The following is a 115,343-nucleotide window of genomic DNA, read 5'->3' as shown; positions in this document are numbered from 1 at the left end:
AGTTACGGCCTTGGTGAAATGGTCGTGCAAGGTGCGGTAAATCCCGATGAGTTTTATGTTCATAAAACAACCTTGGCGGCTGAACGCCCGGCGGTATTACGCAGAACACTCGGTCAGAAAGCGCTGAAAATGATTTATTCCGGAGACGATAAATCACCCGTTAAAACCGTCGATGTAGACCCCGAAGAACGATTACACTTTTGTCTGAATGATGAAGAAATTGAGTCATTGGCCCGCATGGCGATGGTTATCGAAAAGCATTATCAAAGACCAATGGATATTGAGTGGGCCAAAGATGGCAATGATGGTCAGATTTATATTGTCCAGGCACGTCCCGAAACTGTTGAAAGCCGCAGTGTAAATGTCACTGAACAATTCATCCTGAAAGACAAAGGTGAGTTATTAGCAAGAGGTCGCGCGATTGGCAGAAAAATAGGCCGCGGCCGGGTCCGGATTTTGAGCAGCCTGGATCAAATGGATCAATTTGAAGCCGGTGACGTTTTATTAACTGACATGACCGATCCTGATTGGGAACCGATCATGAAAAAAGCAGCCGCGATTATAACCAATCGTGGTGGACGTACCTGTCATGCAGCCATTATTGCGCGTGAATTAGGTATTCCGGCAGTCGTTGGTTGTGGCGATGCCACTGAAAAAGTCGCTGAAGGCATTTCGGCAACGGTTTCCTGTTCTGAAGGCGATGAAGGTTATATTTACCAGGGGCTTCTGGAATTTGAACACCGTGTTCAGTCATTGGATCAAATGCCCGAATTACCCGTCAAAATCATGATGAATGTGGGTAATCCGGATCGTGCCATGAGTTTCTCACAACTGCCTAACGATGGTGTTGGTTTGGCCCGGCTGGAATTCATTATCAATAACACTATCGGCATTCACCCTAAAGCCTTAATGGCCGCAGATAAAATGGATGCTGAAGTACAACAGATAATTAAAGAAAGAACCACCGCCTACGGTGATCCGGTTGAGTTTTATATCAGTCGTATCACTGAGGGCGTTTCGACCATTGCTGCAGCATTTCATCCATCTAAAGTGATTGTACGTATGTCCGATTTTAAATCGAATGAGTATGGCAATCTGATTGGTGGCGCGCAATTTGAACCTCACGAAGAAAACCCGATGATTGGTTTTCGTGGTGCGGCACGCTACAGTTCGCCTGAATTCGAAGCTTGCTTTGAACTGGAATGTGAAGCAATCAAACGTGTCCGCGATGTAATGGGCTTAACCAACGTCGAAATCATGATTCCTTTTGTTCGTACATTAACTGAAGCTGAAGCTGTTATTAAGATTCTGAAAAAGAACGGACTGGAACGTGGTAAAAATGGTCTGCGTGTGATCATGATGTGTGAATTACCTTCAAACGCAGTACTTGCCGATCAGTTCCTTGAATTCTTTGATGGATTTTCCATCGGTTCTAACGATATGACACAGCTGACACTTGGCCTGGATCGTGATTCAGCACAAATTGCTAAAGCGTTTGATGAACGCGATCCAGCCGTTTTGGCAATGTTGGATATGGCGATTAAAGCTTGTCACAAAGCCGATAAATATATCGGTATATGTGGTCAGGGTCCTTCAGATCATCCTGATTTGGCAGAATGGCTGCTTGAGCGAGGTATCAGCAGTATTTCATTAAACCCGGATACTGTCGTCAGTACCTGGCAGGCATTAGCCAAACAGTAAGATTTGCACTACAAATACTATGAGCCCTGCGGGGCTCTTAGTGTTATGTGTTCGTTCAGCGTTTTTCCGGCAATACGTTTAGGGAAAATTCAGTCAAGCAATAGATTCATTGAGGCTTGATTGTAAACCACCCCATTGATAAGTATTTCAAAGGTGTGCCGGCCACTGTAATACTGTCTGGTAGTGAGTTTTAAAAATCCATGTGACTTACTCAGACGAATACTTTCTCTTGCCAGTAACTCGATATTTTTCCATTTATATACTTTTGCAGTGGTCGTACCGTTGGCTTTAACGTGCCATACACGATAGTCCACGACCAATACCTGGGTTTGATCTGCTGCAGAATGTATTTCGGCCTGCAGAACCAGCGATTCCCCCAGTTTTAGCTGTTGCTCAGTGAGAACTAAATCAACCTGGACTCGAGGCTTCTGAGTGAATCCCAGTAATGGAAATACTGCGGGCTCCCCCGCTTTAATAAGACTGCGGAGACCATGACGAATAATCCAGCGGCGTTGGGCTGTTGAATCGTTTAACCAATCACCACAAAGCTCAATAACCTGTTGGGGATGATCTTTACTGATATCGTTCAGATTGTTGGCGACCGATTTTTGTACATAGCGACTATGATCATCTTTGAGATAATTAAGTACCGTAAATATTGGCTGGGGATTTAGTTTCAAGGCTGTTAAATGCCCTCCCCAGGGCAATCTTGGTCGCATTCCCTCGGAAGCCAGTCTTCGGACATGCTCATCAGCATCCTGGCTCCATTGCAGCAGGTGATGATAGGTTAACTCAAAATGCTGGTCGATATAGGGCCTGATAGCAAATTCAGCGGTAAACAGTCGAGTCAAATGACTTAATAAATCCAATGCCGTTTCAGGCTGATGCAATCCTTGTTTGCCAGCATAGTCGATTAATGGCCATGCCATAAAACTGTACCAGCCCTTATTAATATTTTTATCTGGCCAGTTGTCAGCAAGCTGTTTGAGCCATTTAGCCGTGTCTGAATAATCCTCAATTAATAATTCCGTTAATACCGTGCTCAGGTGGCTGACTCGGCTTTTAAGCGGCTTAGCTTCCAGATCATCAGTCGACTTTTGTATAAACTCATCTGCCGGAAAAGACGGCTTATATTGTTTGATTAACCGGGCTAGTATTTCGATGGATCCGGCATTGATATGATCTTTCAATAAAGGTGCTGCATTGGTTTCAGCCGGCATATCAGACTTTTCCATATGTATTACTCGCATATTTCAGACATAAAAAAACCGTGGTATAAAACCACGGTTTTTTATTTTACGGTATTTACGAGAGGTTTAAGCTTGTTGTAATTTTGCTCTTCTACGCAGAGCTATAAAGCCCATTAAACCAGAACCGAATAACCATACTGCTGCAGGTAAAGGCACTGCAGATGGCATTGAAGTAAATTGGCCAAGCAATTTAACTGTTTTGTCTTTACCTTCTTTCAGGAAGATTTCATCCACCAGTTTAATACCATGTTTGGTATGAATCCCAAAGCCGGTCAATTCAAAGAAATAATCTGTGCCTTCGTGACTTAAAAACTTCGTCGGTACAGAATTCAGGAAAGTGATGCTGTCACCTTCAGGATTCACTGTATTATCAAGTGAAAATCCATAGGTAAAGGTTTCAGAAAATAAAGACGGACTACTGAAATCAAGAGTCAGTGCTAAATCAACACTTTCAGCTTGAGTGCCAGAATAAATGATACCGTTATTGAAGTTTAGATATCCCGCAACAAAAGTCTGATTAACCTCAGTATTAAAACCAGTATTGTAATAAGTTAACGAACTTGGGTCTGAATATTGAGCAACCTTATCTTTCGTGTTGTAACAGAAAAAACCGTGACAAACCTTGTTATATTCGTAAGTATAGTGAGTCAGAGCACCTTCGCCCCATGTAAAATGGTCAGTACCAACACCTGAAGTAACCATACCGGAAGGACCAGTAGGATTTTCAAAAGTGCCTGAAGTACTGCCCTGGAATGTAGCGGCATTAGCGGTTAATGAAACAGCTAAAAGTGAAACAAAAAGTAGCAAATTTTTCATAAAATTTCCTTTTCAGAAAAAAAGCAACCCGGCTGTCTTTTCATTAAGACCCGTGGTTTTCCGTCTCTTGGTTCACACCAAGGTTGGCACTCTGTATTAATATTATTGCGGCTCATACTTTGAGCAACGGTGCCTATATTAGAGAAAAAAAACCTGAAAACCATTGTACCTTGGTACTATCAGTCACTTTTTCGCGTACTTAGTCACATTCTGAGATATTTTTAAAGGTTTATTCACCCGAATCTTTTATTCATTTTTTGAATAAAGCTATGGATTCAACATGACTGGTATGTGGAAACATATCCATGATGCCTGTTTGCATGAGCGTGTAACCATATTGATTGACTAACTCTCCGGCATCACGAGCCAACGTTGCCGGATTGCAGGATACGTAAACAATAGTTTCGGCCCCCAGATCAGCAATTTGACCAAGAACTTCTAAAGCGCCACTCCGGGGCGGGTCCAGTAATACTTTGGTGAACCCGGCTGTTGCCCATGGATAGTCTTTAAGTTGGGTGACAGTCAGATCAGCCATTTCAAATTCAGCATTATCCAAACCATTGAGTTGCGCATTACGTTGAGCATGCGCCACCAGCGATTTATCACCTTCGACCCCAACCACACTGCTGACACGCTTAGCCAGAGGTAGTGTAAAGTTGCCTAATCCACAAAATAGATCCAGAACCCGATCTGTTTCCTGCAAATCCAGTAATTCAATCGCCTTGGCAATCATTTTATGGTTGATACCGGCATTTACCTGGGTAAAGTCGCCCGGTGCAAATTCCAGTCTGAGCCCTTCTTCAGGAGCATAGTGCAATTGTGGTGCTTCCGGCCATAACGGGCTGACGGTATCCGGCCCACCCGGTTGTTGATATATCCATAAATCATGTTGCTGACCATAGTGGATTAATTTCTGTTTATCGGTTTCGCACAATGGATCCAGATTACGGAATACCAGTGCAGTGTTGGCATCATCCATTGCAACTTCGATTTGGGCAATACGGTTGTAGGCTTCCAGTCCGGCAATCATTTTGCCTAGTTCTTCCAGACGTAAACCCACCCGAGGGTCGAGGACTTCGCATTGAGATAGTTCAGCCAGATATGGTGATCCCTTTTCGCGGAAACCAACCAGAACTTTTTCTTTTTTTGTCACATATCGAACACCCAGACGGGCTTTTCGCCGATAGCCCCATAATGGCCCAGTTAAGGGAGCCAACCACTGCTCAGGAGTAAGCTGACCAAAATGCGAAAGTTGCTCCTTTAAGGTATCTTGTTTCAAGCTTAATTGGGCTTGTGGAGACATGTGCATCAGACTGCAGCCACCACACACACCAAAATGCCGGCATTTAGCTTCAACGCGATCCACGGAAGCATTTTCGACAGAAATCACTCTGGCCTCATCGTATTTTTTATGCAGCCGGGTATAGAGAAAAGACACGTTCTCACCAGCTAGTGCACCATCAACAAAAACCGTTTTGCCTTCAATTCTGGCAATGCCACGACCATCATGTGAAAGACTCTCGATATTTGCCTGGACAGCTTCAGTAGGTAGCCGTTTTCTTTGATTACGTCGTGCCATTTGTTCAAACCTGTTTAAATTGGATAGTCATAAAAAAAGTCCGGTTATGCCGTGGCACAACCGGACTTTCCAGTGATGAGATTATTATTTTTGCTTCCAACTGCCACCTTGTTGGAACCACCAGCCTTTAGCTGCGTTACTTATCCAGCGTCTGGCAAAGGTTTCCTGGATATCTGATTCCCATTCAGGATGACCATTGGCGCGGGCAATTTCAGCATATAACGCTTTGCGATCCTGATTCTCTTCTGCAATCAGTGTATTAACAGTATTGCGATCTTTAAGCGGCACGGCTGAAGCTTCTCGTAAGGTAATCAAACCGTTACTGGTTAAGCCAATTGCTCCGGTTTGATAAAACGGATGTAAGCGCTCATGACGTTGTTTCATTTTCGCCTGTAAGGCATTAATGGCCGGCGAATTAATATTGATATTAGCTTCTGCATGGACAGGCGACACCATCCAGTTCAATACTTTTAACGCAACAGGAGTATTATGGTTTACTTCACTGGTCTCCTTCTCCTCAGGCGCACTCGGTTGCGGTTGGGTTTCCCGTCCCCATACATCTTCAATAATTCTGTCTGCGGCTTTTTCAGCGGCAGCAGCAGGGAAATAAATATTGATGGTGACGCAGGAAATCAGCATCAAGCCCGCTGTAGTGCCCATTAACCATTTAAATAAACGCATTAGACTTTCCTTTATTGAATGACCGGTCCGTCGCTCTGACTGACCGCTTTTAATCTGGCAATTAATTCCGGCCAATCCACCTCCCGGGTGTAGCCGACTACATTAATCCATGGAGGCAGACCGCCACCTTTGACAATATAGTAACCCTGCTCGGTTGCTTCGATACCATCCATTTGACAGACCGAATTCATCAACCGACAACTTAGACCAATTTTCTGATAGGAAAAATCTTCAAACAAGCCCATAAAGCCCCGCGATAAAATCGCACTCGGACCACCACCTATCTGCGAAATATTATTCACTGCACGCTGACTGATTCGACGGCGCCCAGGATCCTTGTCCGGCGTCATAAATACCGCATCAAATTGCACGGGTTGCCAGTTGGATAAGCGAAGATTATGTATTCGCCCGTTAATTTTGCCGCTTATATTACCAAAATCAAAGGTACTGGTGAGTGTCTGTAAGTCCAGACGGTTTATATCAATATTCGCATAAAGCTGAGGCAGGCTTCCAAACGGCTGTTGTAAACGAAGATCTTTTATTACCGTTGTGCCATCAAATAACTTCAATAACAGCGCCCCATCCACACTGATGATCTCGTCAGCATAACTGACTTTTGGAATCATACCGGATAATTTTCCCTGCAGTTCAGGCCAGCCCAGCAAACGGCTTAGCTGATCCATCGAAACCGGACTTAATAAGCCCTGAAACTGCCAGCGTGTTCCCTGTTCTTCTGCCAGACTTAATTGAAAATTATTCAGTGTTAATTCACCGTCCAGAATTGGTAATAACAAACTGTCGGTAAACTGAATCTGATTCTGACTGACTTCTGCCTGCAAAGTTGAGCCGCCCAAAGGCATCGATAAAACTGATGCGGATTGCCAGCTTAATATGACCGGCAATACCGCCGTTTGGTTGGTCCAGGCCATTTGCCCTCCGAGCCTGTCAATGCTGAATCGCCCAGCCTCATCTGCCAAACTGACTGACTGCAGATCCACTATGAATTGATACTGCTCATTGTCCCATTGGATATCGGCATCAAGTTGCCCGCTTGCCTGCAAGTGACTCAGCGAGGATCCCGGAATAAACGGCTGCAGCCAGTCTTTATACAATATGCTTATGTCACTGCTATTCAGATCCATTTTCAGGTGTTGTAATTGCGTATTTTGCCCCTGCAATTGTCCCGCTGCCTGAACAGATTCTCCGTGTTCAAACCGCAGCTTTTGTATCTGCCAACGTTGTTCGTTGAAAGAAAGTTGCCCCTCACTGCTTAGCATGACGGGCTGTTCAGCCAAATCTAAAAATATGGGTTCAAAATAGGCCTGCCCATCATCGACAGTCAGGGTTTGTTCCCAGCGCCAGCTTCCCGACTCGGCTTGCAGTTCCAGCGTGAGCTGCGCGTCTACTGTTTCTGCTACATAACGTCCACTGGGGTCAGAAAATCCGACATTACTTAGTGCGCCGGTAACCGAAGCTGATGTCAGATTTTGCTGCTGGCCTTTTAGTTTAGCCTCAATATCGGCGATGACATTAACATTCCATTGTGAAAACAGATTAAGCTGTTGCTGGTTAATATAGGGGCTGACAACACGCATCAGGCTCGCCAGTGCAAGTTGCTGTCCGGTTAGCTCAGCTTGCCAGTCGCCTTGTTGATAACTGGCCTGAATGGATAATTGGCCTTGCTCAATCCGAATGTTTTTAAGTGAAAGCTGATAATTGTCTTCTTCGACCTGGGATTGAACGCTAAACGATAATTTTTGACTGCCCCATTGTGCATGAGTGAAGTCGACTTGACCGGCCTGACAGTCAATTTGTCCGGATACCCAGCGTAGCGTGTCACAACGAAGTCTGACATCTGATAATCGGCCAAAAGGTTCAGCTAACTGAACACCGTTGGCAGTGGCGCTAATAACCAACCCCGTGGTTTTTAAATCAATTTCCACTTGCAAACCACTGATATCAACCTGTTCGCTTGACCAGTTACCAATCTGGATTGATACCTGTTCTATTGCACAGACCGATGTGGCTGATACGAGTAACAAAACCGTTAAAAACAGGGTCAGTTTATTTTTCATGGGCGCCTCTGTTGTGACTCTGAAAAATCAACAGACCCTCGTGGATATCCCGTCGTGGCGGACATTACTCTGCAGGGAACACACCCGTGGAAAGGTAACGATCACCACGGTCGCAAATAATACAGACGATTACCGCATTGCTGACAGTTGCCGATAAACGTAATGCCGCAGCAACACTGCCGCCTGATGAAACGCCACAGAAGATACCTTCTTCACTGGCGAGTCGACGCATCGTTTCTTCAGCAACGTCCTGCTCCATATCCAGCGTCAGATCAACTCTTTCCGGTTCAAAGATTTCCGGCAGGTAGGCTTCTGGCCAACGTCTGATGCCGGGAATTTTTGCACCGTCAACCGGTTGCACACCAACAATCTGCACCGCTGAATTCTGTTCTTTTAGATATCTGGATACCCCCATAATCGTGCCGGTGGTTCCCATGGCACTGACAAAATGGGTTACTTCACCTTTTGTATCACGCCAGATTTCCGGCCCGGTAGTTTCATAGTGTGCCAGGGGATTATCAAAATTACCGAACTGGTTCAGTACTTTACCCTCTCCCATCGCCTGCATTTGCAACGCCAAATCGCGTGCCGACTCCATTCCATCGGTCAGGATAATTTCTGCGCCATAAGCCCGCATTGATGCACGGCGTTCCTGACTCATGCTTTCCGGCATAATCAAAATCATGCGATACCCCAGAATGGCCGTGACCATTGCCAGAGCAATACCGGTATTACCACTGGTGGCTTCAATCAGTGTATCGCCCGGTTGGATATCGCCACGTTGCTGCGCATGACGAATCATACTGGCGACCGGCCGATCTTTTACAGAGCCTGCAGGATTATTGCCTTCCAGCTTGCCCAGAATGATATTACTGGTCTCACCGGGAAGGCGCTGCAAACGCACCAGCGGTGTATTCCCAATAAAAGATTCAATCGTCGGATATTCAGCCATCTCAGCCTTCCACTAATACAACGTAAGCGGTGGCATAATCGCCATCATCACTCAGACTGAGCATGGCCGTCTGAATATTTTTTTGGGATAATAATCGCTCGGCATAGTCATGAAATATCAGCTCTGGTTTACCCAGACTATTATTGCGAACTGCAATATGCTGCAGGCTCAGACCATCACGAAATCCAGTTCCCAGTGCTTTAGCTGCGGCTTCTTTAGCGGCAAAGCGTTTTGCCAGAAATGCTGCCGGTTGCTTGTTTTTTTGAAATTGCTCGAACTCGCTGGCATCCAGAATTCGCTGCGCCGCTTTATCGCCGTATTTGTTTAACATTTCTGTTATCCGCGGAATATGCACTAAATCTGTGCCAATACCACTGATCATCCGCGACGGGCTTCCAGCATCAATTGCTTCATTTCACGAACTGCAGACTGAAAGCCAGTAAAAAATGAGCGAGCCACAATGGCATGACCGATATTGAGTTCAACCAACTCTTTAATAGCTGCAATCGGCTGCACATTGTGATAATGCAAACCATGACCGGCATTAACCTGCAGTCCCAGTGCATGAGCTTGTTCAGCAGCTTTACGGATAATTTTCAGTTCCTTTTTAGCTTCTGCAGCGGAACTGGCTTCTGCGTAACGACCTGTATGCAATTCAATCACCGGAGCACCGCAGGCAACAGCTGCTTCAATCTGTTTTAATTCCGGATCAATAAACAATGAAACTGTTACTCCAGCTTCAGCCAGGCGAACGCAGGCATCATGCATACGTGATTGCTGACCGGCAACATCCAGTCCACCTTCGGTCGTGAGTTCCTCACGACGTTCCGGTACCAGGCAACAATCGGCTGGTCGATAATGTTCGGCAATGCTGAGCATTTCTTCGGTGACCGCCATCTCCAGATTCATTTTAGTTTGCAGAATATCCGCCAGCATTTTGACATCGCGATCCTGGATATGCCGGCGGTCTTCGCGTAAATGCAATGTAATGCTGTCAGCTCCGGCTTGTTCGGCTTCAATAGCCGCCTGAATCGGATCGGGGTAACGGGTACCGCGGGCTTGTCTTAACGTAGCCACATGATCAATATTGACGCCAAGATAAATCGACATGATGTTCCTTAATTAACTGTTTTTAGTTCCGGCATAACGCTGCATTTCTGCAAACAACTGCCGGCTTTTCAGCGGTTTGCCATCTAAATAATAGTTTATTATTAAACGCATAAGCTGCTTTGTTTCATTCAGGCTAGTCGGATCATTCAGATTTTCCTGCAACAGTTGTAACAAACTGGCACCTGAAATAATGCGCTTTGTGTCATTTACCAGACAAAGCTGCAACCCTTGATCAGGCTGATAGCTGTAATGCAGGTGCTGCTCAACCGGTTCACCCTGGCTGTCTGTGGTCAAATCCAGACCATACCCCAAAGCTTCGAGCAAGCGCTTTTCAAAAAGTCTCAGCACCTGTTCCGCCTGGTCAGCTTCTTGCAATCCTTCCAATGCTTTCTGATAGGCCTCAAACACCAATGGTTCAGGTTGCTGTTGCATCAGCAATCTGACCAGTAATTCATTGATGTACAAACCACACAAAGTAGCATTTCCCTGCAACCAATAGGGTGCACTGATGGTTTCAACTTTACTGAGTGTGAGTAAATCACCACGACCAAACCAGTTCAACCACAATGGCTGAAATAATTGCAGAGGATTATTATGACGACGTTTACTTTGTCGCATCCCCCTCGCCACCAGACTTAAACGACCATAATCGGCAGTAAACACGTCCAGCAGCAAGCTGGTTTCACGATAAGGACGTTGATGTAATACAAATGCCTGGGTGAATTCCACAGGATTGCCTAATCAAAGATCGTCGTTATAACCCAAATTGCGTAACATGCGCTCATTATCAGACCAGCCTTCACGTACTTTGACCCATAATTGCAGAAACACTTTGCAGCCGAATAATTTTTCCATATCTTCACGGGCATCTTTACCGACTTGCTTGAGCAACTCGCCTTTTTTACCAATGACGATAGATTTCTGACCACTGCGTTCAACATAAATCACGGCGCTGATACGGAACATACCGTTATCGTCTTCAAACTGTTCAATATCCACCGTCAGTGAATAGGGTAGTTCCTGGCCCAAATGACGGAACAGTTTTTCGCGAACCATTTCGGCCGCCAGAAAACGTGAGCTGCGATCGGTAAGCTGATCTTCATCAAAGATCATCTCGCCTTCTGGCATTAATTTATATATCGACTCTTCCAGAGATTCCAGATTGATGCCTTTACGCGCTGATAAAGGCACGATATCCGTAAATTTATACAATGCAGCCAGCTTTTCTACCTGTGGAAACAACGTTGCTTTATCTTCTAATTTATCAATTTTGTTCATCACCAGAATAACCGGCTTGGAGGTTTCCTTGAGTTTCTGTAATACCCGCTCGTCTTCCTCGGTCCATTTCATGCCTTCAACGACAAACACCACGACATCGACATCCTCTACCGAAGCCGCAGCCGCACGGTTCATATATCGATTCATCGCTCGTTTGCCATCACTGTGGATACCGGGCGTATCAACATAAATGAACTGACCCGTATCTGTTGTTTTAATGCCCAGAATACGATGGCGGGTGGTTTGTGGACGGCGAGAGGTAATACATAATTTTTGTCCCAGCACCCGGTTAATCAGGGTGGATTTACCGACATTGGGACGACCGATAATGGCGACATAGCCACTACGAAAAGCAGGTTGATCATTCATATTTTTGACTCGATTAACGTCAGGGCGCGTTCAGCGGCTTTTTTTTCAGCCTTCCGATGACTGCTTCCTTGAGCCACAACTAATTTATTCAACAAACTCACCTGACAGGATGCCTCAAATACGGGCTGTTTATCGGCAGATTCGATTTCTTTTACACTATAAAGTGGTAGTGGTAATTTGCGGCTTTGCAATAATTCCTGCAAACGGGTTTTGGGATCTTTAATGGTTTCAGTGACATCGATGGAATCCAGACGTTCATCGTAAAGCCGCAAAATAAGAGGCTTTACCACATCGATACCGCTATCCAGAAACAGCGCCCCAAAAATAGCTTCCAGCGCATCTGCCAGAATGGATTCTCGACGAAACCCACCACTTTTTAATTCACCCTGACCAAGAATCAACACTTCACCCAATTTTAGTTCACGTGCGATTTCTGCCAGTGTTTCCCCTTTAACCAGGCTGGCACGGAGGCGACTCATCTTGCCTTCCCTGGCCTGTGGAAAACGGTTAAATAATTCCTCGGCAATCACAAAGCTCAATATGGCATCGCCCAGGTATTCCAGTCGTTCATTATTCTTTGGTGCGGCACTCCGATGAGTAAGCGCCTGCAATAATAGGTCTGTATTTTTAAATTCAATGCCAAGTTGCTGGCACAGTTTTTTCTGCTTGATGTTTATCATCTAACGGCCGGTTCCACATCCACATCAGTGACAAAATGTCCTACTAAATCAATATGGGCAAAAAACGGTTTACGCACTTCATAATCAATGACGATTTTGGTGACGTAAGCATTACTTCTACCACGGGAAAGTTCGATATTTTCTTTTTTAACGCTGGATATATAGCCGGTATTAAAGCGCTTACTCAGTAACAACATCACTTGCTCATTGGTGAGTTTGTTATTTTTCAGTTCTGTTTCCATTGATTTCATGATTTGTAAAACACCGTAGTATTCCTGATACATCGGCACCAACCGCATAGTTAATGTGGCAAAAAATGCGATGATTGCCAGTACAATTACCCAGCTGATTAACGTCATTCCCTGTTGTTTTTTCATCATGTACTCCTAGACCCTAGTTAATAGAACGTCCAACCCTCGACCAGACGACACCACCATCATCCCAACTCCAGCTCATCCAGATAAAAAACGCTTTCCCGACCAGATTCTCTTCCGGTACTGTTCCCCACACACGGCTATCATTACTGTTATCGCGATTATCACCCATCACAAAGAAGTGACCTTCCGGGACAGTGATCTCCCCTTCCATCGATTGTCGCTGCGGATCCACTAAAATATCATGCGTCACGCCAGTTAAACTTTCTCGCTTAAGCTCGGCGCGCGGTGCGATCATTCCTGCCAGCTCTGAGGGTTTAGTGCCGGGTTCCTGCTTGATTTCCTGTCCGTTTATATAAAGTGTTTTATTGAAATAACCGACTTTATCACCGGGTAATCCGATGACCCGTTTGATGTAATCAATTTGGGGTTGCTCTGGATATCGGAATACCATGACATCACCCCGTTCCGGAGTGCCGGTATTGATAATTTTGGTATTAATCACGGGGAGACGAATGCCGTAGGAAAACTTGTTCACCAGAATGAAATCACCAACGTGCAAGGTTGGTAACATGGAGGATGAAGGAATACGGAATGGTTCTGCGACAAAGGAGCGAATAACCAACACCAGCAGAATAATTGGGAAAAATGATTTAGCGTATTCAACTATCGCCGGTTCATTTTCACTGACAGGGCGCTGCGGCGCTAACCAAAAACGGTCAACTAACCATATCAGGCCGGTTATCGCGACCAGTAACACCATTATTGCTGGGAAACTCACTTGACGCTCCTTTTAAGATTTCTTGGATAACTGCAAAACCGCCAAGAAGGCTTCCTGCGGCACATCCACTTTGCCGATGGATTTCATACGTTTTTTACCGGCTTTTTGCTTTTCTAGCAATTTACGTTTGCGAGAAACGTCGCCTCCGTAACATTTTGCCAAAACATTTTTACGCATCGCTTTGACCGTTGAGCGCGCAATAATATGCCCTCCGATGGCAGCCTGAATCGCCACATCAAACATTTGGCGCGGGATCAGTTCCTGCATTTTTTCGACTAACTGACGGCCACGCGACACGCTCTGATCCTTGTGAACAATCATCGATAAAGCATCGACTTTTTCACCGTTGATTAATACATCCAGTTTTACCAACGCTGCCGCTTCGAAACGAATAAAATGATAATCCAGTGAGGCATAACCACGACTCACTGATTTAATACGGTCGAAGAAATCAATCACCACTTCATTCATGGGCAATTCATAGGTCAGGGCAACCTGTTTCCCCATATATTGCATGGATTTCTGTACGCCACGTTTTTCAACGCAAAGCGTTATCACGGCCCCCAGATAATCCTGCGGAACCAGCATATCGGCAACCACAATTGGCTCGCGAATTTCTTCAACTGAACCGGCATCGGGCAGTGAAGCCGGATTTTCAATCTTTATCACATCACCCTTTTTGGTGACCACCTCAAACACCACCGTCGGAGCGGTTGTGATCAGATCCAGATCGTATTCACGCTCCAGTCGTTCCTGAATGATTTCCATATGTAATAATCCGAGGAAACCACAACGGAAGCCGAAACCTAAAGCCTGTGAGTTTTCTGGTTCATAAAACAACGAAGAATCGTTTAAGCGCAATTTCCCCAATGCTTCACGAAACGCATCGTAATCATCACTGCTGACCGGAAACACACCGGCATAAACCTGTGGTGTAACAGACTTAAAGCCAGGCAACATTTCGGTTGCGCCATGCTGAGAGGTGGTTAATGTATCGCCTACTGGTGCCCCATCGATTTCTTTAACACCGGAAATCACATAACCCACTTCACCACAATTCAATGCTGTGCGCTTACTGCGCTTAGGCGTAAACACACCGACTTCATCGACCTGGTATTCCTGTCCGGTAGACATCACTCTGATTTTATCGCGGGTTTTCAGTCTGCCCTGTTTAATTCGCACCAATGAGATGACACCGACGTAGCTGTCAAACCATGAATCGATAATCAGGGCCTTTAATGGACCTTCCGGATCACCTTGCGGCGGTGGAACGCGAGCGACCAATTCTTCCAGCACTTCATCGATGCCGACACCGGTTTTAGCACTGCAACGCACAGCATTGAGTGCATCGACACCGATAATATCTTCAATTTCCTGCGCCACCCGATCCGGTTCCGCTGCGGGCAAATCGATTTTGTTTAATACCGGTAATACCTCAAGGCCAAGATCGATAGCGGTGTAGCAGTTCGCCACACTCTGGGCTTCAACTCCTTGTGCGGCATCAACGACGAGTAAGGCGCCCTCACAGGCCGCCAGCGAGCGGGATACTTCATAGGAAAAGTCAACGTGACCGGGCGTATCGATAAAGTTGAGATGATAGGTTTCACCGTCTTTCGCCTTGTAGTCAAGTGAGACACTTTGCGCCTTGATGGTAATGCCCCGTTCTTTTTCGATATCCATCGAATCAAGAACCTGTTGTGACATTTCACGTTCAGTCAAACCACCACAGATTTGAATAAAACGATCCGCTATTGTGGATTTACCATGATCAATATGGGCAATGATTGAGAAGTTTCTAATATTTTTCATTGAGTAGCGATTATGAACGTGTTGGAGGTTGAAATAACGAGTTGCAAAATGTGTTCATCTCCATGATTTGGAATGTATTGCCAATGCGAAACACGCATCGTGCAAATGACCCGGTATTATACGCACTTAACTGAGTTATAACGATAATAAATACTAGGGTCTGTTGATCTTTCAGAGCCACCACTGCCGGAGACTATTTTTTTGTCCAACAAGGCGGAAATGATGCGATGTAGTGTTCTACATAAATTATTTTTAACGCAGTTGGGCGGAAAAATAGTCCCAGCCCTTCGGGTTGTGGCTTAAAATGCACCACTCTACGTGGCCTACATGGATGTAGGTCAGGGGCGTGAGCAGGATGCGGAAGCTTTGCTCGTCATTTATTTAGAACGACTACAAAAACGCCGGGAGTGTTTTTGAGCGTAAGCCCCAAAGGGGTAAGATACATGGATGTATCTCACAAACTGCATTCCTTACACCTTGATTGATGCATTTTAAGTCACAACAGAGGCGGCTATGAAAGATCAACAGACCCTGGGATAGTCTGTCGCGCTGCTTTCACATCACACAATAATCACAACAAAGCCTTTGCATAACGAATATGGATCATTAGCATTAAGTGCTCCTCACCCCAACTTCTTTAAAACGGATACCTGATGCAGGCCAGCAAAACTGACAACGACGTCCTCAACGGTCCGATTATTTCTACTTTTCTTCGCTATGCCATCCCATCGATTCTGGGGTTACTGGCCATTACGACTGCCAGTATTGTGGATGGTATTTTTATCGGACAATTTGTCAGCGCAGAAGGCCTGGCAGCCATCACCTTATTAATTCCATTTTTTACGCTGGTTTTTGCCATTGCCTTGATGTTGTCGATTGGTGGTGCCGTTCGCGCCGGCAATTATCTGGGACAAAACAATATCGAAGCAGCTTCCGCGGTATTCAGTAAATGTCTGATAAGCATTTTTATTGTTGGTCTGCTGTTTATGAGTATTTCATACATGCTGGATCGGCAGATATTATCGCTGCTCGGTGCACCTGAAGAGTTGATTGCACTGGTTCTGCCCTATTTCCATATTATCTGTATGGTGCTGGTGATGCAGGTAACCAGCATGGTGCTGTATTACTTTATTCGGCTGGATAACAATCAAAAGCTGGCTACATCGGCTCTGGTAGCCGGCGCATTAATCAATATTGTTCTGGATGCGATATTCATCATTGCTCTGGAGATGGGGTTAAAAGGTGCTGCCTGGGCAACCTTTACTGCGCAAATCATTCAGATGCTGATTCTTTCTGTTTATTTTGTCCGTAAACAACGACGCCTAAAACTGATATTACGACCCGGCAACTGGTCTGAGGTCGCTAAAGTGTCTTACAACGGTCTGTCAGAATTTGTAAACGAACTGTCGGGCGGTATGGTCATTCTGCTGCTCAACTGGTTGCTGGTTATCTACCAGGGCGTCAGCGGATTAGCTGCTTTTGCCGTGATTAATTATCTGATTTTTATCAGTCTGATGATTTATTACGGTATTGCAGACGCTTTGCATTTACTGATCAGTCAAAACCATGGGGCAGCACAAGCCAGACGAATTCACGATTTTGTCATCACAGCTTTGGCGATGGTTTTTGCTGTTTCAATCATTTTAGTCAGTGTTTTATTGCTTTATCCGCAGTGGTTGATCCAATTATTTTTACAGGAAGGTGCATTGGAAAGCCAACAGTTGTCGGCTGAGTTTATTCAACTGGTCTGGCCATTGTTTGCCGTAAATGGACTGAACGTCACCTTGTCAGTTTACTTAACAGCCATGCAAAAACCATTGCCCTCTATGAGTGTCGCGTTAAGCCGTGGTTTTATACTTCCTGTCGGTTTATTGCTCTTATTGTCTGCATGGCTACCAGACAAACAATTTCTTATTGCGCTTCCGCTTGCCGAAGGTCTGACCTTAATCCTGGCCATAATACTCTGCTGGAAATACTCTCCCGGCAGGATTATTCATTAGGATCTTAATACGCTAAAAAAGAAAAGCCGGATGTCATTGCAACATCCGGCCCAAAATCATCAAACCTTCATTCAGGGGATACAGCTTGATGGATTAGAACTGCCAGGCCACGCTTAATCGAACATCACGACCGGGATCAGGCAAACCGATAATATTTTCAAAATCGGCAAACTGGCTGAAATCTGCGTTGGTGGCATGATTAAGATAATCTTTATCAAACAGGTTATTGACGGTTAAGGTGACTCGTAAATCCTGACTTTGCATGGGTAACCATTGCGCATAAAGGTCATGAATGGCATAACCCGGTTTATCCAAGTCGCCTTGAGAGGTTTTGACATCTTTTAATCGCTCGACAAAATGTCCGTTCCAACCAAAAGACCAGGTACTATTCAGCTGATAATCCAGTTTGGCTGACCAGGTATTACCGATACTATTGGCAATGCCACCGTGATCATAGGCATTGGCATCTAATTCACCCACTTCAGCTTTGTTATGATGGAAACTCAGACTGGCAAGTAACTGAGTCCAGCGATAACCTGCTTCAAGTACATAACCTTTTGACTCTAAATCACCAACATTTTCATATAAGTTTGGTCTGCCAATGGGATCAGCAATCAAATTATCGATATTTGTTTTGTATAGTTTTGCGGAAGCAAATAAACGGGAATCATCATAAGCAATGCCGACTTCCGTGTTATCAGCATCTTCTGGCTTGAGATTCGGGTCTTTTGCCCACCCATCCAGTTTGAATGCATCCTGTGCCATCGGGCCTCTGAAGGCTTCAGCATAACTTGCAAACACATTGACTGAGTCCGAGACTTCATAATTCAGACCAATGTTATGGCTTATTTCACTCTCATTCAGCTCAAGACCATTATTATCTTCAAGTTCATATTTGTCGTAGCGAAGGCCTGCAGATAAAAGCAGCGCATCAGTCAGTTGAATAGCATCCTGGATATAAATGCCTTTCACCTTGCCTGTTTCTTTTGCTTCACGTCTGTTGGTTTCGGCACCGGCACGTGTTTCATCTTCTCGATAGTCAAATCCATAGATGACTGAATTTATGCCAATCACACTGGTATTACGTATATCCATTCCCTTACTTTTGATAAAACCATAGTAAGGTCCAAAGCGACCATTCTGATATAACTCGGATTCAGTATTAAACAGTGTCACCTTGCTATCAACCCACGGATTATCAGCAGGGTTGAAGTCATAATTCAGCGTAATGGTTTCACGCTCCAGATCCATTTGATAAAGATCATTAAAGCCTTCTGACACAATCCACTGAGGTCGGGCAGCACGGTCGCCTTCATCCTTGCGTTTTTCGTAACTCAACCGAACTGTCTGGCTATCAGTAATTTCACCAACGACCTTGGTAAACAGGAAATCCTGGTCTGAGCCAGTGCCAATGCGTTCAATACCATTACCATCTTCATAGTCATCTATATCCGCTTTGGTATAAGAGACCATAGCGCTGATACTATCTGATACACGACCGAACAGACTGGTGTTGGTTTTAAAACTGTCTGTATTACTGAAATATCCTGCCTTGAGTAAGGCACCGAAATCTTTACCGGGTTTGAGCATGTCAGTTGGATCTTTAGTAATAAATTTAACCGCGCCCCCCAATGCACCCGGGCCATTTAATGCCGAACCGGCACCGGCACTTACATCAACCCGCTTCAGCAATTCTGGCTCGATCGTGATACGGCCATTATGGTGGTATAAACTGCCGCCTTGGCTAGCACCATCAATTGACACATTTAAAAGTTTATCCTCAATGCCACGGATGTAGAGTTTCTGGCCGATCGGCACACCGCCACCTACAGTAACCTCCGGAGAATGGCGGAATAGGTCAGCCAAGTCATTGGCCTGCATTTTTTCGATCTGATCTGCATCAACGCTATTATTATCTAAGCTAATCGATTGGCCGGTCACTTTTACAACATCCAGTTGCACATTGTCCTTTTCAGCAGCCCAAACCGCCGGCCCTGATAAAGCAGCGGCTATTGCCAACGTCAATATAGTCGGACGACTTACAACACTCCGGTTTATTTTCACTTTAACCTCGCGAATAATAATCATTATCAAATAAAACAGATTCGCATTCTAGTCAGAGTGAACGGAGATTAAAACCAAATTTACAATTGTTACAATTGGCAGGTGATCAAGATGTTAACTTTTAGCGGTTATGGGCAACTGCATGATCATCGTTAATCCACCGAATTGATGAATTTGTGCCCATAACTCCCCCCCCGTCGCTTCCACTTGTCGCCTGGCAAGGGCTAGTCCCACGCCAAAGCCTTTATGTTCATTCGGGTGAGAACTGTGCAGGCGGAAGAAAGGTTTGAAGATATTTTGCAGGTGCTGTTCAGGCACACCCGGTCCCTGATCATCAATCAGCAAATCATAACGATCGGAATGCTGGTGCAGAGTTATGCTGACAGTCCCGGATAACGGGGTGTATGACAGTGCATTACGCAGTATATTTTCAATAGCATGGCCTAACGCTCGATCACTTGTTTGATGAAGACAAGCTGTTTCCGGCATCTTCACAATAATCACATGTTCGGGGAATTCAAATCGTGCATTTTCCACAATACTGTCGATCAGATCGGTCAGATCGAGTGACTCGTGACGTAAAGCCGGTCGCTCGTTCTCTAACCAGGCAAGTGTTAACGCATCTTCAACTAATTCTCGCATCTGCTGGCATTCATATCGAATCCGCTGCAGCGCTTCATTGTCCGGGCTGGTCTGTTCAGCGATGCTTAGTGCCAGCTCAACCCGTGTTAAGGGAGTACGTAATTCATGTGATAAATCTGAAGTCAGGTGGCGCTGAGTCTGAATCTGCTCTCCTATCCTTTCTGCCATGCTATCGAACGTACTGGCCAGTATTGCAATTTCATCGTTACGTTTACCCAAATCATCACGCACTCGTACGGCAAAATCGCCATCGCTGAATTGTTTAGTGGCTTTTTCAAGTTGTCTTAAAGGCGAGATGACATGCCGGTAAATCACTAAGCTCAGGATAGCCATCAGTAACATAGGCAAGGCTATTTGTAATAACAGACTGGCATAAGTCCAATATCCTCCGGGACGCATGCGTTGTGGCAGACGGATCAGAAAGTGAGTATGTCTATCTGCAAAAGTGACATCCATAATGGGATTCTGAGCAAAATACAGATGTATTTTCCATGTAATATCCCGGCCCAAAGCGAAATTATTAATAAAGTAATCGTCCATTTCGCTGTCTGCCAACGGGGTAAGCTGTGATCTTACCAGTGCAACCCAGGTATCTTCTCGCTGTTTGATGGTATTGATCCAGTCGGCCAGTTTTTCTACCTCGCCTTTTATATACAATTCTTCTGCCTTTCTGGCATAGTCGACTAACTGTTGCTGATATTGTTTATCAATAAAACTCATATGCTGCTCAGTGCGCAGAATCAAATGATGGATTATCCAGAACAAGGCAATGGTACCAATCGTAATCGTCGCACATAATTTCCAGAACAGACGACGTTTCATAACAGCATATAACCTGTTCCGTGAACGGTTTGCAGCCTGTCCACCGGCATACCGACATCAATCAATTTACGTCTGACCCGGCTCATATGCATATCCAGGCTTCGATCGTAACGACTGAAATCGCGTTCCATCACGAGTCGATACAATTGTGGTTTGCTTAACAGATGATTGGCATGTTGCGTCAACGTCCATAATAATTTGAACTGGATAGGCGTCAGTTGTACAACTTGTTCATGAAAAAATACTTTCTGTTTTTTTCTATCCAGCATCAGACCTTCATGCTCCAAAACAGAATTTTCCTGATGTGGATGGTCGATAGCTCTGACTCTTCGCAGGATCGCTTCAATACGCAGCACCAGTTCAGTGAAATTAAATGGCTTTGGCAAATAATCGTCAGCGCCGTTTTTAAACCCCATAATGCGTTCCTCTTCGGCACCATGAGCCGTCAGAATGAGCACCGGAGTTTGTCGACTTTGTCGCAGCGTATTCAATACCGAATAACCGTCACGTCCAGGCAAGCTGACATCCAGCAGAATCAGGTCAAATTGACCGCTTACAGCTTTAAGTAGCCCCTCTTCACCGTTAAAGCATTGGATAACTCTAAAACTTTTCTTTTCAAGTAGCTGTTTTAATTGATGATTTAAAACCAGATCATCTTCAATTACCAGAATATTGCTGTGGAAATTCTTTTTATCTGACATGGAATACGAAGTTCAACTCATCTAGATGATAATAATTATCATTAATGATAAAGCCAATCACCAAAATATGAAACTTTGTTTTATTCCATCCTTATTGCAAACAATAAAAAAGGCAGCTGATAGAATTCCATCAACTGCCTTTTAAACTTGCCAAGAATAATTTATTACATAAGCTGCTTATACATTATTCCGGAATTTTTAACGCCAGGAACTGCGAAGCTCCGGAACGTTGTACCAACACGGGAATCGCTTTATTGGTCGGCAGCTTTTTAGCCAGTTCAATAAACTGTTTAGCGTCTGTAATCTTCTCATTATTTATACTGAGAATAATGTCACCGGGAGCAATACCGGCTTCTACAGCAGGCCCAGACTCAATTTTTCTCACTGTGACACCGCTTTGATTTGGTCCTAACTCAGCGCGCTGCTCAGCCGATAAATCAGTGACTTCCATGGCCAGACGATTATCATAGAACTGGCTAATTTTAGGCCCGCTTCCGCTGGCAATCTGTTCATCTTCCGGTAATTCTTCCACTGTAACGGAAATCGTCATTTTCTTGTTATTACGAATAATTTCCGCTTTCGATTTTTTACCAATCTCGGTTCGACCGACGATAGGCGGAAGATCGGAGGAAGCATCAACATTACGATCATCAAACTTGAGAATAACGTCACCCGCTTCAAAACCGGCCTTCTCAGCAGGACTGCCTGCAACGACACGAGAAACCAAAGCACCACGAGGTTTACTCAGTCCGAATGATTCAGCCAGTTCACGTGTTACATCTTGGATGACCACACCCAACCAACCGCGGCTGACATAACCTTTATCTTTAATTTGCTCAACCACATTCATTACAGTGTCGACAGGTATTGCGAATGAAACCCCCATAAACCCACCGGTACGGCTGTATATCTGTGAATTGATACCAATAACCTCACCATCAAGATTAAATAACGGACCACCCGAGTTACCCGGATTAATCGCCACATCCGTTTGAATAAATGGGACATAGCTATCACTCGGTAAACTGCGTCCTAAAGCGCTGACAATCCCCGCTGTTGCGGAATAATCAAAACCAAAAGGTGAACCGATGGCTAAAACCCACTCTCCCACTTTCAGGTCATTTGAATCGCCTAATTTAACCGCTTTCAGGTTCATGCCTTCAGCATCAACCTTTAACAACGCCACGTCGCTACGCTCATCACTACCAAGCAATTCTGCAACTAGCTCAGTACGGTCACTGAAACGCACGATGATTTCATCGGCATCTTTGATGACATGATGGTTTGTCAGAATAAATCCATCAGATGAAAGTACAAAACCAGAGCCTAATGAACTTGGCATTGGGGCACGTGGCTGAGAAGGGTCGCCAAAAAAGCGTCTGAAAAAATCATCAAATGGTGTGCCTTCAGGCATTTCCATACCGGGAGGTAATGATGGAAGTGGCCCGCCAGCAGTATTTTCACTTGGTTTACTTTTAGTACTTATATTAACGACGGCATCGCCATTCTCGGCTACCAGTTCGGTAAACTCAGGTAAACCTCCCCTTGCCTGAACAGCTGAACTCAACATTAACCACATCAGCAATGCCATAACCATTGCACCTGTTGTTTTGTATTGCGTCATTATTTTTCCTCTATGATTTGAGTTTCGATGGCAATTTTCTGATTTTTAAGTCGGTTTTTGACCCAATAAAATCCAAGCATCAGACCAGCCAGTCCGGCAATAATTTCCACCAGTTCGTTTGCAAACATAAAACGGCTGGCTACCGCGCCTGCAAACATGAACAGTATTGGCAGAAGATACATCATGTAAGCACCATGCAATAATGCTTCCTCAGGAATTGAGACATTCATCTGCTGTCCAGGTTGCACCGTCTGTTTTTTAGGAACGGCAATCGTCGAAAAACGTCGACCGACATGTTCACTTAGCAACCCGGTACCACAGCCTTTTTTAACCTGACATTTATCACAGGTGGATTGACGTTCAGCTTGCAGCCAGATGGTTGACTCATCAGAACGGATGACCGTAGCTTTTTGTTCGATCATCGGGATTCAGGACCGGCATATTCGATGGCTGCACCAATTTTCTCTACTGTTACCGCAGGTACTTCACCCACAACCGTTACAAAATGCGCGTGAATGACGCTACCAAATGCATTCACGGCCCCCATATGAGAACCACCATGAAAATGATTGTGTTGCGCACGCATTTTTTCGATAAACACGGAAACTGAGCTTAACCCGTCGCTATAGACACGCTGTTCTATGTGTGCCCCATTGTTGGCACGTAATCTGTTTTGATGAGCCACCAGGGTAAAACCATCAGGTAACCATTTTGCCTGCCAGTTGGAGAAAGCGACTAAATCCTGTGTTGTCATTTCGCCAGGTTCGGTGCGGTGCCATACCATTTCATTGCCTGACATTTGTGCTTTCAAAGATGCATCCGGTATCTCAATGCCGGTTTCTATATCCGTAAATTCAAAGGTTTCGAGTACTTCTTTATTTTCACCTATCAATTCTGATTTAAGCAGCAAATCGGTTTCTTTATCCATCCACAATCGATAGCCATAACGATAACTATCTACAGGTTTGATTTCCAATCTCTGAGTTAATTTGCCGGCGATACGATCCTCGCCCTCCAATGTTAATTCATAGAAAGGTGTCGCCGAGCGAAGACGACGAGGTAAATCGCTTGGAAATCCTCGGCCTAAAGGACGCTGACTGACATTGATTTGTTTACCATCAGGATTAATACAGGTAACCGTATCGTTTGAACGGATTACTTCCCTGGCAGCGCCATTAAGTGAAATAAGCCTTTCTGATTCGGTACCGTCATTATTACGGTGATAAATACGTACCGACTGGAATGTTTTGCCACTTTGGTAGGCAAAAACACCTTCATAGTTGAGTTGCTTAGCTGCCTGACTCATTCGCTCAAGTAATTCTATCGAAGCAGACTCAGCCTGTACTGTTGGAATAAACAACACCAACAGCGCAACGCAAAAACGAAATACCTGGCGCATCTTTATCGCTCCGTGCCATAGGAAACGACACGTCCATAAGAAAACATGCCTGATGTACCAACATACTCGTTATGGTCAACCAGATAATTATTCAGTCTGTCTTCGACTTCCGGCTCAGCGACTGTCCACCGGTTCGACTGACTAATCATGGTAGCAGGTGCTTCGTTGGCTACCACACTGGCCACCGGCATATTATCAAAACCGGATTGTTGCTGAACCACGCCCACGACGGCAAGTGCCCCCACTGAAGCGGCCATCGCCAACCCAGTGGCCTGTTTCCAGAAGTTATCAGGGAAACGGAACAGTTTTGCTGTTGATTTTGTTTCTGTTGCAATCGTGTAAGCGGGTTCATTATCCAATGCAGTTGATATACGGAATGTCAAATCCAGTGGACGTTGATTAATGCTTCTTGTATAGCCATGCAATATATCGCTTGCTTGCTGATAGCGCATAAATGCTTCACGGGCGCTGCTGTCATTATTAATTAATTCCAATGCCTGTTCGAGTTCACTACCGGTCAGCTGGCCATCAACCAAAGCAGACACTAATTCGAGATGATTAATTGCCATTATTATTCCTCTTCACCCATCACTGACTTAACTTGTTTATCGATAGCTTCCCTAGCCCTGAATATTCTTGACCGGACGGTGCCGATCGGACAATCCATCGCTTCCGCGATTTCTTCGTAACTCATACCTTCAAATTCTCGCAACTTGATAGCTGTAGCGGTATCTTCCGGCAAATCTTCAATTGCTTGCTGGATAGCCTCTTCCAACTCTACACACATGAGACTGTTTTCAGGGGTCTCAAATTCCTTAAGTTCGGGTGCATCGTAATAATTTGTTGCATCCATAGCATCGACATCACTCATCGGTGGTCGACGCGAACTGGCAGTAAGATGATTTTTAGAGGTATTGATAGCGATACGATAAAGCCACGTATAGAACGCGCTGTCCCCGCGAAAGTTCGGCAACGCACGATAAGCTTTAATAAAAGCTTCCTGCGCTACATCCATTGCTTCAACTGGGTCATGCACAAATCCGGTTATCACATGTATGATTCGCTGTTGGTACTTCATTATCAGCAGATCAAACGCCTTTTTGTCGCCCGCCTGTACCCGCTGAACTAATTCCTGATCCACGTTCATTTATTTATCCGGCCTACTCCGACAAGCCGGAGACAATTTCTGTTTAATGCTAGATTGACCAATGTCATTTATTTTTGTTCCACAATCAGTGCACAATAATTGTTGGCATTCTACCTTTAACAGGACCCATGACGACAACTCATCATTTTGATCTGCTGATTATCGGCAGCGGAACAGCAGGTCTGACCCTGGCTTTAAAGATGGCAGACAAGGCCCGTGTTGCCGTTCTATCCAAAAGCCAGCTTGAGGAAGGTGCTTCGCTTTATGCTCAAGGCGGCATATCAGTTGTACTCGATAAAGCCGATTCTTTGCAATCCCATATTGATGATACTTTGCGCGCCGGCGGCGGATTATGCGATGAAGATGTCGTACGTTTTACCGTTGAACATGCGCGGGAAAGTGTCGAGTGGCTGATTGAACAGGGTGTTTCTTTTACCCGAGATGATATGACCACCGAGACTTATCATCTGACTCAGGAAGGTGGTCACAGTCATCGACGGGTGATTCATTCGGCTGATGCAACCGGTCGGGCGGTGGAAACAACTCTGCTGGATAAAGCCAAGGCGCATCCGAATATTTCGTTATTTCCTTATCATATCGGTATTGATTTGATTACTGCGCACAAACATCTGGCCACTGAAGAGAATAGTTGCCTGGGCTGTTATGTGCTGGATATCAAAAAAGATCAACCCAAAACCTTTTTGGCCCCCGTCACTGTGCTCGCCACGGGAGGTGCCGGAAAAGTGTATTTATATACCAGTAATCCAGACGTATCGACCGGCGATGGAATTGCCATGGGCTGGCGTGCCGGCTGTCGAATCGCCAATATGGAATTTATCCAGTTTCACCCGACCTGCTTATTTCATCCGAAAGCCAAATCCTTTTTAATTTCCGAAGCATTGCGTGGCGAAGGTGCCACGTTGAAATTAGCCGATGGCACCCGATTTATGCCGGCATTTCATCCTCAGGCTGAACTGGCGCCAAGAGATATTGTTGCCCGGGCAATCGACCACGAAATGAAGCGGTTGGGGCAGGATTGTGTGTATCTGGATATCAGTCATCAACCCAAAGAATTTATTACAACCCACTTCCCCACTATCTATAAGCGTTGCCTGAAATTTGGTGTCGATATGGCAAAAGAACCCATTCCAGTGGTGCCGGCAGCCCATTACACCTGTGGCGGCATTATGACCGATATGCGCGGGCGTACCGATATTGAGGGGTTGTATGCTATTGGAGAAACTGCACATACCGGATTGCATGGTGCCAATCGCATGGCCAGCAACTCGTTGCTGGAATGCCTGGTCTTCGCCGATGCAGCTGCAAAAGATATCGCCACGCTTTCGAAAAAACCGTTTCCTGAAAATATTCCACATTGGGATGACAGCCGTGTAAATCCGGCTAAAGAAGCCGTTGCCATTAGCCACAACTGGGACGAATTGCGCCGCTTTATGTGGGATTATGTGGGCATTGTGCGCAGTACTGAACGGCTCAATCGTGCTCGCCAGCGTCTGTTTCTGCTACAGCAGGAAATTAATGAGTTTTACAGTCAGCACCATATCAGCAACGATTTACTGGAATTACGGAATCTCGCAGATGTGGCTGAACTCATCATCGAATCTGCATTGCAGCGCAAGGAAAGTCGGGGCCTGCACTACACTCTTGATTATCCTGAAATGTCTGATACCGCGGTCAGTAATAGTATTATTGCCGGAAAAAAGCCAGTCTGATTCTCACTCGTAACTGTCGAAACTGTTCTTTATCGACAGCATCTTTAACGACCAGTATCGACAGGCTTCGCTTATCAGGTGGTTTGAACGTGATTATGACAGCAAAGCGTGTGACCCAGGCTGACTCCAGAACAAGATTAGGAATCAGAGAATTATCGGCATAGCGGATCTGCCAATATTCTTCACTGAAAGTCCGGAGCGCGACAGGGCGTTTGCTATATTCACCAACAATACCCAATCGGTAACTATGTAAAACCTGACTAATTAAAACCACCGTGACCAACAGTATTTTCACTATCATGCTCACCGCTAGCAGCGATATGCTCAGCACTGCCAGAATATGCACTAGAAAACTGTAAATAACGATATACCGTGATCGGGTTAATGGCAGATAAAATCCTTTTTCCTGCATCTTCATCCCTTATTTTCGCTAATGCCGCAAACTCGCTACAATGACTCGTCCTTCTTCATGCTATCCATAAGAGTAAATTCATGACCGCTGACTATCAATCCATTTTGCATCAACAGGCTTCTGCCGGACTCGCAGAAAGCAGTAGTGATACCCATTATCTGATTCCATTACCAAGTTATGGGGTGATAACGGTAAGCGGTGAAGAAGCTACAGGTTTTTTACAGAATTTACTGACAAATGATGTAAACCAACTCACTCAGCAGACATGTCAGATTTCAGCAATGTGTAATCCAAAAGGACGCCTGCTGGCACTTTTCCTGCTGATTAAAACACAAGAGAGTTATCAGTTAGTGTTACCCAGAAGCCAATGCGCTTTTCTGGCGCAAAGACTGCAGATGTTTAAATTACGCAGCAAAGTTGAGGTTGCAGATAGCAGTGAACAGTTATCCGTCTGTGCTTTATTGGGCAATGCTCCGGTCGATCATGCCATTCCATTAACTGTACCGTCATCTGCTTTATTGATTCACTCAGCAGAACAAATGGGTTCCAGAATTGAAATTTTGCTGGACCAGGAATGGCAGCTTGCAGCAGAAGCCAGCTGGCATATTAGTGAAATTGAGGCAGGCATTCCGCTGATTGTGCCAGAAAGTCGCGAACTGTTTACGGCGCAACAAGTTAACCTGGATTTAATTGGCGGTGTCAGTTTCCGTAAAGGCTGCTATCCGGGACAGGAAGTAGTCGCTCGCCTGCACTATCTGGGTGAACCAAAACGTCGTTTGTTTCACGCTGTTGCAAACAAAGCTGACATTCCTGCGGTGGGTGAAACGGTTAACGATAAAGAAGGTGCGGTGGTCGGCCATATCGTCAGGGCTGTTCATGGCCATGATGACCAGTTATTACTGCAACTAAGTCTAAAACTGGAAGGTGCGGAACAACAGTTGTTTTTAAACGACGGGACGCTGCTGGAACAGGTTCAAGCTTCTGCCCCGGCGAGGGAAGGGTTACTCTAGATCAAGCTTTTTAAGTTTATAGCGCAACGCCCGGAAAGTAATCCCTAAACGTTTTGCCGCAGCAGTTTTATTCCAGCGGGTTTCATTAAGTGCTTTTTCAATAATGGCCCGCTCCTGTTCTTCCAGATGACTTTCCAAGTCCTGATTCAGAGCGGGGGCAGATATAGATATACCTGTTTCAGGGATGGTAAAGGCGTTACCATTGGGTTGTGTTATAGCTGGCAGCATCAAATCCTCTGCCGAAATCCGTGTCCCCTCTGCCCAGGTCAACGCCCGCTCCAGCGTATTCTCCAGTTCACGAACGTTTCCCGGAAAGGGATATTGTTGCAAAGCCGTCATGGCTTCAGCCGTTAATGTAGTGACCGCAGAATGGGTTTTACCCGCCAGTTTTTTCAGGATATGTTCAGCTAACAATTGAATATCAGCCTGACGTTCTCTTAATGGCGGTACATGTAGTTCAATGACATTCAGCCGATAGAATAAATCCTGGCGAAAGGTCCCTTTTTCGACGCATTCCGCCAGATTTTTATGCGTCGCCGATAAAATCCTGACATCGACATTAATTTCATCATGACCACCTACCGGACGAATCGCTTTTTCCTGAATTGCCCTTAGCAGTTTGACTTGCATCATTAATGGTAAGTCAGCAACTTCATCGAGAAATAACGTGCCGCCATGTGCATGCTGGAATAATCCCTGTTTATCAGCAACAGCTCCGGTAAAAGCCCCTTTTTTGTGGCCAAAGAATTCGCTTTCTACCAACTCGTTGGGAATAGCGCCACAATTCACCGGCACAAATGCTTTTTCAGAGCGCGCTCCCAAATCATGAATTAATCTGGCCACCAATTCCTTACCCGTACCGGATTCACCACTGATATAAACCGGTGCCTGACTTCGGGCCAATTTGGCCACTTTGCCACGCAGTTCACGCATCAGCTCCGTTTCACCCAGTAAACGGTCTCTGGATCGCCGTTCGATTTTATGGGGTCGATTAGGTGACAATTTTAATGCCGCTTCCACCAGTTCACGTAAAACCTGCAACTTCAAAGGTTTGGAAACAAAATCGAACGCACCGGACTTCAAAGCGGTCACGGCTAAATCCATATTGCCATAGGCTGTAATAACCGCAACGGGTAGGTCAGGATGACTTTCCTGGATTTTTTTGACCAGCTGTAATCCATCACCATCCGGTAATCGCATATCGGTGAAACATAAATCAAATGATTGCTGTGACAACAGTCTTTCCGCTTCTGCGATAGTTTCGGCCGAAACACAATCTATCGACATGCCAGACAAGGTCATTGACAGTAAGTCAAGAATGTCTGGCTCATCATCGACAATCAACGCTTGTGGATTCATTGAATAAACTCTTGTCTTTGCATTGGATAACTGATTCTGAAACAACTACCGAACTCATGCAGATAGTTTAGTCTGGCTCCATTGGCCTGGCATAACTCACGGGCCAGGTACAGTCCCAACCCTGTTCCACCGCTCCGTTCAGAATGAAACGGCTCAAATAAATGTTGCATTGCCTGTGGGCTGACACCAGCACCATTATCAATAACATCGATATTGATATCGTCGGCTTGCAGTGTGATACGGATTTCTACTGGCTGCTCCTGCTCTTTATCAGCATAGTGCCATGCATTATCAATCAAATTCCACATCACCTGATGCAATTGTTCTTCATCAGTGCAAATACGTGCCAGCGGCACCGACGAAATCAACGCGATTTGCCGGGCCGGGATATGTTTTATTTCGCAATACTCTTCTACCAGTTTTTCCAGCCACGGACTCAATACCACTACGGTAGGCTCAACATTTTTACGCCGACTCATTTCTAAAATGGTTTCGATAATGCTGTTCATCCGGACACTATGTCGTTGAATGATTCCGGTAAGCTTGCTGACTGACGCATCATGACTTAACGATTCCGCCAGCAGCTCTCCGGCATGGCTGATAGCACTCAAAGGGTTACGAATCTCATGAGCGATGCTGGCTGTTAAACGTCCCAACGAAGCGAGTTTTAATTGCTGGGCTTGCTGTGCCAATGCCGTGGTATTTTCGATAAACACCAAAACTTCTCCTGAATCAAGCTGCGTGGCTCGCGCTAATAATTCAGGTAAATCAGCCCTGGCCTGAAAAGGTTCAAAGGCATCCGGTAAATGTTGTTTCCAACGCCAGATCTGATCAGCCAGCTCCGGTACATATTGTTTTAGTAAAAACTGTGAGGGAGCGTCTTCTATTCCCATATACTGAGCAGCAGATTGATTACAAAGTGTGACTTTTCCCTGCTCATCCAGAACCAAAACAGCCACCTGCATTCTGCTGATGATGTGTTGATTCAGGCTTGCCAGTTTATTCAAATCCTGAGCTTGCTGTTCCGCCAGCAACTGGGATCGCTGCATGGTTCGTGAGAGCAGATGCGCCAAAAGCGCCGTAATAAAGAATATCGCCCCCAGCATACCGGCTTGAGCAAAATGGCTTTGACCTATCCCGGTCAATTCAGCATAAACCGCTTCAAGTAAAACCGATAAGGTCGCTATGGCTGCAATAAAAACGGCCAGTCGGCCAGGAATCAGCGCACCACCTGCCACGACAACCACGACAAGTAGTGCCCCCAGACCACTTTGCAAACCGCCTGCCGCATGAATAATCAGCGCCAGCGCAATAATATCGATAATCAGCTGAATACTGCACTGCGTGACAAATATACCCCAGTGTCGACTGGAAAATATCATCAACAATACAGCAACCATCAGATAGGTCAGGCTGACATAATGATGTAATAAGGGATATTTATTCCCGATGAATTCCGGTGTTAACTCAAGGTAAAAAACCACAAACAGAATAGCTGCCAGAAATAAACGGTAGCCGGAAAAGAAGGTCAGCGCTCGCCAGGAAGCCTGATCCTGTTCTGATTTAGTGGTGGTGAAATATTCGCCAGCCATTATTTTTGGTGCTGATAAGCCTCAAGATGCTCGGTAGTACAAAAATAATGCTGATTTTTCTGTATTGCTTCCTGCTCTAACAAATGCAAGCCACATTGTTCACAGCGCACCATTTTTTCTGTTTTCTCGATTCGCCTCTCATTTTTTATCTGCCGGTATAAATTCCGGAAAATGACATATAAAAGCAGGCCTATCGCCAGCAGGATCAAAATTCGCATGGTTTACCTCAAAAAAAAGGGCATCCGATATAGGATACCCTTTCTTGTTCCGTTGGTGATACAGCCAGGGTATGAAAGATCAACCTGACCTAACCGCGTGAAGCACGTTTGCGCTCATGTTCCAGCAGGAATTTCTTACGTACTCTGATGGATTTAGGAGTCACTTCCAGTAATTCATCATCACCGATAAATTCCAGCGCCTGTTCCAAACTCATACGAATGGGTGGAACCAGTGTCACCGCTTCGTCAGAACCTGATGCACGCATGTTGGTTAATTGTTTACCCTTGAGAGGGTTGACCACCAAATCGTTATCACGTGAGTGAATACCAATCACCATGCCTTCATAGACTTCATCGCCATGGCCAATAAACATGCGCCCACGATCCTGCAAGTTAAAGATGGCAAATGCCACCGCTTTACCGACACCATTGGCAATCAAAACACCATTAATGCGTTTCCCAAAAGTGCCCGCTTTCACCGGTGCGTAGTGATCAAATACGCTGTAAATCAAACCAGTACCTTGGGTAGCAGTTAAAAACTCTGTACGGAAACCAATCAAACCGCGTGACGGAATAATAAAGTCGAGACGCACTCGGCCTTTACCATCTGGTGACATATCTTTTAGTTCGCCACCACGGGTACCCATTTTTTCCATCACAGTGCCTTGATGCGTGTCTTCCACATCAATAGTCACCGCTTCATAAGGTTCCTCTTTAACACCATCAACTTCACGAATAATAACCTCAGGACGGGAAACCCCCATCTCAAAACCTTCGCGACGCATATTTTCAATCAATACCGAAAGATGTAATTCACCCCGGCCAGAAACACGGAATTTATCCGGGTCATCGACCAGCTGTTCTACTTTCAATGCGACGTTATGAATTAACTCACGATCCAGACGTTCTTTAATTTGACGAGTGGTGACAAATTTACCTTCTTTACCGGCAAACGGAGAATTGTTGACCTGGAAGGTCATCGTCACTGTCGGTTCATCAACGCTCAACGGGGGGAGCGCTTCCACAGCATTCGGATCACATAAAGTGTCAGAAATATTTAGCGGGTCCAGACCAGTAAACGCAATAATGTCGCCAGCATGTGCTTCTTCAACTTCTTCGCGACGTAACCCCATAAAGCCCATGACCTGCATCACTCGACCATTGCGTTTTTTGCCTTCCGGGTCAACGACTGTAACAGGGGTATTGGTTTTCACTTTGCCACGCTCAATGCGGCCGATACCGATAACACCGACATAGCTGTTGTAATCAAGCGAGGTAACCTGCATACGGAAAGGGCCATCCGCATCAACCGCTGGCGGACTAACCTTATCAACAACCAGTTGAAATAACGGTGTCATATCACCGTCACGAACGGTATCTTCCAGACCGGCAAAACCATTCAGGCCTGATGCATAAATGACATCAAAGTCTAACTGCTCGTCAGTGGCATCCAGATTGGCAAACAGATCAAACGTTTGATCCAAGACCCAGCCCGGACGAGCACTTGGTTTATCAATCTTGTTGATAACCACGATAGGCTTCAGACCCAAAGCTAATGCTTTTTGTGTGACAAAACGCGTTTGCGGCATAGGTCCTTCTGATGAATCAACCAGCAATAAGACTGAATCGACCATCGACAGAACGCGTTCAACTTCACCGCCAAAATCAGCATGGCCAGGTGTATCAACGATATTGATACGGTAGTCATTCCAGCGGATGGCTGTGTTTTTGGAGAGAATGGTAATACCACGCTCGCGTTCCAGATCGTTGGAGTCCATTACGCGTTCCTGTAACTCTTCATGTTCACTGAAGGTACCGGACTGACGCAGCAGCTGATCAACCAGGGTCGTTTTACCATGATCGACGTGGGCGATGATGGCGATGTTACGTAGTTTGTTTATATCTCTAGAATTATTACTCATAAAATCAGTTCATTAAGGCATGTCTGGCATGCGCTGTTAAAAAATGTCCCGTTGGGGACCTCAATCACTTCAGATTGTCCATCACAAACGGGGCAATACATTTTTGCAGATGAGCATGGATTGATAAGTTGCCGACAATAACGTGCCCTTTATCTAAAACCTTGTCACCGCCGGTAAAGTTCGTCACCGAACCACCCGCTTCTTCAACCAGCAATTTTCCTGCAGCCACATCCCAGTTTTCCAGGCCGATTTCCCAATAACCATCGACACGTCCAGCAGCGACATACGCTAAATCAAGTGCTGCCGAACCGGCGCGACGAATATCCGCCACTTTTGGTAAAACCGCGGAAAACATCTGCATATAAGCATCTAAATGTTGCGGATATTTGAAAGGAAAACCGGTGGCAATTAACGCGCCATTGAGATCTTTACGTTTACTGACACGTAAGCGACGGTCATTTAATTGAGCACCTTCACCGCGACTGGCCGTAAATAATTCATCACGCATCGGGTCAAACACTACCGCATGTTCAATACGACCTTTGACCATCACAGCAATTGATACACAATAATGCGGAAAACTATGCAGATAATTTGTCGTTCCATCCAATGGATCAATTATCCAGACCACATCATTTTGTCCGGTTTCACCGGACTCTTCTGCCATGATGGCATGATCCGGATAAGATTTTTTTATCGTGTTAATGATTTCCTGTTCCGCCAGGCGGTCAACATCAGTCACAAAATCATTCAATCCCTTAGCGGTAACCTCTAAATGATCGACATGTTGTAAGGAGCGCATAATCAGGCTACCTGCCTGACGAGCCGCACGTACGGCTATATTCAGCATCGGATGCATAGAACAAATTTTTCCAGAGCAAAAAAAAGAATGCGACAGAAATAGTAAATACTATTCCAGTCCAAAAAAAGAGAGCATAATTATAGCAACTATCGCCACCGATTCGCAGTTTAAATTTGTGGCAATAGACAGCAGAAATATTTCCTGCTAGCCTTTTGACAGGCCTGCATTTACAAACGAAATGGAAATGCTACCAACCCTAGTACACTTTAAGGAGATACAAATGAAATCATTAGCTAAACTGAGCGCCGTTATCCTGCCTTTGGCATTACTGACTGCATGTGCAAATACTGCTGAAATGGAAGCATTAAAAGGTTCAGTAGAATCTGCACAATCAACAGCTGATTCTGCTTTAGTTGCAGCTCGCAACGCGCAAAGTACTGCTGATACTGCACAACGTACAGCTTCTGACGCTGAACTGGCTGCAATGAATGCTCAAAAAGCGGCTGAAGATGCACAAGCACAAGTTGATGCTTGCTGTGCAAAAATCGACCGTATGTTTGAAAAAGCAATGAGCAAATAATCTAAACAATTATTTTCAAAGCTAAAACAAAAAAGCCGGGATTTATCCCGGCTTTTTTGATTCTGCCGTTTGCTGTTTTGTCAGAACATTTCTTCTGACAGATGCGCAGGCCAAACTGGAATACCTGCTGCCGCAGAAATTCTATCCGCCGCTTCACGCGCAGCTTGCAGACTATCAAACGGCCCTACTACTACTTCATCAATCGCTTTATTTCTCAATGGCCAGAATTTGTCCTGCATATTCAATTCCTGTAATGCTTTGCGCATTTTTGCGCCGGTTTCCAACTTTAAACCGCCATGTACAAACCAGACATTATCAACAATCTTTTCTTCTTGCTGATTAAGCTGCTTAACGACACCATGCGTAGACATGACAATCTCTTCAGCAAAGGGCCAGTCCTGTTCTGATAACACGGAATCCTGTGCATCCAATACGGCCATCACCATGGGGGTCATATTACCGCTCACTCCATCATACATTTCAGGAATCGGCTTATGCGCTTCCAGATATAGCTTGCCGTTAGACAGGGCAGCTTTATAAGGATGATGAATAATATTCACTTGGGTGTTTAATGAGACCAGGCTATACAAATGTTCAATATCTTCCGGATACAAACGAATACAACCGCTACTGACTCGTAAACCAACCCCGTATGGTTTGGCAGTACCATGAATCAAATAGCTTGGATTGGATAAACGTATAGCGCGTGTGCCAAGAGGATTATCCGGGCCAGGAGGTACAACTGCTGGCAGGATATCGCCCTCTGCCGCATGTTCTCTACGTACAGATTCTGGTGGTGTCCATGAAGGATTTTCACGTTTTTGAATAATAGATAGCTTACCTAAAGGCGTGTCCCGGCCTTCACGGCCAATACCGATTGGGTGAGTGATGACTTGTTGTGCTTGATTGGCCTGTTTCGGCGGAAAATAAAATAATCGCATTTCCGGAATATTGATCACGACACCTTTTTGGGGAGCATCAGGCAGAATGAATCTGTTCGGTATCAATACCGGTTGATTATCGCCTGGCAACCAGGGATCCAGATTTGGATTCGCCGCAACCATATCGGTGTAACCCATATCAAATTTACGACCAATATCCAGTAAAGTATCTTCGTGTCGACTGTAAACAACGAGGTTGTGTCCGATGACACGGGTTTCCTCATCATGCAATTCAAAGGTGGTTGCACCGACTGGCAATACTAATAAACTAGTGGCCAAACCGATAAATAAACGACTAATCATTACAAACCTATAGAGTTAAGGGTGAATAAACAGCAGCTATTGTACAATGTTCCATGACAAGTGTTACTACTGAGGAATGTTGAACAAAAAAAGTAGCCTTCATTAGTGACACTGAAAGATAAACTGTCCGTGGTGATGCTTTGCCAAGTTAAACAGTCTACAATCGCAGGCTGTAATTTTTTGTTTTGATACAGATAGAAGCCAATGATGAAATACATCCTGACATTGTTCCTGTTGCTGACACTAACTGCATGTTCTTTCTTTTCAGGGAGAGAGCCTGTAGTTGCTGAAGAAAGCTGGACCGTAGAACGGGTTTACGCCGAAGCCAAAGCGGCTTTAAACATTAATGATTACCGCACAGCCATTGAATACTACGAACAACTGGAAGCGCGTTTTCCATTTGGTCAATATGCGCAACAGGCATTACTTGATTCGGCTTATGCCTATTACAAAATAGACGAGCCGGAAACCGCTATCGCTACATTGGATCGTTTTATGCGTGTCTATCCGCTTAACGAGAACGTTGATTACGCCATGTACCTGCGTGGGCTTATCAATTTCAACCGCGATATGGGTATTCTGGAAAAATATATTCCCCGCGATGAAACACAACGTGATCCCGGATCAGCCTTACAGGCTCTGCGTGATTTCACAACGCTGGTAAATCGTTTCCCAACCAGTCGTTACAGTGATGATGCTGCTCAACGCATTGTTTATCTGCGTAATCGTTTAGCCCAACATGAGTTACATGTTGCCAACTATTATATGCGTCGTGCGTCATATCTTGCGGCCGCTAACCGTGCCAAGTATGTCATTGAGAACTACCCGCGCACTCCAGCAATGCCGGATGCATTAGTGATCATGGCCAAGGCTTATAAAATTCTGGAACTGGATGATTTGTCTGAAGACGCATTACGCGTTTTGGAAAGAAACTACCCTGGTCATACAGGGGTAGCCGATGTACGCAGAACGACGCTGTTTGATTAACAGCGTCGTTTTATTGGCCGGCTGAATTTAGATAGCCGCTTCGCCATCTTCACCTGTACGGATCCGAATGGCTCGTTCCAGAGGTGAAACAAAAATTTTGCCATCGCCAATCCGACCGGTATGTGCGGCTTTGGTAATGGCTTCGATACACGCATCCACCTGATCATCTGCCAGCACGATTTCCATTTTTACTTTCGGTAGAAAGTCCACAACATATTCCGCGCCACGATACAGTTCTGTATGACCTTTTTGTCTGCCAAAACCTTTGACTTCGGAAACCGTCATACCGGTGACCCCGATATCAGACAATGCTTCACGTACATCATCCAGTTTGAACGGTTTAATAATGGCTTCGATTTTTTTCATGTGATTGCCTACTCTATAGTTGACGTTACGGTATAACCTGATGTTATCGGATAGCGACGATCTCTGCCAAATGCTCTGCCGGTAATGCGAATTCCCGGCGGAGCCTGACGCCGTTTATATTCACTACGATCTACCATTTTAATGACCTGTGCAACCGTTTCTGCATTAAATCCGGATGCGACCAGATCCTCAAAACAGCCATCATTCGCTACATAGGCTTCCAGGATGTCATCCAATACTTCATATGCAGGCAATGAGTCCTGATCCAGCTGATCGGCTGAAAGCTCTGCCGAAGGTGGGCGCGTAATAATTCGTTCAGGGATCGCCCGGGCCAGGCTATTTCGGTAATGCGCCAGCTTATAAACAAGGGTTTTATATACATCTTTCAGTGGCGAGAAACCGCCTGCCATATCACCATACAGGGTGGAATAACCAACGGCCATTTCACTTTTATTACCGGTAGAAAGCACCATAGCACCTGTTTTGTTAGATATCGCCATCAGCAATACTCCGCGACAACGGGCCTGTATATTTTCTTCGGTGCCATCCGGCTGTGTGCCCGCAAAAACATCTTCCAACTCATGCAGAAATGATCGAAACAAATTTTCAATACCAATTATCCGATATTGAACGTTCAGGATAGCGGCCATTTCTGCTGCATCATCCAGGCTGATTTGCGAGGTATAGCGTGAAGGCATCATCACTGCCTGTACACGTTCAGCACCAAGTGCATCAACGGCCAACGCCATGGTTAAAGCTGAATCAATGCCACCGGATAAACCGATGACTACACCCGGAAAGTGATTTTTTTCCACATAATCCCGCAAACCGCAAACTAAAGCGTTATATACCGTTTCCAGCTCACCCATCAATGGTTGTTGTGGTCCTTCCAGTTGAACTTCCTGTCCGGTTTTGTGCACCTTAATTGGCACCAATGCTGCTGCAAATTGTATGGCCTGGACGCTTTTTTCACCTGACGCATTGACCGCAAATGACGCGCCATCAAATACCAGCTCATCCTGACCACCAATCTGGTTCACATATAAAATCGGGACATTATTTTCCCGCGCCCGCTTGCACACTTCGGCCTCACGCAACAGCGTTTTGTCCTGCTTAAATGGAGAGGCATTCAAATTAACAATGATTTCAGCCCCGGCATCCACAGCCTGAGCCGTTGGCTCGACAAACCAGATATCTTCGCAGATGGTTAAACCGATCTTAATCTGGTTTATTTCAATGATGGTGGCTTCATGGCCTTCGATGAAGTAACGCTTTTCATCAAACACCCCGTAATTGGGTAGTTTTTGTTTGAAGTATTGTGCGGTAATCTGATGTTTGCTGATGACAGAAGCCACATTAAACAACTCTTTACCAACTTCACCTAACGGGTGACCCACAATAATCGTGATATCGTCTATTTGCTGACAAAGTGTTTTTAGTGACTTATCAACACGCTTCAGCAGGCCAGGCCTTAATAACAAATCTTCCGGTGGATAGCCGGTCAGACATAATTCTGGAAACACCACCAGTTCAGCGGCATGTTGTTGTCTCGCCTGCTGAGTTGCAGCAATCACCTTTCTGGTATTGCCAGCCACATCTCCAACAATGGGATCGATTTGTGCCAGCACTACCCGAATTTGATTATTGGCCATTAACTTTCCATCAGTTGCAGCATAGTTGAACCAATTTCTGCCGGGGATCCAGCAATGGCAACACCGGCGGCTTCCAATGCGGCTAATTTAGCCTTGGCGGTACCCTGACCACCACTGATAATGGCCCCGGCATGCCCCATACGTTTGCCTGCAGGAGCGGTTAAACCGGCAATATAGGCTGCGACCGGTTTGCTGACATACTGTTTGATATATTCCGCTGCATCTTCCTCGGCCTGACCACCGATTTCTCCGACCATCACAATACCCTCGGTTTGCGGATCAGCTTCAAACAATTCCAGACAATCAATGAAGTTCATTCCATGTATGGGATCGCCTCCTATTCCCACACAGGTACTTTGGCCTAATCCATTCTGCGTGGTTTGATAAACCGCCTCATAGGTCAGTGTTCCTGAACGCGAGACGATACCGATTTTTCCCGGCAAATGAATGCTGCCCGGCATGATACCGATTTTGCATTCACCCGGCGTGATAAGGCCCGGACAATTTGGTCCGATCAATCTGGCATCATAGGATTTCAATGCATGTTTAACCCGCAACATATCCAGTACCGGTATACCTTCTGTAATACAGGCAATCACCTTTATACCGGCATCTGCCGCTTCGAGGATCGCATCGGCAGCAAAAGCTGCAGGTACATAAATCATACTGGCATCAGCACCTGTTTCAGTTACCGCTTCATGCACGGTATTAAAGACCGGTTTATTTAAATGTGATTGACCGCCCTTACCAGGCGTTACACCGCCAACAAACTGGGTGCCATAGGCAATGGCCTGCTCGGAATGAAAAGTGCCCTGTTTACCGGTAAATCCCTGACAGATCACTTTGCTGTCTTTATTAACCAAGATACTCACGTTGTATTACTCCCCTGCCGCAGCGACAGCCATAGCTGCTGCTTCAGTTAAATCCTGTGCTACGCGCAGATTCATACCACTGTTTTCCAGCAATGTGCGCCCTAAATCGGCATTGGTGCCTTCCAACCGAACCACAACCGGTAACGATAAACCGACTTCTTTAGCGGCTTGCATAATGCCTTGTGCGATCAAATCACAACGCACAATGCCACCAAAAATATTGACCAGGATGGATTTTACTTTTTTGTCTGATAAAATCAGTTTAAACGCTTCAGCAACACGATCCGCGGTAGTCCCGCCACCAACGTCCAGAAAATTGGCCGGCTCTCCGCCCTGCTTCTGAATCAAATCCATGGTGGCCATTGCCAGACCAGCACCATTTACCATACACGCCACATTGCCATCCAGAGCGATGTAATTCAGTCCGAAATCACGGGCAATTACTTCGGCAGGATTTTCCTGGGTCGGATCAAATAATTCAGCCAAATCGGCATGGCGATATAACGCATTTTCATCGACGTTGATTTTGGCGTCCAGTGCCAGTAAATCACCCGCATTGGTTATCACCAATGGGTTGATTTCCAGCAGACTGATATCTTTTTCACAGAACAGCTGATACAGGTTTTGCATCAGCTGTTGCAGTTGTTTGAACGCCGCACCGGTGAGCTGCAAAAAGAAACCTGCTTGACGACATTGATAGGGTTGCAAGCCAGCAACCGGCTCGATATATAACGTCAGAATAGCCTCTGGTGTTTTCTCGGCTACCTCTTCAATGTCCATGCCACCCTCGGCAGAAATCATAAACACTACCCGCTGTGTCACCCGGTCCACCAGTACAGCCAGATAGAGTTCGCGTTCAATTGCAGATGGTGCCTCAATCCAGACTTTATTAACCGGTAGCCCCTCGGCCGTCGTCTGATGTGTTACCAGCTGACTTCCCAGCATGGCATTTACTGCGTCAGTTACCGCTGATTGACTGTCTTCAACTCTGACACCGCCGGCCTTACCTCGTCCCCCACTGTGTACCTGAGCCTTCACCACCCAACGTTGACCACCAATCGCCGTTATGGCCGATGCTACTTCATCAGAGCTGGATATCATCTGTCCTTTGGGTGTCTCGATGCCATATCGGTTAAACAATTGTTTTGCCTGATACTCATGCAGGTTCATGTTGTGTTCGCCTTGTATGTCTTTATTACTGCTGACCAGCAGTGCCAACAGTTAAACGTTATATTTTCGCCCATCAAGGTAATAATTACCATCATCTGACATGATATAGTTGCCTGCTGAAAACTAACACGGAACCGTTTATGCGTACTCTTTACCCTGATATCGAGCCTTTTCACAGCCAGCTATTAGCCTGTGAAGAAATGTCAGATGGACGCCGTCATCAAGTTTATATTGAACAGTGCGGCAATCCTGAAGGGATCCCAGTGATTTTTTTGCATGGAGGTCCCGGCTCCGGATGTCGCCCGCAGCATCGCTGTTATTTTGATCCTGAGCGATACCACATCATTCTGTTTGATCAGCGAGGTTGTGGACGTTCACAGCCGTCAGGTGAGCTGGAAAATAATACAACTGATTATCTGATCGCGGATATGGAAGCTATTCGTAAATTGCTGAATATTGAAAAGTGGATGCTATTTGGCGGCTCCTGGGGAGCAACGTTGGCATTGGCTTATGCCCGACAGTATTCACAGCATGTCTCAAAAATGGTGTTACGCGGCACTTTTCTTGGCAGGCAGCAAGATATTAACTGGGTATACGCTGCAGGAGGCGCATCAAGAATATTTGCTGAAGCGTGGCATGCACTGGTTAAAGATGTACCTGAAAGCGAACAGGAAAAGCCGTTAACTTACTTTTATCAGCAAATAACCCACCAGAATGAACAACAACAGATAATGGCCGCCAATACTCTGCAAAGCTGGGAAGCGACTATTGTGATGATGCGCGATCAGCATTATCAACCAGAAGCTGAGGCATCACCGGGACCGCTGGCACACGCCAGAATCCAATTGCATTATGCTTTGAATGAATGTTTTTTGGCCGAGAGTCCATTACTCGACAGTATTAAAAAAATTAACCATATCCCGGCAACCATTATTCATGGCCGTTACGATATGGTGTGCCCCATGCAGCAATCCTGGGAGGTCTATCAGCGTTGGCCAAAGGCCTGCTTTGAGGTGTTACCCCTGGCCGGTCATGCAGCAAGTGAGCCAGCAATTATTGATGCGCTGGTTCGAACTACCGATAAACTAGCAATGCAATTTGTATGATCGCTTTGTTACAACGGGTCAGCCAGGCAAATGTCACCATTGCCAACAACCAGACCATCGCGCAAATTAAACAAGGCTTACTTGTGTTTGTTGGTGTGGAGAAGGCTGACACCCCGCTTATCGCCGACAGGTTGTTGCAGCGGATTGTAAACTATCGGGTGTTTAGTGATGCTGACGATAAGATGAATTTAAGTTTGCAGGATATAAAAGGCGATTTATTGCTGGTGCCACAATTTACTTTGCCGGCGGATACCCGCAAAGGTAATCGCCCCAGCTTTACCCCAGCAGCGCCCCCTGAACAGGGCAAAAAACTGTTTGATTATCTGTTGACACAGACTCAAGATCTTTCAATGACTGTTGAGTCGGGACAGTTTGGTGCAGATATGCAGGTTTCACTGACCAATGACGGGCCGGTCACTTTTTGGTTACACGTTAATTAATTTCGGATTTTTATGCGTATATTGCTCAAATTTTTACTCGGTACAGCTTTAGTCATCATTGGCATTGCTGCATTAATGCTGATTCCGTCACCGCAACCGACGGATCCAAAACCGTGGGAAATTACGGTTATGCCCGATGAACAGATTGAAGTAATGGGCGTGCATTTAGGCACCACTTCCTACGGCGAGATTCAGCAGTTATGGCGTGAAGCAGGGGAAGTCGCTTTATTTATCAGTGTTAACGAACGTATTACTGCAGAAGCTTTTTTTGAATCCGTCAATCTTGGGGGATTGTCTGCTCGCGTGGTGGTTAATCTATTGCTGGATGACAATGAATTAAAATCCATGGCGTCACGGGCCGCTTCGGCGAAGTTACAGCCAAGTGGTGCACGACGTTATGATCCGGCATTTGATGATAAACAACGTTTATTGTCTGCTCCGGCGACCGCCATTACCTATATCCCTAGCGTGAGACTAGATGCAGAGATGGTTCGTAATCGCTTTGGTGAGCCCGATGAAATCAGTGATGAAGCTGAAGAAAGTGCAGCTGAAATCTGGCATTATCCTGCATTTGGACTGACCATCAGACTGCATCCGGAAGAAAGGCCCGTGCTGACTTATACAGCTCGGACCTTTTGATCATTTTGTTTTATATATTCCATCAGCTCGTTTAAGTTTATAGCCCTGCTGAAATAAAATCCCTGAGCACGTTTACACTGGCTCTTACGTAAAAATGCAAGTTGCTCTGCCGTTTCAACCCCTTCCGCAACAACTTGCAAGGCAAGACTGTTAGACATCGCCAAAATGGCATTAACGATTGCCGCATCATCACTGTCTTCAGTGACATCACGGACAAAAGTCCGATCAATTTTTAACACATTGAGTGGAAACTGCTTCAAATAAGACAGTGAAGAATACCCCGTACCAAAGTCATCAATTGCCAGCGTGATACCCAGCAAGCTTAATTCACGTAAGGTTTGCACAGCCTGCTCAGTGTTTTCCATTAACAAGCTTTCGGTGATTTCCAATTCCAGATTTTTTGCTGGCATACCTGATTGTTCCAGCAAATTACGAATAAAGTTAACCAGCAGATTGCCTTTGAACTGGCGCCCTGAAAGGTTAACAGCCATTAAGAAGTCATCCGGTAAATAATCACAATTAGCCATGAAGGCTTCACAGGTTTTTTTTAACACCCATTCACCCACAGTACTGATCAAACCCGTATCTTCAAGCACCGGCACAAATATCGCGGGCGACACATCCCCCCATTGTTCGGTATGCCAGCGTAATAACACCTCTGCACCAGCAACACGACCGGTCTCAAGTTCAATTTGCGGTTGAAATTGCAAATAGAACTCCTGCAACTCAACCGCACGACGCAGGGCGGTTTCCATCGCCAGACGCTGCGATGCCTGTGCATTCATTTCTGAGGAATAAAACTGAAAATTATTACGTCCTGTACTCTTGGCGTAATACATTGCCGCATCGGCATTTCTCACCAGCATGTCTACATCACGACCATCCGCAGGATATAAACTGATACCAATACTGGGACTGATATTCACTTCAATGTTATCCAGCATATAGGGCAGTGATGTTGTATTGAGAATTTTCTCAGCAACCTTTCCGACATATTGCGCTGAGTTGATATCTTCCAGAATCACGGTAAATTCATCACCACCCAGCCTGGCTACGGTGTCACTCTCCCGAACACAGGAACGAATTCGCCGCGCCACCTCACAAAGTAAAATATCGCCTGCCTTGTGGCCTAGCGAATCATTAATATGTTTAAAGTGATCCAGATCCAGGAAAAATACTGCCAGTCGACCATTTTGCCGTTGTGCTTTATGAATGGCATGCTCTAGACGATCTTTAAACACGCCACGATTTGGCAACCCGGTCAGAATATCGCTGCTGGCTAAACGTGTCAGTCTTTCTTCATTTTGCCGTTGATTGGTAACATCTTCATATAGCCAGATAGATCCCTCTGACGGGTTTTCAGGATCAATGACTTGCCCGGCGACAGCACACCAGAATTTCTCACCATTGGCCCTTTTCATCTCGACCTGGGCTTCAAAATTTTCTGCTTCAGACAGGGCGTTATAAGCCTGATCTCCGAAACGCTTAAATGCTTCCTCGCTTGGATGAAGACAAAGTGTGCTTTGACCTTCAATATCTTCGCGTGGAAACAAAAACAGTTGTTCGAATTTATTATTCACCCGAATAATATGACGGTTTTTAATAAAGGCAATACCCACCATGGCGTTTTCCAGAATGGCGTTTAATTCATTGCTGGTCTGCACCAACGCCAACTTGGTTCGCTTCCATGAACTGATGTCTGAAATCACGCAAACCCAGATATCATCGTCAAATTGTGATAAAGGGCGAAGTGACAACCACATGGAAAAAGTCTCCCCGTACCAGTTTCGCCCTTCAAATTCACGATTAATTTTTTGTGATTCAGCAATATCGTTGAGTGATTTAATGTGCTCGGATGGGGCAATGAACTGCAGAATATTCTGTCCAGCTAATTGGTTTTCACTCGCTTGTAATATTCGTTCAGCAGCAGGATTGCATGAGCTAATTGATCCATCCGCCTGGATAGCCAGAATCGCTTCAGGGACGCCGTTAAGAATGGCTCGAAGCCTTGTTTCACGGATTTCGAGCGAATGCTTGGTTTCATCCAGCTTTGCAATCAACTCCTGGGTTTGTGCAGCAAAGACATTAAAGTCATTGGCAAGTAAATTAAATTCACTCTGACCATTACTGGTTGACATTCGGGTATCAAATTTTTGTTCTGACAAGGCATGCATTGCACTTCGTAATCGCTGCATAGGCTGGTTGATACGCGCTTTCATGCTGAGTACAAACCAGGTTATTCCTAAAACAATCATTAAACTGCTAAAGATCATCAACCATCTGTAATGACTGAATACAGAAATGGAAATTCCAGCAATCACCAATACCATTAATAGCGTAATAACAGCCCATAAATTCAGCATGGTCCGGATGCTCCAATGCTTAAACATATTTTCCCTGTTCATATAATTCACACTCGTTCATGGAGCTGGTATGAAAACTCAAAAGCATCCGATTTGAATCGGAGATACATTCCATTTTGTAATTTGCTAAGTCAAACTTTGCTACTGAGACGGACATACTGTTGATACTGGAAAAGGTCCATCTCGCTATCTTAACTAGTGTCCCTGTTGCACAAGGCATAGCACTGTTCAGTCGGGGCATATAAAAGCTGCATAAAGATTGCTTTTCTGATGATTTTTCCTGGATAAAAGCACAATTATATGCAGGCCAACTACAGCTAATGATCCGTTGATACTCCCATTCATATTAAAGTACCGTTCTGCTGCCAAGCCATTGTTAGTTGGCATAAACGGGGTTGCGGATGGAATAATAATTTAATCAGATTTATGCTCATTATTATTTGTATTTTCCACGTCTGATTCCACTTCGATTTCTTCTGAATGATTATCATCTTCCATCAAAACTCGATTAGCGGCGCCTTCCATATCATCATATTGGCCACTGCGAACGGCCCAGAAAAAAACCACAACTCCCACTAAACCCAGTAATAACATCCCGGGTAAAAGTCCGTATATGACCTCCATAGCCTACCTCTTAAATATTCGACTAATCCTGGCAGCATTACCAATGACAAGTAACGAACTTATCGGCATCGTGATTGCTGCCAGTAAAGGACTGACTAATGCCATCATTGCTAATGGAACCATAATCACGTTATAGCTGATCGATAATACAATATTCTGGCGAATAGTGCGTAACGTCCGGGTAGCCAATTGCCGCGCTAATGCAACCTGACTTAATTGATTGTGTGATAAAACAATATCTGCACTTTCAATAGATACATCCGTTCCGGAAGCCAGCGCAATGCCTACATCAGCCTGAATCAATGCCGGCGAATCATTAATGCCATCCCCTACCATGGCAACACAATCGCCCTGTTGTTGTAATTGTTGAATAAACCGGCGTTTATCAGCAGGCAAGACCTCGGCCATGCGCTTAATATTTCCAAGGTCGGCCGTTACTGAATTGACTACCTGCTGTCGGTCTCCGCTTAACACAGTCACTTTAAGACCATTGGCTAACATGTCCGAAATCATGGCTTTGGCGTCATCACGTAATGTATCAAACAGGCCTAATATGCCGATTAATTTTTTCTCGCTGGCGACAAACACACAACTGATACCTTGCTGCTCCAGCTGATCGACTTTTAACTGCCAGGCGTTATTAAGAATAACCTGATGTGAAAGCATCCAATCCGCGGTGCCAACAATAATTTTATTGCCTTCAATCTGCGCTTCCACGCCTCTTCCCGGAGAGGCATAAAACTGAGATATCTCAAATAACGGGAGGGCATATTGCTGAGCGGCTGAAACAATCGTTTTTGCAATACCATGCTCGGATTGCTGCTCTGCCGAAGCCGCAATCTGCAGTAACTGTTGTTCGGAGATTCCTTCTGCGGTAATTCGTTCAACCAGCTTAAGTCGTCCTTCAGTCAAGGTACCGGTTTTATCAAACACGTAATGTGTTACGCGGGATAACGATTCCAATGCAACACCCTGTTTGATCAGGATTCCATTGCTGGCCCCCACTCCGCTGGCAACAGCAATGGACATTGGCGTGGCCATACCAAATGCACAGGGACACGTAACCACTAAAACCGAGGCTGCGGCCAGTAAGGCTTTTTCAAAATCACTCCCAACCCAGAATACAAATGTTAGCGTTGCAAGCGTCAGCGTAATAACGACAAACCAGGGCACGATTTTGTCTGCCAATGTTTGAATGGGGGCTTTTGAAGTTTGTGCCTCATCCATCAAAGCGATTATTTTGGCTAAGGCAGTATGGCGTAATACCTGCTGCGCTTTCACCACAAATGCACCTTCACTATTGATGCTTCCAGCGACAACCATGTCGTTTACCTGTTTGCGCACAGGTTGCGATTCCCCTGTCAGCATCGATTCATCTACGGCGCTCTCGCCATCTGTCACAACGCCATCAACTGGAATATTTTCACCCGGCCGCACTAAAACCAAATCACCGACCTTAACCGAACGAATAGGTACTGTTTTCTGTATCCCTGCTTCAATGACTGTTGCCAGTTTGGGCTGCAATTCGAGCATGCGACGGGTGGCTGATAACGCATTGCGTTTGGAAAGCGCTTCCAGATAACGCCCAATCAGAATAACAAATATAAAGTTCACGACTGTATCAAAGAAAACTTCGCCTTCAACTGAGCCAGTAAAAGTAATATAGGAAGAATAGAGATAAGTGGCCGTTGCACCGATAGCAATCGGTAAATCCATTGTTAAATAACGACTGCGTAATCCGCTGATTGAATTTCGGAAAAAAGGATAACCCGAGTAAAGTAAGGTTGGAGTAGCAATCAAAAAACCAACCCAATGAAACAAGTCTCGAAACTCATCCTCAGCAGCACCGGAATAAAGGGCAATCGAAACCCACATCAGGTTCATCATCGCAAACCCGGCAAATGCCATACGATAGATTAATCCACGGTGTCGCTTAGCCAATGCCCCTTCTGCCGTTTCCGGATCAAATGGAACAGCGGCATAACCAAGCTCAGCTAAATGCTGCATTAAAATGGATAAGGACGTTTTGCGATTATCCCAACAGATGCGACAGCGTTTTGCTGTCAGATTCACATCCGCCGCCAATACACCTGGCAATTTATATAAAGCATGCTCAATTAACCAGACGCAGGCTGCACAATGAATGCCATCAATTAACAGATTTATCGTGCGTTTTTCATCAACGGTGTCGACATAATCAGCCTGAATTTCATCGAGATCGTAGGCATGGAAATCATTTGCAGTATCGGGGGGTGGGGCGAGTCGTTCGCCCTCTGGAGTTTTGCTATAGAAGCTTTGTAAACCTGCAGCATAGATCGTCTGGCAGGCCATTCTGCAACCATGGCAACAGAACTCATGCGTGGTTGACTGAATTTGTGCAACAAATTCACCGGAATTCCTGACGGGAAGCCCGCAGTGAAAACAATCGCAGGCTTTAACTTGCGTAGTAGCTTCAGACAATGAGTTTCAACTTACCAGTTACTAACGAATTTAAGGATCGATAAAAATACGTCGAGTGATTAAAAATTCATCTTCACCACGTTTGGCTTCAACGATGATGTCCCAGTTTCCCGGCAAACCAAATTCAACATCGGTGCCATAGCGACCCAGTCCTATTGGGTTCATCTCAACTGAAAAATCTTCACGCATATCGGATGGACGATAAGCAAACAGGGTAACGGAGTCCAACTGTACTGCCGTTGAGTTTTTGCCCTGAATAAACACTTCATAGGCCTGACGTTGATTTACCCGACTTTTGGGCGGAGCCATAATAACGCCGCTCCAGCCCAGTTTTTTTTCCTGCTCCATTTGCAACTCTTGCTGGGCATACTTCTTACCACGCTCGTAATAGTTATCAACCACCAGATTAGGCGGCGAACTGAATGCCAGATAAATAAAGATAATATTGACGGTTACAAAGGTGCATAAAAATGCTAAAAAACCTAAAACCCACGGGTTTTTTAATGCCTGATTATTGTCTTGTGAAATAGCCATCATTTCGGCCCCATAAAAATACTTTCGTATTGCACAGAAATATCCGGATTTGAAATAACATTCGCGATAAATGTGACATGCTCAAGATCTTTGTTGAGCATTCCATCAGGAATTCTGACTAGCGCCTGCAATGGAATAACCTTACCGGGTTCGATAATAACGTTGTGATCGATACCATGCAAAGTTGCTCCATCCAAACCACTGATGGCATATTCTACCTCAATGTTTTCATTCGTCTTGTTGAGCATTTTAAGTGTGTAACGGTTTTGAATAGACCCATCGCTGAGCTGGACAAATACAGGTTGGCGGTTATGAATCACCTGAAATTCAGTTGTGGAAAGCGTCGCAAAACCATATCCGACGCCCGACAGTGCCATCATTAAAATGAATGAGTAAATGATAACTCTTGGGCGCTTGTATAAAGCAGCGGGTTGAGCATTGTGATGTAAATCCTTATAGGATGCGTAACGAATCAATCCACGAGGCTGATTGGTCTTATCCATAATGCTGTCACACGCGTCAATACACATACCACAGGTGATACAGCCTTCTTGCTGGCCTTTACGAATATCGATGCCGGTCGGACACACAGCCACGCACACCTTGCAATCAATACAGCTACCTTTAGTGGCATCAACAGCCCCCTTTTTCAGTTTACCGCGTGGCTCTCCACGCTCGGCATCATAGGCTGGCAGCACCGTATCCTGATCATACATTACGCCCTGTAAACGTGCGTATGGACAAAGCCAGAAACAAACCTGCTCTCGCATAAAACCCGCAAAAACATAGGTACCAACGGTAAACATACCTAATACAATCCAAGCCACCAACGAAGCCTGTAAAGTGAAATAGTCATGCCAGAGCTGGTAAGCATCAGTAAACCAGGCAGCAAACGATACCCCTGTTAACAGGGCAATTGCCAACCAAAGACCGTGCTTCAGAGTAATACGTGAGATTTTGCTGATGGAGGCCGGCGCATTTTTAAATTTCATCGCCTTCTGAGGGGTATCCCCTTCGATGCGTGTTTCGATAAACGTAAAAACATCTGTCCAGACAGTCTGAAAACAGAAATAACCACAGAATACGCGACCGGCTATACTGGTGACTGCAGCCAGTAATATGGCAAAAAACAACAAGGTAAGGGACAACATCCAGATATCTTGCGGAAAAATTGTGATATCAAAAAAATTGAACTGCCGATTGGGAATATCAAAAAGAACAGCTTGTTGTCCATTCCAACGGAGGTAGGGACCAAGAAAGAAGATTAACCACACTGACATGCCAAACCATTTCAGTCGTCTGAAACGGCCCGACATACGTTTTGCTACGACTTTAGTGCCGCCGGCGTTAACATGCCAGTCAGAGACCTCATCATAGATGTCATTAATATTGAGCTCAGCTGACTTCGCTTGTTCCGACACAGTTTGGACCTCATTCACAGCTTATCCGATGGAATTGTAACACGTTCGAGCACATAAGCATTTACTGATTTAGTTTTTAATTTACAAAAAAAGCCGAAATAATCGGCTTTTTTTGCGTTTATCATTTACTTAATTATCGTTGGAACTATCTTCCATATTTTTGACTACCTTGTATGCAATGACGCCAATGACAACTATCGTCAATACAAGACTTATAATGGAACCAATCGCTACAGCATCTAAACCCATATCAATCTCCTTGCATCTGTCGACACGCAATAATCAGTTTACGTTTACTATTCGCCACCACCAAGCTGGTGTACATAAATTGACAGCTTTTTGATTTCGTTTTCAGTTAAACGTTCTGTTTCATCACCTTCGTAATATTCTTCAGGATCATCACCGTACTCTTCTGCCTCAAGACGCACGGCAAGTTTTTCATTCCAGGCAGGCATAACAGCTACGCGTGTTTGCGGATCGTTGGCATCATTCACACCATGAAGAATGGTATGGCGAATTTCATCGGGCTCACCCGAAAAACGCCAAACTTTGTCCGCAAGATTCGCTGAACCAAGCTGCTGGATACCTTTGGCATCTGCACCGTGGCAAGCCACACAGCCTTTTTCGTTATATAGCTTCCACTCAGCTTCTGTGGCTTCGCCATTAGAACTGTTTATAACAAACTCAACCAAACCATCAACTTCTTCATCCGTCAATAATTCAGCATGTGCAGGCATCATGCCTTGACGGCCTTTAGCCAGTGTTTCGATAATTTTGTCCACAGTACCGCCATACAACCAGTCATCGTCGGCAAGAATGGGATAACCAGAACCAGGTTGTGGATAGCCACCAACACCATGGCAGGCAGCACAGTTATCGCCATAAAGCACCTTGCTGGAACCTACCGCATAACGCAACAATTCATCATCTTCAAGAATCTCTTCAGCAGACAGTGCAGCGATACGATCTTCAAACGGTGCACGTTTTTCTTCGATTTTTGCCAGATCTTCTTTGTATTCTTTAATCTGGGTCCATCCCAGAATACCTTTGGTATTTCCTGTTACCAATGGCAGAGATGGATACAAAATAAAATAGACCAGCACTAATAAACCACTCAGATACAGGGCTATTGTCCACCAGCGTGGCGGTGGATTAGTTAACTCTCTGATGCCATCCCATTCATGACCAGTATCTGGACATTCATTTGGGTTTTTATTGTTATCAGCCATCATTTTTCTCCGAATTTATATCGTCATCTCTCAGCGGCAAGTCACGATGTGATTCAAGCTTTTCTTTATTTTTTGGACGTAAGACCCAGAAATACATACCAAACATCAGTAAGAAAATTATGACCGTCAGTATCGTACCAACCCAATCGCTTACGGTCATTGCTGACCAATTTGTATTGAAGTAGGATAGAAAATCACTCACGGTAATCTCTACCAGGTTCGAAATTGATCATAGTGCCTAATACCTGCAGATAGGCCACCAAAGCATCCATTTCTGTTTTACCCTCTACCGCTTCAGCTGCACCCAGGATTTCTTCATCGCTATATGGCACACCCAATACCTTCATCGCTTTCAGGCGTTTAATCATGCCTTCTCCGTCAATGGTGGCATTATCCAGCCACGGGTAACGCGGCATAACAGATTCAGGTACGACAGAACGTGGATCCCGTAAATGCTGAATGTGCCAAGCATCGGAGTATTTACCCCCCACACGTGCTAAATCGGGACCTGTACGTTTAGACCCCCATTGGAACGGGTGATCATATTTTGATTCCACTGCGAGCGAATAATGACCATAACGATCTTTTTCATCACGGAATGGACGCACCATTTGTGAATGACACAGGTAACACCCTTCACGTTGATAGACATCACGTCCAGCTAATTCCAAAGCAGTATAAGGACGGACGCCTTGCAGTTCTTCATATTCAGGATAAACATCATCCTCAAATGTATTTTGCAGATAAAACAATGGCACAATTTCTACAATACCACCGACTGAAACAACCAAGGCCGTTGCCAGCACCAGTCCCCAAACGTTTTGTTCAACCCACTCTTGAAAACTAATGCGTTTATTAGATTTTTTAGCCATGCTGATACCCTCAAATATTCGCTGCAGTTGCCATTTCGGCGGACGGTTTTGCAATCGCGCGGCGAATGGTCACTGTTACGTTAAACAGCATGACGACCGCACCCAGGAAGAATATCAATCCACCAATTGCACGCATCGCATAATAAGGATGCATTTGAGCTACCGACTCGACAAAGGTATAAGCCAAGTTGCCATATTCATCATAAGCACGCCACATCAAACCTTGCATGATGCCGGATACCCACATTGCAGTGATGTATATAGCGGTACCAATGGTTGCCATCCAGAAATGCAGATTAACCAGTTTGACGGAATACATGGTAGTTCCCCACATACGTTCCACCATATGGTACAGAGCACCAACAGACACCATTGCAACCCAACCTAATGCACCCGAATGAACGTGTCCAATAGTCCAGTCAGTGTAGTGTGACAATGCGTTTACAGTTTTCGAAGCCATAACCGGACCTTCGAAGGTTGACATTGCATAGAATGCCAAAGAAACAATCAGAAAACGCAAGATGTAGTCAGTACGCAATTTATCCCAGGCCCCGCTTAGCGTGAACATACCGTTTAATGCCCCGCCCCATGAAGGAATAATCATCGCCAGAGAAATTGCAGCACCCAATGAACCGGTCCAGTCAGGCAACGCGGTGTATTGAAGATGGTGAGCACCTAACCATACGTAACCAAATACCAATGCCCAGAAATGGATAACGGACAGACGGTAAGAGTAAACCGGGCGATTTGCCTGTTTAGGTACAAAGTAATACATGATGCCAAGGAAGCCCGCCGTCAGGAAGAAACCAACAGCGTTATGGCCCCACCACCATTGAATCATCGCATCCTGAACACCTGAGAAAATAGAATAGGATTTCCACATACTCACAGGAATCGACAAGCTGTTAACCACATGGAGGTAAGTGATCATGATCATCATTGCCAGGAAGAACCAGTTGGCAACATAGATATGTGAAACCTTACGGATGGATAAGGTCATAATGAAATTGAACATGTAACTGATCCAGACCACTGCGATCAGAATATCCAATGGCCATTCCAGCTCGGCATATTCTTTTGACTGAGTTAAACCCAATGGCAGTGTGATAATTGCACCGAGGATAATCAGGTTCCAACCCCAAAAGGTGAACCAAGCCAGTTTATCACTCCAAAGTCTTACGCCTGAGGTACGTTGAACCACATAAAATGCTGTCGCCATCAGGGTTGAACCACCAAAGGCGAAGATTACCGTATTGGTATGCAACGGACGCAAGCGACCAAAGCTGATATAAGGATTATCAAAATTCAGATCCGGCCAGGCTAATTGTGATGCAATAAATACACCCATGCCTGTCCCAGCAACCAAATAGACAACCGCCATGTAGGCGAACCATTTGACCACTTCAAAGTTGTACTGTTGTTTCGCCTGCATAGCGATCACACCTTCTCTCTCATGAAAACTCTTTCACTGCTTCTTTTAATTATTTTCAGAAACAGAACCCAATTTCATACTGCCTAACAATCAAGCCCAATGAATTTTACCGCAAAACAACTATGTTGATGATTTCAAATCCGTGATCCAGATCAATTTTGCTGGTTTTGCTGAGTCTTTTGCCACAGTTTGCTACTTTCGCTAAGACTTTTCCTGCTTAACTATATTCAAACTAGGAGAATTTTCCTGACTTCACTCAGCGTGGTCAAGTTTTAGCATTTAAGCTATTTCAGTATCCGCTAATAAGTAACCTAAAAACAAGGATTTAAACCTTAAGTTTAATATGGGTATTTATCTGGTTATCTGCATCTGTAAGAGGTTCACCCGCACCGCAGTCTGTTTATTTCTAAACACCACCACTGCAACTGGAAATTTTGTTTAACTTGGGGAGTGACTTTAATATGAAAGATTTCCAACACTGCAGGAGATCGGGAAAGTACTCCCAACCTTTTGGATTGTGTCTGTAAAAGCTGTCCACAATGGCTGGTATTTGATTTGGAAAAAGTACTGAAATGTCTGCGAAGTTTTTGTCTGTAAGTCTCAAAGACAATTACAGTGATATATTTCGTAACTGGCATTGCGCACAGTTTATAAATCTTGATTCAAGTTACCTTGGAGGCACCGATCAAAATCAACCGGTAGCCGGACTAAAAACTAACCAGTACTATCGGCTTTCTGCCTTCATTCAAGAGCAAATTGTAGGTACGGCATGCAGCACCAAGTGACATGGTTTCCAGTGAAATACCATGCTCAGCCAATTTGGTGGTGATTTGTAATACTTGAGGAGTTATACCTTCGTCATTCACCATGATGATAACGTCAGCATTAAAGGCTTTTATTTTTTCAATGAGAGTGTTGCTTTGCTTCTCAGCCAAAGTTTTCAGATCAAACGTATCAAATACGCCCTCAGGTGACAGTGTGCAATTGTGGGTTATTCGTTGTTGCGGTTGATTTGGAGCTTGAATCAGTAGAAAGCCGTCGCCATAACTTTTTATTACAAGAGCGTCAGTAACGGCTTCCTGACTAATTTTCATTTCTGTTAAAAACCAGCGGCATTATTTACACGATCGCGTAATTCTTTTCCGGGTTTGAAGTGAGGTACATATTTTTCATCAAGCTTGACGGATTCACCACTTTTTGGATTCCGTCCCACTCTGGGGGGACGATGATGCAGTGTGAAACTGCCAAACCCTCTGATCTCAATACGATCACCACGTGACAGACAGTCGCTCATCTGTTCAAGAATTAACTTTACCGCTAGTTCAACGTCTCGGTAATTTAATAGAGATTGTTTTTCGGATAGTATTTCTATCAAATCAGACTTGGTCATAATTTCCTAGATTCCCGGCAGTAGACTTTGGGTTATGCCTTAAACATCAAGGCAGCTGTACAACAAGAAAATAAGCATCCGGCTTGACCGGATGCTTATTAATGATCAGATTAGCTATCTTTCTGATTCATTTGTTCTTTCAGCAAATCACCTAAAGTGGTATTGCCGGAACTGACATTGCTGTACTCTTTCACTGCTTCGGATTCTTCTTGATCATCCTTCGCTTTGATAGATAGAGTCAGCGTGCGATCCTTACGGGACATTCCTGTAAATTTAGCTTCGACTTCATCACCGATATTCAGCACTTTGCTGGCATCTTCGATACGTTCACGTGAGATATCAGCAACACGAACATAACCTTCAACACCTTCAGCCAATTCAATTGTTGCGCCTTTTGCATCAACTGCAGTGACTTTACCGGTAACAACAGTGCCACGTGGGTGTTCAGACAAATAAGCAGAGAACGGATCGTCTTGCAATTGTTTGATACCCAATGAAATGCGTTCACGTTCTGGATCAATAGCCAGTACCACGGCTTCAACTTCATCGCCTTTTTTGAAGTCACGAATCAATTCTTCGTTTTCTTCTTCCCAGGAAATGTCTGACAAGTGAATCAGGCCGTCAATGCCACCATCCAGGCCAATGAAGATACCAAAATCAGTGATGGATTTGATAGCACCGCTGACTTTATCACCTTTGTTATGAGTCATGGAAAACTCTTCCCAAGGGTTTGTCTGGCACTGTTTGATTCCCAGTGAGATACGACGACGTTCAGCGTCAATGTCCAGAACCATCACTTCAACTTCATCACCTAAAGTAACCAGTTTTGAAGGGTGAACGTTTTTGTTGGTCCAGTCCATTTCAGACATGTGAACCAAACCTTCAACGCCATCTTCGATTTCAACAAAACAACCGTAGTCGGCAATGTTAGTGACTTTACCCTGGATGCGGGTGCTGTTTGGATAACGACGTGCAATATCTTTCCATGGATCGTCGCCCAGTTGTTTCAGGCCCAGCGATACACGTTCACGTTCTTTATCAAATTTCAGAACCTGTACATCGATTTCGTCACCGATAGCAACAACTTCTGAAGGATGTTTAACACGTTTCCAAGCCATATCAGTGATATGCAACAGACCATCAATACCACCAAGGTCAACAAACGCGCCGTAGTCGGTCAGGTTCTTAACGATACCCTTAACCACTTTGCCTTCTTCCAATGTTTCCAGAAGGGCTTCGCGTTCAACACTGTTCTCAGCTTCCATTATGGCACGGCGAGAAACGACGATATTATTACGTGGGCGATCCAGCTTAATCAGTTTGAACTCAAGCTCTTTGCCTTCGAGGTGTGAAGTATCGCGAATAGGACGCACATCAACCAGTGAACCTGGCAGGAATGCACGGATGTTTTCCAGATCAACAGTGAAACCACCTTTGACTTTTCCGGAAATGATCCCCATAACCGTTTCATTGGCTTCAAATGCGTGTTCCAGTCTGATCCATGCTTCAGCCGCCTTGGCTTTTTCACGTGATAACTGCGTTGCACCAAATCCATCTTCCAGTGTTTCCAGAGAAACATCGACCAAATCACCAACAGAAACGGTGATTTCACCTTTTTCGTTCATGAATTCGGCAACTGGGATAGCGCCTTCAGATTTCAGACCTGCGTTAACCATAACAACATCAGGACCGACATTGACTACCGTACCGGTAACAATTTTGCCTGGTTGCATTGGGGTTGCGTTTAGACTCTCTTCAAAGAGATCAGCAAAGCTTTCGCTCATTATAAATATCCTTGACCCTGTATAGATAACAGAATCGCCCGTTAGACCTGCAAATGCAGGAAATTAACAAAAAACCTAGCTGGACCACCCAACTAAGTACCCTAATAAATCAGCCAGTTAATGCACTGACTTTTTCTAAAACTGCTTCTATTCCGAGTTGTGTTGAATCCAGAATAACGGCATCATCGGCAGGCCGTAGCGGCGCTACTTCACGTTGCATATCCCGATCATCACGTTCAGATATTTCAGCTACGAGATCGGAAAGGTTACTATCAATTCCTTTCTCTTTCAACTGCTTATATCGTCTCTCCGCCCGAACCTCCGCACTGGCTGTCAGAAAGACTTTAAATGTTGCGTCAGGAAACACTACGGTCCCCATATCGCGACCGTCAGTCACCAATCCGGGGGCCTGGCGAAAATCGCGTTGTCTTTGCAATAAAGCTGCACGTACCGCCGGTAATGCGGCAACTTTTGATGCGGCATTACCGGCTTGCTCGGAACGAATCAACAGTGAAACATCATCACCTTCCAGGACAACTTGCAGCTGACCATCTTTTAACAGAAACTTTACATCCAACTGTCCAGCCAGTGTTGCCAGCGCAGTTTCATCGGCTAAGTCAATATGATGTTTCAGGGCGGCTTGTGCAAGAACACGGTAAATCGCTCCACTATCCAGATAATGCCAACCCAGCTTTTCTGCCATACGTTGCGCTAAAGTACCCTTACCAGAACCGCTTGGACCATCTATCGTCAAAACCGGTATCTCAGACATCGAAAGCATCGATCTGTAAACCACTGTTATTTGCTAATTCGACAAAGTTGGGAAAAGAAGTCGCCACATTGGCACAGTCATTAATTTGAATAGCGCCACCTGCTTGTAAAGCGGCCATGGCAAATGACATCGCAATGCGGTGATCGCCGTGACTGTCCACTTCACCACTGCCTATCACGCCACCTTCGATAATCATCCCATCTGTTGTTGGCTGTGCATCGATACCCAGTGCTTGTAAACCATCGGCCATCACCTGAATTCGATCACTTTCCTTGACGCGTAATTCTTCCGCGCCGGTTAAGACTGTGCGACCTTGCGCACAGGCCGCGGCAATGAATATTGCCGGAAATTCATCAATTGCCAGTGGCACCTGATCTTCTGGAATGTCAATGCCTTTCAATGGTGCATAACGAACACGAATATCGGCAACCGGCTCGCCACCGGTGACAGCTTCATTACTCAGGCTGATATCGGCGCCCATTTCACGCAGGATATTGATCACACCAATGCGTGTCGGGTTAACACCCACATGTTGCAAAGTGATATCTGAACCCGGCGCAATTGCCGCACCGACCATAAAGAAAGTAGCCGAAGAAATATCCCCTGGTACATCGATACTGGTGGCGGTTAATTTGCCGCCACCTTTAATACTGATACGATTACCCTGAACATTCACTGGATATCCCATGCCCTGTAGCATGCGTTCAGTATGATCTCGTGTCGGCGCAGGTTCAGTTACACAGGTTGTGCCTTCCGCATACATACCGGCTAATAACAGACAGGATTTCACCTGAGCACTGGCCATCGGCAAGTCGTAATTAATAGCCGCTAATTTATGACCACCATGAATCGTCAGCGGTGGTTTGCCGTCGGTAGTATCAATCTGAGCTCCCATGAGTGCCAATGGATCGGTCACCCGACGCATCGGACGGCCTGATAAGGATTTATCCCCACTCATTATCACGTCAAAGGATTGCCCCGCCAGCAGACCACTTAATAAACGGATCGAAGTGCCGGAATTTCCCACATACAAGTCATTTTCGGGTGCCATCAATCCATGCATGCCGACACCATGCACGGTGACTTTGCCGTCGACCGGGCCTTCTATCTTAACCCCCATGGCTCGAAAAGCAGCCAGTGTAGCCAGCGCATCCTCACCATCAAGAAAACCGCTGATTTCGGTGACGCCCTCAGCCAATGAACCCAGCATGATAGAACGGTGTGAAATGGATTTATCTCCGGCCACACGAAAACTGCCCGTTAACTGACCACCGGCCTGTACCACAAATTTACGATCCTGTTGCCCGCTCACGCTGTTCATCACTCCCACTACACTTCACTATTGTCTTTTAGACTTGGATCGGCAAAACGGGTATCTCTGGCCCGCTTGGCCCGTGCAAAAATATCAATAAGATAATCACCATCATCTTGCCGAATCGCCTGTTCGATCTGATCCAGACCACGTCGGTATTGTTCTAATAATTCTAAAATGGCGTGACGGTTTCCCAGACAGATATCCCGCCACATAACGGCATCACTTGAAGCGATACGGGAAAAATCACGGAAACCGCCTGCGGCGTAACGTAATACTTCATCACAGTCATCTCGTTTGGAGAGCATACCCACCAGATTGAAGGCTAAAACGTGCGGCAAATGACTGGTCGCAGCCAACACCACATCGTGATGTTCAACTTCCATGTCAAATACGTCGGCACCGGCCTGTTGCCACATTTGACGTACTTGCTCGAGCGCGTTTTTGTCCGTTTCGGCAACTGGGGTTAATACCACGCGATGTTGTTGATACAGCTCCGCAAACGCTGCAGATGGTCCACTTTTCTCAGTACCCGCTATTGGATGTCCCGGGACAAAACGGTCAAACTTATCACCTAAAGCCCGACGGGCGGCTTCAACTACCTGATGTTTAGCACTGCCCGCATCGGTAACAATCGCTTGTGACTTCAGATGAGGAGCCATTTGCTCAAAAACCGTTTGCATCGCGCCCATGGGTACAGCCACAAAGACCATATCCGCATCTGCGACAGCCTCTTTCAATGAATCAGCTGCATTATCAATAATGCCCAATGCCAATGCTTCATCACGTGCTGCTGCCGATCGTGAATAACCGGTTACCTGTTCAACCAGCCCGGCTTTTTTTAATGCCAAAGCCAGTGAACCACCAATCAGTCCAACCCCGATAATTGCCAGTTTTTTAATCATTTGGCCTCTGCAAGACTATTTTCCAGCGCTTCCAGGCAGCGCTGGTTTTCATGTTCAAGACCAATACTGATGCGTAAATGTGTGGGTAAACCATAACCTGCAACAGGTCTGACAATGACACCCTGTTGCAACAGTTTTTCATAAATGTCAGCCGCATGGGTGGCGACATCCACACAGATAAAATTTGCCTTAGAGGGAATATAACTTAGTCCCAGCTTGTTAAAACCCTCAATATATTGTTGCATGCCTTCGGCATTAACCTGTTTGGCTCGCTGCAGATAATCTTCATCGCCCAACGCCGCAATCGCAGCACTCATTGCCAGATGATTGACATTAAACGGCTGGCGCAGACGATTTAATAAATCAGCAATCTCCGGACTTGATAGAGCAAAACCAACCCGCAAACCCGCCAGACCATAAGCCTTGGAAAAGGTACGGCAAATAATTAAATTAGGAAATTCTTTCAACCAGTCAATGCTGTTCTGTTCATTGTCGCCATACTCAACGTAAGCTTCATCCAGTACCACAATCACATTGTCTGGAATGGCCTGCAGAAAACCATAAATTTCATTAGCTGCTACATACGTGCCGGTGGGATTATTAGGATTCGCAATAAAAACCAGTTTGGTTTTAGGCGTAATGGCTTGCTGCATTGCGGTTAAATCATGGCCGAAATCCTTGGCTGGAACTTCTACCAGCGAAGCACCTATCGCCTGTGCCACCAATGGATAAACGGCGAAAGCGTGTTGAGAAAATATGACTTCATCAACAGGTGAGACAAAACAACGGGCAATCAACTCCAATACATCATTGGAACCATTGCCCAAGGTAATCTGCCCGGCATCCAGCTGAAATTTTTCGGCCAAAGCCTGTTTCAATGTAAAGCCATTCCCATCGGGATAACGCGTTAAATCGCGGGTCGCCAGCGCAATTGCGGCCAGTGCGGCCTGAGATGGGCCAATCGGACTCTCATTTGAGGCCAATTTAATAACATCTCTTACACCATATTGCCGCTGCAATTCTTCAATCGGCTTTCCGGGTACATAAGGCTGCAACGCGGCAATGCTATCTACCGCTAAATCACATAGATTCATTTTTGCTCCGCTGGTTTTCTGAAACTATCCAAAATCAACAACACAGCACCGATACAAATGGCTGCATCAGCAACATTAAATGCCGGCCAATGATAGGTACCGATATATATATCAATAAAATCAATTACATACCCATAGAAAAACCGGTCAAGCACATTACCAATTGCACCACCGATAATCAGTGAAATCGCTATCGCTTCCACTTTTGCCTGCGCCTTAAGACGGGACAGCCAAATAATTAATACGATTGAAACGGACACCGCCAGCCCGATAAAAAACCAGCGCTGCCAGCCACCGGCACCTGCCAGAAAACTGAATGCTGCACCGCTATTGTGTGCCAAAGTAAAATTGAAATACGGCATCACGGCAACGGTTTGGTATAACTCCAGCCAATTAGCCATGACCACCTTGGTCAGTTGATCCAATATAATGATCAACACACTTACCCATAACCACTTCAACATAGTAACTGCCTCAGGCAAAACGGCGGGTTTCGCCATCGCCATCTACGTTTTCAACGCAACGGCCACACAATTCCGGATGATCTGCATGGCTACCTACATCATCAGTTTGATGCCAACAACGTTCGCAACGGGCGTTTGGCGAGGCATGAATATCCACTGCCAAACCAGTTAATCCGGTGTCGATTGCTGTCGCCGTTTTATCTGCCAATGAAAAACGCTTGGCTGACGATGTAATAAGGATAAATTTCAGTTCATCGCCAACTTTATTTAATACGTTCAGCAAACTGTCTTCAGCGTACAAACTAACATCGGCAGTTAAACCGCCTTTCACTGCACCCTGGTTACGTTTATTTTCCAGTTCTTTGGCAACAGCATCACGAACAGCGAATAATTGCTGCCAATCCGCCACCGACAAAACACTATCCAACGATAATGGCACCAGATTTGAATACCAGTTATTCAGTAACACTGACGAGTTACGCTGGCCCGGAATAAACTCCCACAGTTCATCGGCAGTGAAACTCAGAATCGGCGCAATCCAACGGGTTAACGCTTCCAGAATATGGAACATCGCGGTTTGAGAAGATCGACGGCCCAGACTGTCTGCCGGCATGGTGTACTGCCGATCCTTGGTGATATCCAGATAGGCACTGCCCAGTTCATTGGCGCAGAAATTATGCACTTTCTGATAAATCAGATGGAACTGATAGCTTTCATAGGCTGCCAGGATTTCCAGCTGCAGATGATAGGCACGATCCAGTACCCAGCGATCCAGTGGTAATAACTTTTCAGTTGCGACCAGATTGGAGGCAGGATCAAAATCATTCAGGTTCGATAATAAATACCGTGCGGTATTACGAATACGGCGATATGAGTCCGCTGTGCGTTTGAGGATTTCATCCGACACCGTCATTTCAGCACTGTAATCAGTCGCCGCCACCCAAAGACGAATAATATCGGCACCCAGGTTATTCACCACTTTTTGCGGTGAAACCGTATTGCCCTTGGATTTAGACATTTTCTTGCCTTCGGCGTCCACGGTAAAACCGTGAGTCAGCACAGTTTTGTATGGTGCTTTGCCAGTGGTGGCAACTGATGTCAACAATGAAGACTGGAACCAGCCACGGTGTTGATCGCTGCCTTCAAGATAGAGATCGGCAGGACGATGCAAATCATCACGGCGGGTTAATACGCAGGCATGCGACACACCAGAATCAAACCAGACATCCAGCGTATCAGTGACTTTGAAATAATTTTCTGCATCTGCACCAATCAGATCGCTGGCATCCATATCAAACCAGGCATCAATACCGTTTTGCTCAACCGCCAGGGCGACTTTTTCGATCAATGCTTTCGAATCCGGATGCAATTCCCCGCTCTGCTGATGCACAAATAACGGGATCGGTACACCCCAGGTCCGTTGACGGGAAATACACCAGTCCGGACGACCTGTCACCATATTCTCAATACGTTTTTGGCCCCAGTCCGGCATCCATTTGGTTGCAGCAATCGCCTGCATTGCCTGATCACGTAAACCGTTCTGCTCCATACTGACAAACCATTGTGGCGTCGCACGGAAAATAATCGGTGTTTTATGGCGCCAACAATGTGGATAGCTATGACGGATATCCACATGGCATAACAAAGCTGATTTTTCTTTTAATACCTCAATAACCTGCGGATTGGCTTTAAACACAGATTCACCGGCAAAAATCGGGGTGTCTGGTAAAAACACGCCATTGCCACCCACCGGATTATCCACTTCCAGTTTATATTTCAACCCGACAATATAGTCATCCTGACCATGACCAGGTGCCGTATGCACAGCGCCGGTACCAGCATCGGTAGTGACATGATCACCTAAAATAACCGGTACTTTTCGATCATAAAACGGGTGTTGCAGCAATAAACCTTCAAGCGCAACGCCCTTGCAGCGGGCAATCACTTCACCGGTTAACTGATAACGTTCAAGTGCTTTTTCATACAATGCTTCTGCTAACACCAAACGCTCAGCAGCACATTGCACCACGACATACTCTAAATCTGGATGCAGACACACCGCCTGATTGGCTGGCAAAGTCCATGGTGTGGTGGTCCAGATGGCAATATTCACCGGACCATTGCCGTTGTTCGGGCAGGCTATATCAAACTCAACGGTATCATTAAATTGAAAACGTACATCGATGGCCGGTGAGGTTTTATCTTCATATTCGACTTCGGCTTCAGCTAATGCAGAGCCGCAATCCACGCACCAATGCACCGGTTTTACACCTTTGTGTAAATGACCGTTTTCAATGATTTCGCCCAGTGTGCGAATAATGTCAGCCTCAAACTGAAAATCCATGGTCAGATACGGATTATCCCAATCAGCCAATACGCCCAGTCGTTTAAAATCTTCCCGTTGACCGTTAACCTGTTTGGCCGCATATTCACGACAGGCCTGACGAAATTCTGCCGGGCTGACTTTAACGCCCGGTTTGCCAACTTTTTTCTCAACATTCAGTTCAATCGGCAGACCGTGACAATCCCAGCCGGGAACATAAGGTGTATCAAAGCCACTAAGGGTTTTGGACTTTAAAATAATATCTTTAAGAATTTTATTGACGGCATGACCGATATGAATATCGCCATTGGCATACGGAGGGCCATCGTGCAGAATGAATTTCGGTTTACCCTGATTGGTTTGCCGTAACTGCCGGTAAAGATCTTGCTCCTGCCAACGCTTTAAAATCACAGGTTCGCGATTGGGTAGGCCCGCTTTCATTGGGAAGTCAGTCGCAGGAAGATTTAAAGTGTGTTTGTAGTCGGCCACAAAACGTCTCGTTGTCGTCAAATAATAAAGCGCTCGATTATACGGGTTTTTCTCGCTGACCTAAATCACTGAAAAGAGTTTGTTTGGCCTTTGCCTGATGTTACACAGTAAAATGCACACCCATTATTCATTTTGTTTATTCAAGAGCACCAAAATCGATGACTGCAACGGAAAAAGTGATCATTAAAGGCATCACTGAGGACGGCGGTAAATTTCGCCCCAGTGACTGGGCAGAAAGACTGTGTGGAGCAGTCGCCAGCTATGGTCCAGGAAGAAGAATCATTTTTCATCCAAACGTTAAACTGGCTTCACTGGAAGGCACCAAATGTGTCGTGATTGATGCGCAACTTGAAGAAGAAGACGTGATGCTTTTTGAATTTCTGTTGGAATTTGCCAACGATAACCGGCTACAGGTTGAAAGAATGGCTAAGTTACCCGAGTCCTAATCTTTTATCCACAGCGTTAAAATCACTCTTCGTGGTCGGCATCCGGCCAATTCTGGATATAGTTTTTCAATAGCTTATTTTCAAACTTTGCTTTTTTCAGCAGTTCTTCCACTACATCCGTAATGGATAACATTCCCTCCAGCCGACCTTTGTAAACTACCGGCAAATGACGGATATTATGGTCAACCATGATATTCATCACTTCTTCCAGCGTGTTATCCGGATCACAGGTATAGGGATTTGGCGTCATCGCATCCGCTGCTGTTTTAGGTTCCCACATGGCGTGTTTCTTGTGTAACACATTGAGCAAATCACGTTCTGAAAGGATCCCCACCAGCGTGCCATTTTCCGTTACCACTAACGAACCAATGCGATGTTCCATCATCAAATGGACAGCTTTATCCAGTGAATCTGTCGGTGTCAGCCCGATAACCGGCTTACCTTTGTTTTTGGTAATGAGTCTGACTTTCATCTCTTTCTCCGGCAACGAATGGAAATTTCATTCTGCTTGAGAAGTCGGCTGTATGGCAAGACTTTTAGAGATGCTCACGGGTGGAACGGAAATCAATTTCCGGCCAACGTTCTATTGTGAGATCCAGATTGACCCTTGTTGGAGCAATATAGGTCAGGTTATCCGCACCATCAAGAGCCAGATTCATTGAGGCTTTCCGCTTAAATTCCTCCAGCTTTTTCACATCATCGCAATACACCCATCGTGCGGTATGCACCTGAACCGGTTCATAGGCGCATTCGACGCCATACTCCCCTTTCAAACGGTGAACAACTACATCAAACTGCAATACCCCGACCGCTCCCAGAATTAGATCATTGTTATCCAATGGACGGAATAACTGCGTGGCACCCTCTTCGCTCAATTGTTGCAGACCTTTCAATAAAGCCTTGTTCTTCAGAGGATCTTTTAATCTGACACGGCGAAACAGTTCCGGCGCAAAGTACGGTATCCCAGTGAATTGAAGATCCTCACCCTGAGTAAAGGTATCGCCGATCTGAATGGTTCCGTGATTGTGCAAACCGAGTATATCGCCCGGCCAGGCTTCTTCCGCCTGTTCACGTTCTGCAGCCATAAAGGTGACGGCATTGGCGATGGTCACATCTTTACCTATCCGGGTCTGACGTAATTTCATGCCTTTAGTGTAATGACCACTGCAAACTCGCATAAAAGCAATGCGGTCACGGTGTTTAGGATCCATATTGGCTTGAATTTTAAACACAAATCCGCTGAAGTTATCCTCATCCGCAACAACATCACGGGTTTTGGTTTCCCTTGGTTGTGGCGCCGGCGCATATTCCACATAGGCGTCCATCAATTCAGTAACCCCGAAATTATTCATTGCTGAACCAAAAAACACCGGGGTCATTTGTCCATTAAGAAAAGCTTCCAAATCAAATTGATCACTGGCACCACGCACCAGATCAATTTCTTCACGTAATTCTTCCGCCATAGAACCAAATAATTCATCCAGACGTGGATTATCCAACCCCTGAATCACCTCGCCGGCATCTGCGTCTTTGCCATGCGCTTCAAACAACCGAATATTGTCATTATAAAGATGGAAAATACCTTTAAAGCCTTTGCCCATACCGATTGGCCAGGTGATGGGGGCACAGCGGATATTGAGGATATTTTCGACTTCACTGAGTAAGTCCAGCGGATCGCGGCCTTCCCGATCAAGTTTGTTGATAAATGTCAGAATCGGCGTATCGCGTAAGCGGCAAACCTCCATTAATTTAATGGTACGTTCTTCTACACCTTTGGCACTGTCGATAACCATCAATGCCGAGTCCACCGCAGTCAGTGTGCGATAGGTATCTTCCGAAAAATCAGCATGCCCTGGTGTATCGAGAAGATTAACGATGCGATCTTTATAGGGAAACTGCATCACCGAAGAGGTCACCGAAATGCCCCGTTCCTTTTCCATTTCCATCCAGTCTGAAGTGGCATGTCTGTCAGTTTTACGTGATTTCACACTGCCCGCCATCTGAATGGCACCGCCGAATAACAACAGTTTTTCAGTCAGGGTGGTTTTACCGGCATCAGGGTGACTGATAATGGCAAAAGTACGGCGTTTTGAGACTTGTTTCTGTAACAGGCTTTCGGACATAGTGACTCAGTATAAAATTAGATAGGCCAAGCAGACTTGGCAGCATGCGCAACAAACCGCGTATTTTGGATGAAAATCAAGACCCAGACAATTCGGCACTTGCTGATTCAACACGATTACGCCCAGATTGCTTGGCTCGATACATCGCCTGATCGGCTCTTTCTAACAACTGCTTGCGACTTTCATTGCCCGGTATTGCTTGAGCTACGCCTATGCTGACAGTAATTATTCCAGCGGTATCGAACTGAACGCTTTCAATATGTTTACGTAAACGTTCTGCCAGAGCCATGGCTTCATCCAGAGCATTATGCGATGCCAGAACAATAAATTCCTCACCGCCCCAGCGGCCTAAATAGTCACTGGTACGCAGTTTGGATTGGACCTCTTCCGCAAGCCTGGTTAACACCTGATCCCCGGCATCATGCCCATAGTTGTCATTGACTGATTTGAAACGATCAATATCAAACAGTAACACCGAGCAAGGATGATCATAACGCTCGGCAGCAGCGAGTTCTGCATCAATGGCTAACTCCATTCGATAACGGTTCCAGGTTTTGGTCAGGGTATCGGTATGGGCAATTTCTTTAAGCTGTTTGTTGGCAAGCTGTAACTGGGTGTTCAGCCGGTTGACTTGATGCACGGTAATCGCAACAGCCAAATCCTCAGCCAGATCCTGTGCTGCATGCTGTTCATTCACAGACCAGCGATTAGCCTCATCCTCTATGGTTTCCATCCAAATCTCATGACCGCGTTCTTCAATACGTTTAAGTGGATTTGGGGTTTCTGCTTCGATTATCTGTTTTTTACCGACCCAGTTATGTTGTGCTTTTTGGGCCCGGCGGAACAACAAAAACCATCCGGATTGATTTTGCTCAATCGGTAAGGGAACGGCCAGCAATCCTGCCCGATTGCGAACGTTGACCAAATTATTCAAGGGACTCTTTGACAGTTGATCACATGCCCAACACATTTTCTGTCCGACATGCTCTGTAAGCCACTTGCCAACAATGTCCAACTCATAATCATCCAGGGTTTCACCAACACACCTCACCTGATTACGATATAACAGAGCAATGCCCGTGCAATTAAACAATTGCATCCAGTCCTTGCCATATTTATCGAGTAAGGTTGTCGGCTGAATTACTTTGTCGCGTTCAGCCGATAGCAGTTCACGACTGTTTAAGACATTTTTCAAAAACATTGCTTGCTGCCGCGCTTGCAGCAAAAACATACGTTGACTTGCCATTTGCACCAAATTAAATGCCGCATCCCGTTCAGCCGGCGATATTTCACTGGGAGTGAAATCATGGCAGGTCAGGATCCCCCAAAGCTGCTGCTCACCGGCAATCGCTATGGATAGGGAAGCCTTAACATTAATACTGCGTAAATACTGCTGATGATAAGCCGACAAAGCTCTCAGAATTCCCGGTGTCAAATCCACCACCGGAAGATCAATTTCATTTGAAGCAGGTATCAGGCCGACTATCTCTGCATCGACATCGGCAATGCTGCGCATTGGGTTAACGGTATAACGTGCTCTGACTTCCAACGGGATATCGCTGGCAGGAAACCGGAAGTTCATTAAGCTTTTATCGGGATCCCGACATTCTTCTGCAATAGCCGTCCGCTGCCAGTGCGTATCAAACTGACAAAGCAATACGCGATCATAGCCGGTCACCGCCTGCACACTCTGCACCAGCATTTGTTGCAATTGACCTATTTCCTGAACCTGTGCCAGACGGGTCAGCCACTCATTCACAATGGGCATTAAACGTTGTTCGCCGGAACGTGAGAGTGATTCAAACTCCACCACAATAGAATCATCACTGCGATAAGCCACCACGTAAAAACGCTGATAGGAACCGCTTACCTGGCGGTTGATGATGAGTGCTGCAGATAAACGGGAATTTTTAGCAAGCGTTTGCTGTAATCGCTGTTGTAATTTGCCACCCAGAATATCTCTTGGCGACGATGCAAGTGCCGCTTCAATGGAAACACCCAGTATTTGCTGCAAATTTTCGCTGACTTGTAAAATTTCAAGCAGGTCACCATCAAATCGAATTAAACAACCGAAAGGCTGAATTCCTTCAATCATAATCGCTGGATGATGCTGATCTTCGATTGTGTTGCCCAAAGAAATTCTCCAGTTCAGGGCCAGTTACTGAAATTGTAGGCTAATAACGGTTAAAAATCAGAACATTAGTCGGAGTTTTTATCTGCGCATTTTAGACACCGGGTAACAGTAGGATCAAAAGTCAATCTAGCCTCTGTGATGGGTTCATCACAAAGATAACAAAAACCAAAATCATCATTATTTATGCGATTTAAAGCGCCTTCTATGGCTTGCAGTTTTCGTTTAAGCCGGCGCTGAACTTCAATTGCAAGCTGTTGATCCTGCAACGCATCCATGCGTGACAAACGCCCCATCTTGGACTGATCAAGCTCTACCACCTGAGGTGGGTCCTCAGTAAGTGAATGCTCTACTTCCTGTTTGAGCAAAAATAATCGTTGTCGATAATTTTCCAACTGCACAATATTCATTTGATTAATGAAAAGTACTTCCATTAACGCAGCAACAGGATTGGGATATCACTCATCCTGACCATCTTGGCGGTATTGCTGCCTACCAGAAACTGACGAATGCGCGAATGCCCATAAGCACCCATTACCATTAAATCAATATTATTATCACGTTGATACTGATGCAGGGAAGGTTGAACCGCACCTTGTAATAGCGCAGTAGAAGCCTCAAAACCTGCAGCGTTAAGACGTTGTTTTGCCGTTTCTAACTGTGATTTATGATTCGTGTCATCTTCAGCTACCATCACGATATGGCATTCCAAACCTTTTAACAAATCACTCACAGCGACTTTTTCCAGAGCTTTGTTAGAGGTGGCGCTGCCATCATAAGCAATCATAAACCGCTGCGGAACATTGAAATCTGGCAAGGTAATTAGAATTGGTTTGTTTAATGCCCGGATCACATTTTCCAGATGACTCCCCAGACTATGTGTTTCATTTTCATGTGCCTGGCCTTGACGACCTAACACCAGAACCCGGGTATCATCCTGCAGATCAGATAAAGTTTCCATCAATCCGCCATGGCGTTGATGCGTGGTCACTTCAACCGCACCATGTTGCTGGGCCAGTGCTCGGGCATCCTGCAAAATGTTTTTGCCGTGCTCCAACGCCAGGCGCCCCCGTTTTTCATCGAGCTCAACCAATTCTTCCAATAGATTCTCGCGACTGCCAAGGCCAATATTGCCTGACAGATTCTTTTTTCTGTTTTCAGCCGTGGGATATTCGGTTTTATCCAATACATGCAACAAATCCACTGGTGCTTTTAACTTGTAGCTTACCCAAGCCGAAGCTTTACAGACTGCGGGCGAAGTTATTGAGCCATCAATACAGGCTATTATTTTTGTCATCTCTCTCAATCCTCTATTTTTAGTGACCGGCGAGTATTTTTTCGACTTCTTCCGGTTTATCGTGTACACCAAATCTGTCCACAATAGTTGCAGTGGCTTCATTCATACCAACCAGTTCCACTTCAGTACCTTCACGACGGAATTTGATCACGACCTTGTCCAGGGCCGAAACAGAGGTGATATCCCAAAAGTGGGCATGGGTCAAATCAATCTCGACCTTATCCAGAGCTTCTTTAAAATCAAATGCGGCAGCAAATTTATCCGATGAGGCAAAGAAGATTTGCCCACGGATTTCATAACGTCGCTTGGTATCCTGCTCACTGAGATCGCTTTTGACCACCATAAAGTGGGCAACTTTATTGGCAAAGAACAAGGCGGCAAGTAACACACCAACAAACACACCAATGGCCAGATTATGTGTTGCAACAACAACAATAACCGTCACCACCATAACGATGTTGGTAGAAAGCGGATGTTTTTTCAGATCACGTATTGATGCCCATGAAAAGGTACCGATTGAAACCATGATCATCACCGCCACCAGAGCAGCCATTGGAATTTGCACTAACCATTCATCCAATACCAACACCATGATCAGTAGATAAACACCTGCCATCATGGTGGATAAACGACCCCGGCCACCTGATTTGATATTAATAATTGATTGACCGATCATCGCACAACCAGCCATTCCACCGAGCAGACCAGAACCAATATTGGCAACGCCCTGACCTTTACATTCACGGTTTTTATCACTTGACGTATCTGTTAAATCATCAACGATGGTGGCTGTCATCATGGATTCCAGCAAACCAACCACGGCTAATGCTATCGCGTAAGGGAATATGATGGCTAATGTTTCAAAATTGAGTGGCACATCTGGCCATAGGAAAATTGGTAAAGTATCAGGCAAATCGCCCATATCACCGACAGTACGTATATCCATATTGGTAAATATGGCAACTAAGGTCAGCACGATGATGGTGACCAAAGGCGATGGTAATAACCTGCCGATTTTAGGCACATATGGGAATAGATAAATAATACCCAGCCCTGCTGCTGTCATGGCGTATACATGCCAAGTGACATTAGTCAGTTCTGGCAATTGCGCCATAAAAATCAAAATAGCCAAGGCATTCACAAACCCTGTTACCACTGAGCGTGAAACAAAACGCATTAAATCGCCCAATTTGAGATAACCGGCACCGATTTGCAGTATCCCTGTTAACAATGTTGCTGCCAGTAGATATTCCAGACCGTGCTCTTTAACCAGGGTGATCATTAATAGCGCCATCGCGCCGGTAGCCGCGGAAATCATACCTGGACGACCACCTACGATGGATATCACTACTGCTATGCAGAAAGAGGCGTACAAACCCACTTTCGGGTCAACCCCAGCAATGATTGAAAAAGCGATGGCTTCGGGGATCAGTGCCAAAGCAACCACAATGCCGGAGATCAGATCTCCACGGACATTGGAAAACCAGTCTCGTCTAAGGTTTTGCAACATTAATTCAGGTTCCTGTGTTCAAAAGATTTTTTCAGATAAAAAATTATTGCCAAGCTGCGTGACATTTTGATGTCGACTACATTCATTTAACTGTGGTTATGACCGGCACAACCGCATTGTTGGCGGGGACGATGTGTTAAACATCAAGGACCAGAAAGGTCCCGGGGGAAGTAATACGCTAGGGTGGATTAAGCTTCACGTTGATAATAGGGCTTGTTTGGAAAACCGGCCAATATACAGTAAATTGCTCTGTCTTCAAAACTTTACGGAAACCTTCCCGCCTTAAACACCGCATTATGACCCAGATTTCAAAGCCAATTGAATGCTACAATCTGCCCCCTGATGCAACGCTGCGGAGCACACTGTGGAAAGTTACAATCTTATAACTGAATGGCTGGAGAATTACCCTCATCTCTACACGCTGATTGGCCTGAGCGTATTGATCCTGGTCTCGTGGATCGCAAACTGGCTGGTCAAACGTATTCTGGTTCGCGGCGTCTATCGCATCCTTAGAAACACTCAGTTAGGCCGGTATTCATCTTTAGCGGATTCATCTTTTATCCGGCGCATGGCGAATATTGTACCGGCGCTTATCCTGTCCGCCGGGATCGTCATCATTCCGAATATTTCGCCAGTCGCTGTGGCAGTGGTACAGAATGTCACTACAGCATTTATTGTACTCACCATTGCGTTGGGCATTGGCAGCTTATTGACCATTATCAATGATGCTTATAACAAACGTCCAGATGCGCATTTGAAACCCATCAAAGGGTATATCCAGGTACTCAAAATCGCTATTTATGCAATTGCGGCAATCCTGATGATTGCCTCATTGATTGATCGTTCCCCCTTAATACTGTTGTCCGGTTTGGGTGCAATGGCCGCCGTATTACTGTTGATCTTTCAGGACACGTTGCTGTCATTGGTCGCCAGTGTGCAAATCAGTTCAAATGATTTGATCCGGGTCGGTGACTGGATTGAAATGACACCGCTTAATGCGGACGGTGATGTTATTGATATCGCGCTACATACGGTGAAAGTGCAGAACTGGGATAAAACCATCAGCGTCATTCCGACCAAACGTTTCCTGACCGATCCCTTTAAAAACTGGCGCGGTATGCAGGAATCAGGCGGTCGGCGCATTAAACGCAGTATCTTGATTGACCAGCAAAGTATTCATTTTTTATCGAACGATGAACGGAAAAAGCTGCATCGGTTCAGCCTGATGGATGAGTATTTACATCAGAAACAAAAAGATATTGATGAATGGAATCAACAATTAGCTGAGTGGGGTAAAGAGCCTGTTAATACCCGTCGCATTACCAATATTGGCAGCTTCCGCGCCTATGTCAGCAATTATCTGAAAAATCATCCAAAGGTTCATCAGAACTATACCCTGATGTCCCGGCAACTTGAGCCAACAGCCAATGGTCTGCCTCTGGAGATTTACTGTTTTACCAATACTACCAACTGGATTGAATACGAAGGCATTGCGTCGGATATTTTTGATCATTTGCTGGCTATTCTGCCCGAATTTGGCTTACGTGTTTTTCAGCAGCCCAGCGGCTTTGATATGCGTGAATTAAGACTGCAATCGTTGCCAAAGCAGGATCCGGAAATAAGCCCGGCATTGGGTGATTCACCAAACAAATAATATTAACAACTCAATAATGTAACACTCTGTTTGCTTAATGAAAGGAAGCTGACTGACCGTCAAAATGGATAAAGAACCCGCTATCAGCACCCACAATGTGGCACAGCTTATTCTGTTACTGGCCGGTCTTACCGCGATCGCTCCTCTGGCAATTGATGCCTACCTGCCAGCAATGCCGTTAATGGCTGCTGAGTTTGCTGTGAGCATTCATGATATTGAATTATCACTGAGTTTATTTCTGGCGGGTTTTGCTGTCGGTCAATTGACCGGTGGGCCGTTATCCGATCATTTTGGCCGGCGTCGCGTTATTTTTATTGGGCTCACGCTGTTTTGTGTTGCCAGCATGGGAATTGTGCTCAGCCATACCTTACTTGGCTTATGGATATGGCGAGTGGTGCAGGCTATCGGTGGCGGCATGGCAATTGTCAATTCTTCTGCCGTGATTCGTGATATCAGCAGTGGCCGTGACAGTGCCCGATATCTGTCACATATGGCGATTATCATGATGATTGCCCCACTTGTTGCACCGTTAATCGGCATGGTTTGTTTACACTTGGCTGGCTGGCATTCAATTTTTATTGTGCTGTTTGTCTATGCTTTGTTAATCGGCCTGCTGCTTTATCGCTTGTTACCTGAAACTCGCGTAAAAGCCATTCAGACTACGTCAGCGCTAAAGCGTTATATTGAAGTGCTCTCACATCGTAAAGCCCTGGCTTATCTGGCCGCACAGAGTTTTACCTATGGCGGTTTGTTCAGCTTTATTACCGCCTCCCCCTCGGTGTATATGATTTATTTTGGCGTTTCCGCTTCGGTCTATCCTCTATTGTTTGCCGTTAATGTACTAATGATGATTGTTGTCAATCGCATCAATGTCAGACTGCTGCATTTTTACGACCCACCCTGCCTGTTAAAACTGGGACAAATCCTGCAGGTCATCACAGGTTTAACAATGCTGCTATATATCCTGATCAGTCCTGCTCCGGCATTAGCCATTATCGTTATTGGCATCATGATATTTATCGGTTCACAAGCCCTTATTGTGTCCAATGCCATTGCCAGTACGGTTGAATTCTTTCCACGCAGCAGTGCAACCGCTACCGCCGTACTGGGTTCATTTGGATTCTTATCAGGTGCCGCCAGTGGTTTACTGGTCAGCTCTCTGGGCGATGGCAGCCTCTGGCCAATGATTACCGTAATGTCTGGCTGCGCCATTGCAGGTCTGACATTAAAAACCCTGATTCTGCATAGTTGTCAGGAGCATCCTCAAAATAAGACTGATTGTTAACCCGGCATTAACCCTCCAGCCTCTAAATTGGCTGTCAAATTGACACCCAACTTATAGGGAGCACGATATCAGGTGAGCAATATCAACCCGGATCGATATCTAAAAAAGCTGGCTTATCTGCCATTGCTGATGCTGTCAGCATGCAGTATTACGCCAGAACAACCTGACTACGTTGAATTAATCTCAGTAGAACAGCAACGGGTTAATGAATGGCAAAATTTATCGCAACAGACTCACGTCGCTTATCTGAACGATTTGGTTGATAGTGATATGTTTGACGAGTTGCTGAAGATTGCGATGCAATCCAACCCTGACTTGCAACAAATGCTATTAACCCTGCAAATTCGGCAATCACAGCGGATTCAGGCATCTGGCGAAAAACGTCCTTTTATCAGTGCCGGTGCCTCTGCGCAGAACAGCAGTGACAGTGATACCCGTTTCGGAGCTGATCTCAGTATCAGCTGGCAGGCTGATTTATGGGGAAAACTCGCTGACAATGAACGCGCGGCAGATCTGGATATTACCGAACAAAGCCTGTTGTATCAGTCTGCCCGTGACACGCTAGCAGCGGAAGTGATGCAAGTATGGTTAACGCTGATTGCCCAGCAACGGGCGCTTGATATAGAACAGCAGCGTCAGGCCAGTTTGCAACAGACTGAATTTTTTATACTACAACGCTATCGCCAGGGCCTCGGCACACTGGAAGACCTGGATAGCGCGAGAAGTGCTGTTGCCTCCTCATCGGCCGACATCGAAGCTTTAACCCAAAGTTTTCGTCAGCAAACCATTCAACTGAAAACGCTAGTGGGACAGGTAAACAATCCGGAATTTACGCTTCCGGCAGATTATCCTGACGTGGTCATCCCGGCTATCGATTTACCAGAGCAGACATTAAATCGTCGTCCGGATTTACGCGCGGCTTATGCCGCTATCCAGGCATCCAGTGCTCGTACGGAAGTTGCTTATAAGGATTTGTTGCCCAGTCTGAGTTTGCAGGCGGTTTTAGAGGATGTTGGCAGCTCTCCCCGGGCCAGTTTATTTACGGCGCCGGTATGGAGCTTATTAGGCCAATTGACTGCGCCGTTATATCAAGGTGGACAATTGCGTGCTGAAGCCGAAATACGTGAACTGGAGACAGCCATTAGTTACCAGCAATACCGGGATACCTTGCTCAATGCGGTAACAGAAATAGAACAGGCACTGAGTCAGGAGCAGGCTCTGGTAAAACAACAGCAGCATATCGAAACGGCTCTGGCCAGTGCCGAAAATAATCTTCGTCAATATCAGGCGAATTATCGTAGTGGACTGCTTACTATCCTGGATCTGCTCACCGTGCAACAACAAACCTATAATTTACAGGCTCAGCTTGATGATCTGATTTATCAACGATTACTGAATCGTATTTCTCTGGGACTGGCATTGGGCCTGGAGGCTAAAGCATGACAAAACGACTGCAATGGCTGGTGTTTTTAGCTGCTCTGTGTGCGTTAGTTGCCATATACTTTTTCACCCAATATCAGATCGATAGGTATGCCAACCGCCCACTGCCAGTAAGGGAAGTGCCAGAGATAAGACCTGAGGTTTCAGTCAAAACAGTCACACCTGGTCGCTATCAATCACGTATCAGCGCTTTTGGTTCAACTGAGGCGCATTACAGTATTAATCTCAGTGCACAAGTAGCGGGCCAGGTTGAGCAAATATCACCACAGTTTGAGTCTGGATTCCGTCTGAAAAAAGACCAGGAGATGTTACGTCTGGAAAACAGTGATTATCGTGCCGCCGTAGCAGCGGCAAAACAGCAGGTAGCTGAGGCCAGACTGCTTTACCTGCAGGAAGAACGACAAGGTCTGCAAGCGCAGGCTGAATGGCTGGCTTCAGGTCTTGAGGGCGATCCTGATTCTGATCTGGTGTTACGCGTTCCACAATTGGCCAGTGCTGAAGCCAGCCTGGCCAATGCTGAAGCCTTATTAGCCAGCGCTGAAAAAGATCTGCAACAGAGTCTTATCAGAGCACCATTTGATGCATTGGTGATCACCCGTGATGTCTCGCCCGGCAGTTATCTGCAAACTGGCACGCAAGTCGCCTCGTTATATAGCACCGACCGGGTCGAAGTGAAAGTATCCCTGTCAGATCGCGAGTGGCAAAGCTTACCGGAGCCCGAAATGTTAAAGACGGGAGAGTGGCCTGTCGATTTGCATGCTGTAGAAGGTGATGCAAGCTGGCAAGGTAAAGTCCTGCGCGTGGAACAACATCTTGATGGAACCACTCGTCAGCGTTCATTGATTGTTGGCGTGGAAAACCCACTGGATCAACAGCCCGTGCTTTATCCTGGTGTATTTGTCGAAGTGAGTCTGGGTGGTCGTCAGATGGATGAGCTTTGGCAGGTCCCAACGTCCAGCCTCAGTCAACGAGGTGAGATCTGGTATGTCACAGCAGATATGGAGCTGGCGAAATTTGCTACCTCACCAGTGTTTAGTGATGAGCGTTCTATCTATATCAATCCACCTGAGAATTTGAAAGCAACTGCAAATCAAATATTACTGCAGCCCATCAGCAGCTATATTGAAGGCATGGCCGTGGCGCCGATTGAGGCAGTAGATTATGAGTAAAATTATCGGTCGCAGTGGCATTATCGGCTGGTTTGCTACCAATCCGGTCGCAGCTAACCTGTTGATGTTTTTGGTCATCATTATGGGCTTGATGACCGTGGGTGACTTACGCAAAGAAGCCTTTCCCAGCAGTGAGCCTGACAGCCTGACAATTTCAGTCTCCTATGACAGCGGCTCAGCAAAACTGTCAGAGGAAGGTCTGGCGATCAAAATAGAAGAACAACTCGAAGGCATTATTGGTATAAAGACCCTGACCAGTGAGTCAACTCGCAGTGGCGTGACCGTGACCGTTGAAATGCAAAGTGGCTATGACCTCGACACGTTGATGCGTGATGTGAAAGCTCAGGTGGATGCCATATCCACTTTTCCGGCAGAAGCCAAAAATCCTGTTATCAGTAAAGCAGAACGGGAAGAACATGCTATCTGGTTACAGTTATACGGTGATACTGATCGGCACAGCCTGCAACAAATTGCAGAGTCATTGAAAGCGGATCTACTGACAAAATCCAACATTAACCGCGTGACCATTTCCGGTTGGCTGGATCCGATGATGATGATTGAAATCGACGATGCTCGACTGCAATCCTATGGCCTGTCATTAAGCGACGTTGAAAATGCCATCAATACAAATTCTTCTACGCCACTGACGGCTGTTCTGCGTAATGAAAATGTCTATCTGCAACTCAATGCCTCCGAACAGGCTTATCTTAAACAGGATTTTGCCAAAATCCCTGTAATTACCGGGGATGATGGCCAACAGCTTTTACTGGGCGATGTGGCCTATATTCTCGATAGTTTTGATGATGAAACATCTATTTTGTCCAGATTCCAGGCAAAAGACAGTATTGGTGTACAGGTTGTGACTACAGGGCTGGATGATATCGCTGACTCGGTAGCCGATGCTTATGAAGTCGTTGAGCAATGGCAGAACAGCAACAAACTTCCCGCACAGGTTCAGCTTGCCTCCTGGTATGACCGCAGTACCAGCATAATGGATCGGTTAAATTTACTGATTAAAAATGCCCTGACCGGTATTGTGCTGGTGTTCATATTACTCGCCGTATTTTTAAATCTGACGGTGGCCTTCTGGGTAGCCATGGGCCTGCCTTTTGTGTTTCTTGGCACGCTGTTTTTTATGGGCGATTCTTATGCCGGTTTATCACTCAACTCGTTTACCACCTTCGGCTTTCTAATGGCGTTAGGCATCATCGTCGATGATGCCGTGGTGGTGGGTGAAAGTATTTATAGCGTGCGATCCCGTGAGGGTGACACGTTGCGTAACACGATAAAAGGTACGATGCGGGTAGCTGTACCGACGTTATTCGGTGTGTTTACCACGGTCGTCGCCTTTTATGCCTTATCGCAGATTGAAGGACGACTGGGTGAGCTTTATTCACAGTTTGCTGCGGTCGTGGCCATCGCGTTAGTCATGTCCGTGATTGAGTCCAAGCTGATTCTTCCTGCTCATCTGGCTTATCTGAATACCCATAAAAAACCCTCTCAAAACATACTTGCCACTGGTTGGCGCAAAATTCAGCAGGGTGCTGATGGTGGCTTACAGTGGTTTGCCGAACATATTTATCAACCGGCTATCGAGTTTGCTTTGCGGTTTCGCTACGGATTGCTGATGGTATTTATGATGTTATTTATTATCGTCTTTTCAATGCCTTTTAATGGCACTATCCGCATGAGCTTTTTCCCAGCGATTCCGGGTGATACGGTCAGAGCAAATATCTCGATGCATAAAGATGTCAGTTTTGGCCGCACCCACGAAACGTTAATAATGATGGAGCGCAAAGCTTATGAAACGGATAAAGCATTGCGAGAGGATGCCGATTCAGCGAAAAGCGGAATAGCCAATCTGCAACTGCTTTCGCAGTCTGATCATAGTGGTGGTTTGACGGTTGAATTAGCCTCCGATTCCCCTTATGACTTATTCGAATTTCGCCGGGAATGGGAAAAACGTGTGGGTATGCCGGAAGCCGTTCGCAGTTTACGAATTCAGAGTGGCCGTCAGGCAGATGATGCGTTACGAGTTGAGTTACGATCCAACGATGATGATGTGCTGACGCTGGCGGGGGCCGAGCTCTATTCGTTACTGGAACCGATGCCGGGTATTATCGGCTTGCAGGATAATCTGCAACCCGGCCAGCCTCAATTACAACTTAAGCTGAATCAACAAGGCCGGGCCCTGGGGCTCAGTACAGATGAACTGGCGAGGCAAATCCTGCAAGGGTTTGCTGGTCAGGTGGTACAACGTTATCAGCGCAACAGTGATGAAATTGAAGTCAAAGTCCGTTACCCGGAGGCTGACCGGCAAAATCCGGCAGATGTATTGAAATCCAGGGTTCGTCTGGATGACGGAACCGTGATTCCGTTGTCCAGCGTGGCCGACATCAGCTATGGATTTACCCGTGACAGTATTACCCGCATTGATGCCAGGCGGGCAATCTATCTGTCTGCTGATGTGGATAAGAATTTACTCTCTATCACGGAGTTTGTAGCTCAGTTAAAACGCGATGTTGTGCCCCAGTTAGAAGCCAAATATCCCGGTCTGACCATCTATTTTGCGGGTGAAGCCGCTGAACAGGAAGAAACCCAATCTTCCATGCTTAACCTGTTTTTATTGGCCATGCTGGGTATTTATATGTTGCTGGCCATCCCTTTGAAATCCTATATTCAACCGGTATTAATCATGACCGCCATCCCTTTTGGTATTGTTGGCGCACTGCTGGGTCACTGGATGAATGATCTGTCTTTGGGGATCCTGTCACTGAACGGCATCATTGCGCTAAGTGGTGTCGTGGTCAACGATAGTCTGTTGCTGGTCTCACGATTTAATGATTTGAAGGAAGAATATACCGATGTACGTCAGGCTATCCTGATGTCTGCCCGTGATCGCCTGAGGGCGGTATTACTGACATCCTTCACGACTTTTGCCGGTCTGATGCCTTTATTAGGAGAAACCTCAAGACAGGCACAGTTTTTGATTCCTGCTGCAGTGTCTTTGGCTTACGGCATTATGTTTGCCACCGTCATTACATTGATATTAATCCCCTTGCTATTGATGATTCAACACGATGTGGCGCAGTATTTTCATCGTGGCAGCAAAGTCGTATTGCCTGCAACTGAACAAGGACCCGCCTGATGATTAGTGTGTTACTTATTGAAGATGATCTGGATCTGGCACAAACGGTGATGGATTATCTGCAGCTGGAAGCCATCAGCTGTGATCATGCCAGTAACGGCTCTGCTGGTCTGAACCTGTTGGAGGAAAATTATTACGATGTGCTGTTACTGGATTTAAACCTCCCACGTATTGACGGTTTGACAGTATGTGAACGCTTGCGCAGTGAAGGGTCGGATATACCCGTATTAATGCTCACTGCACGCGATCAGCTGACCGATAAACAAGCAGGTTTTACCGCTGGTACGGATGACTATCTGGTCAAACCTTTTGAATTAAAAGAACTGGTGATGCGGATCCAGGCATTATCACGCAGAAGGAGCGGACAAACGCAGCTGCTTCGCTGTGGTGATTTGCAGATGAATCTACAGCAACGTCAGTTAAGCAGAGCCGATATCAATCTGCACTTATCACCGACTGGCTGGCGAATTCTGGAATTGTTATTACGCGAATCACCGAATGTTGTCAGCCGTCAACGGCTTGAAATTGCCGTGTGGGGTGAGGAAGTGCCTGACAGTGACAGCCTGAAAGTCCATCTGCACCATTTACGTAAAACGATTGATGGTGAGTTTGCAACAGCATTACTACATACTATTCCCGGTGTAGGCATTGCTATCAGGGATGATAATGAAACGTAAAATCAGCCTGAAACGCCTGGTGACCGTCAGCTTTCTATTGTTTGGCGGCACTATTGTGCTTGGTTATTCCCTGTTAAGTGCCCATTTTTTTATTCGCGGCATGGACAATATTGTGACCGGTGGTATGGAAAACGCCGCGCTGACCTATCTCGCCAATAACAAATCACTTGCCGATGATGAACTGGTTAATTATAGAGGCAGCCAGCTTTCCGGGAGCTGGGAATCACAACCACCAGAGATTCGTCAGGTATTAGCTGAACCACCGCAGCGCAGTGGCGAATTAGTCAAACAGGATGATTCACACTGGTTGAATCGTCCGGACAAGGTGTATTTCGCCCTCAAAGTCGATCTGGCAAATGAATCGGTCTACATCAGCAGAACCCTTTCCCGCGAGAATGTTTCCAGTTTAATGGGCCGGAATATGGCCGACAGCATGCGGTTATTATTAGGTGTCAGTGCCTTAATCGCGCTGACACTAATGCTGATTACCTGGCTGTTAATGCGCAGTATCTCAACCCCTGTGTCACGGCTGAATGCCTGGACCCAATCATTAACCCCTGAAAATCTCTCACAGCCAGCCCCGGACTTTCTGTATCCTGAACTGAATCAAATGGCGAAACTGATCCAAAACAGTCTGTCGTCCGTGCAACGCAGCCTGGATCGAGAACATCGATTCCTGCGTTATACCAGCCATGAATTACGTACGCCTATCAGTGTTATCCGTAATAATATCGAATTACAGTACAAAGTATTACAGCAGAATTCGTCCACATTGAATCCGATGCAGCGGGATATTGCCGATCGGATTGATCGTGCCAGTATTACCATGCAGCATCTCACCGAAACATTACTCTGGTTAAGCCGTGAGGATAATGAAAAGCTGCCGGAATCAGTGGTTGAAATTGATAAATTGCTGCTGGAAATCACTGAAGAGATGCGTTATCTGCTGCGTAATAAAACGGTTGAACTTATTGTGGAAACCCACCCATATCAATGTTCGCTAAGTGCCGTGGCGGCAAGAATTGTCTTGGGTAACCTGATCCGCAATGCCTTTCAGCATACCTGGGAAGGTCAGGTCATTATCAGCCAGCAAGGTCCACGGATCAGTATCGTCAATCGTCAGTTTGACGCTGATATGGATGTGGCTCCAACGGAACTGGGATTTGGTCTCGGTCTGCAACTTACCGCACAGTTAACCGAAAAACTCGGCTGGTATTATCAGAATATTGCCAACGAAAATGGCCATAATGTGATGCTGGATATCAGCCACCAACAAAGCAGCTAAGACTGTTGATTTGTGTATATATGCCACTGTTGTGACGATAAAAAATCAGCTGCTCCGTTTCAACTCAGAAACTGGCGATAAAACTGTACTGCTGTGCGGCCACTATGGCTGGCTCGTCGCATGGCAAATTGCTTAGCCTGCTCATGGAGCATTGCCTGATTCACATCTACATTTTCAAACAGAATATCCACCATCGCCAGATAGGTCTCCCAACTCGGTGGATAGAATGATAACCACAAGCCAAACCGATCTGACAGGGCTAACTTATCTTCCAGACTATCAGTGTAGTGAACTTCACCATCCACCACCCGGCTGGCCTGATTTTCGGCTTGTTGTTCCGGCATCAGATGCCGTCGGTTTGAAGTAGCATAAATTCTGACATGTTCCGGAGGTAACTCCAGGCCACCTTCCAACAGACTTTTAAGAGGCTTAAATCCTTCATCACCTGGTTCGAAGGACAAATCATCGCAGAAGATCACAAAACGGAATGGCCGATCTTCCAGATCATCAAGGATTTCCGGCAACCAGCCAAGCTCCGCCTTATCGATCTGCAACATACGTAATCCCTCACCAGCAAACTCGTTTAATAATGCTTTGATAAGTGAAGATTTACCGGTACCTCTGGCACCCCATAACAAAGCGTGATTACTGCTTTCACCGTTAACAAATCGACGGGTATTTTCAACCAGCTGCTGTTTTTGTTCCTCAATGCCGATGAGTTGATCCAACCGAATTGAGTCAAGCCGGGTAATCGCTTTGAGCTTCTGCGTATGGGCACGCCATACCGCAGCGTGAATTTGATGCCAATCCAGATTATTCATCTGCTGTGCTCCTGATACTGCATTGTTACGTGGATTTTAATACTATGATGGTGCCTGACTCTGATGAACGTCAACTGCTTAATTCAAATGCAATAGGCACTTTTACTTCCAATTGCTGCTGTGACATCTCAGCAGGAAAAGCCGGTAATGGTTGTGCCTTTTCCAGCATTTCCACCACTGCCTGATCCAGGCGCTGATATCCAGAGCTGGCATCAATACGTGAGGCTTTGATTTTGCCATCACGGTTGACGACAAAAAATAACTGCACCACACCCTGCTCTCCACGGCGTCTGGAAATGCTTGGATAACGCTTTTGCTCTGCCAGCGTTCTGGCGAGTAAATTGAAATAGGTCTGTTGAGCTGCCTGTTGCAAAGCTGAAACAGTTTGACTGGAGATTGAACTGCTCTCAGCTGACTCACCTTGCTCGGCAATTTGCGTTTTTTCCAATTGCTTTTCAGAATTTGCTGTTGGTTTCTCTGCCGGAGCAGATGTGGCAGCAAGCACCTCTGAGCTATCAGATTCAGGTTCAGCGTTATCGGAAAGTGGCGCGCTATTAACGGCCTTTTTTATCTCCGTTTGCTGCAAGGGTTTTACCACTTCAGTTTTGCTGATTTTTTCCTCAACTTGCACTGGCGTATCGTTGCGTTCCTGAACCTCAGTGATTGCGGATTCTTCTTCAATGTTGGTCAATGGTTCTGAGGTGGCAGTAGCCTGTTGTTTCTCCATGGTGGTGGCATCCAGCATGCTGATATCAATCTCAATCCCAGCTTCCTTTATGGGGGCAACAAGTTGAAGCCGGGGCTGGTGTTTGAGCGTATACATACCAAACGCAAAGACATGAATTGATATGGCGCTCAAAATTGCCAATACCCAGTATCGAAATTTAATCATGTTTATTGCTTTGGGTCTGCGTTGCCAGTGACACCCGCAGTATTCCGGCGGCACGAACTCTTTTCAGTAACTCAGTTAACTTGTTAGCAGGGACAGTTGCATCCGTTTTAATCAGTAGTTTGAATGATTGGGCATTATTCGTTTCCGATATTGCCTGTTTTAACAAATCCGTTAAGGCATCGGCTTCCAGCAACATATCATTAAAGGCCAATTGCCCTCTGGAAGACACCAGCAAAACAGCATCATGTTCCTGCAGAGCCGATTGCTGCTGGGATGTTGGCGGTTGGATTTTGATAAAATCACTGGAAGTTAATTGCCCGGCAATCAGAAAAAAGATCAGCATCAAAAACACAATATTAATCAATGGGATAATATTGTCATCAGGTTGATTGCCTCGCGGGGCATGATTTGGGATAAGTATCATATGGCTAAACCTGCCAGACTGACTTTTTCAACGCCGATGGTTTTCAATTGATCCAGAAAATCAATCAACTGCTGAGTTGTTACCCCCTCTGCCACCGAGACAACAAATACACTCCGTTTATCTTCAGCACGCGTTTGTTTTACGGGGCTGAGCTTTGATAGCGGGTAACGTCTTTTATCGAACTCATATTCTCCAGCGGTCTGTAATACAAGATGATACTGAGTACGTATTTCATCTGTATTGTAGGATTCACTGGCAGCGGTAATATCCATTTGTCGCCAGTGGGTAAAACCGGAGGACAACATGAAAAAAAGTAACAGAATAAACACCACATCAATTAAAGGTGTCAGACTAATCATTCTGCGTTTTGCCGAAAATGGTTGTTCAAGCAACATTTTTAAAGCTTTCGCTGCAAACAGCTGCCTTTGGATTGATAAATGGGGCGTGTGTAAAGACCTGAGTTACCCCATCATTTATCAGCGCTGTAACTCGCTCCGTTTTACGCTCTAACCAGTTATGCGCCAGCACAGCCGGTATTGCCACCGCCAGACCAACCGCAGTGGTTAATAAGGCCTGCCAAATCCCCGCGGAAAGTACAGCAGGATCAACCTGACTACCGGCTTGTTCCATCTGCTGAAAAGCGAGGATCATGCCCATAACCGTACCAAACAAGCCCAGTAAAGGGCTTAAACTGGCAATCACTTCCAGAGGACGCAGATAACTGCGTAATTGACTGATACGCAAGCTGGCAACACGTTGCAACTCTTCCCTGAGTAAGCCGACCGGTATCTCGGTCTGCCTCAGTCCTTCCATGCTCAATGCCAGTAACTCATCCAATGGTTTGGAGATTTTCAGCTGCAGAATAGCCTGCTCAGGCTCGTTTTGTTTCCACAAGGCAATGGCTTTTTTTGCTGTTTTCGTTGATTCGGGTGAGATTAATAATATTTGCCATGTTTTGATTAAAACAATACTGACCGCAATAATCGAAAACCCCAGCAAAATCCACACAACAGGGCCGCCTACTTCAAGTAACTGTTGCAACAGCGTTAAAAAGGAAGCAGATGTGTTTTCGTTCATCGCTGAGCAAAGACCGGATTGAAGCCAATGATCAAATTTGTGCGCATCATGAATGATTCCTTATATTCAAACAGCTTTAATGATAATAGTTATCATTTAGCTTTGCAAAGAAATCTTCTATGGCGAACCCTTGCTTATTGCTTAAATTACAACAATAGTTCCGTCGTAATCCGTGTTACGGCTATAGGTTTTTATTGTGATGTTCAAAAAAAAGCCCCGCTAGGCGGGGCTTCCAAATCAAACCTGAATTGACTGAATTATTCTGCAGCAACTTCATGAACAGCTTTCATACTCAGGCGAATACGGCCCTGACGGTCAACTTCCAGTACCTTCACTTCAATCATGTCACCTTCAGACAGTTTATCACTGACATTTTCCACACGCTCATCAGAGATTTGTGAAATATGTACCAGTCCATCTTTACCTGGCAGAATCGTGACAAACGCCCCAAAATCCATCAGCTTGGCAACACGGCCCTGATAGACCTTGCCGACTTCAACTTCAGCGGTGATTTGCTCAATACGGTGTAATGCATCCTGACCCGCATTGAAATCCGAAGAGAAAATCATCACGGTGCCATCATCCTGAATATCGATAGTTGCACCGGTTTCTTCGGTGATTGCACGAATGGTTGCGCCACCTTTACCGATAACATCACGAATTTTATCAGCATGAATTTTCACAGTGATAATACGTGGTGCAAATTCGGACATTTCCTGACGGTGCGTTGAGATCACTGCATTCATTTTTTCCAGAATATGCAGACGACCATCACGGGCTTGCGCCAGTGCAATACGCATGATTTCTTCGTTGATACCTTCGATCTTGATATCCATTTGCAGTGCCGTCACACCTTTTTCGGTACCGGCCACTTTAAAGTCCATATCACCCAGATGATCTTCATCCCCCAGAATATCGGTCAAAACGGCATAACCATCTGGTTCTTTAATCAGACCCATCGCAATACCGGCAACAGGTGCTTTAATGGGTACACCGGCATCCATTAACGCCAATGAGGTACCACAGACAGAGGCCATTGAACTTGAACCATTGGATTCAGTGATTTCAGATACGACGCGAACCACATACGGGAATTCTTCAGCCGTTGGCATAACCGCCTGAATACCACGTTTGGCTAATTTGCCATGACCAATTTCACGACGTTTCGGAGAACCGACAAAACCGGTTTCACCTACACAGAACGGCGGGAAGTTGTAATGCAGCATAAAGCGATCACGGTATTCACCTTCTACCGCATCAATCATCTGTGCATCACGTTCCGCACCCAAAGTTGCCACCACAATTGCCTGAGTTTCACCACGGGTGAACAATGCAGAACCATGCACACGTGGCAGTACAGTAGTTTCAACAAATACTGGACGCACGGTTTTGGTATCACGGCCATCGATGCGCGGTTCACCGGCAATAATACGACCACGAACCAGTTCTTTTTCCAGTTTGCCAAACAAACCTTTTACATCATCTTCAGACCATTCACCATCTTCACTGACTAATGCCTCAACAGCGGCTTGACGAATTTCTGAGAGTTGATCCTGACGCTGCATTTTATCGCTGATAGCGTAAGCCGTTTTAATGCCTTCAAACGCTTGCTCTTTAACCGCATTATATAGACGATCATCTTTTTCCGGAGCAGTCCAATCCCAAGCCGGTTTGCCAGCTTCGGCTTTCAATTCATCAATCAGTTTGATTGCTGTCTGAATTTGTTGATGGCCATACATAACTGAGCCTAACATCACTTCTTCTGGCAATTCAGAAGCTTCTGATTCCACCATCAAGACCGCACTGACAGTACCGGCAACCACTAAATCCAGTGAGCTGTTGGCTAATTGTTTTTTAGACGGATTCAGAATGTAGTTACCATCAACATAACCGACCCGTGCGGCACCTAATGGGCCATTAAAAGGTAAACCTGAGATAGCTAACGCTGCAGAAGCACCGATCATTGCTGGAATATCAGGATCAATTTCAGGGTCCAAAGCCATTACGGTGGCAATTACCTGAACTTCATTAATGAAACCTTTCGGAAACAATGGACGTAATGGACGATCGATCAGACGGGATGTCAGCGTTTCTTTCTCTGAAGGGCGGCCCTCACGTTTGAAAAACCCACCGGGTATTTTACCTGCAGCATAAGTACGTTCTTGATAATTTACGGTTAACGGAAAGAAATCCTGGCCAGGATTTACATTTTTCTTTCCGACTACAGTTACCAGCACTGATGTCTCACCCAGACTGGCAATAATGGAACCACCCGCCTGACGAGCAATTTTTCCGGTTTCCAGGCTAAGCGTATGCTCACCGAACTGAACTGTCTTTTTTACTGAATTCACTAGTATTTCCTTCTCTTGACTACATCAGCCATGAACCTTTTCATCACTGATTTAAAAAACGATAAACGCATAAATGAATATGCCCCTGAAACCGCGGGGGATTTCAGGGGCATATCAGTCAACGCACCAGCCTAATGCCAAAGATATTGGCGGAGGCTCGATGAGATGTTTTGCAGATCACGTCGGGTAATTTAGCGACGCAGACCTAAGTCAGCAATTAAATCACGGTAACGGTTAATATCTGTTTTTTTCAGGTAGTCGAGCATTTTACGACGACCACTAACCATTTTTAACAAACCTTGACGTGAGTGATGATCATGGATGTTAGTTTTAAAATGGTCTGAAAGATTGGTAATACGGGCAGTCAGCAGAGCTACCTGAACTTCAGCTGAGCCGGTATCGCCTTCAGTACGACCGTATTTTTTGATGATTTCTTGCTTTTGTTCTGCAGTAATTGACATAAAAACTCCAACTTTTTATAGCCTTTGGCTATGAGTTAAATTCTGAAATAATCCAGCGGGTTAAACCGGATTACCCAACCTTTTAAGAGTGGCGAATTTTACCGGTTTTATCTGCTATTCACAAGCGGGTTAAACCGTATCACCGGTAACAAACAAACGTTTTGCTGACACCGTGCCGTCCTGCGCTAATTCACCCAGACCGATAAACTGATCCTGAACATCAAATAGACGGACTTTTGCGCAATGACCTTGAAATTCCGTTGTGACACTGCGACCAAAACGCATATCAGCAGACATATCGGCATCCAGTCTTACTTCAGGCCAGTCCGGTAATGCTTCATGAGCAGGTAATAATTGAGAATCAAGCCCCGGTAAGCCTTGTTGTTCTGCCAAATCCTGTAACCTCTCCAGACTTAATGCCTGGGTTAAATCATAACCAGCGGCATCCGTACGTCTTAACATAGTGACATGTCCACAACTGCCTAAAGCGGCAGCAATGTCCTGAACTAAGGTGCGTATATAGGTCCCTTTGCTGCAGGATACCTGCAAGGTAAAACTGTCAGCATCACAGGCCAGCAATTCAATACTGTAGATGGTAATCAGACGAGATTTCCGTTCGATTTCTATGCCCTGACGAGCCAGCTTGTATAGTGGCTGTCCCTGGTGTTTTAAGGCTGAAAACATCGGCGGAATCTGTTGTAGCTCACCGGTAAAGTCCTGCAAAATACGTTGCAGTTTTTCCTCTGAATAATCCGGGATATTCTGTTGAGCGATAACGTCACCATCACTATCACCGCTATCGGTGAGAATGCCTAGCTGGCAACGCACCTGATACTGTTTATCAGCATCCAGCAAATAGGTGGAGAGTTTGGTGGCTTCGCCCAGGCAGACAGGTAATACCCCGGTTGCTAATGGGTCGAGACTACCGGTATGTCCTGCCTTGTTTGCATTAAATAATCGTTTAACGCGTTGCAAAACATGATTTGAGCTCAGTCCGGTTGGCTTGTCAATAATCACGATACCGGTAATATCGCGACCTTTTTTACTGCGTTTTGCCATCGGAGAAACTCAATCTTTATCAGTTTCTGAATCGGGTTCTTGTTCGTCTTTGATATCGGCATTGGCCTTAGAGATCAGTTCATCCATATAAAAGCCATGTTCCAGCGTGGTGTCATAACGAAATTGCAGCTCCGGCATGATGCGTAATTTTACGCGCTTTGCCAGCGCCCGACGCAGGAACCCTGCAGCGTTATTTAATCCTGCCAGACATTCTTTGGCGGCTTCTTCTGAATCAAATCCACTGAGCCGTGTCACATAAATACGCGCATATTTAAGATCGGATGTCACATCAACATGTGACACCGTGACCATACTGACACGCGGATCAGCCAGATCATGCTGAATCAGCAAGGCCAATTCACGCATCATGACCTCACTGATTCGATTTGTGCGACTAAATTCTCTTGCCATTAAAGACTCGGTTTCATCAGGACACGTTCAAAGACTTCGATTTGATCACCCGGTTTGACGTCTTTGTAGTTTTTCACACCAATACCACACTCCGTACCGGCATTGACTTCATTAACATCATCTTTGAATCGACGCAGTGATTCCAGTTCACCTTCGTAAATAACCACGTTATCACGCAAGACACGAATCGGGTTGTTACGTTTGACGCTGCCTTCCAAGACCAGACAACCTGCAATATCACCAAATTTCGGAGAGCTGAACACATCATCAACCCGTGCCAGACCGATAATTTCGTCTTTATAGACGGGCTCAAGCATACCGGTCATGGCTTTTGTCACCACATCCAGCAAATCATAAATAATGCTGAAATATTGAACATCCAGGCCTTTTTCAGCAATTACTTTACGCGCAGTATTATCAGCGCGAACATTAAAGCCGATCAGAATAGCATCAGAAGCGGCAGCTAACTGTGCGTCAGTTTCGTTAATACCGCCGACACCAGAACCAACAACCCGGACCTGTACCATATCGGTCGACAATTTCTGCAGACCCTGACTGACAGCTTCAACCGAACCATGAACGTCACCTTTAATGACGACATTCAGTGTTTTCAGATCGCCGGCTTCCATTTTGTTGAACATATCATCCAACTTGGCAGCCTGCTGTTGTGCCATTTTCAGTTCACGTGCTTTGGTCTGACGGAAGCTGGCAATTTCTCTTGCTGTGCGATCATCCGGCGCCACCTGTAACTCATCACCCGATGCAGGTGTTCCGGACAGACCCAGTAATTCAACAGGAGTTGAGGGACCAGCTTCATCCATTTGTTGGCCATTTTCGTTGAACAAGGCGCGAACCCGTCCAAATTCCTGGCCAACCACCACGATGTCACCTTTTCTCAAAGTACCACGCTGCACCAGTACGGTCACAACGGTACCGCGACCTTTATCCAGTCGCGATTCAACCACTGTACCGTGGGCAGGCCCTTTAACCGGTGCAGTTAACTCCATCACTTCAGCTTGCAGTGAGATTGCATCCAGTAAATCATCAACGCCCATACCCGTTAAGGCTGAAACAGGCACAAACTGTACATCACCGCCCCAGTCTTCGGGAACAACTTCGTGGTTGGTTAATTCTTGCTTAACCCGATCTGGAGTGGCATCAGGCTTATCCATTTTGTTAACAGCAACAATCAGCGTTGAACCGGCTGCTTTGGCATGTTGTACAGCTTCAATGGTTTGCGGCATCACACCATCATCTGCGGCTACTACCAGAACCACAATATCAGTGACTTTGGCACCGCGTGAACGCATTTCAGTGAAAGCCGCATGGCCGGGCGTATCGAGAAAAGTGACTTCACCACGACTAGTTTCAACCTTATATGCACCGATATGCTGAGTGATACCACCCGCTTCACCAGATGTCACCTTAGTACGACGGATATAATCCAGCAGTGAGGTTTTACCATGGTCAACATGACCCATTACAGTTACAACAGGTGCGCGAGGAAGTGCTTCACCCGTTACTTCAATCGAGGCTTCAAGAGCCTGTTCAACTTCGTTTTCCTGGACTGGTTTGGCTACGTGGCCCATTTCCTCTACCAGAATAACGGCAGTATCCTGGTCCAGAACCTGATTGATAGTGGCCATTGTGCCCATACCCATCAAGGCTTTGATAACCTCGGCCGCTTTAACTGACATGCGCTGGGCCAGATCAGATACTGAAATGGTATCCGGCACACTGACTTCACGGACAACCGGTGCGGTTGGACGGGAAAAGCCATGTTCCGTAGACGTTTCGACTGTAGTCGTTTTTTGTGAAACACCTTTTTTCTTTTTACGGCGTCCCTTACCTTCACTGACATGAAGTTCTTTACGCTCAAATTCATCATCACGCTGAAAACGACCACGACGTGCTGGTTTGTCTTTACTTGCAACGTGTTTAGCGTCAGCCTCTTTACGATCGGGTTTCTGTTCTTTGGCTTGGGCTTCAGCTGCCGCCAGGCGAGCTTCTTCTTTCGCTTTTTCTAACGCTTCTTCTTCCTCACGGGCTTTTTTACGAGCTTCCAGGGCTTTTTCAGCATCAATTCTCGCGAGGTTAGCTGCACGACGTTTCGCATCGGCCTCTTCAAGTTTTTTATGGGCTAATTGAGACGCGGTTAATTCGGGTTTTGCAGGCGCCTTTTTAACCGTTTGCGATTGCTTTTGCTCTTTAACTTTAGCTTCTTCTGCTAATGCCTTTTGCTCTTCTTCAGCCGCTAAACGAGCTTCTTCAACAGCCAGTCTTTCAGCTTCAATTGCTGCGGCTACCGCAGCAGCTTCACGCTCAGATTCTTCTTGCTGACGACTGCTTTGTTCTTGCTGTTTGCGCGCAATTTCCTGCAGTCGGAGCTGCTCCTGGCGAGCCACTTCTTCGGCATTTGCCTGAGCCTGCGTCGCTACCGGAACAGGTTCTTCCGCAGGAGTGTTGGTTTCAACTTCACTACGTTTTACAAAAGTTCTCTTTTTACGAACTTCAACACTGACGCTTTTACCAGCCTGACGGGATGTGCCACCACCTAATTTAATTTCACTGACTGATTTACGTTTCAGTGTGATTTTTTTCGGTGATGCGTCTTTATCATTCGCCACTTTGCCATGTCTTTGCTGTAAAAATTGCAACAGACTTTGCTTTTGATCTTCAGTAATCAGATCATCTGGCTTTGAAACTTTAATGCCAGCTTCGTTAAGCTGATCAACTAAACGCTCAGGTGTGATACCGACTGTGTCGGCCAGGTCCTTAACCTTCATGTCACTCATTGGTTACTCCCCTGTTTCTGTTTGTTCGTCGGCAAACCATGACTCACGTGCTTTCATGATAAATGCGGCAGCTTGTTTTTCATCAATACCAGCCACTTCGACCAATTCATCCACGGACTGATCTGCAAGGTCATCAACGGTTAAAACACCCTGACTATTCAGTTTGGCAACCAGCTCAGCAGTCATTCCAGGCAAATCCTGTAACGTTTCGGCAGGAGAAGCGTTTTCAATCTGCTCTTCACTGGCAATTGCCCGTGTCAGCAATACATCTCTGGCACGTGAGCGTAACTCGTTCACAATATCGGTATCAAACTCTTCGATATCAAGCATTTCCTGTTCCGGCACATAAGCCACTTCTTCGAGAGAAGAAAAACCTTCCTGAGCCAGAATTAAGGCAACGTCTTCATCTACATCCAAATCCGCCATAAAGGTCTGAATCAATGAACTGATTTCAGTTTCTGCTTTCTGATCTGCATCTGAGGCAGACATCACATTCAGTTCCCAACCAGTCAATTGGCTGGCTAATCGAACATTCTGACCACCGCGACCAATCGCTTGTGATAACTGTCCATCTTCAACGGCGATATCCATACTGTGCGCATCTTCATCAACGACGATGGATAATACTTCAGCGGGTGCCATGGCATTAATTGCAAAACGTGCTGGTTCTTCATCCCATAGAATAATGTCAACACGCTCACCGGCCAACTCATTGGTCACAGCCTGAACACGTGAACCACGCATACCGACACATGCGCCAACCGGATCAATTCTTGGCTCGTGAGCTAAAACGGCAATTTTTGCTCGTAAACCGGGGTCACGGGCAGCCCCCTTGATTTCAATCATGCCGTCCCCGATTTCAGGTACTTCAAGACTGAACAGTTCAATTAATAATTCAGGCGCTACGCGGCTGATAATAAGTTGTGGCCCACGCACTTCTGAACGAATCTCTTTTAAATAACCACGAACCCGGTCACCACTGCGGAAATTTTCACGCGGAATCATTTCTTCACGTGGTAATAACGCTTCTGCATTGCCGCCTAAATCCAAAGTCACATTGCCGCGTTCCACACGTTTAACCGTGCCATGAATCATTTGACCGACTTTTTCACGGTACATATCGACCACTTGGGCACGTTCAGCTTCGCGAACTTTTTGAACGATAACCTGTTTTGCTGTTTGCGCAGCTATACGGCCAAACTCAACCGATTCCATTGGTTCGCGGATATAGCCACCGACTTCAGCATCAGCCTGTTTGGCCAGGGCATCCGATAGTTTTATTTGGGTTTCCGGAGATTCAAATGTTTCGTCATTATCGTCAACAATTAACCATTGACGGAAAGTTTCATAGTTACCGGTAAGGCGATCAATCGCAACATGCGCATCTATTTCCATTTCATAGCGTTTGCGGGTAGCCATAGCTAACGCCGCTTCTATCGCCTGAAAAATAACTTCTTTCCCCACGCCTTTTTCATTAGACATGGCATCAACAACCAGTAAAATTTCTTTATTATTCATCTCGCCCCCAGTGGATCGACGCAAGCGATTGATCCAAAACTAAGTTTTTTCATTAACAGCAAATAATACGCTTTTTCAGGCAACCAGTCGTGCTTTAGCCAACTTTGCCAATGGTAAGGCGTAAACCTCGCCATCTACTTCAATTAATACTTCACCATTTTCGAAGCCCTGAAGCACTCCAGTAAAATTCCGTCGACCTTCCACAGGTAATTTTGTGGTTATTTTTGCTGGCGAGCCAGTAAAGCGGATGAAGTCTCGTTCTTTAAATAAAGGACGATCAAATCCGGGTGAGGAAATTTCGAGGGAATAGGCTTTTTTGATGGGGTCTTCAACATCGAGGATGCCGCTGACCTGATGACTGACACGCTCACAATCTTCAATACCTATGCCTTGATCTGCATCAATATAGATTCTGAGGAGTGGATTTTGTCCACCCTGAATGTATTCCACACCGACCAGCTGGTACCCCAGCGACTCAATCGGTGCTTCAATTAGTTTTTCAATTTGATCAGATACGGCCATAGGCTAACAAATAAAAAAAAAGGGCCATTGGCCCAATTTTAACTCCACAAAAACAAAAACCCCAATTAGGGGTCCTGTCTTAACATTATTATTGGTAGCGGGGGCTGGATTTGAACCAACGACCTTCGGGTTATGAGCCCGACGAGCTACCAGGCTGCTCCACCCCGCACCTGACTAAGTCGCATACTATACACAGGATGCGACTTACCCGCAAGCCTGTTTATTAATTCTCTTTTAGTTTACGGGTTAAGGTATTTCGCCCCCAACCCAATAATTTTGCGGCTTCCTGACGTTTGCCTGCGGTTTTTTCCAGAGCCACCTCCATCAGCAGGTTTTCAATCATTGGTACCACATCAGCCAACACGCCTTCCTGACCACTTAGCGCTTTGTTTGCCGCCCATTGACGGAACAGCTGTTGCCAGTCTGTTCCGCCACGAATTGACTCAACGCCTGCATCGGAGGTGAGTTCCATCGGGAGATCATCCATCTGGACAACCTGGCCGGGGGACATCACCGTCAGCCAACGCGAAGTATTTTCCAGTTGTCTCACATTACCCGGCCAGGGCAACTGCGATAAATACCGCTCCACTTCAGGGGATACACTTTTTACTCCCATATTCAGTTCACGGGCCGCCTTATTCAGAAAATAAGCAACCAATGCCGGAATATCTTCCCGACGTTCACGTAATGATGGGATATGAATCCGGATAACATTTAAACGATGGAACAAGTCTTCACGAAAATCACCACGCTCGACCTGCTGTTCCAGATTCTGATGGGTTGCCGCGATGATTCTCACATCCGCTTTAACCGCACTATGTCCGCCAACTCTGAAAAACTCGCCATCTGAAAGCACCCTCAACAGCCGGGTTTGTAATTCAAGGGGCATATCACCAATTTCATCAAGAAATAATGTGCCGCCATCAGCTTGTTCAAAGCGACCTTTGCGCTGCACATGTGCCCCGGTAAAAGCCCCCTTTTCATGACCAAACAGTTCGGATTCTAATAATTCTTTGGGGATAGCCGCCATATTGAGAGCAATAAACGGATTCTGTCGGCGCGGGCTATGTTTGTGCAAAGCATGGGCAACCAACTCTTTACCTGTGCCGGATTCACCATTAATCAAAACGGTGATGTTGGAACGTGCCAGTCGACCTATTGCTCGAAACACCTCCTGCATTGCCGGCGCTTCACCAATAATCTCACTACCTATATTCATTTCACCGGCAGGATTATTATGCTGCTGTCGATGGTGGGTAACTGCACGTTGAACTAAATCAACTGCTTCATCAACATCGAAGGGTTTTGGCAGGTATTCAAAGGCTCCGCCTTCATAAACCGAAACAGCGCTGTCCAGGTCTGAATAAGCTGTCATGATAATGACTGGCAAATCCGGCTGATTCTGCTGGATTTCCGAAAGTAATTGCAGACCATCAAGACCTGGCATGCGAATATCACTGACCAGAACATCCGGAGGAGTATCGGTGCCTCGCTTTAATTGCTCTAAAACCAGATCTCCACTTTCAAAGGCTTTAACAGTAATATCTACGGCTTCCAATGCCTTTTGTAATACCCATCGAATTGATCGGTCATCATCAACAATCCATGCTATCGCTTTAGCGCTCACGGTTTTAACTCCAAGGGAAAAATAATTGAAAATATGGTTTGCCCGGCATGGCTGCTGCAACTGACAGTACCTGCATTTCGCTGCACAAGGTTCTGCACCAGGTAAAGGCCCAGTCCAGTGCCATCAGCCCGACCGGTAACCAAGGGATAAAATAAACTGTCCTGTAACTGTTTGGGGATGCCCGGTCCATTGTCCTCAACTTCAATCAGTACCCCTAATTTATAAAAACGTTTTTCAATGGTCAGATTGCGTTGAATTCGTGTTCTCAGGCGGATAACGCCAGTACCATGCATCGCCTGGACGGCGTTACGCACAATATTCAAAAAAATCTGAATCAGCTGATCAAAATCGGCATGTAAATCAGGAATACTCGGATCGTAATCAGCAATAAACTTCAATCGTTCATCCACCTCAATATCCACCAGCTGTCGGACCCGCTGTAATACCTCATGGATATTCAGATAGTGTTTTTCTGATTGCTGATATGGTCCCAGCATTCGTGTCATCAGGTTTTGCAGACGATCTGCTTCATTAATAATGATGCGGGTATATTCTTTTAAATCATCTGAGTCCAGTTGCCGCTCCAGTAACTGTGCAGCCCCTCGCAGACCACCAAGCGGATTTTTTATTTCATGAGCCAGGCCACGGACAACCTGCTGCTGAGTATGCAGATTTTCATCACGATTGACGCGTTGCTGGTAATCCAGTTGTGCCAGTTCAACTAACAGGTGCGGTTCGGCCACATCAAGCATTTTGATTGAACAATCAACTACTATTTCACCGGCTGCAGGCAGAAACAATTGGATTTCACGCTCAATTAACGCCTGCCCGTTACCGATAACCCGACGTAATGAATTCAATAAATGGGTTTCACCGGGTAACAGTGTTTGAAAAGGAATATGTTCGGCTTGACGTTGACTGATTTCAAACATGACTTCGGTGGCCGTATTGATATAACAGACACGTAAGTTCGTATCGAGCACCAAAATGGCTGTTGTTAAACTTTCCAGTACATCATTACTGGATAACTGTTCAACATTGATAAGTTTGTCATTCAAGTTCATGGCATGCCATTTGCAAAAAACGCTCCATTTGTAAGCATCTCTCAGAACATAAAATTTAACATTCTGATTCCAATAGAATTAATATATTTTTGCTCAAGATAAATCGCCAGAAGGCAACATTTCAGATGCGGTTTTAAGGAAATTCAGGCTATTGTACGCTTCATTTTGGTGCGTACAGTTATTCAAGATGAATTAGTTGGGATTAGGAACACTTGGGTTGGTGGGAATACCTGGAATAGTGGGAGCACCACCCCCAGGCAGATTGTTCTGTTGACGGCCCGGTTGAAGCAAGCTGGTTCGTTGCAAGTGAAAAGTAGTTGTTTCACTTTGTGCAATAACTTCTCCTGATGCATTCAGCACGACCGCTGAAAGTTTATGCGTACCCCTGTCCAGATTTTCCAGCATAAAACTTAATTGAGGCATAGGCACACCCGCGGGTAAACCATCAAGATATAGCTGAATCTTATCACCACGCTCAGGTACGAAAGCCGGTTGTAATTGCAGATTCACCGTGACATTACCGTTATTAACCCTGATGCCAGCATCATCTTCAGGCGCAACAATTGTCAACTTATAATCAGGGTCGACTTCTGACTCGCCGGATTCTTCCTGTTCATTGGTAGTGGTGGTCGAATCGGTCACACCAGGAATTTGCACGGGTGAATACGTCATGGAATCCTGTAACTCAATCTTTTCTGCATTTTCAACAGGTTCATCTGAATAAACCTGGTTACCATTGTCGTCAACCCAGCGATAGATATCAGCCGCCACAGCTGTGCCAAGACCAAACAACATAATAAGAAAGAATTTCATATTATGAATATAGGTCAGGCCTTACTATTGTGCAACTAGCAAACATAAAAAAACGCCTCCACGAGGGAGGCGTTTTGTGACATCAATCAAAAAAGTTTAAACACTGTAATATAAATCAAACTCTGCAGGGTGTGTTTCCATACGCAGACGGGTGACTTCTTCCATCTTCAATTCAATATAGCCATCGATCATATCGTCAGTGAATACACCACCTTCTGTTAAGAAAGCGCGATCTTTGTCCAGTTCGGCCAATGCCTGATCCAATGCATGACAAACTTTTGGAATCGCTGCATCTTCTTCGGGCGGTAAGTCGTACAAGTCCTTATCCATCGCATCACCTGGGTGGATCTTGTTTTTAATGCCATCCAGACCAGCCATCATCATCGCACTGAATGCCAGATAAGGGTTTGCTGATGGATCAGGGAAACGAACTTCGATACGACGACCTTTTGGATTACTGACAAAAGGAATACGGATAGACGCACTACGGTTACGTGCTGAATAAGCCAACATTACAGGCGCTTCGAAACCTGGTACCAGACGCTTGTAACTATTGGTTGAAGAATTGGTAAATGCGTTCAGCGCACGGGCATGTTTGATAATACCCCCAATGTAAAATAAGGCTGTTTCAGACAAACCGCCGTATTTATTACCAGAAAACAGGTTTTCACCTTCTTTAGCCAAAGATTGGTGAACATGCATACCACTGCCGTTATCACCTACCAAAGGTTTTGGCATAAATGTCGCTGTTTTACCGTACGCATGGGCAACGTTATGCACAACATATTTCAGTATCTGAACTTCGTCAGCCTTTTTAACCAGAGTGTTGAATTTAGTACCGATTTCACACTGGCCTGCTGTAGCAACTTCATGGTGATGCACTTCTGTAACCAAGCCCATTTCTTCCATGGTCAAACACATGGCAGAACGGATATCTTGCAGTGAATCCACTGGCGGCACCGGAAAGTAACCACCTTTTACACTTGGACGGTGACCTTTGTTACCATCTGCGAAAACTTTTTCGGTATTCCATGAAGACTCATCTGAGTCAATTTTATAGAATGAACCAGAAATATCGCTGCCCCAACGGACATCATCAAGAATGAAAAATTCTGGCTCTGGACCAAAGAAAGCGGTATCTGCCAAACCAGTAGATGCAAGGTAAGCTTCTGCACGTTTTGCCACACTGCGAGGATCGCGTTCATATCCCTGCATGGTAGCTGGCTCAACGATATCGCAACGAACGATCAGCGTCGTATCGTCCATAAATGGATCCAAAACGGCAGTCGTTGCATCCGGCATCAGAATCATGTCGGATTCGTTAATTCCTTTCCAGCCGGCAACAGATGAACCGTCAAACATGACACCTTCAGAGAAAGTATCTTCATCAATTGAATGGGCAGGGTAAGAAACGTGCTGCTCTTTACCACGCGTGTCGGTGAAACGGAAATCAAGGAATTTAACGTCCTCGTCCTTAATTATCTGAAGCACATTTTCGACTGACATTTATAATCTCCAAATTAAAAAAACTGCACACTCTGGTGCAAAAAAACTCACTCGCAACTTACAGCACAAATCTTGCCAACTCGCTGGCTCCGTAAAATCAACCATTTGAGTGCATTCATAAACCACTCACGCTCTAATTTGGTGCAAAACACAACTATTCCGCACCAATAAAGTGCTACGCACCAACTCGGACCGTAATAATGATCTCATCATCGTCTTCCACTGAATCCACGATAAGATGACCATGAATTCGGGCCCATGCAGGAATATCGCTTAAAGCCCCTGGATCGGTACATATCACTTTGAGAATATCCCCTGAAGATAGCTCGGCTACTTTATTCTGCGTTTTGATTACTGGCAAGGGACATAATAATCTTCTTGCGTCTAATTCGACTTGTTTCATACGTACCATTCCTGTGGAACCTGTTCTACACTGATTGGGCGAGCCTGAATATGTCTGGGTGGTTTATCAGGTACAGTAATTTCTACCTCGACCTCATCCGCATCGCGTCCCTGCCCATAACGCGCAACAATAGAAGCGGCAAGCGTAAAGTCCTGTTGTTCGATATCGCCATCAATGATGGCCATTGGACCATTATGACTGGTTGAATAAAGACTGATAAATTGTTTACGGTAACCTTCGAGGAACTTACTTTCGCCTGCATCCCGGGCAATGATCATTTTAAAATCGGCTTTCGGCCGAATATGCCGGCCAACCTTCAACAGCATAATGTCATCCAACTCATATTCACGGCTGTTTCTGGCCTTCCATAGATCCACCAGCTTACTGGAGTAACTTTCATCAGTCAGGAAACAGCAACCACCAGCAGGCGTTGCAAAATCATCAAAACCGAACTGTTTTGCCAAAGCGATTTGCGGTTTGCGATTTCGCCCATGAAAACCATAAAGCTTTTCACGATCAACCCAGCCTTCACGCTCCGGTCTCGTGGGTTGCAGATTTTTGGCACATAAAGGGCGTAACAGAAGGTCATCTGCTCCGGATTCAGCCGCCACAATTGGCATTGTGCGCTTTAATTGAGATTTGGGCCGCTGACCAATTACCTCGCCAGTAATGATAAAGTCAAAACCTTGCATATGATGTTGCCTGACCCACTCAACAGCTTTTCTGACCATAAAGATTTTACAGTCGAGACAAGGGTTCATATTAGTGCCATAACCATGTTTTGGATTAAGCAGAACATCTTTGTATTCTTCGATTACATCAATGATATGTAATTTGATACCGAGCTGTTCAGCCACCCACAAAGCATTATTGCGTTTCTGCTTGTCTTTATGCTGATTGCGAATCGCATGAGTATGGCCTTCGACGCAAAATCCAGTAAAAAAATTGATGCCTTCAACTTCAATACCCTGCTCCTGCATGACACGAACTGCCAGCATTGAATCCAAACCACCTGAAATTAAGGCAACGGCTTTGTGCTGTGAAGTCATTTAAGCGGTTCCCCCGACAGTCAAAGCGTCAATTTTCAATGTCGGTTGGCCCACACCGACCGGTACACTTTGTCCTTCTTTTCCACAGTTACCAATTCCAGAATCCAGTTCAAGATCATCGGCAACCATGCTGATACGATTCATGACTTCCGGACCATTACCTATCAGAGTTGCCCCTTTCACCGGACGGGTCACTTTGCCATTTTCAATCAGATAGGCTTCGCTACTGGAAAACACAAATTTCCCAGAAGTTATATCGACCTGGCCGCCGCCAAAATTCACGGCATAAATACCTTTTTCGACGGAAGCAATAATTTCTTCGGCCTTATGTTGTCCAGCCAGCATATAAGTATTCGTCATACGTGGCATTGGCAGATGGGCGTATGATTCACGTCTACCGTTGCCGGTACTGCGCATGCCCATCAAGCGGGCATTTAATTTATCCTGCATGTACCCAGTCAAGCGGCCATTTTCAATTAACGTGGTAAATTCGGTCGGTGTACCTTCATCATCAATTGTCAGCGAGCCACGGCGATCGGATAACGTACCATCATCGACTACAGTACATAAGGAAGAAGCCACCTGCTCCCCGATTCTGCCAGAAAAGGCTGAGGTGCCACGACGATTAAAATCACCCTCCAACCCATGACCTACTGCTTCATGCAGTAGCACGCCCGGCCAGCCAGAGGCTAATACCACGGGCATAGAACCAGCTGGCGCATCAACTGCTTCCAGATTAACCAGCGCCTGCCGGACAGCCTCTTTGGCAAATGTGACAGCTAAATCATTATCGATAAAGTATTGATAATCCAGACGACGGCCGCCACCGGCACTGCCGCGTTCGCGTCTTCCCTTTGATTCAACGATCACACTGACATTCATCCTGATTAACGGTCTGATATCTGCCGCATAGGTGCCGTCACTGGCCGCAATTAAAATATGCTCAAGACTTCCAGCCAAGCTGACGGTGACCTGATTAACTCGCGGATCAGCGGCACGCGCATAGGCGTCCGCTTCACGTAACAGATTTAACTTTGTCTGGGTGTCCATTCCCAATATCGGATCAAGATCAGAATAAAACGGAGATGCATCAACCATCTTGCGCGCATCGACCTGTTTTTGTTGTCCGTGTTTAACCACAGCACTGGCCGCATGAGTCGCCTCCAGAAGCGCTTTCAGACTCAGGTCATCTGAATAGGCAAACCCGGTTTTTTCGCCGCTGCAAGCCCGGACGCCGACTCCTTGCTCCAGATGATAACCACCATCTTTTATGATGCCATCATCCATTAACCAGTTTTCGCCTCGCGAACGCTGAAAATACAGATCAGCAAAATCAACACCGGGTCTCATGGTGCTTGATAAAGCCCGCTCAATATCTGATGTCTGCAACTCTGCTGGCATCAGTATCTGTTGTTCCAATTGGTCAAATATAGGGTTTGTCATTACTTTTGGACTATGTGTAAAAAGGACAATCTTAGCAGATCCAGGGGGTTGTTGATCTTTGATAGCTGTCTCCGTTGAGACTGAAAAAGCGCCAATTAAAGCGGCATGAGTGATGTCAGCCGGTACATCCATGACTATCATCCCGCCGGAACAGGCCCTAGAGTCTTGCCAATGTTTTTCTGGTAGCGCTTTATAAATGTCAATCTAACAAGATGAAACTAAGGTGTTTCCGGTCGACTCAATGAGAGGTCAGGATCATCCCAGGGACCGGTGAGTCGATAGCGATAACTAATCATATCCACTAAATCCCGGTCAAATAAACGACCCGCAATTCGGTCAACCAGATAAATCGCTGTTCCTACACCAAGCCCGACGGGCCCACCAGCAACCGCACCGGCAAGTGGCAAGGTGGAAGAAACATTGGGGGTGACCACTACTGTTTGATGATAGGTTCTATCAACAATATTGATAGGCCCGGAAACATCAATATTGGCACTTTCACCACGCATTTTGAGGTTATCGGTGACTGCCAGTCCATTGGCAAACTGGAAATCACCACTGATTTGTCTGAAGGCAAAACCTTTGCCAAAAAAATCACTGAAATCCAGGGACAAACGCCGTGGAATAGCGGCAAAACTCATTAAACCAAAGATCCGTCCAGCGGCACCTGGCTCTACATCGACCAGTTGACCATTATTGACTTGAAGGTTCAAGTCACCCTGTAATGCTGCCAGAGAGAGGTTTAATGGTTCATCTGGCCAGCTGAACTGTCCTTTAACCTCGACCTGATTCGCCTCAATGGCAGGCTGATACCCCAGATCCAAAAACAAACCGGCCAGGTCGTTACTGGTAAGTTGCAAGTTTAACTTACTGTTATCAGCAAGCTCATTTTTTTGCCAAACCCCATCCAGATTTGCCTGCAATACGGCTGATTGCAGACTGGCACTTTCCAATACCCAACGTTGGCCCTGTTGAATAGCTCGCGCTTGCACTCTGCCCAGCTGCATTCCATCCACTGTCAAATTATCAATATTTAACTGAAAGCTTGGCCATAAATCAGAGCTGAATTTTTTACGATCTGACGTTTCATTAGAGGCTGCTGGTAATTGAAGATCCACAAAATCAAAATGCAGCGTCGGTAATAAAGCAGAATCCATTGGCCAGCGAATATTGCCCCGCATTTGTCTCGACTGGATTTCCAGCTGCCAGATTTGATTCCTCTGAAACGCTTTTGATTGAACATCATTAAGCACCCACTGATTAAACTGCAGATTATCAACCGCCAGCTCTATTTCAACTGCAGGCCAGTTATCATTATTTTCTGTCTCAGGTAAGTCTTTCAGCCATTTCTGTTGCCATTGCGTCCAATCCGATATTGATAAATCGTTGAGTCGAGCTTTGAAGCGAATACCCGTTGCCGGCAGCTCTGGCTCCGGTAAACCAATAGTTATTTCAGCTCTTGTGGCATCCCCAGTTTGCCAGACGGCTTTTACAACATCGTCATAATTCAAGTGAAATAGCGGCCGCTGTTGGGTATCTTCCATCAATTCAACGCTGATCAAACGGCTATCAGCCGTCTTTTTCCCAATAGGCTCTGGGGCATCAATGGTTATTCCAGCCAAATCCGAAGTCACACGAATATCGGTCTCAAACTCACCCATAGATTTTTCCCGAATTTCGATATCAGCCTGATAACGGGTGGTACCACGCACAAACTCAGGCATATTTTTTTGCCACAGCCCCTCTAGCTGCTGACTATCGACTTCGCCTTTCGCTGTTACCAAGGTTGATTCAGCCTGGGGGATAACATCAATGAGGGTTGGTTTGGCAAAAATATTTGCATTAATGGCTTCCGCATTCACACCATCATTATTAAAGAATAAACGTCCTTTGATATCTTTAATTGGCATCTCAGGCATAGCCGCCAAACTGAGTTGACTGCTTTCAAAACTGAGATGACCAGTAACATCTGTTGCATTGGGGTCAAGCAATGGAATTTTCAGATTTAAGACAATGTTGCTATTGCCCTGAGCCGATACCCAATCGGTAATATCACCATAGCGTGGGCTAAGCGGACTGTTCTGCAAGAAATTCAGTGCATTCTGAGTAGTACCCGATAACAAGCCCGTCAAATCCAAAACAGGCTTACCAGCATAAATATTGTTAATGACCGCACTGACATCAACAAAATCAAACCCGGCGATTCTCCCTGACTTGGGCAAAATATCCAGCTTGTTAGCACTGCTGACGACTTGACCGGCAATACTTTCCAACGCCGGCCAGCCTTCCCCATAATCCAGTCCAACATCAACAACATTCAGGGTAAATTCGAATACATTTGCAGAATCATCAGCGGTAAATGGAAACTCAGCTAAATTGCCTTTTAATGTAAAGTTTCCACTTTCAATTTGTCCGCTGGTATAAGCATCTTCAGCCCATTCAAGATAATCAGGGTCCAAAATCGAACGGGGCACATAACTCAACCAGCTGGCAACAGCCACATCGAGCATTTGCAGATCTATATCGGCGAGAGTGGCATCAGATTGACTTACCAGGCCAATCTTGCCCCGGAAAGTAAGATCATTGTTCCAGATATTCAATTCTGTCAGTTGCATCTGCCAGTTCTGTTCGGCACCGGTCCAGTCCACGCTGGCTTCGACTACATCAAAGTAAATCGCCTCCGGCAGCCAGGTTGGGGCATACAACGTGAGATCACGGCTGTTAATCATTAGCTGTGTAGAAAGCGGATTCCAGTCAAGTTGCAAACTCAGTCCCGACACACCCGGCCATTCATCCACTGGCAAGCTGGCAAACTCATCCACTATCAACTTTGCCGATTGCAGCTCGTTATTATTCCATGAAAGCTGAATGTCGCGGATATCTCCCGCAGGTTGATATTTAGTCAGTATCGGCGGTGAACTCTCGCTGAGTAGGGCCAGGGTGGTCAAATCACTAAGCCGCAGAAAACTGCTTTGAGCGATCCAGCCTTTCATCTTTGAATACTGCAGATTTATCATCGACTGTGGCCAACTATCGCCTGCGACGGTCAACTGAACAGGATCGGCATTTAATTGCCAGGCAGCAGCATCACCCTGCCAGCTGAATTGTCCGGACATGTGATCAATGTCTAACGATTCAATTTCAGGCTTGTTCAGGTTTTCCAGACTGACATCGGTGAGCTGAACTTGGCCTTGCCATTGTTTTTTCAGTATCGATCCGGCATCTAATCTGAGATCTGCACGGCCGCGCGTCACTGAAATGGTATCGAATTGTTGGCTCTGAAAAATAGCAGCCAATTGCAATTGTCTGGCATCGAGCTGATTAACTTGCCAGTTGGCTATTCCAGCCGAATTTAACTCCGCCTCTATTGTGAAATTCAGCTGCTCTCCTAAATGGTGGGGTAAGGTGATATCACCTATCAAATTAGATTTGTTATTGTGAATCAATGCCAGTTGATTCAATTCATAAAGGCCACTCAGCTGTGGCTGTAACTGATCATCGAATTGAATTTCGGCCGATAACAATTCAATATCCCGCCAGGATCGCAATTGCTCAAACCATTCAATTTGAGAATCATCAAAATCCTGTTCTAACGATTTACCTTGCAAACCAATAAGGCTGAAACCACCTTCAGATGAACGCTGAATCGCCAGTTTCAGCCCGGATATACGTGCCGAATCAACCACCAATTGCCGTTGTTGCAGACTCGCAATCAGATCCAGACCAATGTATAGCTCATCAGCAACAAACAATTCACCGATATCAGGTTTAACCTGCATCACAGCAATATCAGTCACCATCAGTTTGGGAAACAGATCGAACCAGTAGAGTCCCGCTTCCCCGATCTGAATCGGATAGCCGGTTTTTTCACTGGCCCAGGCGGCAATTTCGTCTTTACGATCCGCTATTGCACTGGATAACCAGTAAGCCAGCCCCAGTGCCATCAGCATTACTACCACAATCAAGGCCGTAATATTGGTAATTTGTCTGCCAGCGATACGCAGGCTACGATGAAATAGCGGCATGGCTACATCAACACCACGTTAAATTGTTCACGACCATACTGAGGCTCACATTGAAACAGAATCGGCTTACCAATAAACTGTTCTAATTCCGCGACTTTAGTGGAATCTTCATCATTAAGTCGATCAATCACATCCTGAGAGGCCAGCACCAGAAACTGTTTGGACTCATACTGACGAGACTCACGCAGGATTTCACGAAAAATTTCATAGCAAACCGTTTCAACGTTTTTGGTATATCCACGTCCATCGCAACATGGACAGGGTTCACAGAGGATATGTCCAAGACTTTCACGGGTGCGTTTACGAGTCATTTCAACCAGCCCAAGCTCTGAAACAGCGCAGATATTATGTTTGGCGCGATCCAGCTGCATGGCTTTTTCCAGCGTCCGTAATACCTGATCGCGGTGGCTGATTTCTTCCATATCAATAAAATCAATAATGATAATGCCGCCCAGGTTACGAACCCGTAACTGCCGGGCTATGGCCTGTGCCGCCTCCAGATTGGTTTTAAAGATGGTTTCTTCGAGATTTTTATGGCCAACAAAACCGCCGGTGTTCACATCAACCGTGGTCATCGCTTCGGTTTGATCGAATATCACATAACCACCTGATTTCAAAGGCACCTTACGATCAAGCGCCTTCTGAATCTCATCTTCTACGCCAAATAAATCAAATAAAGGACGGTCGCCCCGATAATGCTCCAATCTGACGACACACTCAGGCATAAAGCTTTCTGCAAATTGCTGTGCCTCTCTGAAGGTTTCAGCAGCATCAATTCGAATACGTTCAATTTCCGGTGAAAAGAGGTCGCGCAGAGCTCTTAAGGTTAACGGTAAATCCTGGTACAGGGCTTCACCGCATTGAGTTGTTGCTACCCGCTGACGTAATTTTCCCCACAGGCGATGCAAAAATTCCAGATCGGTGCTTAACTCTGCATCGCTCACTCCTTCTGCTGCTGTTCGCAGAATATAACCACCCTGCTGTTCAGCCAACAGTTCGGATAAACAGTGTTTCAGTCGCTCCCGCTCTGCTTCCCCTTCAATTTTCAGGGATATACCAATGCCTTCTGCTTCTGGCATATAGACCAAATAGCGTGACGAGGCCGATAATTGCGTGGTTAAACGCGCCCCTTTACTGCCCATCGGATCTTTGATGACCTGCACTAACAGTTCATCACCTTCACGTAACAGGCTGGTAATCGGCGGAGTAATACGCGGCGCTTCTTTTAAATCACCAGATTGTCCCTTGGGGATCGAAATATCAGAAGCATGCAAAAACGCTGCACGCGATAAACCGATTTCGACAAAAGCGGCCTGCATACCAGGTAACACGCGACAGACTTTTCCTTTGTAAATATTACCAACCAGACCACGATGTTCATTACGTTCAATGAAGACTTCCTGCAATACCCCGTTTTCCACCACAGCTGCACGGGTTTCGCTTGGCGTAACATTAATCAGAATTTCACTGCTCATGAACACTATCTACCTGTTGTAAAAGCTGACGGGTTTCAAATAGAGGCAGCCCCATCACGCCGGAATAACTACCGTTGATATTTTCAATAAACATAGCAGCTAAGCCTTGAACAGCATATCCTCCTGCCTTATCTTTACCTTCGCCAGTGTCAACATACCACTCAATTTCAGCAGCGGTCAGCGTTTTAAAACGCACTTGACTCACCTGCAGACTTAACCATTTCTGCTGTTGCCAGACGATCGCTACAGCACTCATGACCTGATGCTCGATACCGGATAATTGCGATAAAAACTCTCTGGCCTGTTGCGGGCTTTCAGGCTTGCCAAGAATATCCTGTGAAGGCAATACCACAGCAGTATCTGCGCCAATTACCGGACGCCAGTCAGCTTGTAATGTTTGCCAGCCAGCACGCGCTTTTGCCAGGGCAATGCGTCTGACGTAAGCCGAAGGCAATTCTGCCGTTAAAACGGATTCATCAACAGCAACATTCAGTACTGAAAAATCGACCCCGATTTGTGTCAGGAGTTCTCTGCGGCGAGGCGAAGCAGATGCCAGATAAACTGCGGGAAAGTTCATGCGCGATGATAGGGATGATTTTGCAGAACCGTCCAGGCCCGATAGAGCTGCTCTGCAACCATGATACGTACTAAGGGATGAGGCAACGTCAAACTCGATAGTGACCAATGTTGATCGGCACGCTGTTGACATTCACGGGCCAGACCGTCAGGACCACCAATCAATAAACTGACATCACGCCCAGAGGCTTGCCAGTTTTTCAATTGATCTGCTAACTGTTCTGTCGACCAGTTACGACCGCCAACTTCCAGCGCAACAACGTGATCATTTTCAGGTAAGGCAGTCATTATCCGTTTGCCTTCTTCCTGCATCCATTGACCCACACTACCGGACTTACCTCGTTTTGCAGGTGCAATTTCCTGCAAAACAAGCTGGCATTCACGTGGCATTCGCCGGGAATATTCGTTATACCCCTCGGTTACCCACTGTGGCATCTTCTGGCCAACAGCGAGCAAATTCAGTTTCATTCACCATCAGCCGAAGCACTTTGCGTGACTTCAGCGACAGACCATAACTTTTCCAGATTGTAGATCGCTCTGGTTTGCGGGGTCATGATATGCGCGATCACATCGCCCAAATCAACCAATGCCCACTCACCAATGTCTTCCCCTTCCATCCCCAGTGGTTGTACACCGGCGGCTTTTGCCTGAGCTGACACCTCGTTAGCCAGAGCTTTTACCTGCCTGGTAGATTTACCGGTGGCGATTATCATCACATCGGTGACATCGGTCATACCGGTCACATCCAGCACGGTAATATCTTCCGCTTTAATATCTTCCAGTGCATCTATTACTAATAATTTCAGTTGTTCTGCCTTCATGGGCACTCCAATAAATAAATTTGTAGATTAAGTTTAACGTATGTCGACCTGTGCGTCTGTGGCTGATTCATTCAAGCCGCCTGTCTGCATTGCCGGAAACCATTGACTGGTTTTTCCGGCTACAAAATAGGCTGTCAGCCCAACCCACTCACGCCAGGCCGGCTCAAGTTTTTCCAATTGGTCAAACACAGCGAAATCTAATCGACGTGAATCCCCTGTCTGGCTCCGATAATCGACCGGATAGGGCAACACATTAATGCCTTGTTTTTTTGCAATACCGATTGATCGTGGCATGTGATAAGCCGAGGTAACCAACAGATACTGACCATGCCGTTGGGGTAATACCGTTTTTAACATCTGAAAATTTTCATACGTATTGCGTGACTGAGACTCAATAATCAGCCGCTTTTCATCAATCCCTACCATCGTCAGCAACTGATGACTCAGCTGCGCAGGTGTTGTGCCTGCATCAAAAAAAAGTAAATTATGACCACCGGTGAAAATAACCGGACTACCTGGATAACGTGCGGCTAAATAGGCCGCACCAAAGTAACGATCACTGGCTTGTCCTACCTGTGGCTGCTGCCAGCTGATCGTGCTTTTTATATCTTCACCACCACCCAGAACAATAATGCCATCGATATCATCGGGTAGCTGTAGTGGTTGGCTGATACGGGCTTCTAATGGATAGATTAACCAGTCGCCGACCGGTAATAACATCAGGCTTAAACTGAACAACATCGCTGGAAACAGAAATCGCAAAGCAATTCTTCGATAACCCAAAATCAGCAACAATGTGCCGAACACCAACAGTATATTCAGCAGCATTACCGGACTAAGCACGGCCCAAGCCAATTTAGAAATAACAAAGAATAACTGATCCATCAATTAATGCTGACATTTGAACGGTACAGACCTAATTGTTCAATCACCGCTATCACCGATTCAGGGAGCAGAAAGTTGACAGGATGACCGGCCACTAAATCTTTACGGATTTGCGTGGCAGAAATCGCCAGTGGTGTCACGGTCAGTGGCCAGATTTTGCCTGCCAGAAGTTGACGGTCTGCTGCTTGAGCCAGGTTGTGCACGTAGCAGTTTTGCAGTTCTCCCGGCAAATCCAGAGTTTCCTCCGGGCGTTGGACGACAACGATATGTGCCAGCGGCAAAATCTGCTGCCAACGGGACCAACTCGCTAAACCACGAAAAGCATCTGTTCCCAATATAAGAAACAATGGGGTATGCGGAAGCTCTTCACGCAAGCTAAGTAAAGTATCCACCGTGAATGAAGGGCCATCTCGTTGCAGTTCACGATCATCAACAATTAATTGCTCAACAGATTTGACTGCCAGTTCCAGCATTAAACGCCGGACTTCTGCACTGGCCATTGTCGCCTGCCGATGTGGCGGCACCGCACAGGGAATCAGACGCACATGATTCAGACTGAGCTGCTGGCAAACTTCCAAAGCCGAACGTAAATGTCCGAAATGTACCGGATCAAACGTACCGCCTAAAATACCAATCGCATCGGATTTATTTTCTGACTTGACCACTACCGAACACTATCCATTTTTGTGATGTCAAACCATTTAACCCTACTGGACCACGGGCATGCAATTTATCGGTGGAAATACCGATTTCTGCTCCGAGCCCATATTCAAATCCATCGGCAAATCGTGTTGAAGCATTGACCAGCACCGAGCTGGAATCAACTTCCTGCAGGAAACGTCGGGCGGTATCATAATTTTGCGTCACAATTGTCTCGGTATGCGCTGAACTATGCTGATAGATATGCAACATTGCGGCATCGACATCCTGCACAACCTTAATGGAAAGAATCGGTGCCAGATATTCAGTGTCCCAGTCTGCATCCATGGCTGAATTAATGTTTGGCAAAATACTCAAAGTCTCGTTACAACCACGTAATTCCACACCTTCTTTCATAAACCGTTCGGCCATTTCAGGTAAAAAGCGAGTGGCAACACCGGCATGAACCAATAACGTCTCCATCGCATTACAAACACCATAACGATGACATTTGGCGTTAAAGGCAATTTCTTCTGCCATGGCAAGGTCTGCTTCAACGTCAACATACACATGGCAAATCCCGTCCAGATGTTTGATAACAGGTACACGAGCATCGTTACTGATACGTTCAATCAGATTTTTGCCACCACGTGGCACGATAACATCCACATAAGCCGGCATTGTGATTAACTGGGCGACGGCCTCACGATCAGTGGTTTCCACTACCTGCACCGCGGTCACTGGCAAGCCGGCCTCTTGTAAGCCTTGATGAATGCAGACGGCAATGGCCTGATTCGAATGTATGGCTTCACTGCCACCACGCAAAATAGTGGCATTACCGGACTTTAGACATAACCCGGCAGCATCCGCAGTCACGTTAGGCCGTGATTCGTAAATAATGCCGATCACTCCAAGCGGCACACGCATTTGACCGAGTTGAATACCTGAAGGACGATAACGCATATCACTGATCTCACCAATCGGATCAGCCAGAGCAGCAATCTGCTCAAGTCCTTCTGCCATTGATTCGATTCGAACATCGGTCAATGTCAAGCGATCCAGCATAGCGGCATCCAGCCCTTTTGCCTTGCCCGCCACTAAATCTTGCTGATTGGCTGACTTCAGAGTCTCAGCCTGGCTACGAATGGCATTGGCCATCGCCAATAACGCAGCATTTTTACTGTTAGTTGTCGCACGGGCCAGGACCCGGCTGGCTTCACGAGCCTGTTGACCCAGTTTCTGCATATAGGCTGCAACGTCCACAGCACTCTCCTCTGCTAATAGTTCCGCTTTCATGTTTGCTGCAATTGCATTGACACGCCGGCAACTTGCAAACACAGGGTTGTCAGCATTCGCCAGGCATTATCATTACCGCCACCTTTTGCAGCTCTATCAATGGCTGCCATTTGCGGTAGAAATGCTCGCCATTTTGCCGAAGTGTGTCGACGTAATCCCGATTGAATCAGCGGTCTTGCCTTATCCCAGATCGGTGGTTTTTGGCTGGCAAAAACCTGTGCAGCTTGTGCGCCGTTTTCAATCTGATCCGCCATATCTATCATCCGATGTAACGACCAGGATACCGCCGAAAATACAGCTAATACATCATTCCCTTCTGCCTGCAACATCCTCAACATACGAGGAATTTTTGCAGCCTGACCAGCGTAGACAGCATCCATCAGGGAAAATGCTTCAAATCGAGCACTGTCGGCAACGCTTTCTATCAGCAACTGTTCATCGACCTGCCCATCCGGACTCAGTAAAACAAGTTTATCGATTTCCTGGGCAGCGGCGAATAAATTGCCCTCGGTCCTTTCAGCAAGCATCGTGGCGACTGAAGGGTTTGCCTGCAAACCTTTCTGGCGCATCCGCTGTTGAATCCAGCGAGGCAACATATCCAAACTGACCGGCCATACAGGTACACTGATTCCCGCCCGTTCAAGTGCCGTAAACCATTTGGCTTTTTGCTGTTGTGGCGATAACTTTCCAGTAATCAATAACAGAAAAGTGTCAGCCGCAGGTTGCTCGGCAAATTTTCTTAGAAACTCGCCGCCCTCTTTGCCCGGAGCGGCTGAAGGCAACCTGATTTCAACCAGCTTTTGCGAAGCAAACAAAGATAAACTGTCGTCAGCGAATCTGAGCTTTGACCAGTCAAACCGTGCATCAGCATGCCAGACCTGTCTCTCGGCAATACCCTGTGCTTTGGCCTGATGACGGATCTGATCCGCCGTTTCTTCCACCAACAATGCTTCATCACCAAAAACCACACTGATGACCGGTAACGTATTTTGTAATTGTGAGCTTAGCTGTTCTGCCTTTACTCGCATCAGTTTTTAATCCAGTGCGGCTAAACGGCGGAGAATCGCCTGACTGACCTGTTTGTCCATTTCTTCACGCAATAAACGCTCTTCTCCATCGCGCCCTAAAACCTGTTCCTGGTCAAACTGATAATCACGCCGGGCTTCTAAACTTTCATTGTCGATTAATTTATTCTGTTGCTTATCTGTCAACTGAAAGGTCACTTCTAAAATCAGTTCATATTCACTGACTTTGGCATTGCCCCCAACGGATAAAACACGTCGTTCATAGCGGTTTTTCAGGAAGCTTAATACTGCTGCGCCTTCACTGTAATCATCAATGACATTGATACCGTTACGTCTCAAAGTACGTTTAAGTTCCAAGCCTAAACCTTCACGCATACTAATGCCCTGAATGTGCATGGTCTGAATACTTTCCGGCAGGTCGGCTGCACCACGCAACTGAAAACCACAGGCGGCCACCATCGTACATAAGACAGCAATAACCAGTTTCTTCAACATCATTGTTTCCTTTGTTTATCAGCCGACAACGATATTGATCAGCCTGCCAGGCACCAGAATGACTTTTCGAATCGTTTTGCCATCAATATAACGCTGAACATTTTCATCTGCGAGGGCAAGGGGCTCGATATCAGCTTGCTGGGCATTTACATCAACCATTAATTTAGAACGTAGCTTACCATTGACCTGAATCATCAGCTCGATTTTGTCCTGCTTTAAAGCATCATTATCGACCTGGGGCCAGTCTGCATCAATTACCGCATTATCCTGACCCAGCAGGCT

104 protein-coding genes, 1 tRNA gene and 1 riboswitch (2 of these 106 only partly in view) are annotated in these 115,343 nt (G+C 45.8%); of the genes, 17 read left to right on the top strand and 88 right to left on the bottom strand.

The window, feature by feature from the left end:
- Positions 1-1,701, top strand: partial view of a phosphoenolpyruvate synthase gene (ppsA, locus tag B2W60_RS02780; RefSeq protein ID WP_292361740.1) — the 3' portion only. 657 nt of this gene lie to the left of the window's left edge; only the last 1,701 of its 2,358 coding nucleotides appear in the window; the start codon falls outside the window, past its left edge; it ends in the stop codon at positions 1,699-1,701.
- A gap of 89 nt (positions 1,702-1,790) precedes the next feature.
- On the opposite strand, the gene B2W60_RS02775 is transcribed toward ppsA, so the two are convergent.
- The 14 genes from B2W60_RS02775 to lepA all read right to left on the bottom strand — a co-directional run bounded on the left by B2W60_RS02775 (position 1,791) and on the right by lepA (position 15,455).
- Complete coding sequence (locus tag B2W60_RS02775; protein ID WP_292361739.1) at positions 1,791-2,936, bottom strand: DNA alkylation repair protein; 1,146 nt, start codon at positions 2,934-2,936, stop codon at positions 1,791-1,793.
- Positions 2,937-3,017: 81 nt separating this feature from the next.
- Positions 3,018-3,767, bottom strand: coding sequence for a choice-of-anchor K domain-containing protein (locus B2W60_RS02770; protein WP_292361738.1), 750 nt, complete (start codon positions 3,765-3,767; stop codon positions 3,018-3,020).
- Between the two features lie 19 nt (positions 3,768-3,786).
- Positions 3,787-3,865, bottom strand: a riboswitch (cyclic di-GMP riboswitch).
- Between the two features lie 152 nt (positions 3,866-4,017).
- A complete protein-coding gene (gene rlmD, locus B2W60_RS02765; RefSeq protein WP_292361737.1) occupies positions 4,018-5,346 on the bottom strand; it encodes a 23S rRNA (uracil(1939)-C(5))-methyltransferase RlmD in 1,329 nt (442 codons plus the stop codon).
- Between the two features lie 84 nt (positions 5,347-5,430).
- Complete coding sequence (locus B2W60_RS02760) at positions 5,431-6,027, bottom strand: YdbL family protein (protein ID WP_292361736.1); 597 nt, start codon at positions 6,025-6,027, stop codon at positions 5,431-5,433.
- A gap of 11 nt (positions 6,028-6,038) precedes the next feature.
- Positions 6,039-8,102, bottom strand: a complete 2,064-nt coding sequence (locus B2W60_RS02755) for a hypothetical protein (protein ID WP_292361735.1) — start codon at positions 8,100-8,102, stop codon at positions 6,039-6,041.
- A gap of 64 nt (positions 8,103-8,166) precedes the next feature.
- On the bottom strand, positions 8,167-9,054 hold the full coding sequence (gene cysM, locus B2W60_RS02750; RefSeq protein WP_292361734.1) for a cysteine synthase CysM: 888 nt from the start codon (positions 9,052-9,054) through the stop codon (positions 8,167-8,169).
- 1 nt (position 9,055) lies between these two features.
- Complete coding sequence (gene acpS, locus B2W60_RS02745; protein WP_292361733.1) at positions 9,056-9,436, bottom strand: holo-ACP synthase; 381 nt, start codon at positions 9,434-9,436, stop codon at positions 9,056-9,058.
- Positions 9,433-10,164 (bottom strand): pyridoxine 5'-phosphate synthase, encoded by a 732-nt coding sequence (gene pdxJ, locus B2W60_RS02740; protein WP_292361732.1) that lies wholly within the window; start codon positions 10,162-10,164, stop codon positions 9,433-9,435. Before pdxJ ends, acpS begins: the two co-directional genes overlap by 4 nt.
- Positions 10,165-10,176: 12 nt before the next feature.
- On the bottom strand, positions 10,177-10,893 hold the full coding sequence (recO, locus tag B2W60_RS02735) for a DNA repair protein RecO (RefSeq protein WP_292361731.1): 717 nt from the start codon (positions 10,891-10,893) through the stop codon (positions 10,177-10,179).
- Positions 10,894-10,905: 12 nt separating this feature from the next.
- Positions 10,906-11,811 (bottom strand): GTPase Era, encoded by a 906-nt coding sequence (gene era, locus B2W60_RS02730; RefSeq protein ID WP_292361730.1) that lies wholly within the window; start codon positions 11,809-11,811, stop codon positions 10,906-10,908.
- The gene (gene rnc / locus B2W60_RS02725) at positions 11,808-12,491 is read right to left on the bottom strand and encodes a ribonuclease III (RefSeq protein WP_292361729.1); all 684 of its coding nucleotides are present in this window, start codon (positions 12,489-12,491) and stop codon (positions 11,808-11,810) included. The genes era and rnc overlap by 4 nt, the downstream gene beginning before the upstream one ends.
- Positions 12,488-12,871, bottom strand: coding sequence for a DUF4845 domain-containing protein (locus tag B2W60_RS02720; protein ID WP_292363956.1), 384 nt, complete (start codon positions 12,869-12,871; stop codon positions 12,488-12,490). The genes rnc and B2W60_RS02720 overlap by 4 nt, the downstream gene beginning before the upstream one ends.
- Positions 12,872-12,884: 13 nt before the next feature.
- Entirely contained in the window at positions 12,885-13,646 is a 762-nt protein-coding gene (gene lepB / locus B2W60_RS02715; RefSeq protein WP_292361727.1) for a signal peptidase I, read from the bottom strand.
- A gap of 12 nt (positions 13,647-13,658) precedes the next feature.
- Positions 13,659-15,455, bottom strand: coding sequence for a translation elongation factor 4 (gene lepA / locus B2W60_RS02710; protein WP_292361726.1), 1,797 nt, complete (start codon positions 15,453-15,455; stop codon positions 13,659-13,661).
- 653 nt (positions 15,456-16,108) lie between these two features.
- Here lepA and B2W60_RS02705 point away from each other — a divergent pair.
- Entirely contained in the window at positions 16,109-17,455 is a 1,347-nt protein-coding gene (locus tag B2W60_RS02705) for an MATE family efflux transporter (RefSeq protein ID WP_292361725.1), read from the top strand.
- 93 nt (positions 17,456-17,548) lie between these two features.
- Here B2W60_RS02705 and B2W60_RS02700 read toward each other — a convergent pair whose 3' ends face one another.
- From B2W60_RS02700 to rpoE, 8 genes are all read right to left on the bottom strand, one after another.
- Positions 17,549-19,519: a TonB-dependent receptor domain-containing protein gene (locus B2W60_RS02700; protein ID WP_292361724.1), complete on the bottom strand. Its 1,971-nt coding sequence runs from the start codon at positions 19,517-19,519 to the stop codon at positions 17,549-17,551.
- Positions 19,520-19,633: 114 nt separating this feature from the next.
- Positions 19,634-20,983, bottom strand: coding sequence for a sensor histidine kinase (locus tag B2W60_RS02695; protein WP_292361723.1), 1,350 nt, complete (start codon positions 20,981-20,983; stop codon positions 19,634-19,636).
- A complete protein-coding gene (locus tag B2W60_RS02690) occupies positions 20,980-21,684 on the bottom strand; it encodes a response regulator transcription factor (RefSeq protein ID WP_292361722.1) in 705 nt (234 codons plus the stop codon). The genes B2W60_RS02695 and B2W60_RS02690 overlap by 4 nt, the downstream gene beginning before the upstream one ends.
- Before the next feature lie 184 nt (positions 21,685-21,868).
- Positions 21,869-23,308 (bottom strand): DegQ family serine endoprotease, encoded by a 1,440-nt coding sequence (locus tag B2W60_RS02685; protein WP_292361721.1) that lies wholly within the window; start codon positions 23,306-23,308, stop codon positions 21,869-21,871.
- On the bottom strand, positions 23,308-23,730 hold the full coding sequence (locus B2W60_RS02680) for a SoxR reducing system RseC family protein (RefSeq protein WP_292361720.1): 423 nt from the start codon (positions 23,728-23,730) through the stop codon (positions 23,308-23,310). The genes B2W60_RS02685 and B2W60_RS02680 overlap by 1 nt, the downstream gene beginning before the upstream one ends.
- Entirely contained in the window at positions 23,727-24,707 is a 981-nt protein-coding gene (locus B2W60_RS02675) for a MucB/RseB C-terminal domain-containing protein (RefSeq protein WP_292361719.1), read from the bottom strand. Before B2W60_RS02675 ends, B2W60_RS02680 begins: the two co-directional genes overlap by 4 nt.
- 2 nt (positions 24,708-24,709) lie before the next feature.
- The gene (locus B2W60_RS02670) at positions 24,710-25,276 is read right to left on the bottom strand and encodes a sigma-E factor negative regulatory protein (protein ID WP_292361718.1); all 567 of its coding nucleotides are present in this window, start codon (positions 25,274-25,276) and stop codon (positions 24,710-24,712) included.
- A 2-nt stretch (positions 25,277-25,278) separates the two neighbouring features.
- Positions 25,279-25,854, bottom strand: coding sequence for an RNA polymerase sigma factor RpoE (rpoE, locus tag B2W60_RS02665; protein ID WP_292355489.1), 576 nt, complete (start codon positions 25,852-25,854; stop codon positions 25,279-25,281).
- Positions 25,855-25,982: 128 nt separating this feature from the next.
- Between rpoE and nadB the strand changes: the two genes are divergently transcribed.
- Positions 25,983-27,584 (top strand): L-aspartate oxidase, encoded by a 1,602-nt coding sequence (nadB, locus tag B2W60_RS02660; RefSeq protein ID WP_292361717.1) that lies wholly within the window; start codon positions 25,983-25,985, stop codon positions 27,582-27,584.
- On the opposite strand, the gene B2W60_RS02655 is transcribed toward nadB, so the two are convergent.
- Positions 27,559-27,996, bottom strand: coding sequence for a protein YgfX (locus B2W60_RS02655; RefSeq protein ID WP_292361716.1), 438 nt, complete (start codon positions 27,994-27,996; stop codon positions 27,559-27,561). The two genes, nadB and B2W60_RS02655, sit on opposite strands and share 26 nt — an antisense overlap.
- Before the next feature lie 80 nt (positions 27,997-28,076).
- Between B2W60_RS02655 and B2W60_RS02650 the strand changes: the two genes are divergently transcribed.
- Positions 28,077-29,006 carry a YgfZ/GcvT domain-containing protein gene (locus tag B2W60_RS02650; protein ID WP_292361715.1) on the top strand — a complete coding sequence of 310 codons (930 nt, stop codon included), beginning with the start codon at positions 28,077-28,079 and terminating at the stop codon, positions 29,004-29,006.
- Here the strand turns inward: B2W60_RS02650 and B2W60_RS02645 are convergent.
- From B2W60_RS02645 to suhB, 5 genes are all read right to left on the bottom strand, one after another.
- The gene (locus B2W60_RS02645) at positions 28,998-30,365 is read right to left on the bottom strand and encodes a sigma-54-dependent transcriptional regulator (protein ID WP_292361714.1); all 1,368 of its coding nucleotides are present in this window, start codon (positions 30,363-30,365) and stop codon (positions 28,998-29,000) included. The genes B2W60_RS02650 and B2W60_RS02645 overlap by 9 nt on opposite strands.
- Positions 30,362-31,957: a sensor histidine kinase gene (locus tag B2W60_RS02640; RefSeq protein WP_292361713.1), complete on the bottom strand. Its 1,596-nt coding sequence runs from the start codon at positions 31,955-31,957 to the stop codon at positions 30,362-30,364. The genes B2W60_RS02645 and B2W60_RS02640 overlap by 4 nt, the downstream gene beginning before the upstream one ends.
- Positions 31,957-32,175 (bottom strand): PP0621 family protein, encoded by a 219-nt coding sequence (locus B2W60_RS02635; RefSeq protein ID WP_292361712.1) that lies wholly within the window; start codon positions 32,173-32,175, stop codon positions 31,957-31,959. The genes B2W60_RS02640 and B2W60_RS02635 overlap by 1 nt, the downstream gene beginning before the upstream one ends.
- A gap of 89 nt (positions 32,176-32,264) precedes the next feature.
- Positions 32,265-34,097, bottom strand: coding sequence for a translational GTPase TypA (gene typA, locus B2W60_RS02630; protein WP_292361711.1), 1,833 nt, complete (start codon positions 34,095-34,097; stop codon positions 32,265-32,267).
- 64 nt (positions 34,098-34,161) lie between these two features.
- Entirely contained in the window at positions 34,162-34,956 is a 795-nt protein-coding gene (gene suhB / locus B2W60_RS02625; protein ID WP_292361710.1) for an inositol-1-monophosphatase, read from the bottom strand.
- 223 nt (positions 34,957-35,179) lie between these two features.
- Between suhB and B2W60_RS02620 the strand changes: the two genes are divergently transcribed.
- Entirely contained in the window at positions 35,180-35,479 is a 300-nt protein-coding gene (locus B2W60_RS02620) for an Lpp/OprI family alanine-zipper lipoprotein (RefSeq protein ID WP_226073992.1), read from the top strand.
- A gap of 80 nt (positions 35,480-35,559) precedes the next feature.
- Here the strand turns inward: B2W60_RS02620 and B2W60_RS02615 are convergent, their stop codons facing one another.
- A complete protein-coding gene (locus B2W60_RS02615) occupies positions 35,560-36,723 on the bottom strand; it encodes a L,D-transpeptidase family protein (protein WP_292361709.1) in 1,164 nt (387 codons plus the stop codon).
- Positions 36,724-36,927: 204 nt separating this feature from the next.
- On the opposite strand from B2W60_RS02615, the gene B2W60_RS02610 reads away from it, so the two are divergent.
- The gene (locus tag B2W60_RS02610; RefSeq protein WP_292361708.1) at positions 36,928-37,710 is read left to right on the top strand and encodes an outer membrane protein assembly factor BamD; all 783 of its coding nucleotides are present in this window, start codon (positions 36,928-36,930) and stop codon (positions 37,708-37,710) included.
- Between the two features lie 27 nt (positions 37,711-37,737).
- Here the strand turns inward: B2W60_RS02610 and B2W60_RS02605 are convergent, their stop codons facing one another.
- Genes B2W60_RS02605 through sucC form a run of 4 tightly spaced genes read right to left on the bottom strand, consistent with a single transcriptional unit; the run spans position 37,738 to position 41,770 of the window.
- On the bottom strand, positions 37,738-38,076 hold the full coding sequence (locus B2W60_RS02605; RefSeq protein WP_292355467.1) for a P-II family nitrogen regulator: 339 nt from the start codon (positions 38,074-38,076) through the stop codon (positions 37,738-37,740).
- A gap of 8 nt (positions 38,077-38,084) precedes the next feature.
- Positions 38,085-39,728: an NAD+ synthase gene (locus tag B2W60_RS02600; RefSeq protein WP_292361707.1), complete on the bottom strand. Its 1,644-nt coding sequence runs from the start codon at positions 39,726-39,728 to the stop codon at positions 38,085-38,087.
- Positions 39,728-40,600, bottom strand: coding sequence for a succinate--CoA ligase subunit alpha (sucD, locus tag B2W60_RS02595; protein WP_292361706.1), 873 nt, complete (start codon positions 40,598-40,600; stop codon positions 39,728-39,730). The genes B2W60_RS02600 and sucD overlap by 1 nt, the downstream gene beginning before the upstream one ends.
- Before the next feature lie 6 nt (positions 40,601-40,606).
- The gene (sucC, locus tag B2W60_RS02590; RefSeq protein WP_292361705.1) at positions 40,607-41,770 is read right to left on the bottom strand and encodes an ADP-forming succinate--CoA ligase subunit beta; all 1,164 of its coding nucleotides are present in this window, start codon (positions 41,768-41,770) and stop codon (positions 40,607-40,609) included.
- 140 nt (positions 41,771-41,910) lie between these two features.
- Here sucC and pip point away from each other — a divergent pair, with 140 nt between their 5' ends.
- The 3 genes from pip to B2W60_RS02575 are packed head-to-tail and all read left to right on the top strand — an operon-like array spanning position 41,911 to position 43,955.
- Complete coding sequence (pip, locus tag B2W60_RS02585) at positions 41,911-42,876, top strand: prolyl aminopeptidase (RefSeq protein WP_292361704.1); 966 nt, start codon at positions 41,911-41,913, stop codon at positions 42,874-42,876.
- The gene (dtd, locus tag B2W60_RS02580) at positions 42,873-43,316 is read left to right on the top strand and encodes a D-aminoacyl-tRNA deacylase (protein ID WP_292361703.1); all 444 of its coding nucleotides are present in this window, start codon (positions 42,873-42,875) and stop codon (positions 43,314-43,316) included. Before pip ends, dtd begins: the two co-directional genes overlap by 4 nt.
- 12 nt (positions 43,317-43,328) lie before the next feature.
- On the top strand, positions 43,329-43,955 hold the full coding sequence (locus tag B2W60_RS02575; protein WP_292361702.1) for a lytic murein transglycosylase: 627 nt from the start codon (positions 43,329-43,331) through the stop codon (positions 43,953-43,955).
- Here the strand turns inward: B2W60_RS02575 and B2W60_RS02570 are convergent.
- The 18 genes from B2W60_RS02570 to ileS form a co-directional block, all read right to left on the bottom strand.
- Positions 43,934-46,318, bottom strand: coding sequence for an EAL domain-containing protein (locus B2W60_RS02570; RefSeq protein ID WP_292361701.1), 2,385 nt, complete (start codon positions 46,316-46,318; stop codon positions 43,934-43,936). The two genes, B2W60_RS02575 and B2W60_RS02570, sit on opposite strands and share 22 nt — an antisense overlap.
- A 414-nt stretch (positions 46,319-46,732) precedes the next feature.
- Entirely contained in the window at positions 46,733-46,942 is a 210-nt protein-coding gene (gene ccoS / locus B2W60_RS02565) for a cbb3-type cytochrome oxidase assembly protein CcoS (protein ID WP_292361700.1), read from the bottom strand.
- 3 nt (positions 46,943-46,945) lie between these two features.
- Positions 46,946-49,402, bottom strand: a complete 2,457-nt coding sequence (locus B2W60_RS02560; RefSeq protein ID WP_292361699.1) for a heavy metal translocating P-type ATPase — start codon at positions 49,400-49,402, stop codon at positions 46,946-46,948.
- A 30-nt stretch (positions 49,403-49,432) separates the two neighbouring features.
- A complete protein-coding gene (locus tag B2W60_RS02555; protein ID WP_292363955.1) occupies positions 49,433-49,939 on the bottom strand; it encodes a FixH family protein in 507 nt (168 codons plus the stop codon).
- Positions 49,936-51,375 carry a cytochrome c oxidase accessory protein CcoG gene (gene ccoG, locus B2W60_RS02550; protein ID WP_292361697.1) on the bottom strand — a complete coding sequence of 480 codons (1,440 nt, stop codon included), beginning with the start codon at positions 51,373-51,375 and terminating at the stop codon, positions 49,936-49,938. Before ccoG ends, B2W60_RS02555 begins: the two co-directional genes overlap by 4 nt.
- A gap of 278 nt (positions 51,376-51,653) precedes the next feature.
- Positions 51,654-52,586, bottom strand: a complete 933-nt coding sequence (gene ccoP / locus B2W60_RS02545; RefSeq protein ID WP_292361696.1) for a cytochrome-c oxidase, cbb3-type subunit III — start codon at positions 52,584-52,586, stop codon at positions 51,654-51,656.
- A complete protein-coding gene (locus B2W60_RS02540) occupies positions 52,579-52,788 on the bottom strand; it encodes a cbb3-type cytochrome c oxidase subunit 3 (RefSeq protein ID WP_292361695.1) in 210 nt (69 codons plus the stop codon). Before B2W60_RS02540 ends, ccoP begins: the two co-directional genes overlap by 8 nt.
- Entirely contained in the window at positions 52,781-53,458 is a 678-nt protein-coding gene (gene ccoO / locus B2W60_RS02535; protein ID WP_292361694.1) for a cytochrome-c oxidase, cbb3-type subunit II, read from the bottom strand. The genes B2W60_RS02540 and ccoO overlap by 8 nt, the downstream gene beginning before the upstream one ends.
- Before the next feature lie 10 nt (positions 53,459-53,468).
- Positions 53,469-54,890, bottom strand: a complete 1,422-nt coding sequence (gene ccoN, locus B2W60_RS02530) for a cytochrome-c oxidase, cbb3-type subunit I (RefSeq protein WP_292361693.1) — start codon at positions 54,888-54,890, stop codon at positions 53,469-53,471.
- A gap of 707 nt (positions 54,891-55,597) precedes the next feature.
- A complete protein-coding gene (locus B2W60_RS02525) occupies positions 55,598-55,984 on the bottom strand; it encodes an MTH938/NDUFAF3 family protein (RefSeq protein ID WP_292361692.1) in 387 nt (128 codons plus the stop codon).
- Positions 55,985-55,989: 5 nt separating this feature from the next.
- On the bottom strand, positions 55,990-56,280 hold the full coding sequence (locus B2W60_RS02520) for an integration host factor subunit beta (RefSeq protein WP_069296502.1): 291 nt from the start codon (positions 56,278-56,280) through the stop codon (positions 55,990-55,992).
- 110 nt (positions 56,281-56,390) lie between these two features.
- Entirely contained in the window at positions 56,391-58,064 is a 1,674-nt protein-coding gene (rpsA, locus tag B2W60_RS02515) for a 30S ribosomal protein S1 (protein ID WP_292361691.1), read from the bottom strand.
- Between the two features lie 109 nt (positions 58,065-58,173).
- Entirely contained in the window at positions 58,174-58,836 is a 663-nt protein-coding gene (cmk, locus tag B2W60_RS02510) for a (d)CMP kinase (protein WP_292361690.1), read from the bottom strand.
- Positions 58,829-60,157 (bottom strand): 3-phosphoshikimate 1-carboxyvinyltransferase, encoded by a 1,329-nt coding sequence (gene aroA / locus B2W60_RS02505; protein ID WP_292361689.1) that lies wholly within the window; start codon positions 60,155-60,157, stop codon positions 58,829-58,831. The genes cmk and aroA overlap by 8 nt, the downstream gene beginning before the upstream one ends.
- An 8-nt stretch (positions 60,158-60,165) precedes the next feature.
- On the bottom strand, positions 60,166-61,053 hold the full coding sequence (locus B2W60_RS02500; protein ID WP_292361688.1) for a prephenate dehydrogenase: 888 nt from the start codon (positions 61,051-61,053) through the stop codon (positions 60,166-60,168).
- Positions 61,050-62,147 carry a histidinol-phosphate transaminase gene (gene hisC / locus B2W60_RS02495; protein ID WP_292361687.1) on the bottom strand — a complete coding sequence of 366 codons (1,098 nt, stop codon included), beginning with the start codon at positions 62,145-62,147 and terminating at the stop codon, positions 61,050-61,052. Before hisC ends, B2W60_RS02500 begins: the two co-directional genes overlap by 4 nt.
- Positions 62,144-62,611 (bottom strand): signal peptidase II, encoded by a 468-nt coding sequence (lspA, locus tag B2W60_RS02490; protein ID WP_292361686.1) that lies wholly within the window; start codon positions 62,609-62,611, stop codon positions 62,144-62,146. Before lspA ends, hisC begins: the two co-directional genes overlap by 4 nt.
- 10 nt (positions 62,612-62,621) lie before the next feature.
- A complete protein-coding gene (ileS, locus tag B2W60_RS02485) occupies positions 62,622-65,423 on the bottom strand; it encodes an isoleucine--tRNA ligase (protein WP_292361685.1) in 2,802 nt (933 codons plus the stop codon).
- A 158-nt stretch (positions 65,424-65,581) separates the two neighbouring features.
- Between ileS and B2W60_RS02480 the strand changes: the two genes are divergently transcribed.
- Positions 65,582-65,869, top strand: coding sequence for a DUF3579 domain-containing protein (locus B2W60_RS02480; RefSeq protein ID WP_292361684.1), 288 nt, complete (start codon positions 65,582-65,584; stop codon positions 65,867-65,869).
- A gap of 22 nt (positions 65,870-65,891) precedes the next feature.
- Here B2W60_RS02480 and B2W60_RS02475 read toward each other — a convergent pair whose 3' ends face one another.
- The 6 genes from B2W60_RS02475 to B2W60_RS02450 all read right to left on the bottom strand — a co-directional run bounded on the left by B2W60_RS02475 (position 65,892) and on the right by B2W60_RS02450 (position 72,930).
- A complete protein-coding gene (locus tag B2W60_RS02475; RefSeq protein WP_292361683.1) occupies positions 65,892-66,341 on the bottom strand; it encodes a CBS domain-containing protein in 450 nt (149 codons plus the stop codon).
- 64 nt (positions 66,342-66,405) lie between these two features.
- Positions 66,406-67,992 (bottom strand): peptide chain release factor 3, encoded by a 1,587-nt coding sequence (locus B2W60_RS02470; protein WP_292361682.1) that lies wholly within the window; start codon positions 67,990-67,992, stop codon positions 66,406-66,408.
- A gap of 76 nt (positions 67,993-68,068) precedes the next feature.
- Entirely contained in the window at positions 68,069-70,126 is a 2,058-nt protein-coding gene (locus tag B2W60_RS02465) for a sensor domain-containing diguanylate cyclase (protein WP_292361681.1), read from the bottom strand.
- Between the two features lie 65 nt (positions 70,127-70,191).
- Positions 70,192-70,557, bottom strand: coding sequence for a TraR/DksA family transcriptional regulator (locus B2W60_RS02460; protein WP_292361680.1), 366 nt, complete (start codon positions 70,555-70,557; stop codon positions 70,192-70,194).
- Complete coding sequence (locus B2W60_RS02455; RefSeq protein WP_292361679.1) at positions 70,557-71,420, bottom strand: universal stress protein; 864 nt, start codon at positions 71,418-71,420, stop codon at positions 70,557-70,559. The genes B2W60_RS02460 and B2W60_RS02455 overlap by 1 nt, the downstream gene beginning before the upstream one ends.
- 19 nt (positions 71,421-71,439) lie before the next feature.
- A complete protein-coding gene (locus B2W60_RS02450; RefSeq protein ID WP_292361678.1) occupies positions 71,440-72,930 on the bottom strand; it encodes a SulP family inorganic anion transporter in 1,491 nt (496 codons plus the stop codon).
- Between the two features lie 364 nt (positions 72,931-73,294).
- Here B2W60_RS02450 and B2W60_RS02445 point away from each other — a divergent pair, with 364 nt between their 5' ends.
- The 7 genes from B2W60_RS02445 (at position 73,295) to B2W60_RS02415 (ending at position 83,588) form a co-directional block, all read left to right on the top strand.
- Positions 73,295-74,584 (top strand): mechanosensitive ion channel family protein, encoded by a 1,290-nt coding sequence (locus tag B2W60_RS02445; RefSeq protein WP_292361677.1) that lies wholly within the window; start codon positions 73,295-73,297, stop codon positions 74,582-74,584.
- 64 nt (positions 74,585-74,648) lie between these two features.
- The gene (locus B2W60_RS02440) at positions 74,649-75,869 is read left to right on the top strand and encodes a multidrug effflux MFS transporter (RefSeq protein ID WP_292361676.1); all 1,221 of its coding nucleotides are present in this window, start codon (positions 74,649-74,651) and stop codon (positions 75,867-75,869) included.
- Between the two features lie 72 nt (positions 75,870-75,941).
- Positions 75,942-77,312 carry a TolC family protein gene (locus tag B2W60_RS02435; protein WP_292361675.1) on the top strand — a complete coding sequence of 457 codons (1,371 nt, stop codon included), beginning with the start codon at positions 75,942-75,944 and terminating at the stop codon, positions 77,310-77,312.
- Positions 77,309-78,478 carry an efflux RND transporter periplasmic adaptor subunit gene (locus tag B2W60_RS02430; protein WP_292361674.1) on the top strand — a complete coding sequence of 390 codons (1,170 nt, stop codon included), beginning with the start codon at positions 77,309-77,311 and terminating at the stop codon, positions 78,476-78,478. Before B2W60_RS02435 ends, B2W60_RS02430 begins: the two co-directional genes overlap by 4 nt.
- Entirely contained in the window at positions 78,471-81,626 is a 3,156-nt protein-coding gene (locus B2W60_RS02425; RefSeq protein WP_292361673.1) for an efflux RND transporter permease subunit, read from the top strand. Before B2W60_RS02430 ends, B2W60_RS02425 begins: the two co-directional genes overlap by 8 nt.
- Entirely contained in the window at positions 81,626-82,303 is a 678-nt protein-coding gene (locus tag B2W60_RS02420) for a response regulator transcription factor (RefSeq protein ID WP_292361672.1), read from the top strand. Before B2W60_RS02425 ends, B2W60_RS02420 begins: the two co-directional genes overlap by 1 nt.
- Positions 82,293-83,588: a sensor histidine kinase gene (locus B2W60_RS02415; RefSeq protein WP_292361671.1), complete on the top strand. Its 1,296-nt coding sequence runs from the start codon at positions 82,293-82,295 to the stop codon at positions 83,586-83,588. Before B2W60_RS02420 ends, B2W60_RS02415 begins: the two co-directional genes overlap by 11 nt.
- A gap of 59 nt (positions 83,589-83,647) precedes the next feature.
- On the opposite strand, the gene B2W60_RS02410 is transcribed toward B2W60_RS02415, so the two are convergent.
- From B2W60_RS02410 to leuS, 31 genes are all read right to left on the bottom strand, one after another.
- On the bottom strand, positions 83,648-84,409 hold the full coding sequence (locus B2W60_RS02410; RefSeq protein WP_292361670.1) for an ATP-binding protein: 762 nt from the start codon (positions 84,407-84,409) through the stop codon (positions 83,648-83,650).
- A 70-nt stretch (positions 84,410-84,479) separates the two neighbouring features.
- Positions 84,480-85,301, bottom strand: coding sequence for an energy transducer TonB (locus B2W60_RS02405; protein ID WP_292361669.1), 822 nt, complete (start codon positions 85,299-85,301; stop codon positions 84,480-84,482).
- Positions 85,294-85,725: an ExbD/TolR family protein gene (locus B2W60_RS02400; RefSeq protein ID WP_292361668.1), complete on the bottom strand. Its 432-nt coding sequence runs from the start codon at positions 85,723-85,725 to the stop codon at positions 85,294-85,296. Before B2W60_RS02400 ends, B2W60_RS02405 begins: the two co-directional genes overlap by 8 nt.
- Positions 85,722-86,120: an ExbD/TolR family protein gene (locus B2W60_RS02395; RefSeq protein ID WP_292361667.1), complete on the bottom strand. Its 399-nt coding sequence runs from the start codon at positions 86,118-86,120 to the stop codon at positions 85,722-85,724. The genes B2W60_RS02400 and B2W60_RS02395 overlap by 4 nt, the downstream gene beginning before the upstream one ends.
- Positions 86,110-86,802 carry a MotA/TolQ/ExbB proton channel family protein gene (locus B2W60_RS02390; RefSeq protein WP_292361666.1) on the bottom strand — a complete coding sequence of 231 codons (693 nt, stop codon included), beginning with the start codon at positions 86,800-86,802 and terminating at the stop codon, positions 86,110-86,112. The genes B2W60_RS02395 and B2W60_RS02390 overlap by 11 nt, the downstream gene beginning before the upstream one ends.
- A 257-nt stretch (positions 86,803-87,059) precedes the next feature.
- Complete coding sequence (gene pnp, locus B2W60_RS02385) at positions 87,060-89,153, bottom strand: polyribonucleotide nucleotidyltransferase (protein ID WP_292361665.1); 2,094 nt, start codon at positions 89,151-89,153, stop codon at positions 87,060-87,062.
- A 191-nt stretch (positions 89,154-89,344) separates the two neighbouring features.
- Positions 89,345-89,614 (bottom strand): 30S ribosomal protein S15, encoded by a 270-nt coding sequence (rpsO, locus tag B2W60_RS02380; RefSeq protein ID WP_278361242.1) that lies wholly within the window; start codon positions 89,612-89,614, stop codon positions 89,345-89,347.
- Between the two features lie 129 nt (positions 89,615-89,743).
- Complete coding sequence (truB, locus tag B2W60_RS02375; protein WP_292361664.1) at positions 89,744-90,673, bottom strand: tRNA pseudouridine(55) synthase TruB; 930 nt, start codon at positions 90,671-90,673, stop codon at positions 89,744-89,746.
- A gap of 9 nt (positions 90,674-90,682) precedes the next feature.
- Positions 90,683-91,084 (bottom strand): 30S ribosome-binding factor RbfA, encoded by a 402-nt coding sequence (gene rbfA, locus B2W60_RS02370; protein ID WP_292361663.1) that lies wholly within the window; start codon positions 91,082-91,084, stop codon positions 90,683-90,685.
- Complete coding sequence (infB, locus tag B2W60_RS02365) at positions 91,084-93,879, bottom strand: translation initiation factor IF-2 (RefSeq protein WP_292361662.1); 2,796 nt, start codon at positions 93,877-93,879, stop codon at positions 91,084-91,086. The genes rbfA and infB overlap by 1 nt, the downstream gene beginning before the upstream one ends.
- A gap of 3 nt (positions 93,880-93,882) precedes the next feature.
- Entirely contained in the window at positions 93,883-95,397 is a 1,515-nt protein-coding gene (nusA, locus tag B2W60_RS02360; protein WP_292361661.1) for a transcription termination factor NusA, read from the bottom strand.
- A 75-nt stretch (positions 95,398-95,472) separates the two neighbouring features.
- On the bottom strand, positions 95,473-95,919 hold the full coding sequence (gene rimP, locus B2W60_RS02355; RefSeq protein ID WP_292361660.1) for a ribosome maturation factor RimP: 447 nt from the start codon (positions 95,917-95,919) through the stop codon (positions 95,473-95,475).
- 92 nt (positions 95,920-96,011) lie between these two features.
- A tRNA-Met gene (locus tag B2W60_RS02350) sits at positions 96,012-96,088 on the bottom strand.
- A gap of 54 nt (positions 96,089-96,142) precedes the next feature.
- Positions 96,143-97,546, bottom strand: coding sequence for a nitrogen regulation protein NR(I) (gene ntrC, locus B2W60_RS02345; RefSeq protein ID WP_292361659.1), 1,404 nt, complete (start codon positions 97,544-97,546; stop codon positions 96,143-96,145).
- Positions 97,543-98,610, bottom strand: a complete 1,068-nt coding sequence (glnL, locus tag B2W60_RS02340) for a nitrogen regulation protein NR(II) (RefSeq protein WP_292361658.1) — start codon at positions 98,608-98,610, stop codon at positions 97,543-97,545. The genes ntrC and glnL overlap by 4 nt, the downstream gene beginning before the upstream one ends.
- Before the next feature lie 192 nt (positions 98,611-98,802).
- Positions 98,803-99,423, bottom strand: a complete 621-nt coding sequence (locus tag B2W60_RS02335; protein WP_292363538.1) for a DUF4124 domain-containing protein — start codon at positions 99,421-99,423, stop codon at positions 98,803-98,805.
- A gap of 96 nt (positions 99,424-99,519) precedes the next feature.
- The gene (glnA, locus tag B2W60_RS02330; protein WP_292361656.1) at positions 99,520-100,929 is read right to left on the bottom strand and encodes a glutamate--ammonia ligase; all 1,410 of its coding nucleotides are present in this window, start codon (positions 100,927-100,929) and stop codon (positions 99,520-99,522) included.
- Positions 100,930-101,104: 175 nt separating this feature from the next.
- On the bottom strand, positions 101,105-101,332 hold the full coding sequence (locus B2W60_RS02325) for a sulfurtransferase TusA family protein (protein WP_292361655.1): 228 nt from the start codon (positions 101,330-101,332) through the stop codon (positions 101,105-101,107).
- Positions 101,329-102,381 (bottom strand): tRNA (5-methylaminomethyl-2-thiouridylate)-methyltransferase, encoded by a 1,053-nt coding sequence (locus B2W60_RS02320; protein WP_292361654.1) that lies wholly within the window; start codon positions 102,379-102,381, stop codon positions 101,329-101,331. The genes B2W60_RS02325 and B2W60_RS02320 overlap by 4 nt, the downstream gene beginning before the upstream one ends.
- Positions 102,382-103,824: a metalloprotease TldD gene (tldD, locus tag B2W60_RS02315; RefSeq protein ID WP_292361653.1), complete on the bottom strand. Its 1,443-nt coding sequence runs from the start codon at positions 103,822-103,824 to the stop codon at positions 102,382-102,384.
- Positions 103,825-104,042: 218 nt separating this feature from the next.
- On the bottom strand, positions 104,043-107,849 hold the full coding sequence (locus B2W60_RS02310) for a YhdP family protein (RefSeq protein WP_292361652.1): 3,807 nt from the start codon (positions 107,847-107,849) through the stop codon (positions 104,043-104,045).
- Between the two features lie 2 nt (positions 107,850-107,851).
- Positions 107,852-109,324 carry a ribonuclease G gene (gene rng / locus B2W60_RS02305; RefSeq protein WP_292361651.1) on the bottom strand — a complete coding sequence of 491 codons (1,473 nt, stop codon included), beginning with the start codon at positions 109,322-109,324 and terminating at the stop codon, positions 107,852-107,854.
- Positions 109,314-109,901, bottom strand: coding sequence for a Maf family protein (locus B2W60_RS02300; RefSeq protein ID WP_292361650.1), 588 nt, complete (start codon positions 109,899-109,901; stop codon positions 109,314-109,316). Before B2W60_RS02300 ends, rng begins: the two co-directional genes overlap by 11 nt.
- Positions 109,898-110,368: a 23S rRNA (pseudouridine(1915)-N(3))-methyltransferase RlmH gene (gene rlmH / locus B2W60_RS02295; protein ID WP_292361649.1), complete on the bottom strand. Its 471-nt coding sequence runs from the start codon at positions 110,366-110,368 to the stop codon at positions 109,898-109,900. The genes B2W60_RS02300 and rlmH overlap by 4 nt, the downstream gene beginning before the upstream one ends.
- Complete coding sequence (gene rsfS / locus B2W60_RS02290; RefSeq protein ID WP_292361648.1) at positions 110,365-110,721, bottom strand: ribosome silencing factor; 357 nt, start codon at positions 110,719-110,721, stop codon at positions 110,365-110,367. The genes rlmH and rsfS overlap by 4 nt, the downstream gene beginning before the upstream one ends.
- Positions 110,722-110,754: 33 nt before the next feature.
- On the bottom strand, positions 110,755-111,606 hold the full coding sequence (locus B2W60_RS02285) for a YdcF family protein (protein ID WP_292361647.1): 852 nt from the start codon (positions 111,604-111,606) through the stop codon (positions 110,755-110,757).
- Positions 111,606-112,271 (bottom strand): nicotinate-nucleotide adenylyltransferase, encoded by a 666-nt coding sequence (nadD, locus tag B2W60_RS02280; RefSeq protein WP_292361646.1) that lies wholly within the window; start codon positions 112,269-112,271, stop codon positions 111,606-111,608. Before nadD ends, B2W60_RS02285 begins: the two co-directional genes overlap by 1 nt.
- Positions 112,252-113,541, bottom strand: coding sequence for a glutamate-5-semialdehyde dehydrogenase (locus tag B2W60_RS02275; RefSeq protein WP_414673288.1), 1,290 nt, complete (start codon positions 113,539-113,541; stop codon positions 112,252-112,254). The genes nadD and B2W60_RS02275 overlap by 20 nt, the downstream gene beginning before the upstream one ends.
- Entirely contained in the window at positions 113,538-114,569 is a 1,032-nt protein-coding gene (gene holA / locus B2W60_RS02270) for a DNA polymerase III subunit delta (protein WP_292361645.1), read from the bottom strand. The genes B2W60_RS02275 and holA overlap by 4 nt, the downstream gene beginning before the upstream one ends.
- 6 nt (positions 114,570-114,575) lie before the next feature.
- The gene (gene lptE, locus B2W60_RS02265) at positions 114,576-115,061 is read right to left on the bottom strand and encodes an LPS assembly lipoprotein LptE (RefSeq protein ID WP_292361644.1); all 486 of its coding nucleotides are present in this window, start codon (positions 115,059-115,061) and stop codon (positions 114,576-114,578) included.
- 18 nt (positions 115,062-115,079) lie between these two features.
- Positions 115,080-115,343, bottom strand: partial view of a leucine--tRNA ligase gene (gene leuS / locus B2W60_RS02260; protein ID WP_292361643.1) — the end only. 2,190 nt of this gene lie beyond the right edge of the window; only the last 264 of its 2,454 coding nucleotides appear in the window; its start codon lies beyond the right edge, outside the window; its stop codon occupies positions 115,080-115,082.

This window comes from Methylophaga sp. UBA2496 (assembly GCF_002341635.1).
Classification (GTDB): Bacteria; Pseudomonadota; Gammaproteobacteria; order Nitrosococcales; family Methylophagaceae; genus Methylophaga.
Note: the sequence above shows the minus strand (reverse complement) of the source record. Positions and strands in the feature narration are given on the sequence as shown.

Excerpts from the sequence above, each read along its gene's own strand:
- B2W60_RS02395 (WP_292361667.1), bottom strand. The coding sequence starts at position 86,120 with ATGTTGCTTGAACAACCATTTTCGGCAAAACGCAGAATGATTAGTCTG.
- rsfS (WP_292361648.1), bottom strand. The coding sequence starts at position 110,721 with ATGAAGGCAGAACAACTGAAATTATTAGTAATAGATGCACTGGAAGAT.
- B2W60_RS02705 (WP_292361725.1), top strand. The coding sequence starts at position 16,109 with ATGCAGGCCAGCAAAACTGACAACGACGTCCTCAACGGTCCGATTATT.
- era (WP_292361730.1), bottom strand. The coding sequence starts at position 11,811 with ATGAATGATCAACCTGCTTTTCGTAGTGGCTATGTCGCCATTATCGGT.
- B2W60_RS02615 (WP_292361709.1), bottom strand. The coding sequence starts at position 36,723 with ATGATTAGTCGTTTATTTATCGGTTTGGCCACTAGTTTATTAGTATTG.
- sucC (WP_292361705.1), bottom strand. The coding sequence starts at position 41,770 with ATGAACCTGCATGAGTATCAGGCAAAACAATTGTTTAACCGATATGGC.
- B2W60_RS02400 (WP_292361668.1), bottom strand. The coding sequence starts at position 85,725 with ATGATACTTATCCCAAATCATGCCCCGCGAGGCAATCAACCTGATGAC.
- rpsO (WP_278361242.1), bottom strand. The coding sequence starts at position 89,614 with ATGTCAATTACTGCAGAACAAAAGCAAGAAATCATCAAAAAATACGGT.
- B2W60_RS02675 (WP_292361719.1), bottom strand. The coding sequence starts at position 24,707 with ATGCGCCAGGTATTTCGTTTTTGCGTTGCGCTGTTGGTGTTGTTTATT.
- B2W60_RS02775 (WP_292361739.1), bottom strand. The coding sequence starts at position 2,936 with ATGGAAAAGTCTGATATGCCGGCTGAAACCAATGCAGCACCTTTATTG.
- B2W60_RS02555 (WP_292363955.1), bottom strand. The coding sequence starts at position 49,939 with ATGATGGCTATTTCACAAGACAATAATCAGGCATTAAAAAACCCGTGG.
- B2W60_RS02760 (WP_292361736.1), bottom strand. The coding sequence starts at position 6,027 with ATGCGTTTATTTAAATGGTTAATGGGCACTACAGCGGGCTTGATGCTG.
- glnA (WP_292361656.1), bottom strand. The coding sequence starts at position 100,929 with ATGTCAGTCGAAAATGTGCTTCAGATAATTAAGGACGAGGACGTTAAA.
- ccoN (WP_292361693.1), bottom strand. The coding sequence starts at position 54,890 with ATGCAGGCGAAACAACAGTACAACTTTGAAGTGGTCAAATGGTTCGCC.
- B2W60_RS02310 (WP_292361652.1), bottom strand. The coding sequence starts at position 107,849 with ATGCCGCTATTTCATCGTAGCCTGCGTATCGCTGGCAGACAAATTACC.
- acpS (WP_292361733.1), bottom strand. The coding sequence starts at position 9,436 with ATGATCAGTGGTATTGGCACAGATTTAGTGCATATTCCGCGGATAACA.
- B2W60_RS02460 (WP_292361680.1), bottom strand. The coding sequence starts at position 70,557 with ATGGAAGTACTTTTCATTAATCAAATGAATATTGTGCAGTTGGAAAAT.
- rlmD (WP_292361737.1), bottom strand. The coding sequence starts at position 5,346 with ATGGCACGACGTAATCAAAGAAAACGGCTACCTACTGAAGCTGTCCAG.
- dtd (WP_292361703.1), top strand. The coding sequence starts at position 42,873 with ATGATCGCTTTGTTACAACGGGTCAGCCAGGCAAATGTCACCATTGCC.
- B2W60_RS02475 (WP_292361683.1), bottom strand. The coding sequence starts at position 66,341 with ATGAAAGTCAGACTCATTACCAAAAACAAAGGTAAGCCGGTTATCGGG.
- B2W60_RS02275 (WP_414673288.1), bottom strand. The coding sequence starts at position 113,541 with ATGAAAGCGGAACTATTAGCAGAGGAGAGTGCTGTGGACGTTGCAGCC.
- B2W60_RS02300 (WP_292361650.1), bottom strand. The coding sequence starts at position 109,901 with ATGAACTTTCCCGCAGTTTATCTGGCATCTGCTTCGCCTCGCCGCAGA.
- B2W60_RS02620 (WP_226073992.1), top strand. The coding sequence starts at position 35,180 with ATGAAATCATTAGCTAAACTGAGCGCCGTTATCCTGCCTTTGGCATTA.
- rimP (WP_292361660.1), bottom strand. The coding sequence starts at position 95,919 with ATGGCCGTATCTGATCAAATTGAAAAACTAATTGAAGCACCGATTGAG.
- B2W60_RS02450 (WP_292361678.1), bottom strand. The coding sequence starts at position 72,930 with ATGTTGCAAAACCTTAGACGAGACTGGTTTTCCAATGTCCGTGGAGAT.
- pdxJ (WP_292361732.1), bottom strand. The coding sequence starts at position 10,164 with ATGTCGATTTATCTTGGCGTCAATATTGATCATGTGGCTACGTTAAGA.
- aroA (WP_292361689.1), bottom strand. The coding sequence starts at position 60,157 with ATGAACAGCGTGAGCGGGCAACAGGATCGTAAATTTGTGGTACAGGCC.
- nadB (WP_292361717.1), top strand. The coding sequence starts at position 25,983 with ATGACGACAACTCATCATTTTGATCTGCTGATTATCGGCAGCGGAACA.
- pip (WP_292361704.1), top strand. The coding sequence starts at position 41,911 with ATGCGTACTCTTTACCCTGATATCGAGCCTTTTCACAGCCAGCTATTA.
- B2W60_RS02390 (WP_292361666.1), bottom strand. The coding sequence starts at position 86,802 with ATGAACGAAAACACATCTGCTTCCTTTTTAACGCTGTTGCAACAGTTA.
- B2W60_RS02480 (WP_292361684.1), top strand. The coding sequence starts at position 65,582 with ATGACTGCAACGGAAAAAGTGATCATTAAAGGCATCACTGAGGACGGC.
- hisC (WP_292361687.1), bottom strand. The coding sequence starts at position 62,147 with ATGAATCTATGTGATTTAGCGGTAGATAGCATTGCCGCGTTGCAGCCT.
- B2W60_RS02605 (WP_292355467.1), bottom strand. The coding sequence starts at position 38,076 with ATGAAAAAAATCGAAGCCATTATTAAACCGTTCAAACTGGATGATGTA.
- infB (WP_292361662.1), bottom strand. The coding sequence starts at position 93,879 with ATGAGTGACATGAAGGTTAAGGACCTGGCCGACACAGTCGGTATCACA.
- rpsA (WP_292361691.1), bottom strand. The coding sequence starts at position 58,064 with ATGAGCGAAAGCTTTGCTGATCTCTTTGAAGAGAGTCTAAACGCAACC.
- truB (WP_292361664.1), bottom strand. The coding sequence starts at position 90,673 with ATGGCAAAACGCAGTAAAAAAGGTCGCGATATTACCGGTATCGTGATT.
- B2W60_RS02685 (WP_292361721.1), bottom strand. The coding sequence starts at position 23,308 with ATGACGCAATACAAAACAACAGGTGCAATGGTTATGGCATTGCTGATG.
- suhB (WP_292361710.1), bottom strand. The coding sequence starts at position 34,956 with ATGCATCCGATGCTGAATATAGCCGTACGTGCGGCTCGTCAGGCAGGT.
- B2W60_RS02770 (WP_292361738.1), bottom strand. The coding sequence starts at position 3,767 with ATGAAAAATTTGCTACTTTTTGTTTCACTTTTAGCTGTTTCATTAACC.
- B2W60_RS02600 (WP_292361707.1), bottom strand. The coding sequence starts at position 39,728 with ATGGCCAATAATCAAATTCGGGTAGTGCTGGCACAAATCGATCCCATT.
- holA (WP_292361645.1), bottom strand. The coding sequence starts at position 114,569 with ATGCGAGTAAAGGCAGAACAGCTAAGCTCACAATTACAAAATACGTTA.
- ccoS (WP_292361700.1), bottom strand. The coding sequence starts at position 46,942 with ATGGAGGTCATATACGGACTTTTACCCGGGATGTTATTACTGGGTTTA.
- B2W60_RS02520 (WP_069296502.1), bottom strand. The coding sequence starts at position 56,280 with ATGACCAAGTCTGATTTGATAGAAATACTATCCGAAAAACAATCTCTA.
- tldD (WP_292361653.1), bottom strand. The coding sequence starts at position 103,824 with ATGACAAACCCTATATTTGACCAATTGGAACAACAGATACTGATGCCA.
- B2W60_RS02640 (WP_292361713.1), bottom strand. The coding sequence starts at position 31,957 with ATGGCTGGCGAATATTTCACCACCACTAAATCAGAACAGGATCAGGCT.
- lptE (WP_292361644.1), bottom strand. The coding sequence starts at position 115,061 with ATGTTGAAGAAACTGGTTATTGCTGTCTTATGTACGATGGTGGCCGCC.
- B2W60_RS02415 (WP_292361671.1), top strand. The coding sequence starts at position 82,293 with ATGAAACGTAAAATCAGCCTGAAACGCCTGGTGACCGTCAGCTTTCTA.
- rbfA (WP_292361663.1), bottom strand. The coding sequence starts at position 91,084 with ATGGCAAGAGAATTTAGTCGCACAAATCGAATCAGTGAGGTCATGATG.
- B2W60_RS02670 (WP_292361718.1), bottom strand. The coding sequence starts at position 25,276 with ATGGCAATTAATCATCTCGAATTAGTGTCTGCTTTGGTTGATGGCCAG.
- lspA (WP_292361686.1), bottom strand. The coding sequence starts at position 62,611 with ATGTTGAAGTGGTTATGGGTAAGTGTGTTGATCATTATATTGGATCAA.
- B2W60_RS02430 (WP_292361674.1), top strand. The coding sequence starts at position 77,309 with ATGACAAAACGACTGCAATGGCTGGTGTTTTTAGCTGCTCTGTGTGCG.
- lepA (WP_292361726.1), bottom strand. The coding sequence starts at position 15,455 with ATGAAAAATATTAGAAACTTCTCAATCATTGCCCATATTGATCATGGT.
- nusA (WP_292361661.1), bottom strand. The coding sequence starts at position 95,397 with ATGAATAATAAAGAAATTTTACTGGTTGTTGATGCCATGTCTAATGAA.
- typA (WP_292361711.1), bottom strand. The coding sequence starts at position 34,097 with ATGAGTAATAATTCTAGAGATATAAACAAACTACGTAACATCGCCATC.
- cmk (WP_292361690.1), bottom strand. The coding sequence starts at position 58,836 with ATGTCTGAGATACCGGTTTTGACGATAGATGGTCCAAGCGGTTCTGGT.
- B2W60_RS02410 (WP_292361670.1), bottom strand. The coding sequence starts at position 84,409 with ATGAATAATCTGGATTGGCATCAAATTCACGCTGCGGTATGGCGTGCC.
- B2W60_RS02500 (WP_292361688.1), bottom strand. The coding sequence starts at position 61,053 with ATGATTAAAAAACTGGCAATTATCGGGGTTGGACTGATTGGTGGTTCA.
- B2W60_RS02420 (WP_292361672.1), top strand. The coding sequence starts at position 81,626 with ATGATTAGTGTGTTACTTATTGAAGATGATCTGGATCTGGCACAAACG.
- B2W60_RS02285 (WP_292361647.1), bottom strand. The coding sequence starts at position 111,606 with ATGGATCAGTTATTCTTTGTTATTTCTAAATTGGCTTGGGCCGTGCTT.
- B2W60_RS02690 (WP_292361722.1), bottom strand. The coding sequence starts at position 21,684 with ATGTCAGATAAAAAGAATTTCCACAGCAATATTCTGGTAATTGAAGAT.
- B2W60_RS02635 (WP_292361712.1), bottom strand. The coding sequence starts at position 32,175 with ATGCGAATTTTGATCCTGCTGGCGATAGGCCTGCTTTTATATGTCATT.
- B2W60_RS02425 (WP_292361673.1), top strand. The coding sequence starts at position 78,471 with ATGAGTAAAATTATCGGTCGCAGTGGCATTATCGGCTGGTTTGCTACC.
- B2W60_RS02755 (WP_292361735.1), bottom strand. The coding sequence starts at position 8,102 with ATGAAAAATAAACTGACCCTGTTTTTAACGGTTTTGTTACTCGTATCA.
- B2W60_RS02695 (WP_292361723.1), bottom strand. The coding sequence starts at position 20,983 with ATGAAACGTCGTCTGTTCTGGAAATTATGTGCGACGATTACGATTGGT.
- B2W60_RS02650 (WP_292361715.1), top strand. The coding sequence starts at position 28,077 with ATGACCGCTGACTATCAATCCATTTTGCATCAACAGGCTTCTGCCGGA.
- rlmH (WP_292361649.1), bottom strand. The coding sequence starts at position 110,368 with ATGAAACTGAATTTGCTCGCTGTTGGCCAGAAGATGCCACAGTGGGTA.
- rng (WP_292361651.1), bottom strand. The coding sequence starts at position 109,324 with ATGAGCAGTGAAATTCTGATTAATGTTACGCCAAGCGAAACCCGTGCA.
- cysM (WP_292361734.1), bottom strand. The coding sequence starts at position 9,054 with ATGGCTGAATATCCGACGATTGAATCTTTTATTGGGAATACACCGCTG.
- ccoO (WP_292361694.1), bottom strand. The coding sequence starts at position 53,458 with ATGGCTAAAAAATCTAATAAACGCATTAGTTTTCAAGAGTGGGTTGAA.
- ccoP (WP_292361696.1), bottom strand. The coding sequence starts at position 52,586 with ATGGCTGATAACAATAAAAACCCAAATGAATGTCCAGATACTGGTCAT.
- B2W60_RS02455 (WP_292361679.1), bottom strand. The coding sequence starts at position 71,420 with ATGACAAAAATAATAGCCTGTATTGATGGCTCAATAACTTCGCCCGCA.
- B2W60_RS02335 (WP_292363538.1), bottom strand. The coding sequence starts at position 99,423 with ATGAAATTCTTTCTTATTATGTTGTTTGGTCTTGGCACAGCTGTGGCG.
- B2W60_RS02610 (WP_292361708.1), top strand. The coding sequence starts at position 36,928 with ATGATGAAATACATCCTGACATTGTTCCTGTTGCTGACACTAACTGCA.
- rnc (WP_292361729.1), bottom strand. The coding sequence starts at position 12,491 with ATGATAAACATCAAGCAGAAAAAACTGTGCCAGCAACTTGGCATTGAA.
- rpoE (WP_292355489.1), bottom strand. The coding sequence starts at position 25,854 with ATGAACGTGGATCAGGAATTAGTTCAGCGGGTACAGGCGGGCGACAAA.
- B2W60_RS02440 (WP_292361676.1), top strand. The coding sequence starts at position 74,649 with ATGGATAAAGAACCCGCTATCAGCACCCACAATGTGGCACAGCTTATT.
- B2W60_RS02680 (WP_292361720.1), bottom strand. The coding sequence starts at position 23,730 with ATGATCGAACAAAAAGCTACGGTCATCCGTTCTGATGAGTCAACCATC.
- B2W60_RS02570 (WP_292361701.1), bottom strand. The coding sequence starts at position 46,318 with ATGCTGAATTTATGGGCTGTTATTACGCTATTAATGGTATTGGTGATT.
- B2W60_RS02325 (WP_292361655.1), bottom strand. The coding sequence starts at position 101,332 with ATGAAACAAGTCGAATTAGACGCAAGAAGATTATTATGTCCCTTGCCA.
- B2W60_RS02720 (WP_292363956.1), bottom strand. The coding sequence starts at position 12,871 with ATGATGAAAAAACAACAGGGAATGACGTTAATCAGCTGGGTAATTGTA.
- B2W60_RS02525 (WP_292361692.1), bottom strand. The coding sequence starts at position 55,984 with ATGAAAATTAGTCAGGAAGCCGTTACTGACGCTCTTGTAATAAAAAGT.
- B2W60_RS02470 (WP_292361682.1), bottom strand. The coding sequence starts at position 67,992 with ATGTCCGAAAGCCTGTTACAGAAACAAGTCTCAAAACGCCGTACTTTT.
- B2W60_RS02645 (WP_292361714.1), bottom strand. The coding sequence starts at position 30,365 with ATGAATCCACAAGCGTTGATTGTCGATGATGAGCCAGACATTCTTGAC.
- glnL (WP_292361658.1), bottom strand. The coding sequence starts at position 98,610 with ATGAACTTGAATGACAAACTTATCAATGTTGAACAGTTATCCAGTAAT.
- B2W60_RS02320 (WP_292361654.1), bottom strand. The coding sequence starts at position 102,381 with ATGACTTCACAGCACAAAGCCGTTGCCTTAATTTCAGGTGGTTTGGAT.
- B2W60_RS02405 (WP_292361669.1), bottom strand. The coding sequence starts at position 85,301 with ATGATTAAATTTCGATACTGGGTATTGGCAATTTTGAGCGCCATATCA.
- B2W60_RS02575 (WP_292361702.1), top strand. The coding sequence starts at position 43,329 with ATGCGTATATTGCTCAAATTTTTACTCGGTACAGCTTTAGTCATCATT.
- B2W60_RS02655 (WP_292361716.1), bottom strand. The coding sequence starts at position 27,996 with ATGCAGGAAAAAGGATTTTATCTGCCATTAACCCGATCACGGTATATC.